Origin of the sequence: Pantoea sp. OXWO6B1 (assembly GCF_001641135.1) — a bacterium.
Lineage (GTDB): Bacteria > Pseudomonadota > Gammaproteobacteria > Enterobacterales > Enterobacteriaceae > Pantoea > Pantoea allii.
Genome location: NZ_LWLR01000001.1, coordinates 1 through 114,097, shown reverse-complemented (window position 1 = coordinate 114,097; position 114,097 = coordinate 1). Strand labels below are relative to the sequence as shown.

Below are 114,097 nucleotides of genomic sequence, written 5' to 3'. Positions count from 1 at the left end.
AAACGGCTGCCAGCATGGAGCAGTTGACGGCCACCGTCCGTCTCAACGCCAGCAACGCCCAACAGGCACATCAGCTGGCTAACGCCGTGTCTGAAAGTGCCGATCGCGGTGCGGAAGTGGTGAATTACGTGATGGAAAAAATGCATGAAATCACCGACAGCGCTAACCGCATCGGCGATATCCTGAGCGTGATTGACGGCATTGCTTTCCAGACCAACATCCTTGCCCTGAACGCGGCGGTTGAAGCGGCACGCGCCGGAGAACAGGGGCGCGGTTTTGCCGTCGTCGCCAACGAAGTCCGTACGCTGGCGCAGCGCAGTGCCAGTGCGGCCAAAGAGATTCGTACGCTGATCAGCGACTCACAAACGCGGGTCAAAGAGGGCAGTGAAATGGCGACGCGCGCGGGCGAAACGATGGATGAGATCGCCGGTGAAGTCATGCGGGTTACGGCGCTGATGAAAGAGATTTCCATGGCCTCAGAAGAACAGAGTCGTGGTATCGATCAGGTCAATCTTGCAGTGACGCAAATGGATGAAGCAGCGCAGCAGAACGCGGCGCTGGTGGAACAGGCAACCGCCGCGACCCATTCACTGGAGTCGCAGTCAGAGCAGTTACAGGCTGCGATGGCACAATTCAGGCTACAGCAGTCGTAAACCAAAAAGGGCGCGAATATCGCGCCCTTCGTTTTTAGCCCTGACGGCAATCGGGGAACTCACCCAGGAAACGCTCCACGTCCTCTACCATGGCGGTGTTGCCACAGTAGAACGGACAACGCTGGTGCAATGTGACCGGTGGAATATCCAGAATACGGTTTTGACCATCGCTGGCTTTACCGCCAGCCTGCTCAGCCAGGAATGCCATTGGGTTGCACTCATACAGCAGGCGCAGTTTACCCTTAGGATGGCTGGCAGTGCTTGGATAGAGATAGATGCCGCCCTTCAGCAGGTTGCGGTGAAAATCCGCCACCAGAGAACCGATATAACGTGAGGTGTAAGGACGATGAGTCGCCACGTCCTCTTCCTGACAGAATTTCAGGTATTTTTTCACGCCCTGCGGGAAACGAATGTAGTTACCTTCGTTAATGGAGTAGGTGTAACCCACGTCCGGATAGGTCATACGTTCATGGCTCAGGCAGAACACACCCAAAGACGGATCGTAAGTAAACGCATGTACGCCACAACCGGTGGTGTACACCATCATGGTGGATGAGCCGTAAACCACGTAACCGGCGGCAACCTGCTTATTGCCCGGCTGCATAAAGTCGGCTTCGACAACCGGCGTACCCGGTTCGCTAACGCGACGATAGATAGAGAAAATGGTGCCGACGGAGACGTTAACATCGATGTTCGACGACCCATCAAGCGGGTCCATCAAGACGACGTATTTACCGTTTTCTTCGCCTTCAAAGATCACAAACTCATCTTCTTCTTCAGAGGCGATACCGGCAACGATGCCACGTGCTTTCAGTGCTGCTTTGAGTTTTTCATTGGCGAACAGATCCAGTTTCATCTGCTGCTCACCCTGAATATTCTCAACGCCGCTGGCACCAAGAATATCGACCAGACCGGCTTTGTTAATATCACGGTGAATAATTTTAGCGCCCAGCTTAATGGCTGAGATAAGTGCCGTCAGTTCACCTGTGGCGTGCGGAAAGTCGTGTTGCTTCTCGACGATAAATTCGCCCAACGTTTTCATAACACATTCCCTGAATCATCGATGGAGTGGCAGCGGCATACTTAACTGCCCGTGGATGCGTACGCAGTTTAGCCGATTGAACTTTAAAAACCATAGTCCTAATCCGTTTCTTCCGTGTGCAAGCAAGGTTACACTGTGCGCCGAACTTTTGAGTTATGGACTTCGTTATGCGCATTCACATCCTTGGGATATGTGGCACTTTTATGGGCGGACTGGCCATGCTGGCCCGCTCGCTTGGCCATCAGGTGACAGGCTCAGATGCCAACGTCTATCCACCGATGAGCACCTTACTTGAGCAGCAAGGTATAGCATTAACAGAGGGTTACGACGCAAGTCAGCTTGATCCTGTACCGGACCTGGTCATTATCGGCAACGCCATGACGCGCGGGAATCCCTGTGTGGAAGCGGTGCTGGAACGTAATATTCCTTACCTCTCAGGCCCACAGTGGCTGCACGATTTTGTGCTGCGCGACCGTTGGGTGCTGGCCGTGGCGGGTACCCACGGTAAAACCACCACGGCAGGCATGGCAGCGTGGATTCTTGAGGCCTGTGGCCTGGAACCTGGCTTTATTATTGGTGGTGTGCCCGGCAACTTCGATGTTTCTGCAAAATTAGGAAAAAGCCCATTCTTTGTAATTGAGGCGGATGAATACGACTGCGCGTTTTTTGATAAGCGTTCCAAATTCGTCCATTACTGCCCCCGCACGCTGATCCTGAATAACCTGGAATTCGATCATGCCGATATTTTTGACGATCTGCGGGCGATCCAGAAACAGTTCCATCATCTGGTGCGCATTGTACCAGGCCAGGGCAAGATCCTGCTGCCAGAGCACGATCCTAATCTGAAACAGGTGATGGCAATGGGCTGCTGGAGTGAACAGGAACACGTCGGCGATGGCGGTCACTGGCAGGCGAAAAAACTGACCCCGGATGCATCACGCTGGGAAGTTCTGCTTGATGGCGAGAACGTTGGCGAAGTGAACTGGGCGCTGGTGGGCGAGCACAACATGCACAATGGCCTGATGGCCATTGCGGCAGCGCGCCACGTCGGCGTGAAGCCGGAAGACGCCAGCCAGGCGCTGGGCAGCTTTATCAATGCCCGTCGTCGCCTTGAACTGCGCGGTGAGGTAAACGGCATCAAAATTTATGATGACTTTGCCCACCATCCTACCGCGATTCTTGCCACGCTCAGCGCACTGCGCAGTAAAGTGGGCGGAACCGCGCGTATTCTGGCGGTACTGGAACCACGTTCAAACACCATGAAAATGGGCGTGAATAAAAACGAGCTTGCGCCATCACTGGCACGCGCCGACGAAGTGTTCCTGTTCCAGCCGGGACATATTCCGTGGCAGGTGGCGGATGTTGCAGATGCCTGCATGCAGCCTGCTCACTGTAGCGCGGATATTGATACGCTGGTTGAGATGATCGCAAAAACGGCTCAGCCGGGGGATTCTGTGCTGGTCATGAGCAACGGGGGCTTTGGTGGGATTCATCAAAAGCTGCTGGATCGTCTGGATCGCTAATCGGTAGCGGATCATTTCCTCTCCCTCTGATGGGAGAAGAAAACCCTGCGGCTGGGCGTTGCTCAGCCGCAAATACCAGGAAAGGTCAGACGGTTTCTGCTAACTCACGCAGGTACTGAAAAATCTGACGGGCGGATTTCGGCGGCTTGTTGCCCGCTTTTTCCTTCTGCGCATTACGAATCATACTACGTAGCTGCTGGCGGTCCGCCTGCGGATAAAGGGCAATCACGTCTGTCATCGCCTCATCACCTTCATCAATCAGGCGATCGCGCAGCATTTCCAGTTTGTGAAACAGGGCGACCTGCTGATTATGGCGGTTCTTGAGTTTGTCGAGCGCAATGCGGATTGGCTCAACATCTATACTGCGCAACAGCTTACCGATGAGCTGTAACTGACGGCGGCGGCCTTCTTTCTTAATGCGCTGTGCCAGTTCAATCTCGTTACGTAAACGCTCATCCAGCGGGATTTTATCCAGCGAGTTTTTACCCAGGTCGACCAGTTCGGCACCCAGGCGTTTTAGCTCTTCCGCATCGCGTTTTATTTCGCTCTTACTAACCCAAATAATCTCTTCTTCGTCTTCTTCGTGATTATCGGGTACATCGTCGAGCCACTCATCAGGCTGCTTTGTCATATCTGGCTCCAAAAAAAAGAGGCTAATCCTACCAGTTTATCGGGTGACTGCGAAATTGTTCTCTGACTCTGATAGACTCAAATTATTCAACCATAAGATTAGACGGCAGGTCGATGAACGTATCAACTCAAGTTGCAGAACAGCGAAAAGCACTGGAACAGGCAATTGCACAGGCGCTTGAACTGGCAAAAGCAAGTACAGATGGCGCGGAAGTCGCGGTGAGCAAGACCACCGGTATCGGTGTGAGCACCCGCTACGGCGAAGTAGAAAACGTCGAATTCAACAGTGACGGCGCACTGGGCATCACCGTTTATCATCAAAACCGCAAAGGCAGTGCTTCATCGACCGATCTTAGCCCGGATGCGATTAAACGGACCGTGCAGGCGGCGATTGATATCGCACGTTACACGTCACCCGATCCCTTTGCCGGACCGGCGGATGCCGAGTTGCTGGCCTATCAGGCTCCGGATCTTGACCTCTATCATCCGTGGGAGATCGATGCCGATTATGCCATCAAACTGGCGGCGCAGGCAGAGCAGGCGGCGTTGCAGGCAGACAAGCGCATCACCAATACCGAAGGCGGCAGCTTTAACAGTCACGTCGGTATCAAAGTGTTCGGCAACAGCCATGGCATGTTACAGAGCTACTGCTCCAGCCGCCATTCGCTGTCCAGCTGCGTGATTGCTGAGCAGAACGGCAATATGGAGCGTGACTACGCTTACACCATTGGGCGTGCCATCGAAGATTTAAAAAGCCCTGACTGGGTTGGTGCGGAATGCGCGCGTCGGACGCTGTCGCGCCTTGCGCCACGTAAGCTCGACACCATGAAAGCGCCTGTGATCTTTGCACCCGAAGTGGCGACCGGCCTGTTTGGGCATCTGGTCGGTGCCATCAGCGGCAGCAGCGTTTATCGCAAATCCACCTTTTTGCTGGATGCCATGGGCAAACAGATTCTGCCGGAATGGCTTACCATCCAGGAGCAGCCGCACCTGTTAAAAGGATTAGCATCGACGCCGTTTGACAGCGAAGGCGTGCGTACTGAGGCTCGCGACATCATCAAAGATGGCGTGCTGCAGACCTGGTTGATGACCAGCTATTCAGCGCGCAAGCTGGGCTTAACCAGCACCGGCCACGCGGGCGGTATTCACAACTGGCGCATCGCCGGTCAGGGACACAGCTTCAACGATCTGCTGAAGCAGATGGGAACCGGCCTGGTGGTGACCGAGTTGATGGGACAGGGCGTCAGCGCGATCACCGGTGACTATTCACGCGGCGCGGCGGGCTTCTGGGTTGAAAACGGTGAAATCCAGTATCCGGTAAGCGAAATTACCATTGCTGGCAACTTAGGCGACATGTGGCGAAACATCGTCACCGTGGGCGATGACATCGAAACCCGCAGCAATATTCAGTGCGGCTCGGTCTTACTCCCCGAAATGTATATTGCCGGACAGTAAAATCTCTTTTAAGTTGTTTATGCGATAGCAAGCGGAGGGCATCGACCCTCCGTTTTTTTATAAAAAGCATTCCCACAATAAAAAGGAAGCTGAGCATGCGTAAAGAGCTTATGTCGTTGTTCGCTGTAGCCGTCTTATCCGTTAGCGTTACCGCCGGTGCTGCCTCTCTTGAGCACGATATGAAAGATATGTCGGGTATCTACAAGTCACTGGACGGGGCGAAAAGCGCCGATCAGCTGCACAAAATGTTGAGTGATTTGCGTGCCAAAGCCGAGGATGCCAAAAAAGGCACCCCGGATAAACTGGAAGGCAAAGCACCTGACAGCCCGGAAATGAAAGACTTCCATAAAGGCATGGATGACCTGATTGCCCAGATTGATAAAGCCGATGCACTGGCGAAGCAGGGCAAGCTGGATGAAGCCAAAGCAGAAGCGCAAAAACTGGCTGCGATCCGTAACGAAAACCACAAGAAGTTCCGCTAACGATGTTGATAACCCCGGCGCGGCCGGGGTTAGTTATTCAGGCATCCTCATCGCCGCCTGGCGTAGCCTGGATAATTTCTACCTGATGGGCTTTCAGTAAATTTTGCAGGGCCGCTGCGGGCAGTTTATCCGTAAACAGCGCGGTCGCCTGCTTTATACTGCCCATTTCTACCGCTGCCGAGGCCTGAAATTTGGTGTGGTCTGCCGCTAACAAAATATGACGCGCGTGCGTCATCATGGTTTGCGCCACACAGGCTTCATTGACATCAAATTCCAGTAGCGCACCATCACTTTCAATCGCGCCCATGCTGGTGACCAGATAATCCGCGCGAAAACCGGCGACAAAAGCGGTGGTGACCGGGCCGATAATGCCACCGTTGTGCGGGCGCAGCGTGCCGCCCGGCACCATCACTTCAAACTGCGGGCATTTATACAGAATATGGGCAACCCGCAGGCTGTTGGTAATGATGCGCAGATGCTTGTGGTTCAACAGCGCCCGGGCGACGTGTTCAACCGTGGTGCCAATGGTGATAAATACCGTTGAGCCATCAGGAATATAGTCCGCAATTGCGTCAGCAATGGCGCGTTTTTCTTCCGTCTGCGAGACTTCCCGCTGTTCAAAAGCGGTATTCACTACGCTGGATGCACGCCCTGCGCCACCGTGATGGCGCGTGATTAATCCCTGATCGCTAAGCTTGCGAATATCACGGCGTACCGTTTGTGTGGAAACGTCGAGCAGCAAGGCAAGTTCATCAATATTCATGTAGCCACGTTCGGCGATCAGCCTGAGTAAACGATCGTGGCGGGGATTACCGGTTACGTCCGTAAGGATCATGGGTTGTTCTCTAAATACCACCATGGCTCACAGTTTATACATTAACTGACATAAAAGAACAGGTCTGATCATAATCCGGAATCCCCGCGCGTCCACCCGGCCGGGTACATTTTAGTGCGGCCACCGCGCTGGCAAAACGTACCGCCTCGGCGACTGCGCCGTTCTGTGCCAGCCTGAAGGCCAGCGCGCCATGAAAGACATCACCCGCGCCGGTGGTATCGACCACCTTCACCTCGAAAGCCGGCTGATGCTGCAGCGTGCCAGCTTCCAGCCAGACACAGCCCTGTACGCCCTGCGTCACATAGACATGACCATTTGTGAGCAGTTGTGCTTTTTTCAACGCCGCCGTTTCTCCCTCCAGACCGGTAAGACGTTGCAGACCAGGAGCTGAAAATGCCGCATGATCGCTTAACGCCACCAGCTCACCAATGTCCTGCGGGGTGACATCCCCATCCAGAATCGTTGGGACGCCCTGTTGACGTGCCAGGATAAATGCGCGCTTTGCGCCCTGATGCCAGCGAACATCTGCCAGCACTGCATCCCATTGAGAAAAGTCGATTTTTGTTAACCAGTCTGCGCATTCCGGTAAGTCCGGGCTAGGGTAGTTGGCAATCATGCGTTCCCCTTCGGCATCCACAAGAATCGCGGATTGCGAAGAGCGGGCGGCTTCATAAATCTTTGTATAGCGGGTGTTTACGCCGTACTGATTTAATTCAGACAGCAGCCTTTTACCGGTGTCGTCGTCACCCACGCGACCAATAAAATCCACCTCTGCGCCCAGCTTTGCGGCAGCAACCGCCGCGGTGGCCGCCGGACCACCGCCCACTTCCCGATAGTTGTTTGCCACATATTTTCCGCCCTGATGCGGCAACGTATCCAGATACCAAATGCGATCTAATACGGCGATCCCTACACAAGCAATACGTGTCATGACCCTTCCTCCCTTTTTTTCAGTGCTGTCATTTTAATTTCATCAAATGTTTTAAAAGTGACACCTGTCAATTTTTTGACCATAAATTACAAATATGATCGAAAGCAGACAGTAAATATCATCCATGATGACAAAATATGACAATCACAGGGTTTGGGAGAGCGCTATGTCGGTAATTGCTTTTATTGGGTTGGGGCAAATGGGCGGGCCGATGGCAAGCAATCTGCTTAAGCAAGGCCATCAGCTCAACGTCTTTGATGTGGATCGTCAGGCGGTCGCGCGGCTGGCCGACAAGGGTGCCCGGGCGGCCGTCTCCGCAGCCGAGGCGGCAACAGGGGCCGAGTTTGCGATCACCATGCTGCCCAACGGCGACTTAGTGCGTGATGTGCTGTTTGGCGACCAGGGGATTTGCACCACGCTGTCACCCAATGCGCTGGTGATTGATATGTCGACGATCCATCCGCTGCAAACCGATCAGCTGATCGGCGAAATGACCGCTCGCGGTTTCAGCATGATGGACGTGCCCGTGGGGCGCACATCTGACCACGCAATAGCCGGAACGCTGCTGCTGCTGGCGGGCGGCACGCCACAACAGATTGAGCGGGCAAGGCCGGTGTTAATGGCGATGGGTGATGCGCTGATCCCTGCCGGCGGGCCTGGCATGGGGATTCGCGTCAAGCTGATCAACAACTACATGAGCATCGCGCTGAATGCGCTTTCTGCGGAAGCGGCGGTGCTGTGTGAAGGGTTAGGACTGTCGTTTGACGTCGCGCTGCAGGTGATGAACGGCACGCCTGCGGGCAAAGGGCATTTCACCACGACCTGGCCCAACAAGGTCCTGAAAGGGGATTGTTCACCGGCCTTTATGATCGATCTGGCCCACAAGGACTTAGGGATTGCGCTGGATGTCGCCAACCAGCTGCATGTACCGATGCCGCTTGGCGCGGCCTCACGTGAAGTTTACAACCAGGCCCGCGCTGCCGGACGCGGACGCGAGGACTGGACCGCCATTCTCGAACATGTTCGCGCCAGCGCGGGCCTTACCACTTCCAACACATTGTGACGCTTACTCAGAGGAAAGAAGCATGACTCATTACACCCTTAACGATATCACCCGACCTTCAGGTGGTTTCGCCATGCTCGCAGTCGATCAGCGTGAGGCGATGCGTTTGATGTTCGCCGCCGCTGGCGCGTCACTTCCGGTCAGCGATCGCGTGCTGACCGAGTTTAAAGTCAATGCCGCCACTGTTTTATCGCCCTATGCCTCGGCGATCCTGGTCGATCAACAGTTTTGTTTTCAGCAAATCGTCGAGCAGCAAGCGGTTGCCCCCGGCTGCGGCCTGATCGTCGCGGCAGATGAATTTATTCCAGGCAATGGCATCCCGGTAGACAGCGTGGTGATCGATAAAAACGTCGATCCGGCGGCGGTAAAGCGTGACGGCGCGAAGGCGCTCAAGCTGCTGGTGCTGTGGCGCAGTGATGAAGATCCGCAGCAGCGTCTTGACATGGTTAAGGCCTTCAACGCGCGCTGCCACAGCCATGGACTGCTCAGCATTATCGAACCGGTGGTGAGACCGCCGCGTCGTGGCGATCGCTTTGATCGCGAGCAGGCGATCCTCGATGCCGCCACAGAATTAGGCAACAGCGGAGCGGATCTCTACAAGGTGGAAATGCCGCTGTTTGGCAAAGGCACACAGTCTGATCTGCTGGCGGCAGCGCAAAAGCTCAACGATCGGATCGCCATGCCGTGGGTCATCCTCTCGTCGGGCATTGATGAAAAATTGTTCCCGCGCGCCGTCCGGGTGGCCATGCAGGCGGGCGCATCGGGCTTCCTGGCCGGGCGTGCCGTCTGGTCTTCCGTCATCGGATTACCTGACACCGACCTGATGTTACGGGATGTCTCCGTCCCCAGGCTGCAACGGCTGGGCGAGATCGTAGATGAAATGATGGCTAAACGTTAAGAGGGCAAAAGCACATGAAATGGTTTAACACATTGAGCCACAACCGCTGGCTCGAACAGGAAACGGACCGAATTCTCGATTTTGGTAAAAACGCAGCGGTACCCACTGGATTTGGCTGGCTGGGAAATACCGGCCAGGTAAAACCTGATATGGGTACGCACCTGTGGATTACCGCACGCATGCTGCATGTCTATGCCGTGGCCGCCTCAATGGGCCGCCCGGGGGCTTACTCACTGGTCGAACACGGTATTAACGCCCTGAATGGCGCGCTGCGCGATAAAAAGTACGGCGGCTGGTACGCCTGCGTAAACGATGAAGGTGTTGTCGATGCCTCCAAGCAGGGTTATCAGCACTTTTTCGTGCTACTGGGCGCGGCCAGCGCGGTCACGACGGGGCATCCTGCTGCCCGTCAGTTGCTGAATGACGCTATCGACGTGATCGAGCGGTACTTCTGGAGTGAAGACGAGCAGATGTGCCTGGAGTCCTGGGATGAAGCCTTCAGCAAAACAGAAGACTACCGTGGCGGCAACGCCAATATGCACGCCGTGGAAGCCTTCCTGATTGTCTATGACGTCACGCACGATAAGAAATGGCTGGACCGCGCCCTGCGTGTCACCTCGGTGATTATTCACGACGTCGCGCGCAACGGTGAGTACCGGGTCAATGAGCACTTCGATACTGACTGGAATCCCCTGCGCGATTACAACAAAGAGAATCCGGCTCACCGCTTCCGGGCTTACGGCGGTACGCCGGGACACTGGATTGAGTGGGGACGCCTGATGCTGCATCTGCATGCTGCGCTGGAGGCGCGCTTCGAAACGCCCCCGGCCTGGCTTATTGAAGATGCGAAAGGCTTATTCCACGCCACCATTCGCGATGCCTGGGCGCCGGATGGCGCAGACGGCTTTGTTTACACCGTGGACTGGGACGGCAAGCCGGTGGTGAGTGAAAGAGTGCGCTGGCCCGTGGTCGAGGCAATGGGCACGGCTTACGCCTTATATACCGTCACGGGTGAAGCGCAATACGAAGCCTGGTACCAGAAATGGTGGGATTACTGCATCACCTACATGATGGATTTCGAGAACGGCTCATGGTGGCAAGAGCTGGATTGCGAAAACAAGGTGACCACCAAAGTGTGGGACGGCAAACAGGATATCTATCACCTGTTGCATTGCCTGGTGATCCCGCGCCTTCCACTGGCTCCGGGTCTGGCACCGGCTGTGGCGGCAGGCTTACTGGACTGTAACGCGAAATAATCCCTAAAAAACCTAAAAACGGGAGTACCAGCTATGCACAGCAGCGGACAAACCCTTGTTCTTCGTGCCGGAGACTATCAGGCAAAAATCGTTACCGTGGGTGCCGGCCTGGCTGAGTTGAGGCACGCTGACCACCACCTGGTGCTCCCACATCCGCCTGAAATCATGCCACTGGCGCATATGGGCAAAGTGCTTATTCCCTGGCCCAATCGCATCGCGAAGGGAACCTGGCGTCATAACGGCAATCTGCTTCAGCTCCCAATCAACGACCACGAAGGGGGCACCGCCATTCACGGCTTGCTGGCCTGGCGTGACTGGCAGATTACCAAACAGACAGACAGCGAGGCGACCTTAACGGTATTTCTGCCGCCCAGTTACGGCTACCCATTTGCATTGCTGTCGCAGGCCACTTACCGGCTCGATGCCGCGCAGGGCCTACAGGTCACCCTCAGCAGCCAGAATGTGGGCAATCAACCCGCGCCTTACGGAGTTGGCTCGCATCCTTATCTGACCTGCAACATGACCCAGGTCGATGACTGCCTGCTTACGCTGCCCGCGGCGATTGCTGAAGGGGATTTTCTTACCCCGCGTCGGCTGGCATCGACGCAGATCGACTGCAGTGTGAACACCTGCACGGCCGGACGCGAATGGGCGGTGCGATTAACCTGCCCACACCAATCACTTTCGGTTTTCTTACGCAGCGATCAACCCTGGCTGCAAATTTACAGCGGCGAAAAACTTGGCCGCACTGGCCTGGCCGCTGAACCGATGAGTTGTCCACCTGATGCGTTCAACTCTGGCATTGATGTGATTTTTCTTGCGCCGCAGGCGCGCCATCACATGACGTTCACGATTGGCTGTGATCGGCTCAAATAACGCCAAACCTTACCTTCTTTATCCTACAACACAGAGGTCAGAATGCACTTACAACATCCTGAGACGGCAGGCGTAACGCTTACTGCCGCCGGTGACGGCTTTTCACTGACTTATCAAAACCGACAGATTATGAGCCACAGCAAGGAAAAACCCTGTCTGTGGATTGGCAACGGCAAGGCCGATATCGATATGTTTCGCGGCAATTTCAGCATCAAAGACCGGCTGAATGAAAAGCTGGCGCTCACAGAGGCGGTGATTACCACCCAGGACACCGGCTGGACGGTACGCTTCTCACGCGGCGAGGTGTTCAGTGCCACGCTGACGATTGGCACGGATGAAAAAGGCCGCCTACAGCTTGCGCTGACAAATGATTCTGGCGGGCTTAATCGTATCTGGCTGAGGTTGTCAGCGCAGGCAGACGATCACATCTACGGCTGTGGCGAGCAATTCTCCTGTTTTGATCTGCGTGGTAAACCTTTCCCACTCTGGACCAGCGAACAGGGCGTCGGGCGCAATAAAAAAAGCGCGGTGACCTGGCAGGCTGACTGTGCCGAGAATGCCGGGGGGGATTACTACTGGACCTTCTTCCCGCAGCCGACGTTTGTCAGCAGCCAGAAGTTCTACTGCCACGTGGATAACAGCGGCTACATGAATTTTGACTTCAGTGCCGCGGATTACCACGAACTGGCTTTCTGGGAAAATAACGCCACATTACGTTTTGAGTGCGCTGACACTTATATTGCTCTGCTGGAAAAAATGAGTGCCCTGTTGGGTCGTCAGCCGGAACTGCCTGACTGGGTTTACGATGGCATCACGCTGGGTATTCAGGGTGGCACCGAGGTATGCCAGCAGAAGCTCGACAGAATGCGGCAGGCGGGCGTGAAAGTGAACGGTATCTGGGCGCAGGACTGGTCCGGCATCCGAATGACCTCCTTCGGCAAGCGCGTGATGTGGAACTGGCAGTGGGACAGCGCGTGTTATCCCCATCTGGACACGCGTATTCAGCAGTGGAAAGCGGAAGGCGTTCAGTTCCTGTCGTATATCAACCCTTATGTGGCCAGCGACCGCAGTCTGTGCGAAGAGGCCGCCCGCAAGGGTTATCTGACCAAAGATGCGGCAGGGCAGGATTACCACGTTGAATTTGGCGAGTTTTATGCGGGCGTGGTCGATCTCACTAATCCGGAGGCATATCAGTGGTTCAAAGGCGTGATCAAAGACAATTTGATTGCCCTGGGCTGTCGCGGCTGGATGGCGGATTTTGGCGAGTACCTGCCGACGGACACCCACTTGCACAACGGCGTCAGTGCCGAAATTATGCATAACGCCTGGCCGGCGCTATGGGCGAAGTGCAACTATGAGGCGCTGGAAGAAACCGGCAAACTCGGTGACGTTCTGTTCTTTATGCGCGCGGGTTATACCGGCAGCCAGAAGTACTCCGTGATGATGTGGGCCGGTGATCAAAATGTGGACTGGAGCCTGGACGATGGCCTGGCCTCGGTGGTGCCTGCCGCCTTGTCACTGGCGATGAGTGGTCACGGTTTGCATCACAGCGACATCGGTGGCTACACCACGCTGTATGGGATGCAACGCAGTAAAGAACTCCTGCTTCGCTGGTGTGACTTCAATACCTTTACCCCGATGATGCGTACCCATGAAGGGAACCGTCCCGGCGATAACTGGCAGTTTGATAGCGATGAAGAAACCATTGCCCACTTTGCCCGCATGTCCACGATCTTCACCACGTTAAAACCCTATCTCAAACAGGCTGTCGCGCAGAACGCCCGCGCCGGGTTGCCCGTTATGCGTCCGTTATTTCTGCACTATGAAGCGGATGCCCGCACCTATGCGCTGAAATACCAATATCTGTTGGGGCGTGACCTGCTGGTTGCGCCGGTCTATGAAGAAGGCCGCCGCGACTGGTCGCTCTACCTGCCCGAAGACCACTGGGTCAACATGTGGACCGGTGAAAGCGTTAACGGCGGTGATATCACCGTCGCCGCCCCGCTGGGCAAACCGCCGGTGTTTTATCGTGCCGACAGCGAATGGCAGCCATTGTTTGCTTCATTAGGGTTAACAGGCAGCTAAACGTTGCCACAGTAGCGGGAGAAAAGATTATGGATTTCTTTACTCTGTTTACACCGGAAGGGCTGGAAATCACCACCGATGTGGTCTGGATCATTATTGCCATTATGTTCCTGTACACCTTTATCGGCATCTGTGCGGGGTTTGGCGGTGCACTGGTTACCATGCCGCTGGTAACCTTACTGCTGCCGGTCAAAATGGCGGCCCCGATGTCGGTCATCGTGGGCACGGCAACCGCGCTGTATGCCGCCTGGCTGTCGCGCAAAGAAACCAACTGGAAGTCAGCCCTGGTGCTGATCCTGTTCTCGTTTGCCGGTATCCCGTTGGGGATCTACGCGCTGTCCAATTTCCCGGATTACATCATGAAAACCGGACTGGGCACCTTCCTGATTCTGTATTCGTTCTACAGCCTGTTTATTCCTCGTCTGCCTGTGTATGACAAAAACTGGATTGTGGTGCCAACGGGCGTGATTGCCGGGGCGCTGGGATCGGCTTTTGCCACCAACGGCCCACCGGTGGTGATCTACGGCATGTTAAGGAATCTGGCACCGGCGGCTTTTCGCGGCACGCTCAATGCGTTTTTCACCGCGAATAACATCGCCATTATTGGCGGCCTGACCACCAGCGGCATGTTAACAATCTCAACAATCAAGCTGGTGATGTTCTGCATTCCCACCATGATCCTGGGATCGTTAGTGGGCCAGTACGTGCACCAACGCATCTCCGTCAGTGCTTTCCGCCTGATGGTGTTTCTCCTGCTGATTGCCTCCGGCTCCATGCTGATTAAGGGCGCGCTGGCTATCCCTGAATGGTGGGTGCTGGTGCCGTCGTTTGGCTTGCTGGCCGTGATGCAGCTGCTGTTTGGCAAAAAAGTGGCGGCTATCCGGGCTGACATTGCGCAGCAGAACCCGTCTAACCCATCCTGAAAAAAGCAGCCTCACTGACTTTCTCAGTGGGGCTGCGGAGATAACTCATGAGCCAGCAACCCCTTCCTTCCGGCAATGAACCGGCAACATTACGCTTGCCCTTTAAAGAGAAAGTCGCCTATGGCATGGGCGATCTGGGTTCAAACATTTTGTTAGATATCGGTACGCTCTACCTACTGAAGTTTTATACCGACGTGCTGGAACTGCCGGGCACCTACGGCGGAATCATCTTTCTGGTTGCCAAGTTTTTTACTGCCTTTACCGATATGGGCACCGGCATCATGCTGGATTCGCGGCGCAGGATTGGCCCGAAAGGCAAGTTCCGCCCCTTTGTGCTGTATGCCGCGTTTCCGGTGACCCTGTTGGCTATCGCCAATTTTGTTGGAACGCCGTTCGACATGACCGGCAAAACGATAGTGGCAACCGTGCTCTTTATGCTCTACGGCCTGTTCTTCAGCATGATGAACTGCTCCTACGGGGCGATGGTGCCGGCCATGACGAAAAACCCTAACGAACGGGCCTCGCTGGCCGCCTGGCGACAGGGCGGCGCAACGCTGGGCCTGCTGATCTGTACGGTGGGTTTTGTCCCGGTGATGAACCTGATGGAAGGAAGCCCGCAGCTGGGCTATATCGTAGCCGCCACGCTGTTTTCGGCGTTTGGGCTGTTTTTCATGTGGTGGTGCTACGCCGGTGTTAAAGAACGCTATGTCGAAAACGCCCCAGCCAGTCCGGCACAAAAGCCGGGCCTGCTGCTCTCTTTCCGGGCGATAGCCGGTAACCGGCCGTTGTTTATCTTGTGCATTGCCAACCTCTGCACGCTCGGGGCGTTTAACGTCAAGCTGGCGATTCAGGTGTACTACACCCAGTACGTTCTGAACGATCCCATTTTGCTGTCATGGATGGGGTTTTTCAGCATGGGATGCATTTTTATCGGCGTGTTCATGATGCCGGGCGCGGTGCGGCGCTTTGGCAAGAAAAAAGTGTATATCGGTGGATTAGTGATTTGGGTTGTCGGTGACCTGCTCAACTATTTTATCGGTGGCGGTTCGGTCAGTTTTGTCGCCTGGTCCTGCCTGGCTTTTTTTGGCTCTGCCTTTGTGAACAGCCTCAACTGGGCGCTGGTGTCCGATACCGTAGAGTACGGCGAATGGCGGACGGGCGTCCGTTCTGAAGGCACGGTTTATACCGGCTTTACCTTCTTCCGTAAGGTATCCCAGGCGCTGGCTGGCTTCTTCCCCGGCTGGATGCTGACGCAAATCGGCTATGTCCCCAACGTCATTCAGTCAGCTGCCACTGTCGAGGGCTTAAAGCAGCTGATGTTTATTTATCCCGGCGCGCTGGCGGTCACCACGATTGTGGCAATGGGCTGCTTCTACAACCTCAATGAAAAAATGTACGTCCGTATCATTGAAGAGATTGATGCCCGTAAACGTCAGCGCTGATTTGGCTCTGTGACTGCGCCGGTCGCGGCGCTAAAAGGATCACTTATGAATACAGGCTCCGATCCCCTCACGCTGAAACTCCCTCTGCGCGAGAAGTTTGCTTACGGCCTCGGTGATTTTGGCTCCAACCTGATGCTGACTATTGGGACGCTTTATTTACTCAAGTTCTACACCGATGAGCTGGGCATGCCAGCCTGGTACGGCGGCGTGATTTTCCTGGTGGCCAAATTCTTCACCGCCGTCACGGATATGTTCACCGGCATTGTGCTGGATTCACGCCGCCATATTGGCACCAGGGGCAAATTCAGGCCGTTTATTCTCTGTTTCTCACTGCCGGTAGCGCTGGTGGCTGCGGCACAGTTTGTTGCTAACGACTTTAGCCTGACGGTAAAGACCACGATCGCGACGGCGCTGTTTATGATGTTCGGCCTGTTTTACAGCCTGATGAACTGTTCGTATGGGGCCATGGTGCCGGCTATCACCAAAAATCCCACGGAGCGCGCTCATCTTGCCGCCTGGCGACAAGGTGGGGCAACGTTGGGATTGCTGGTGTGTACCGTATGCTTTATGCCAATCCAGTCGCTGTTTGTCGGCAAAAGCGCGTTGGGCTATCAGGTGGCTGCCGCGCTCTTTGTGACCTGCGGAATGCTGTGCATGGCCTGTTGTTACCGCGGCGTCAAAGAGCGCTATGTTGAGGTCACGCCAGCCCATCATAAACCCGGCGTAGCAACGGCATTTCGCGCTATCTTTCACAATCCACCGTTACGCGTCCTGTGCCTGGCGAACCTGTGTACCCTGGCGGCGTTTAACATCAAACTGGCCATCCAGGTGTATTACACCCAGTACGTCCTGAATGATGTGCATCTGCTCGCCTGGATGGGCTTTTTCAGTATGGGCTGTATCCTGGTCGGGGTGCTGCTGGTGCCCACAGCGGTAAAACAGTTCGGTAAAAAACAGGTCTACCTGGGTGGGTTACTCCTGTGGGCCGTGGGCGATCTGTGTAACTTTCTCTGGGGGAACAGCTCTCTGCTGTTCGTCATGTTCTCCTGCGTGGCATTTTTCGGCACGGCGTTCGTTAACAGCCTTAACTGGGCGCTGGTACCGGATACCGTAGAATACGGCGAGTGGAAAACCGGTATTCGGGCAGAAGGTGCCTGTTACACTGGCTACACCTTCTTTCGTAAAATTTCTGCCGCGCTGGCGGGTTTTTTGCCCGGCCTGATGCTGACGCAGATAGGCTACGTGCCGAACACCGTACAAAGTAGCGCTACGCTGGCGGGGTTAAGGCAGTTGATCTTTATCTGGCCCTGCACGCTGGCGATTGTCGCGGCGCTGATCATGGGGTTCTGCTACAGGCTCAATGAAGCCCGTTTCGCCCTGATCGTGGCCGCCATTGGCCGACGTAAAAAGCATCGCCTCCAGCCTGCTGTCGACAACCCCGGCGTGAAGCGATTAACAAAACCCTCGAACGCGGCGTCATAAGTTTCTCTGTTAACCCGATCCTCAGGGTTGCTGTTTGTTGGTTTTGTGACGGCTGACCAGCAACCCAAATTTCCGCTTATCCCTCCCGTGCCGTCTTGCCCGTTTTACATCCTATTATTAACTCTCTGTTTCTGTTAACAAAAAAATCATTCCGGCCAGGCGATAGCTGAAGTTTGCGCTACCGATCGCTCACGGGTGCAGGATTTCCACTTTGAAACGGAAAAAGTCCTTCTCCACAGCCGTCCCGTCGCTGGTTAGTTTGGGATCGCGCTAAACGCGTAACGGTAAGCAGACGATGAGTATGTGTAATGGAGCGGTAGCGATGAATGCGTCACAAGACGAACAGCAAACTATTCAGGCCCTGGCGGATCGCGTGATGTCGCAGATTGGGGCGCTTTTTGCTGAGCGATCCATCCAGCCGAATGCCGTGCAGATCCAGATGCTGGCTTCGCATGTGCGGGCCATGGCATTGCGATCCGTGACCGGGGAAAGTCTGCCAGAGGTTGAGGCTGACCTGTTTGACGAAATCTCCAGGGAGTCGATGGCGCTGGCGCAGCAGGTGGTGGATCTGTTTGGCAATTTACCACCAGAAGAAGCCTGGCTGCTCTCCGTCCACTTTGAAGTAGCGAAGAACGACTAATTTTTCAACCGTGAGAGGAACAGACATATGGTAACCGTAGTGATTGGCGATCGTTTAGGTAAAGGACAGAAAGTCGCGGCTGGCGTAGAGAAAGCGGGTGGCCGTGCGGTGGTCGTGCCCGGTGTCGCGGCGGACATGAAGCTGGGCGATGTCATGAAAGCAGAGGCGGCGGATTTTGGTATCTCCTTTTGCGGCAGCGGCGGTGCAGGTGCGATTACGGCGCAAAACAAATATGGCTATAAGGCCAAACACGGCATGCGCTCCGTTGACGAAGGCGTGACCGCCATTAATGAAGGGGCCAACGTGCTGGGCTTTGGCTTTATGGACAAAGAAGAGCTGGGCGAACGTCTGGTTCAGGCCTGGCGCAAAAAACACGGTGGATAAGGAATGAAAGAGACCTTTACAACCTCGGTTGCCGTAAGCGGTAAGGGCGATACCAAAGCGAAAGCCTTTGCAGATGCGCTTAGCCGGGTACAGCACGAAGTCCTGCGCAACGCCAATAAGATTCTGCTGCGCATTGAACCGCAGGACGTAAAGGTGGTGCGTGCGCTGGAACGCGTCACAACTGAAAAATTCCTTTTCTTTTTCCTGGCACGTGAGCGCAGGCACTTCAGCGTCGACCTGGAGGTCACCATCAATGTGACCTGCCTGGACGGTGACAAAGTCGACTTCACCCGCGTGTAAACCTCGCCTCAAACAACTTATATAAGGAAAGAGGATGTTTCTCATCATTTTGCTCAAGTCGTTAATTATCGGCGGCCTTGTGGGCGTCGGTGTGGGTGCAGGTGCCGCCCGCATGTTCCATGCGCCGACGACACAAGGTATGGGCGCATTTCGCACACTGGGTGAACTCAACTCCTGTGAAGGCGATCCTGCCTCTCACTTCTCTTTTGGGTTGGGGTTCTTCTTTAATGCCTGGGCTTCCTCTGTGGCGGCTGGCGCGTTCACCCAGGATGTGGATCACCGCATCATCCCCAACTGGGGCGCGGCGGCAATCATGGTCAAAAACCGCAATGTCGCGCAAACGCTGCACGATCCTAAAAAGATGGCTATCGCCTGCGGCATCATCGGCATGGTGGTGGTGGCTTTTCTCAACTCGACCGCCTCTGCTGTGCCAGCGGCCCTGCAGGTCACGGCGGTGAAGGTCCTGGTGCCGGCAGCCAATCTGCTGGTTAACACCGTCATGCCGGTGATCTTCTGGCTGGCAGCGATTGATGCCGGTAAAAAATCGGGCTTCTGGGCCACTATCTTTGGCGGTCTGGCACAGCTGATTATGGGCAATGCCGTACCGGGCCTGGTGCTGGGCATTTTGATTGGGAAAGGGGTTGAAGAGAGCGGCTGGAACAAAGTGACCAAAGTCATGATGAGCGCCATCGTCGCCTTGTTTGTCCTCAGCGCCTTCTTCCGCGGTTTCGATATGAAGATGCTGCAATCCTTCCAGCTTGGCATTCCTGGCTGGCTCGACAGTATTCATAACAGCCTGAGCGGCAAATAACGGAGCATCTGCAATGGAAGAATCAAACAAAGGTTTCTGGTATGCCGACTGGTCGTTCCCGATTTTTGTCGGTTTGCTCTCCTCCGGCGTGTTTGCCGGAACCCATATGTACTACCTGTACGGCATCGGGGCTTTCAACGAGGTGGCTTTCGTCTCTATGTTACGCGCGGGCATTGATACGGGGGTTTATGGTGAGGTTGCCGCTTTCGGTGCCAGCTTTTTGTTCGCCCGTATCATCGAAGGATCGCTGGTCGGGATTCTGGATATCGGCGGGGCGATTCAGACCGGCGTCGGGCTGGGCGTGCCCGCGCTGCTGCTGGGCGCGGGTTTTGTCTTCCCGGTTGCGAATTTTGCGGCTTCGCTGGTCACCGGTCTGGTTATTGGCGTGGCGATAGGCTACGTCATCATTCTGGCGCGTAAATTCACCATTAATCAAAGCAACAGTACCTATGGTGCGGACGTGATGATGGGCGCGGGCAATGCATCAGGACGCTTTCTGGGGCCGCTGATTATTCTGGCTGCCATGGGTGCCTCGATCCCGATTGGCCTCGGTTCACTGCTGGGCGCGCTGGTGTTCTATCTGTGGAATAAACCGATCACCGGCGGGGCGATCCTCGGCGCGATGATCCTTGGGGCGATTTTTCCGGTCGCGATCTGATCGCGGCGATGCCCGATCGGTTCAGGCCGATCGGGCGAGCCAAAGGAGGTTTCTATGTACGATCTGATTCTGCGTCGGGCACGTTTGCCGGATGACAGTCTGATCGATATCGCCATACGCGACGGTAAAATTGCCGAGGTGGGTGAGGTGAGCGGCAGGGCAACAGTGGAAAAAACGCTGGCGGCGGACTGTTATCTTAGCGCTGGCTGGATCGATTCGCATGTGCACTGCTACGCCAACTCGCCGATCTATCACGATCACCCTGACCACGTCGGTGTGGCGTGCGGTGTAACCTGCGTTGTGGATGCTGGCAGTACAGGGGCAGACGACATCGATGATTTCTGGCAGATCACGCGGGCGGCCACCACCCAGGTTTACGCCCTGCTGAACATCGCCCGCACCGGCATTGTTACCCAAAATGAACTGGCGGATATGACGCAGATTGATCGCCCGGCCATAGCCGATGCGGTGCGGCGTCATCCTGACTTTATTCTGGGGTTCAAAGCCCGAATGAGCAGCAGTGTGGTGGGCGAAAACGGCATCACGCCGCTGGTGCTGGCAAAGGCGATTCAGCAGGAAAATGGCGACCTGCCCCTGATGGTACACATTGGTAACACTCCCCCGAACCTGGATGAAATCGCCGCGTTACTGACCTCCGGTGACATCATCACCCATTGTTACAACGGCAAGCCGAACCGCATTCTGACGCCCGAAGGGCAGCTCCGTGCGGCGGTGAAAAATGCGCTGGCGCGGGACGTGCGCCTTGATGTCGGCCACGGCAGTGCCAGCTTCAGCTTTGAGGTGGCACGCGCGGCGATAGCGCAGGGCATTCTGCCGCACAGCATCAGTTCGGATATCTACTGCCGCAATCGCCTGAACGGGCCGGTTTATACCCTGGCGCACGTGATGTCGAAATTTTTCAATGTGGGGATGACGCTGCCGCAGATTATTGCCTGCGTAACTCATCAGGCGGCCAGCGGGCTGAGATTGCACAGCAAAGGCAGTATCCAACCCGGCTATGACGCCGACTTTACCCTGTTCAGCGTGGCGCAGGAACCCGTGTCATTTGTGGATACGGAAGGGCTGACCGAACAGGGCGATCGCCAACTTATTCCACTGGCGGCTATCGTCGCTGGTGAGTGCTGGATGACGGAAGAAGGGAAAAAACACAATGTCTTCACTGTATGAGAAATATGGCCTGAAACAGGTCATTAATGCCTCTGGGCGCATGACCATCCTTGGCGTGTCCACACCGGCCCGCGACGTGGTTGAGACGGTTGAGTACGGCCTGGAGCACTATTTTGAAGTCAAGGATCTGGTCGATAAGACCGGCGCTTACATTGCCAGGCTGCTGCAGGTAGAAAATGCGCTGGTGGTATCCTGTGCCTCAGCGGGCATCGCCCAGAGCGTGGCGGCGGTGATTGTAAAAGACGATGACTGGCTGCTGGATAACCTGCACACGGCACCGCTAACCGTAGCGCATGACATCGTGGTGCCGAAAGGCCATAACGTGAATTACGGCGCGCCCGTCGGCAGCATGATCGCGCTGGGCGGCGGTCGGGTTGTGGAGGCCGGCTACAGTAATGAGTGCTCTCCACAGCAGCTTGCCGCCGCGATCACCGCCCAGACGGCGGCCATTCTCTATGTGAAGTCGCATCATTGCGTGCAAAAGAGCCACCTGAGCGTCGCGCAGGCGGCAGAGGTGGCACGTAAGCATGGCGTGCCGCTTATCGTGGATGCCGCCGCAGAAGAAGATCTGCAGTGTTATTACCAGGCGGGTGCCGACCTGGTCATTTACAGCGGAGCCAAAGCCATCGAAGGCCCTACCAGCGGCCTGGTTATCGGGAAGCATCAGCTTGTTGAGTGGGTGAAGCGCCAGAGCAACGGCATTGGTCGCACCATGAAAGTCGGTAAAGAGGGCATTCTGGGACTGACGCAGGCGATTGAGTCCTACCTGACCCAGCCAAAAACCACCGGCGCGCAGATGGTGGAAAAAATGACGCCTTTTATCAACAACCTCAACGGGCTGAACGGCGTGAGCGCCCGCGTTGTGTGGGATGCCGCCGGACGTGACATTGCTCGTGCAGAAATTCACTTTGATGAGCGCGCGATCGGGCACCAAACCGGCGACCTGGTGCAGGCCCTGAAAAACGGTGATATCGCCATTTACTTCCGTGGCTACAAGGCCAACGAAGGCATTATTGAGGCCGACGTGCGCAGCGTCAGTGCTGACCAACTGCATATTATTTTCACCCGCATTCAGGCGCTGTTAACAGGAGAAAAATAGCATGACGCTCACCCCAAATTTTTATCAGGACCGCCTGTGCCTTAACGTGCTGGCAGGCTCAAAAGAGAATGCCCGCGCTATCTGGCAGGCCGCAGAAGGGCACGTCCTGGTTGGCGTATTATCAAAAAATTACACCAGCAACGACGCCGCTATTGCGGATATGCGCGAATACGCCGCGCTGATTGATAACGCGCTGTCCATCGGTCTGGGGGCGGGCGATCCTCGTATGTCGCAGAGGGTGAGTGAGATTGCAGCGGTGCTGCAGCCGCAGCACGTCAATCAGGTGTTCACCGGCGTGGGCACCAGTCGTGCGCTGCTCGGTCAGTCACAAACGGTGGTCAACGGGCTGATTTCGCCCACCGGGACGCCGGGTAAAGTGAAGATTTCCACCGGGCCGCTCAGCTCACAGGCCAGCGACGGCATTGTGCCAGTCGATACCGCGATTGCGCTCCTGAAAGACATGGGCGGCAGTTCCGTGAAGTACTTCCCGATGGGCGGGCTGGCGACGGCAGAGGAGTTCCGCGCTGTCGCCGAAGCCTGTGCGAAGCAGGATTTTTGGCTGGAACCCACGGGCGGGATTGATCTGCAAAACGTCGGGCCGATCCTGCGCATTGCCCTGGATGCTGGCGTAAGCAAAGTCATTCCCCATGTTTACAGTTCGATCATCGACAGCGCCAGTGGTGAAACCCGCGTAGAAGACGTGCGTCAGCTACTGGCCATCTGTAAAGGTCTGCTGGACTGAGTCCAGGCCTGTGCGCCGCTTCATGGACGTGATGACGGCGCACAGGCATGATAACGCTGCCGTCTGTTTTTGGCAGTCTGGCGTTTACCTCGTCCTTGTTAATGGCTGCAGCAGGTAACCCAACGTGAGATTTCCTAACCAGCGCCTTGCGCAACTGTTTGACGCGTTGAAAAACGAAACGCTGCCCCAGGATGAACTGGCGCGGCGCTTCGCTGTATCAACGCGCACCGTACGAACGGATATCACCGCGCTTAACGCCTTGCTACAGGAGCATGGGGCGCAGTTTGTGTTGAATCGCGGGGCGGGTTACCAGCTTAAAATTAGCGATGTGCAGCGTTTTAACGTGCTGCAACAGCAAACGCGCGCACCGCTGCGGGTGCCGCGTACTTCACACGACCGAATCCGCTACCTGCTGGTGCGCTTTCTGACCGCTGCTTATTCGTTGAAGCTGGAAAACCTGGCGGAGGAGTGGTTTGTCAGCCGTGCCACGCTGCAAAATGATATGGCCGACGTGCGCGACTGGCTCGGGCGTTATCAGTTGAGCATCGAAAGTAAGCCCCATCACGGCATGAAACTGTTTGGCAGTGAAGTGGCGATCCGCACTTGCTTAACCGATCTGCTGATTCAGATCGAGCAAGAGCAGCCGGACAGCCCATTGATTGTGCCGGAATCGCTGGAAAACGGCCTGCTGGACACTCTGCAGCCGCTGCTGCAAAGCAGCTTTACCCAGCACAATATCCGCCTTAGCGATGAAGGCGAGCGCTATTTGCGCTTTTACTGCGCGGTGGCGATACGTCGTATCAATGAAGGCTACCCATTGAGCGATCCCCAGGCGGAAGAGATCGGTGATGACGTGCGCGAGTCGGCGCAAACCCTGATTCATGCGCTGCGGCCGCTCATCGCAAAACCCATTTCTCCGGCGGAAGAGAGCTGGCTGCGGGTAAATATCGCCGCCCGACGTATTCAGGACATTGCCCCCAGCGCCATTAATGCGGACGATGCGGATGCGCTGGTCGATTATCTGCTCAGTTTTATTAACACCCATTACTATTACAATCTCCAGAACGATCCACAGCTCCGGGCCGATCTGCTGACCCACATTAAAACCATGATCACGCGGGTGCGTTACCAGATCCATATCCCCAATCCCCTGTTAAGCAACATCAAACAGCATTATCCGATGGCCTATGACGTGACCCTGGCGGCGGTGTCCAGCTGGGGCAAATACTCGCCCTATACCATCAGCGAAAATGAAATTGGCTTTCTGGTGCTCCACATCGGCGTCGGGCTGGAGCGCCATTATGATGTGGGCTATCAGCGTCGCCCTCAGGTATTGCTGGTGTGCGACAGCGGCAACTCCACGCTCCGCATGATAGAAGCCATGCTGATGCGTAACTATCCGCAGTTGCAGGTCACCCAGTGCCTGTCGCAGCGTGAATATGAAGCCCGTCAGCGCATCGAAGAAGATTTTGTAATTTCCACCACGCGGCTGAGTGAAAAAGAGAAACCGGTTGTCGTGGTGGCACCTTTCCCCACGGAATTTCAGCTGGAGCAGATAGGTAAGCTGGTGCTGGTCGATCGCACCCGACCCTATATGTTGGAGAAATTTTTTGATGCCCGTCATTTCAGGATTATCGACGAACCGATGACCCAGTCTGCGCTGTTCCGGTTATTGTGCCATCAGCTGGAAGCGGAAGGCGTGGTGGACGACGCGTTTTATGCCTCCGTCGAGGAGCGTGAAGCCATCGTCAGCACCATGTTGGGTGAGGGCATTGCGCTACCGCACTCGCTGGGCCTGATGGCGAAAAAAACGGTCGTCTATACCGTTCTGGCCCCGCAAGGTATTCCCTGGGGAGACGATACGGCTTACGTGATATTCCTGCTGGCGATCAGCAAAAACGAGTATGAAGAAGCGATGGCTATCTACGACCTGTTTGTGACGTTTATGCGCGAGCGGGCCATGACGCGTTTACGTGACAGCAGCGACTTTGCCTGTTTTAAAACCGTCGCGCTGGACTGCCTGAGTCGACTGTAAACATCAGGGGATCGTTCTCGTCAGGTTAATTTTTCTTTGCCAGCAGGCGGGGGATTTCGCGCAGGCACCAGGCTTTTGCTTCCCCCATGCTGTCACGCCGCCATGCCATGATGATATCGACCTCGCGGGAATACTCCGGGCTGACCACCCGCAAGCGTCCCTCTGCAATGTCCTGTTCCACCATGTTATAAGGCATGGTTGCCACGCCCAAACCAGCCAGAAGCGCGCGACGTTTATCATCCATCGTACTGACGGTCAGGCGCTGTTGCTTATCCAGCAGTTGCACGGTCAGAACCGGGCGCTCACGGGCCGTATCCGCCACGGCAATACCGCGATATTTCACCCGCGTGACTTCTGAAAGCGGCTCAGGTTCGTCGTGGATCGGATGGTCCGGGCTGGCAACGTAAACGCTGATGATGCTGTAAAGTTTGCGGGTGTTAATCTCGGTAGAGGCGCGAAAATGCATATCCGGTGCAATTACGATATCGGCCCGCCCCTGTTCCAGCCTTTCCCATGCCCCCGCCAGGACTTCTGTCATGATGGAAATCTGCGTGTTGGCCTTGTCAGCCAGCTTAGTGACTAACGGAAACAGTGCATCGGTGGGGATTAATGCTTCCGTGACGATGGTCAACTGGGTTTCCCAGCCGCGCGCCAGTGCCTCGGCATCGGTAGTGAGTTTATCGGCGGCTTCCAGCAAAACCCGACCGCGCTCAAGCAGCATTCTTCCTACATTGGTGAACTTGGTACGGTGGCCTGAGCGGTCAAACAGGACCACATCCAGCTCTTCTTCCAGTTTCTGCATGGTGTAGCTGAGCGCCGAGGGCACGCGCCCTAACTCATCGGCGGCGGCGGCAAAGCTGCCACGGCGATCGATAGCATCCATCACACGCAATGCTTCGAGGGTTAACGCACGATCTTTAGCCATCCCGGTTCTCTGTCAGGAAATTTGAATATGCCGGGCAGATTAACTGGCTAACAATCCGGCGTCCAGACTTTTACCATAAAGGAATCATACCCGTCGTCGATCCTTGCCGACGGATGCAGGAGGTAAAGAATGATTACGACACGCAGTGCATCCGCTTGTGGTCAGGCCGATTACGGTTGGTTACAGGCGCGCTACAGTTTCTCTTTTGGCCACTATTTCGACCCCAAATTGATGGGTTATGCCTCCTTACGCGTTTTAAATCAGGAAGTTCTGGCACCTGGCGCGGCTTTTCAGCCGCGCACCTATCCACAGGTGGATGTGCTGAACATCGTTTTGCAGGGAGAGGCGGAATACCGTGACAGCGAAGGCAATCACATCACCGTGAGTGAAGGTGAGGCGCTGCTCCTCTCTGCGCAGCCTGGCGTGAGCTATAGCGAACTTAACCCGAGTAAAGATCGCCCGTTAACGCGCATGCAACTCTGGCTGGCAGCCTGCCCGGAACGTGAAAACCCGCGTATGCAGAAAATCACCCTGTCTGGCGGAACGCGTTCACAGTTGCTGGCTTCCCCCGATGGCAGCGACAACAGCCTTCAGCTGCGACAGCAGGTCTGGATTCATCAGCTTGAGCTGGCAGCAGGGGAACAACACCTGGTGCCGCTTCAGGGCGCGCGCGCCTATCTGCAATCCATCCACGGCGCGTTAGAGGCCTCAGCGGGTGCTGCGCATCATGAACAGTTGGGCTGTGGTGATGGGGCATTTTTGCAGGAAGAGCAGCAGCTGTGGCTGTCGGCAATAACGCCGACCCGCGCGCTGGTGATTGATATCCCGGTCTGATGCTTCTCTGGTGATGGCAGCGGATAACACCGCTGGCTGAGCGCGGTGTTCAGCCGTACGGCGAGCCGGTTAACGTTTGTTTGCCATATAAAAAAAGCCGCAACCCGAAAGGGTGCGGCTTTTCTGTGTGCGGCAGCAGCAGGTCTGGACAGCGGCTAACGCAGCGTTATTTCACCATCGTGAAGGCGGTAGTGACGTGTTTCACGCCGCTGACCCGGCTGGCAATATCTGCGGCGGCTTTGGCTTCGTCTGGCGTCACCAGGCCTAACAGGAACACTTCACCGTTTTCCGTGGTGACTTTCACACTTGACGATTTCACCTGATCGCTGCCCAGCAGCTGCGAACGGATCTTGGTGGTGATCCAGGTGTCAGACGATGAGGTGCCAAGGCTGACTTTCGGCCCAATCCGAATTTCGTTATAGACTTCAGTTGCGCCGTCAACGCCCATGGTGATCTGTTTCGCGCGGTTGGCAATGTCCTGACTAGGTGCCTGACCGGTTAACAGCACTTTGCCCTGATAGGCGGTGGCAATGACGCGGGCATCGGTTTTGATTTGCTGATCTTTTGCCAGCGCGTTGCTGACGCGTAATTCCAGCGTGCCATCATCAACCTGCGTCCCGACTGAGCGGGGATCGGTGGCGGTTTTGGTCGCAACAGCGGCGCTACCAGCAACCACCGCGACGCAGCCTTGCAGCAGCATGGCGGTTAAAACAATGGCTACAGCGTTCAATGCTTTCATTGGTGCTCCTTCCGTCATTCCTGGTGGGGAAACAAGGTGTTATCAATCAGATCGCACAAACAGTTGAGTGTTAACATATGCATCTCCTGAATGCGAGCACTGCGATGTGAAGGAATACGAATTTCCACATCCTGCGGTCCCAGCAATCCGGCTAATTCGCCCCCATCATAACCGGTAAGCGCAACGATAGTCATATCGCGCGTGACGGCGGCTTCAACCGCCTTCACGATGTCCCGTGTATTTCCTCGGGTAGAGATGGCCAGCAGCACGTCGCCGGTTTGTCCCAGCGCACGCACCTGTTTGGCATAGATCTCGTCATGCAGGCGATCGTTACTGATTGCCGTCAGCATCACGTTGTCCGCACTCAATGCCAGTGCGGGCAGGCTGGGGCGTTCGGTTTCAAAGCGGTTGATCATGCTGGCGGCAAAGTGCTGAGCATTGGCTGACGACGCGCCATTACCACAGCTCAGTATCTTGTTACCGTTAAGAAGTGACTGCACCATTGTCATCGCTGCCCGCGAAATGGCATCGGGTAACGCCTCTGCAGCTGCGATTTGAGTTTGAATACTTTCGGTAAAACACGCTTTAATTCTTTCCTGCACACGACCACCTGGTTCTAAACGTCTGCATTAAAGGCATTCGGCAACCACTCAAGCGCCGTGCCGGTAATGGCAATGATGTCGAAACGGCAATTCACTGTTTCAAAACTGCCGCCGCGTTGCGCCAGCCACAGAGAGGCGGCACGCAGCAGCTTGTGTTGTTTCTGTCGGGTAATGCTGGCCAGACTGCCGCCGAATCGGGCGTTACGTCGGTAACGCACTTCGACAAACACCCAACATTGTCTGTCTCGCATTATCAGGTCAAGTTCACCTGCGCGATAGTAAACATTGCTGGCGACCCATGTTAACCCCGCCCGCTCAAGATAGCGGCGGGCGAGTTGTTCATGCTCGGCCCCCGTACGGCGGCGGTTTAGCTGGCCGGTACGATATTGCCCTGGCGATACTGGTTCCATGTCAACTTCCTGTTGATCACACAATCAGTGGTGGCGCTCAGCTTACCGGTATTGCCGTCGAGCGAGAAGCCCGGTACCTGACGCATCTGGTTGAAGTGGTTAGCCAGCGTCCAGGCATCAATCCCCATTGCGTACAGGCGCACCAGCGAATAGTCGTTATTAAACGATTTTGCGGCCTGCTGCATCAACGCCGGGTTAGCGCCAGACAGCAGAGGAATATCACTGAACTGCAGTCCTTCCATTTCCAGTCGGAAATCCGGGCCTGCTCCCGCCTGCGCGCTGCGCGAACTGGCATAGAGCGCAACGTTACTACGGCTACCGGTACGCATGCTGATCATCGGTTTAATCAGTTGCAGTTCATCCTGAGTCGAGACGATGTAGGCGGCATCTATCGCACCGCCACTGCTGGCTGCCGGAGCAGTAGTTTGAGGTGCCGGAATATTCAGCCCTGCAATGGATACGCTTTGCGGCTGAGAAGACGATGGCATGACAACCGGCGTACCGCTCATGCTGATACCGGCACCGCTGTTAATGCCTTGCTTGAGCTCTGAAACAGAACCAAAGCGCTGCTGAAGCACGGTGCTGCCACCCAGCGACTGCCACTCTTTTGTAAAGGCTGCCGTCACACGATCACCCAGACCATTACGCGGAACTAACAGCAGCGGCTGACGTTTACCCTGATCCCAGATGTGGTGCGCAGCATCGCGCGCTTCATCTTCGGGCGACAGCGCAAAATAGCACATATTGGGGTGGTTCTGGATTTGCTCTGGCTCGTTCAGGGCCAGTACATTCAGCGGTGTCTGGCTGTTCGCGACGGATTCAACATTGTTTTTCAGCAGCGGTCCGACGACCAGTGTGGCACCGTCCTGCTGGGCCTGCTGCATCACCTGCGCGACAGGCTGGCTGCTGGTGTCATAAACCTTCACCTGGGCATTGCTGGCCGGTTCGGCAGCGGGCTGTTGCTGCGGTTGGGGCTGCTGTTGCGTCGTGGCCGGTTGCTGCCCGTTGCTGGTCTGCTGCGTTGCCGCAGGATTTGCTGACGGGCTGACGACCGCGTTCGCATCAGCAGGCTGCTGCTGATTCATCGCGATAGGATCTTGTGCACTGCCCGGCGTCGCCTGTGGGGCGGTCGCAAGGGTACCGTTTTTCGCGTCGTTAAACCCTTTCTGGATAGCACTGGCGAACATTTGTGCCTGACCGTTCAAGGGCAGCAGCAGCGCGATAGTGCTGGTCGAGGCTTTGGTGAAGTTCTGCGCCTGGCTCAGTTGGGTCGGTAGGGTTTTTGCCGCAGGGTTATCCGGATAGCGCGTCTGCCAGTCTTTGATAGCTGACTTCAGCATAGTGGCATCCTGGGCATTAGCATGCCAGGTCGTCAGCAGATCCAGCCAGCCCTGCAGAATGTTTTCATCGGCATTAATCACCAGCGAATTCATATCCTGCTGCGACAGTTGGGTCAGCGCCTGCCAGGTTGCATCAATATTCTTTTGGCGGTCATCACCTTTCAGCAATGGCTCCTGCGCAATATAGGCGCGAAGCAGGGCCAGGGATGTTTTACCCTGCGCGCTGGCAATCTGTAAACCGAAGTAGCGGGCCAGCTGATCCTGAGACAGCTCACTGGTTTTCACCTGACTCAGGACCTGTTGAGCATCGGCAATCTTTTGCTGTCCAATCTGCGACTGGGCCTTCAACAGCAGTAATTCTTGCTGCTGTTTATCGGAAAGCTGAGCAGGCAGTTCATCGATGGCCTGCGCAGCCTGAGGATATTTTCCTTCTTTCAGCAGGGCGCGGATTGCGAGTAATTGCCAGTCGGTCTTGCTATCATCGCTGCTTTGCTGCACCTGCTGCAGATAGTAGGCAGAATTATTGGTAACGGGTCCCTGAATATCTACGGACTGGCTTTTGGGGCCCTGGCCGCTACACGCGGCTAAAATCAGACCAGCAAGAAGGACAGGCACAAAGCGTCCTGCTTTATGACGAACGATTTTTGAAGGAAGCATACTGTATCCAGTGATGTTTTTTTCAAGATGCTCAATATTAAATCGGCAATTCGGATGAAACAATGAAACAACTCGATCGGGCAGACATTTCCGCCAGCACGCTCTACATCGTGCCAACCCCAATAGGTAATTTGGCTGACATTACCCAGCGGGCGCTAGCGGTACTTTCCAGCGTCGATCTGGTCGCAGCGGAAGATACACGTCATACCGGACTGTTGCTACAACATTTCGCCATCAATGCGCGACTCTTCGCACTTCATGACCACAACGAACAGCAGAAAGCAGAAATCTTGCTAACCAGGCTGCAACAGGGAGAAAGCATAGCTCTGGTTTCGGATGCTGGCACGCCGTTAATCAACGATCCAGGTTATCACCTGGTCCGCCGTTGCCGTGAGGCCGGGATTCGCATCGTTCCTTTACCTGGTGCCTGTGCAGCGATAACAGCATTAAGCGCAGCGGGATTGCCGTCTGATCGTTTCTGTTACGAAGGGTTTCTGCCCGCCAAAACCAAGGCGCGTTGTGATGCCCTGCGGGCGCTGGCTGAAGAGCCGCGCACCCTGATTTTTTATGAGTCCACGCACCGTTTGCTGGACAGCCTGCAGGACATGGTGACGGAACTGGGTGCCGACCGCTATGTGGTGCTGGCGCGCGAGTTGACGAAAACCTGGGAAAACCTGAATGGTGCGCCGGTGGGTGAGCTCCTGGCCTGGGTGAAAGAGGATGAAAATCGCCGTAAAGGTGAGATGGTGCTGATTGTTGAAGGCCATCATCCCGACGAAGAGGCGCTTCCCGCGGAAGCCCTGCGCACGCTGGCGCTGTTACAGCAGGAACTGCCGTTGAAAAAGGCAGCAGCGCTGACGGCGGAGATCCACGGGGTGAAAAAGAATGCGCTCTATAAATACGCGCTGGAGCAACAGGCATAAGCCTGGCGCGTTGCCTGCGCGCCGGGCGTGACAGCGCGAGCTAAACCCTCTATAATGCGCGCCGAAGCTGACCAGACAGTCGCCGCTTCGTCGTCGTCCTTCTCTGAAGGAGACGGGCGAAGGGGAGGAAAGTCCGGGCTCCATAGGGCAGGGTGCCAGGTAACGCCTGGGGGGGAAACCCACGACCAGTGCAACAGAGAGCAAACCGCCGATGGCCCAGTAATGGGATCAGGTAAGGGTGAAAGGGTGCGGTAAGAGCGCACCGCGCGGCTGGTAACAGTCCGTGGCACGGTAAACTCCACCCGGAGCAAGGCCAAATAGGGGTTCACATGGTACGGCCCGTACTGAACCCGGGTAGGCTGCTTGAGCCAGTGAGCGATTGCTGGCCTAGATGAATGACTGTCCACGACAGAACCCGGCTTATCGGTCAGTTTCGACTTCTTAATGCAAACCCCGCGCAAGCGGGGTTTTTGCTTTGTGGGGCGGTGCAGAAGGCGATGAATGACTGTCCACGACGTTGTTCATAAAAGCACGCGGCTTACCGGTCAGTTCCGCCGTCATAATGCAAACCTCACGCAGGCGGGGGTTTTGCGTTGTGGGGCGGTGCAGAAGGCGATGAATGACTGTCCACGACGCTGTTCATAAAAGCACGCGGCTTACCGGTCAGTTCCGCCGTTTTAATGCAAAGCCCGCGCAGGCGGGGTTTTTGCTTTGTGGGGCGGGACGAGAAGGCGATGAATGACTGTCCACGACGCTGTTCATAAAAGCACGCGGCTTACCGGTCAGTTCCGCCGTCTTAATGCAAACCTCACGCAGGCGGGGTTTTTGCTTTGTGGGGTGGTGCAGAAAGGCGATGAATGACTGTCCACGACATTGTTCATAAAAGTACGCGGCTTACCGGTCAGTTCCGCCGTTTTAATGCAAACCTCACGCAAGCGGGGTTTTTGCTTTGTGGGACGAGAAGCCGATGAATGACTGTCCACGACGCTGTTCATAAAAGCACGCGGCTTACCGGTCAGTTCTGCGTTCTTAATGCAAATTCCGCGCAAGCGGGGGTTTTGCGTTGTGGCACCTTAACCTGATAAATACCTGTTCATCACGTTAAGAAGACAAAGGCCCTTTCGCTGAATGCTTTCACTTCTCAGGCAAATCCCATGCAATTAATTGCTGCCGCGCTATACGCTCATCCCACATGTTGACGTGATAGCCTGTCATCTGTTTGAGAGGCAAAGGTTTCTCTCAGCTATAGTTGAAGGCGGCTTACCGGCAGCAATCAGCTCACCATTTTGCCGCACATGGCGCGAATTCATTGAATGAGTATTAAAAAAACAGGTGGATCATGGTTACAAGAAGGACTTTACTGACTTATTCCGGGGCTTTTGCTGCCTTATCTGCATTAGGCATTTCCCCTGGCGCTATCGCAGCAGGTGTTCTCAAAATGGGTGATAGCAAAGCATTTAACTTTGAAACCTTAATTGCCCAGGCCAAAGCGCTGGCGGCTAAACCTTACGAAAAGCCCACTGAATTCGACCCGTCATTGTTATCCAACATAACCTATGACGCCTACATGAAAACGGTCTACAAACCGGACTATGCGCTGTTTAAAAACGCCGGACGGTTTCCTGTTACCTTTTTTATGGTCAACGGTTTACACCGTATGCCGGTGAAAATGCACGTTGTTGAAAATAACGCCGCGCGCGAAATCATACAAAATATTGATTACTTCACCACCACGGACAAAACCGTCAAGCTGCCTCCGCTTAAAGGTAACGTGTTTTCAGGATTCCGGGTGCTGGCCAGTCAGGATACGTTAAAAAAGAACCCACAAAACGACTGGATATCCTTTATGGGGGCTTCCTATTTCCGCGCCATCGGCGAACTGGGCCAGTTTGGATTATCCGCGCGTGGCATCGCCCTGAATACCGTTCAGCCCGGCATGGATGAAGAGTTTCCTGACTTTACGGATTTCTGGTTTGAAGCGCCTAAAGATGACAGCAAAAACCTGACCGTCTATGCGCTGCTCAACGGGCCGAGCATCACCGGTGCCTATAAATTTATCCTGCACCGCAGCAAAGGTGTGGTGCAGGATGTCGAATGTACGCTGTTCCTGCGTAAAGACGTTCAGCGTTTCGGGATTGCCCCTCTGACCTCAATGTACTGGTTTTCAAAAACGGTCAAAGGCGCGGGCACAGACTGGCGTCCGGAAGTGCACGATTCAGACGGCCTGGCGATGTGGACCGGCAGCGGCGAACATATCTGGCGACCACTCAATAATCCTTTACGCGTGGTCACGTCGAGCTTTAACGACGAGAATCCGCGAGGATTTGGTTTGCTCCAGAAGGACAGAGCGTTCGACAGCTACCTTGATGCGGCTCACTATGAGCGGCGGCCCGATCTCTGGGTGGAGCCCATCGGCAAATGGGGCAAAGGCTCGGTGCTGCTGGTGGAAATCCCGACTGACGATGAAATCTATGACAACATCGTGGCCATGTGGGTGCCAGAATCTCCGGCTAAAGCGGGCGAACAGCATCACTTCCATTATCGACTGCACTGGCTGGCCGATGAGCCTTATCCTTCCACCCTGGCGCGTTGTGGTGCGACCCGACTGGGCAGGGGCGGTGTGCCGGGTTCCGACCGTCCGCACGACAGCCGTAAGTTTGCCGTCGAGTTCCGTGGCGATGTGCTCAACCATCTGCCGTCGGGCGTGTCGCCAGAAGCCGTCCTTTCGGCGTCGCGTGGCACGTTTGAGAACGTGCTCGTGTCTAAATTGCCGGACGATTCAGGCAACTGGCTGGCACAGTTTGATTTGGTGGCGGGGGACGGTGATCCGGTAGAGCTTAAGCTCTATCTGAAAGCACAGGGCAACGTGGTGTCGGAAACCTGGTGCTACCAGTACCATCCGTTCAACTCGCCGGCAAAGCCCTGGCCAACGGCGTGTGAAACGAAATAAAGCAAAGGCAGCCCAACCTCAGGTTGGGCTGCCTGTTATGATCCCTGGTGCTGGTTTTCTAATTAATTATAAACAAACGTCAACGCTGCGGTGGCATTGGCTACGCCGGGTGTCAGGTCCCCGGTTCTGATATAGCGTGGTGTCACCTGGAAAGAGAGATTACTGGCATCCGATGCGGTTTTGATCAGGTTTCTGCCCGGCGCACCGCCATACCTTGCCGGATAGCTGAGCTGAACCGGTGTCGTACTGCTATTGAGTAAAAGCTCAACCCCCACGCCTTGCGCATCTGATTCACCGGTTAAGTTCAGGGTGGTGGTCGTATTTGCCGGATTCGTTAAGTCACTGAAAATAGCCTCAACGATAACATTATCATCGCACTGCAAATTAATGGTTACCGGTTCACCAGCATATACGCTGTTAATATTAGGCAGTTGCTGCGTTCCCACGGCGCCCATATTCGCGACAAGGCTGCGCGTCATAATGTCACAGCCTTTGTTATTCACGGCCAGTGAGCTGATATTGGCATTCACCGGCACGGGATAAGCACCGCTGAGTAAGTCTCTCATTTGTGCTCTGCCAGCGCTAAACGTGATGCTGTAAACGTTGGGGGAAATGATTTCGCCTGTCGTGACAAATTTGTATTGCAAGGTGGTCTGGACATTGGAAATACCCAAAAGCGATGTAGAAGTGAGTTTGGTTTCCGCAGAGCCAATGGGTAACATGCCGAGACTGGATGCGCCAGAAATCGTATTAGGTACCATTCTGGCTTTTAATACGACCCCAATGCCGGTGATGCCTGTTCTGTATATTGAATGATTACCCGAGCCATCATTGTAGCTGATACCGGTGGGGGAAAGATTGCTGGTGTCATACCAGCCATATTGCCATGTGCCTACCCGATGTGTTTGCCCACATGCGTTTGTATTCCAGCCGCTTAAATCAACGCCTGCCGAAGAAGGTGCTTGATTACTCATATTGACTGAAATGGCGGGCACGGTTATCTCACAGGAACTGTCTGTCTCATAGGCGTAAACCGACGGGTGAGCGCTAACCAGAATAATAAAAATCAGGATGATCAACTTATTCATAGAAACCTGCTTTATTAACACGTTTAATCGTATTCAAGGTTAAAAGTTGCGGTGGCATTAGCCATGCCGGGCTTAACCGCTGCGGTTGATTTATATCGAGAGTAAAACTTCAGCTCTGCGTCTGAATTGGGTGTCAGCGAATAATGTGCTGAAGCGAAATTTAACGGGATCGGGTTTTTCTCTTTATCCAGAATTTCAATGCCGATGCCACTGGCTGATTCATTCATTTCAGTGAGCCTCAGCAACGAACTGTCTGCCAGATCGGGCGTGCCCTCGAAAGTGACTTTAACGCCAGAGGCCAGCGACGAGCAGTTACGTAAATAAATACTGAAAGGCACCAGTTCTGACGTTAACTGGCCCGCAGTAAAATCACGACTTGCCACCGTACCCATGTCAACCGACAACTCTCTGGCGTTGCTGTCCACCACACAACCATTTTCTGAAATAATGCCATTTATCTGAAGGATAATATCGTAGGCATGTGTGGATGAATAACAACAGAGTAAGGGGAGAAGAAGTAAAATTCTGATCATTCGCACCTCAGATGTTTTTTGATAATAATGCCGTTTGATGTGATGTTGGCAAGATCGAAGCGCAGATTGCAGCGTTGATCCTGACGGTTTCCCCAGCTTGCCGTGAGCGTTCCACTTTCCGGTATACCTGAAAGGAAGACGTTGCCGTTGTCGCCGACAATGCTGCTAATCGCAGGGTCTTTTACTGTCACAAGCGTACCCAGCGGCAGGGCTTTACCGTTTTTCGTCAGCGTAAATAACGCCTGAAGCCCTTTCCTGACATCATATTTAGCGCGCGTCAGCGCACCCTGAGTCGGCACCGTATTTTTAACCGCTTCCTCCAGTGTGATATCTGGCGGCAGTGTTGACTGGTCGAGCGCAATGCGGTTATTTCTGTATGCGGTGGCGTAAGGAAGATAGGTATATCCGCGCCAGTCGGTCTTAACGCCCGTTCTGTTTTCAACGGATAATCCTGAGGCACCTGCTGCATCGACAAGTATATTGGTGTCCCCCAGCGCCTGACCAAAGGTTATTCCCTCCTGGTGAATAATGACACCGCCATCAATCCCAATACTCGCCTGACGATAGTGTTTACTGTAACTGTAATTTGATGTGACGGCGTTATAGGCTCCGTTGTAGGTCAGACCGGCACTCCCGCCGTAGGCCTGGCCATTATTGCTGTAAGATTGTTGAAGGTTATAACTGAGGTTTCTGTTTTCCAGCGCCACCCCGTTAATTCCCGTCGAATGGGTATAATTTCCTTTCGCATCATAGTGTGTTCCAGCCGTTGCCCAGGCCCGGCGTGCAGTGTGAGGGGCGGAATTCCGGGTAAATTTATCCAGCGGCAAAGAAAATAATAAAGATATGCGTTTATCCGTTTCCATTTGCCACGGATTACGGTTATAGCTCAAAGCCAGTCCTGCGGTAATGTCGTAAAGTGTGGTATTAAAACCGGCCTGTAACGTCGTGTTTTTCTTTCCCATGTTCCAGTATGTTTGTTCTAAACCGGTGAGATAGACAGAACCGAATTCACCCAGATCCTGAGATAAACTGGCCTGAAGTTGACCTTTACGGGCAAAGCGTAGGTTATAAGTTGTATCAAGATTCAACGAGCCATCTGTATTGAAACCACGACCGTCAATTTTTTTCCATGTGGTATCACTAAAATTATAAAATCCGTCAGTGGTAAAGCGATAGCTCAATAGTTGGAACGTTGTGCCAGAGGTGTTCAGCGATTTCGCATACTGAAACTTATAGGCGTTTCCGGCATGCTGACTTTTATCGGCTAACGTACTCTGGGCATGGGTTGCATCAACCGAAATTGCGCCCATAAAGCCCAGGTTCATGCCTAAGCCCAATGACCAGGCTTTATAATTATCGCTTAACTGACCACCGCCATAGAAAGACATTCCATAGGGTAAACCTGCAATAAGCGTGGCCTGAAAAAACTCCGGTGAATCTTGCATTGTCAGACCACGGTATTTCCCGGAGGTCAGACTGTATTTGATGCTACCTTCTCGTTGTAATACCGGCAGAGAAGAGTAAGGCATGGTGTAAGACTGAACTTGCCCATCACTTTCTGTAATGTTGACCGTCAGATCGCCGCTGCTTCCCGTGGCGTAGAGATCGGTTAATTCAAAGGGCCCTGGAGGAACGTAGGTTTCATAAACAACATAGTTATTTTGTTTCACCGTCACTCTGGCATTGGTTTTCGCTATGCCTCTGACCACGGGTGCAAAGCCTCGACGGCTGTCAGGCAGCATCGCCTCATCCGACGAAATTTGCAGACCTCTGAAATTGAAGGTGTCATAGATCGCATTGGACGTGCTGTATTCACCTATTGTTATGATGCTGTCGAAGTCTAACAGCGGACGTTGTAAGTAAGTGCGGATGTTTTTCCATTCGCTGTTACGCGAATCGTGGGTTTCATTAAACGTCCAGGTTGAATTATTTCTTAAGCGCCAGGCACCGAGGTTGGCACCGCTATCCAGGGCCAGAAAATGATTTTCCGCGTCATAGTGATTGACCTTGCCGGTTGAGCCGCTGTATCGATAGTTAAGCAGTAACGCTGGGATACCGTGATCCCACCGCGTTTTGGGTATGTGCCCTCGCGCGGTATTGAAAAGCACGGATTGTGGCGCGCTAATCTCAACTTTTAGCTTCTCTGGCACAAAATTAACATGAGAACCTGGTATGTCATCTTCTATGAAAATACAGGCGCCGGGTTTAGTTATGTCACGGGTATTAATCCCGACAGCGACCAGGATTTTCTCATCGAAACATGGAACAATGTTCTTACCTTTCTCAATAAACTTTATTTCCGCCGAAGTGGCATAATCGCTGTTCAGATAGATATCAACTAAATAAATACCGGGCGCGATAACATTGCCATTTTGAAAGTTTTCCAGATCGGCTACAGATGAGACTGTTGAATCAATCAGCCCAGGATTAAATTTATAGTTGGCGGTGGCCTGAAAGGGGAAATGTATCAGAACAATCAATGCCAGTTTTCCATAACATTTCATCTTAATCTCCGGTTTTCAATTTATCTGACATGCACGACAGGCTCCATACCGCCGTAATCGTTAATAACCTGATAAGTCATCTCCTTTGCCGGAGCAATATCAATGCTTGTCTTACCAAAAGGCGCAAGTGTGATGCTTCTTGTTTCAAGAAATTGATTTTTGCTCTTTATATTGGCGACATTGATATAATAAGGCGTTGGGTTATTAAAGGTGACCAGGCTGTCTTGTCGGGTGGTTTGCAGTTTTTTAATGGCTTCGCTGCTACTTAATGGAAGATTGTTGGGGCGATAAAATAGTTTTAGCCGACTGACGATGGCAAACTGTAGGCTGCTGCTATCAGGTTCGGTGTTATTATTTTGCGATGGTATCGCTTTGACATTAAGCCAGTATAAGGATTCACGATCGGACGGGCGCTTTTCGCCAGAAAAAATGATGCGTAACAGGTTTTCTTTATTGGGCTGAATAATGAATAGTGGTGGTGTAAGAACAAAATCATTGCTTTTGTTGCTGGCGTCATCTTCAACCCATGACTGAATTAAATAGACTGCGGCTGTATCCGTATTGGTGACAGAAAGCGATGCTTGTTTAGCATTTTCATTATAAATAACGCGGGTAGCGCCTACACCAATACCGCCTGCATTAACGCTCAGACTGGCGCATAACAAGGCCATATAAAGTACAAATCTGATGATGTACATGTTTACCCTTACTTGAAGAGAATAATGGCAGGGTTTCCCCTGCCAGTGTTATCAGGCATAAGTGATAGTAAAATTGGCAGAGCTGTCGACGGAACCCACGGTGACCGTGTCTGAAACCGATATCATGTCTGCTTTAAAGGTATAGATATTGGTACTGCCGGACAGTGCTTCTGCTGGCGTAGCCGTACCGAGGGTGATCTCGGCATTGTTATTATCAACAAGATAGACGCCAACCCCTGCCGCGGTTCCGGTTGACTGAAGTGCATTTTGGGTTGCATCTTTTACGCCGTCAAACGTCACCGCTGCTGTGCTCGACGTGCCATCACACTGCTCTAAAATAATTTTAAAGGCTTTAGGATTTTGCGCCTTCGTTCCTGCGGTATCACCAAATGTGCTGGCTTTGACCTGACCGAGTTGTACGGTTTGGTAGGCAGTATCACTGGAAACGACACAGGCTGTATTAACGACTTCACCTAGAAAATTAACGGTGCCACCATTGACTGTTGCGGCATGTCCCAGGGTATTTACGCCCATAAATAACATGGCAACAGAACTGATAAGTAACTTGTTTTTCATTTAAGAATTCCTTTTATATAATGAACTTTGACAGAATGTAACTAACTAATGAAATTTTAAAATATTGCTAATTGCCTCCTTTTCCTTATTGCCATTCTTCTGCTTTTTATCATGACGGGAGCAGTTGATGCTGAAAAGCATATGCCTAGTGACCCGAAAGAATATCTCTGCAAATGAGCAATCCATTCACATTGCAGTTATCTAGTCCATGTTCTTTTAGTATTTTCCTTTTAAGTCCATAAAGATATTTCAAAGAAAGATTATATTTCATTGCAATTTCACGCATTCCTTTACCCTTGCAAATCATATAAATGATCTGGTATTCAATCTTTGAGGCGTATCTTTTTATCACGTCGCTTTCTTTTACGTTCTGCAGAACGTCAATAAGATCCTCTTTTGTGATCTTTTTTGAAACAATTCGCGGATATTTTTCCTGCGTATCGTGGCAAACCAAAAAATCAGCAATAATAATAACTCTGGGTCCATGCGCCTTCTGGTTTGAAAGATAGTTTCTACGTTTAATATGATCCTGGATCGATACGATGAGAAGATCGTTTTTATCAGGATGGAACGTTGTAAACCTGTTTGTGTTAATGAATGCTTTATCACAATGTAACCCACATAAGCTTGTTTCCAGGCCGATGAGAAAATAGCTGTCATCGGAAATAAAATACGTTTTCATTCATTACCTTGATGACATTATCTCTTGTTTGAGTGTTTTACTAACTGTGTAAATAGTGCCTCATCACTTTTTTTTCATCATTCTAAGTTGGTTTTTTTTATTGTCCACACTCAGGTTTTTCTCTTTTTTTTTAACAAATGAAATTTAGCCTGTCTTTGTTTTTTGTTTTAAGGGAATATAAATTAGCTTATTTAATAAATAACCTTTGTTAGTTAACTTTATGTTTTTATTATTTTCATCATATTGATTTCATTGAATAAAAATAATTTACAGTTTAATCAAAAACTTATATTCACAATGCGTTACGGATATATGACTGCGCTTTAAATGAACACTGGTCTATAATATTGTCATTTTGTGATTTTTGAAGATAATCTATTGCTTATGTTCGGTGTTTTTTAAAATAAAGGTTGATGCTGATAAATGTTATTCTAACTTGATCAGAATATATGTTGGTTTCGTAGAAAACTCCTGGAAATGTTAAAGTCAGCTTTATGCCTGCTTTACCTATCAATATGAATTTATCAATGGAAAAAAACATTATTTACTGACGGTGTTTTTTAATCATCCTCTAAGCGTCAGGCATCTTTTCTCTCAGTATTATCTTTTCATTTACATTGAGTTGCGATGATTTATAAGAAAGCGCAACAATCTAATAGCATCTTATGCGATATAACCCTTTGCTCTCTTTATGATGACGTGTGTTCCTTTTATTCTTGTCATCGTTACTCTGTATGATAAATGCGCACTTTGCCCTGACAGGGCGAGGGGCGAGAAGCAATGACGTTATGAAAGCCTTGTTGATGCCGATGCGGAGCCCCTTTTTTATACACAGTAACCTACCTCCGACAACGGAGAGGAGCTTTAACGGGGTGGGAAGAGAATGGACGTTTTGAGATCTGTCAGCGCAGGGGACGTATCACTCTGCTGTAATGCGTTGTGCTTCCCCCTTATCATTTATGACTGTATTTTGCTGTCTGCCTGTCTGCCTGTCTGCCTGTCTGCCTGTCTGCCTGTTTGCCTGTTTGCCTGTTTGCCTGTTTGCCTGTTTGCCTGTTTGCCTGTTTGCCTGTTTGCCTGTTTGCCTGTCTGCCTGTTTGCCTGCCTGTTTGCCTGCCTGTCTGCCTGCCTGTCTGCTTGTCTCTCTGCCATCACTCTATCTGTCCTGACAGCTCCTGGCTGCCAGCAACGATCCCTTCGGCAGCGGATAAATCACAGGAAGGGACATGTGCGAATAGTATGCGCGAGCCTGTCTTAATGATGCGTTTCGGTATGAGATGAAAAATCCACCAGGAAAGGCGACATTCATTTTTATTTCTATGGTTTAGACTTACTCAAAAAAGAGGCTTTTAGGTTGCACTGTATTTATTTTAAGCAGCACCTTAAAACGTTGTGTATATAGTATTTTTATTGCGCAGTTTGGCCGTGTTTAATATTTTAATAGCCTTTCAGCCAATATTGATCATTATCATGATTTTTCGCGGAATCTCATATCTCAGTGACAATTGTGAGAAACAGCACAACCTTTTTTTTATTGATCATTAAGATTCGTAGCGGATAAAAAGGATGTAAAGGAAAGTCATTATGTATAGATATACGCAACCACGAACGTGTTGGTTAACATTTTATCAGTCAACGCCAGACAGTATTGCCAACCCGTTGTGGAATCCTCGCTTTAATGCTGCTTCTTTTGTAAAACCATCTTCTGCCTCTTCTGTTCGTCAGCCGTGTTCTTCTGCGTCAGACGCGGTGTTATCGCCCGCCTTTTCATATCCTGCCGCTGCCCATTCCTTGTTAAATCAACTGCATAAACGCCTGCTGATAAAGCACGTTGTGAAGCGAAAGCGTTAAGCGCGTTGCACTTCCTGATTTTACGATTGCATTTCTCTTCGGGGAATTGTGCTGGATACGTTTTGCCTGAAAAAGGAGTTTATATGAATAACAATGATAATGTTCCCGTCACCCTGGATGAAATTTATGCCGCTAAAGAAAGGCTAACTGGAAAAGTGTATAAAACCGGCATGCCACGTTCAAACTATCTTAGCGAACGCTGCGGCGGGGAAATATTCCTTAAATTTGAAAACATGCAGCGAACGGGCTCATTTAAAATCCGTGGCGCGTTCAATAAAATGAGTTCGCTGACAGAAGAAGAAAAACGTCAGGGCGTTGTCGCCTGCTCAGCCGGTAACCATGCACAGGGCGTTTCACTGTCGTGCGCCATGCTGAATATTGACGGTAAAGTCGTGATGCCTAAAGGTGCACCAAAATCCAAAGAGGCGGCGACGCGGGATTACTCCGCTGAAGTGGTCATCTACGGTGACAACTTTAATGACACCATGACCAAGGTGGATGAAATTGTCGCCAACGAAGGCCGTATATTTATTCCTCCTTATGATGATGTGAAAATCATTGCCGGACAGGGCACCATCGGTCTGGAAATCCTTGAAGATCTCTACGATGTCGATAACGTCATCGTTCCCGTGGGCGGCGGCGGGCTGATTGCCGGTATCGCCACTGCCATTAAGTCTATTAATCCCACAATTACCGTCATCGGCGTGCAGTCTGAAAACGTACACGGTATGGCAGCCTCCTTTTTTGCTGATACCATAACGCGCCATCGTCTTACCGGGACTCTTGCGGACGGCTGCGATGTCGCCCGTCCGGGCGATCTCACCTTCGCGATTGTGAGAGAATGGGTCGATGAGATGGTGTTAGTAAGTGAAGACGACATTCGTAAAAGTATGATTGCATTGATCCAGCGAAACAAAGTGGTTACGGAAGGGGCCGGCGCGTTGGCCTGCGCCGCGCTGTTGAGCGGCAAAGTTGACCACTACATCCAGGGGCGGAAAACCGTGTGCATTATCTCAGGTGGCAATATCGATTTGTCCCGGGTTTCCCAGATTACAGGTTTCGCTGACGCATAAAGGATAAGTTATGAGTAATTCTGAAAATATTCTCGACCAGGAAAAAGCGTCGACCTGGCGTAAGTCCGATACCACATGGACACTGGGTCTGTTTGGTACGGCCATTGGCGCTGGCGTGCTTTTTTTCCCCATCCGGGCCGGTTACGGTGGCCTGATTCCTATTTTGATCATGCTGGTACTCGCCTATCCCATCGCGTTTTACTGCCATCGGGCGTTGGCCCGGCTGTGCCTGTCAGGCAGCAACGTTTCGGGCAATATTACGGAAACTGTGGAAGAGCATTTCGGAAAAACCGGCGGGGTGGTCATTACCTTTCTCTATTTTTTTGCGATTTGTCCGCTGCTCTGGATCTATGGCGTCACCATCACCAATACCTTTATGGCATTTTGGCAATATCAGTTACAGCTGCCGGTACTGAATCGCGGCGTGGTAGCGCTGTTTCTGCTGTTGTTGATGGCTTTTGTCATCTGGTTTGGCAAAGACCTGATGGTAAAAGTGATGAGCTGGCTGGTGTTTCCGTTTATCGCCAGCCTGGTGGTGATTTCGCTCTCGCTGATCCCGTACTGGAATTCCGCCGTGATTGATCAGGTCAGCCTGAGTGATATTACCTTTACCGGCCACGATGGCATTCTGGTCACCGTATGGTTAGGCATTTCCATTATGGTGTTCTCGTTCAATTTCTCGCCGATTGTTTCTTCTTTTGTGGTTTCCAAGCGTGAAGAGTACGAGCCGGAAATGGGCCGGACCTATACCGAAAACAAGTGCAGCCAGATTATCTCGCGCGCCAGCATGTTGATGGTGGCCGTGGTGATGTTCTTTGCCTTTAGCTGTCTGTTTACCTTATCACCGCAAGACATGGCTGACGCTAAAGCGCAAAATATCCCCGTGCTCTCCTATCTGGCAAACCACTTTTCATCCATGTCTGGCGAGAAGTCCACCTTCTCTACGGTGCTGGAATACAGCGCGTCGGTGATCGCCTTAGTCGCTATTTTCAAATCGTTCTTTGGGCACTATCTGGGCACGCTGGAAGGGTTGAATGGGCTGATTATTAAGTTCCGCTATAAGGGCGATAAAGACGCCGTGTCCAGCCGCAAACTGAATACGCTGAGCATGATCTTTATTATGGGATCAACCTGGCTGGTGGCTTACCTCAACCCCAATATCCTTGACCTGATTGAGGCAATGGGTGCGCCGATTATCGCCTCGCTGCTCTGCCTGTTACCGATGTTTGCTATCCGCAAAGTCCCGGCGCTGGCAAAATATAAAGGCCGGGTTGATAACGTCTTTGTTGCCGCAATCGGCTTACTCACTATTTTAAATATTGTTTATAAGTTTTTCTGAGGGTCATTTTTCCTCGGTTCGACCTGACGTGCGCAGTCTGCCAGCGCACGTCAGGTCCTTTCACATCCCGGTTTATCTTCACCTGATGCGGCGTTCTGCTGCTAACCGCGACCGTGCGGCTCATCCCAGTTAAAAGCAGGCCCTACAGAGATGACACCATGCGGGTTGATGGTTTTATGGCTGCAGTAGTAGTGATGGCGAATATGGGGCAGGTTTACCGTGTCGGCAATCCCGGGCATTTGGTAGATATCACGCAGAAAACCGCTCAGATTCAGGTAGTCGCTAATACGGTGACGGTCACATTTAAAATGGGTGACGTAAACCGGATCGAAGCGCACCAGCGTGGTCCATAAACGTAAGTCAGCTTCGGTTATCCTGTCGCCGGTGAGATAACGGTGTTGCCCTAAGATCTGCTCAAGACGAGACAGGGAATGGAACAGGGCGCTAACGGCTTCGTCATAAGCGGACTGCGAGGTGGCGAAACCGGTTTTATAGACGCCGTTGTTAACGGTGTCGTAGATCCAGCCGTTAAGCTCATCAATCTTTTCACGCAGCTCAACCGGGTAATAATCCCCCGCGCGTGCGCCCACGGCATCGAATGCACTGTTAAACATGCGAATAATATCGGCAGACTCATTGCTGACGATGGTGTTCTGCTGTTTATCCCATAACACGGGCACGGTAACGCGACCGCTGTAGTCCTCATCTGCATGTAAATAGAGCTGATAGAGAAATTCATTTTGATGCAGTTTGTCTCCGGTTGCATCCGGGAAACTGTCATCAAACGTCCAGCCGTTTTCCAGCATCAGCGGATGAACCACTGACACATCAATCATGCTATCCAGGCCTTTAAGCTGACGCATCAGCAGGGTGCGGTGTGCCCACGGACAGGCAAGCGAGACATAAAGATGATAGCGATCGCGTTCTGCCGTAAACCCGGCTTTGCCACCTGGGCCTGCGCTGCCGTCGGGCGTCACCCAGTTACGCCATGCGGATTCTGAGCGCTTAAAGCGCCCACCGGTTGATTTGGTGTCATACCAGGTGTCATGCCAGACACCGTCAATTAACTGGCCCATGTTGTCTCCAATACAAAGGATAAGAAGAAAATCTCTCGCTCTAACCATAGGTGGTTATGGATAACTTCGACAGCACACCATGTGCGTTGCCGGATATTTTGCTGAACAGCCTCAATAACGGCTATATGGCAAACGCGTCAGAGGCGTATTTGAGGACAGAATACCTTATGATTGGCCCCTCTTCGGCCTGAACCCGATAAGCCGTCCAGCACGCCTGTCCCGTTGGAAGAGGCACTAAAAAGAAGGAAAGCGTAATGAAAGCGGTGCTCTTTGGTTATCACGAAATGGCCTGTACCGGCCTGAAGGCATTAACGGATGCCGGTTTCACGGTCAGTGCCTTGTTTACCCATGCGGACCCCGCTGCCGGTACGCAGTTTTACGGTTCTGTCGCCCGCCTGGCTGAAGGTTATAACATCCCGGTTTTTATCACAGAGGATGTCAACACCGCGGAATGGCAAGCCCGGATTGCCGACTTTGAGGCGGACTACCTGTTCTGCTTTTCCTACCGTCAGGTGCTCAGCGAGGCCATTCTGTCGTCGGTAAAAAAAGGGGCCTATAACGTGCATGCTGCCTTATTGCCTGCTTACCGTGGCCGCGCCCACCTCAACTGGGTGATTATCAAAGGGGAGACGCAAACCGGCGTCACGCTGCACCGCATGATCAAACGCCCTGATGCCGGTCCGATTCTGGCGCAGAAGGCCGTTGACATTCATCCGCAGGACAATGCCCTGGCGCTGCATACCCGATTAGTCGCGACCACCGGGGAGATGCTACCGGGCTGGCTCAAGGGGCTGGTGGCGGGCCAACTCGCTGAAATCCCCCAGGACGAACGCGCAGCCAGCTGTTTTGGAAGCCGTAAACCGGAAGACGGACAACTCAACTGGCACGACAGCGCCAGCGATAACCATAATCTGATTCGTGCGCTGGCGTTCCCCTGGCCTGGTGCTTTCAGCGTTAATGGGTCACAACGGTTTACCGTCTGGGAAAGCCGGGTTATTGAGGCGGATAATGTCAGTCAGCCTGGTGAGGTGGTTTCAGTCAATCCGTTGGTTATTGGCTGTGGGCAGGGGCAACTTGAGATTCTGCAGGGGCAGTCTGTGGGGGGCGAATCCGTCCCAGGCAGCACGCTGGCAGGCCAGCTCGGGCTGATTGTCGGGCAGCATTTGACGCGCTGAAGGCGTCAAATGCTGCGTCAGGCGATTATCCGAGCGCCTGTCCGCAAAGATAACCTACTGATGCAGACAGGCCCATCGCCAACAGGCTCCAGAAGCAAATTCGCGTGACGCTTTTTCTTACTGGCGCATCCCCGGCCCGGGCCGCCGTCGCGCCAAGCAGCGCCAGCGCCAGGAGCGCCGAGGCCGCAATGGCGGGTAAGGCGAAAGGCCCGGTGATGAGCATCGCGATGGCGAACGGTAAAATACTGCCTGATGCGAAACTGATTGCTGAAAACAGGGCGGCCTGAAGCGGTTTCGCGCTGCTGAAGGCCGTGATGCCCAGCTCATCTCTGGCGTGCGCGGCCAGCGCATCATGGGCCATCAGTTGCTCTGCCACCTGATGCGCCAGCTCAGGAGACAGGCCGCGCGCCCTGTAAATGGCCGCAAGCTCCATGGTTTCAGCCGCAAAATCGGCCTCCAGTTCGGCTTTTTCCTGCAGCAGAGACGCTTTTTCTGTATCGGACTGTGAGGACACCGAGACGTATTCTCCCGTTGCCATCGACATCGCCCCTCCGACGATGCCAGCCAGCCCGGCGAGCAACACGTTATGATGGCTACTGCTGGCAGAAACCACCCCGGCCAGCAGGCTGGCGGTGGATACGATGCCATCATTCGCGCCCAGCACGGCGGCCCGCAGCCATCCGGCGTGTTCAATTTTGTGTGATTCACTATGTAGCATCCGGTCTTCCAGTGATAAGCGATTCGTTTAACAAGGAGGGCGACAGCCTGCATGCATGTCCTTTGCTATTTTTCATAGCGGGATAGCAGGATATGAAGCACGCCCATCGCGCCATGGCTGTAAAAATAAATCTCTACAAAGGTGGTCAGGAATTTATGCCAGTGCAATACCTTACGCGTCAAATCAGGTGTGGCGAGCGACGTACTGTTAAATAAAAACCATAGCCCACCAGAACAGGCGACCGCGATCAACGCGATAACCCCCAGGCCTTGCACCGTCGCGGCTATGCCACCGCCATGTGCCTGGGGGAGTTTCAGGCCGGTCAGCTGTACGACATCGTTTCGAATACCCCGAAAATCCAGCATGAGCCAGGCGAAGTACCAGCGAAAACCCCGCTGAACCCGCATCCAGATGAGCATGATAACGCCCGCAGCGATCAGCAACAGTCCTGAGAGAATATGTAGCCAGGTTATCAGCGTCTCCAGGTTATGCTCGCCGAGCGCTTCACGTGCGGTGAAATTGGAATTAATGATCTGCGAAAGGATCAGCACGGCGACCAAAAGATGAAGCCGTCGAAAAAAGGGCGCATCGTGATGGGGAAGCCACTGACCATAAGACACTTTCATAGCGTTGCCAAAAAGAAGAGAGACGGAACGCTATATTTCCATGGGTAGATTAGGCTTACCTTAAGCAGGGCGCGGAGGTGTTATCCCGCTCAACCAGAAAATCTGCGCGCGGAAGACAGCATGTTATCTGTTCGGGCGGTCCAGTGAGGGCAATTTGGCAGGGGAAGGGCATAAAAAAACGCACCGGAAGAAAGCAACCGGTGCGTTCAGATAACGCGAGGCGTCGGGCGTCAGTTAGCGCGCCAGAGCACCCTGTGGTTTTTTGCCGATCAGGCGGTCAATACTGTACGCACCAGGACCCACTAAACCTAACACCAGGAAACCCCCTGCGATAGACAGGTTTTTCATGAACATCAGCTGGTTAACGCCTTCTGCGAAGTTACTGTGAAACAGAAACGCGGTCAGAATAGTAAAGCCAGCGGTAAACAGTGCAGTAAAGCGGGTCAGGAAGCCAAACATAATGGCCAGGCCGCCGCCAAACTCCAGCAGAATAACCAGTGGCAGTATGAAACCCGGCACGCCCATCGCTTCCATGTACTGCTGAGTGCCGGCATAACCGGTAATTTTGCCCCAGCCAGAAACGATAAACAGGATAGTCATCAGGATACGGGCGGCCAACAAACCACTGTCTTCGAATTTTTTCATCATAAGCTCCAATGCTAAAAGTTTGCAAGGCGACGCTGCCCGCAGTGAATATTCCCGTTAACCGCATGATGGCAATTAGCCGGGCTGATAGCTGGAGATGATAGTAGCGAGGGGTTACAGTTGTAAGCAATATAAACTGTCGATGTTATTCAGTAAATTTGATAAAAAGCAAAAGCCAGCCGCAATCGGGCTGGCTTTGGGGGATTCAACGCGGGGGAAGAGCGGATTTCACCATGCGCCACGTACTCCACAGACCGAAGCCCCGTTTCGCCCAGCGGAGCAGGCGATTAGGGCTGCGAATGGAATAAATGGCTAACGCACTACTGCCAATGGCCAGATAACGTTTCAAACTTAAAAACGTAAACCAGCCACGGTCGTAAGAGGCCGTGATCTCCAGCCAGCCACGCCGCGCCGCGCTCAGATCCAGGCGTTGCTGCTGAACCTGCTTTAGCAGTTCATCGATGCGCGCTTGACGCTCACGGCAACTCATTAGTGGTTATCCTCGAGCAGATCACGATCGTTAGCCAGTTCTTTGCGCGTATGGCGCAATAGCGTGGACTGACGTGACTTACGCAGTGTCCATAGCCCAAAGATCAGCGCCAGCAAGAACAGCACGCCGGTGGTGATGGCAATGGCCATTAAACGGTACTGCGCATCAACTGCCCAGATAATCAGCACCATCAGGCTCATCAGGCCAAAAGCAGTGAAAAGCATGGTCAGGCCAAGCATCAACAGCATCTGGATCAGATTAGCCTTCTCTTCTTCCAGCTCTACCACTGCAAGACGAACGCGTGTTTCGACCATACTGACCAGCGTGGTAACAATACGCTGACCAATGTTGATGACCCCTTTGGCCGGTCCGTGGTTCTGCTGTGAATCCGTCATGATTAACGACGCGAGATCAGCATACCGATGGCAACGCCAATCGCCGCACCGATACCTACGCCGTGCCATGGGTTGTCACGCACGTAACCATCCGCTTTTTGTGCGGCTTCACGCGTGGTGGCCGCCAGGCGCTCACCGGATTCACCTAAACGCTCGCGGGAGCTGTCCAGCGCAACGCGCGCTTTGTGACGGAGTTTATCCAGTTCACCTTTTGATTTTTCAGTTCCGCTGCTCAGGACTTCTTCCAGCGTATCCGCCAGGTTTTTCAGTTCAGCACGCAAATATTCCGATGATGTGTCTTTAGACATAAAATACTCCTTTAACATCAGTAGATTGAATCCGATTAATAGGGCTCCGCCTGTAACTTCTTAAGCTCCTGGCGTGCTTCTTCCAGCTTGTGTTCGCGTTTCGCAATCTTGTCCTTGTCATGACCTTCGTCGCGCTCTTCCTTGAGTTCGCGCTCACGCTCAGCCACTTTCTGCTTCTGAGCGTTAATTTTTTCCAGATGTGAGGCTTTAAGCTTTTTATCGGTACATCCTGCCCGCACTTCGGTCAGGGCGCGCTCCAGGCCGTTTACACGGCGCTGGTTGTTATGCTTCTGAGCCATCTCGATTTCGCGCTGAATATCCTGCTCTTTTTGCTGACACAGCGACTGTGCTGCCATCAACGAGCCTGAAAGAGAAAACAGCACCATTCCCAGCAGTAATTTGTGTTTCATTAGGCTTTGTACCTTCCATTGTTGCCTGACTTAATTCAACGCGGTGCACAAGCATTCCGCACTGCGTTGATAACCAGCCTTAGTTTAAGCATAGACATCAGGTGGAAAAAGTCCAAAGATCACCGATATACAGAAAAACGCTCAGCACACCTTGTCGGTGAGATGAGCGATAAGAAAGGAATACGGACTAGGCGAGAGAAAGGTGAGGCATCGGGTCGTGTTGAGCGACGATAAACCCCTCTGGCAGCAGGCGACGCAGCACTTTCTGCGCGGCCAGGCTCTGCTCTTCATTATCAAAATGGATAATCAGCGCATCGCCAGAGGGCGTGATGCTTTTGATACGAATGCCCTGAGCGCTCAGCTGTTGATACAGATAGAAGCCATCGGGCATCGGCGCACCCGCATGTGAAACGCGAATCTGTACCACGTTTTCATGACGCATCAGGTTGGGCACCATGCTGATAGCAATCAGCGCAAATGCGCCACCAATTAACCAGGGAAGCCAGCGTTTAGGAATGACCTGTAACAGTTTCATGAGCCCTCACCACGCTGGTTTGCCCGGCGCTTACGCCACAGCACAATCAGCGAGCCTACCAGCCCAATCACCAGTAACGCCAACGGCAACATCATCAGGAAAAACATCAGTTCATCTTCGTAACGGCGGAAGATGGGGGTTTTACCTAAGGCAAAGCCCAGGACGGTAAGGATGACGACCCATAAGAAGCCGCTCATCCAGTTAAAAAACTGGAAACGGGCATTACTTAAACCAGAAAGCCCGGCAATCGTCGGCAGCAGGGTGCGCACAAAAGCAATAAAACGACCAATCAGCAGTGCCGATAAGCCGTGGCGGTGAAACAGATTATGGGCGCGCTGATGATAGCGGGCAGGAAGGTGCGATAACCAGTTTTGAACCGTCGGCGTGTTCCCCAGCCAGCGGCCCTGAATATAGCTGACCCAGCACCCCAGGCTGGCACCGGTCGTGAGGACCAGAATGGTCAGCGGGAAGCCCATGGTCCCTTTGGCAATCAGCACGCCCACCAGAATCAGCAAGCTGTCGCCAGGCAGAAAAGCGGCAGGCAATAAGCCGTTTTCCAGAAAAAGGATCATAAATAAAACGCCGTAAATCGCCCATACCAGCGTTGGATCAGAAAGCGTTTCATAATCCTGTTGCCACAAGGCATGCAGCAGCGCTTGCAAAATTTCCATCAATCGTTCCTGAACATCATCGTTAATCATGTCCCACAGGGACCTCAGCGCAGACTGACATTTGTTATATATTTTGAGAGCGTCGTCTGAGCAAGCGTTTCTGGATCCTTCCAGAACTGATTGTTAAATCAGCGATTTGATAAGCCCTTATCGCAAAAGGTAAGAAAAGGGTGATAACTGTAACAAAAATCATGCATCGGAGACAGAACTACTCCTAAACGAACAGGAGTTTTACCCTCTGTATCACGATGTAAAAAGGAGTTTTACATGTCCTGACACTATTGCAGATTAACTGACTGTTATTAAGTCAGGTTAACGTGGAATCGTGTCTGCATCCGGAAGCACAACCGGATTTTCGCTAAACATGTAACGGTCGACGTTGAACTCAAAATCGTCGGCGGTGGCGTTAAATAACATCTGCTTGGTATTTTCGAGATGTTGCCACATTGCCAGCTTACTGGCGGCGGGATCTTTGCGTATTAAGGCTTTCAGAATCTGATCGTGATCGTCACACCAGCTTACGATACTGCGCTGATCGATATGCTCATGCAGCTTAAGCCAGTAGGGATTGTGCAAGCGGTGCAGCCACATCTTTTCTACAATCGCGGCCAGGGCGCTGTTTTGCGTCGACTGGGCGATGCGAACGTGAAACTTCATATCCCATTCAGAGTCCCTGAAATGATCCTCCTGACGGGCTTTCTCCTGAATCGCCATTAAATCGACGATATCTTTGCGCGTCACCTGGGTTGCCGCGAACTCCGCCACGTTACTTTCGATAAGCTGGCGGGCCTGCAACAGCTCGAAAGGCCCAAAGGCGGCAAACTCTAACTGGCTGCTGCTTTCGGCAACCCGGTTTTGCTGCTGGCTGGAAATGACATGAATGCCCGACCCTTTGCGCACCTCAACGTAGCCTTCGACTTCCAGCATAATAATGGCTTCGCGCACCACCGTGCGGCTGACTTCCATCTCTTCAGCGATCAGGCGTTCTGCGGGCAGTTTCTCACCCACCTGATAAACCCCGTTTTCAATGCGGCGTTTTAACTCGCTGGCCAGCTGTTGATAAAGTCGACGAGATTCAGTGAGGTCCATGACACCGTCCAAGGTAACGATCAGATAAGATAAGTTGTTATACCACTTTGCGGTAAGAGATGAAAAGGGCTGGCGCAAGCCAGCCCGCAGGATTAGCTACGTACCGTCGCAGCCGCAGAAGGAGAAGGTGGTGTCTGAAGCTCAGATATGGGCTGATTTTTTAGCACTGTCCAGATGACGATGGCGCCCAGCAAATCGAACACGGCCAGCGCGGCAAACAGGGGGCTAAAGCCTAATGTATCGGCCAACGCACCGACGACCAGCGCAAACAGGGTACTGGCTGTCCAGGCTGCCATGCCGGTCAGGCCGTTGGCGGTGGCAACTTCGTTACGGCCAAACACATCGGAAGACAGGGTAATCAGCGCACCAGACAGCGCCTGGTGGGCAAAGCCGCCGACGCACAGCAGCGCGATAGCAATATAAGGACTGGTAAATAAACCGATGGTGCCTGGACCTATCATCAAAACGGCACCCATGGTGACCACCATTTTACGTGACACTATCAGGTTAACCCCAAACCAGCGCTGAAACAGCGGTGGCAGGTAGCCGCCCAGGATACAACCAAAGTCAGCAAACAGCATCGGCATCCAGGCAAAAAGCGCGATCTCTTTAAGGTTGAAACCATAAACCTTAAACATAAAAAGCGGAATCCAGGCGTTAAAGGTGCCCCATGCGGGTTCTGCCAGGAAACGTGGCAGGGCGATCCCCCAGAACTGGCGATTGCGCAGAATCTGCAGTGCCGACATTTTGGTGCTGTTGCCGGTTTGATGCTGAAGCTCCTGACCGGAGATGATGTAGTGACGCTCTTCTTCACTCAGCTTTTTCTGCTGTTTAGGATGTTTATAAAACACCAGCCAGCAGAGCGCCCAAATCATGCTCAGCACGCCCGAGATAATGAACGCCATCTGCCAGCTGTGCGCGACGATCGCCCAGACCACCAGGGGAGGCGCCAGCATCGCACCGATTGACGAGCCGACGTTAAAGTAGCCTACCGCCACGGAGCGCTCTTTAGCGGGGAACCACTCGCTACTGGCTTTGAGTCCGGCAGGGATCATCGCCGCTTCTGCGGCACCCACTGCACCGCGTGCCAACGCCAGACCGCCCCAGCTTCCCGCCAGCGCTGTCGCGGCGCAAAAAATCGCCCACAGTACAGCAAATACCGCGTAGCCCACTTTGGTACCTAATAAATCAAGAACATAACCCGCTACAGGCTGCATTACGGTGTAGCAGGCAGAGTACGCCGCCACAATATAGGAGTACTGCTGGGTGGTGATATGCAGTTCTGTTTGTAGCGTTGGCGCTGCCACGGCAATCGTGTTACGCGTCAGATAGCCGAGCACCGTTCCGAGCGTGACCAGGCCAATCATATACCAGCGTAATCCTTTGATCTTACGCATTCTGTACCTCTTCCAGTTGTTTGTGCGGTCTTACCGCTGTTGTTATCTGGAGCGGGACATCTCGTGATACAGCTCTGCTCACGCCCGCCGGTCCTGCACCAGCGACCGTTATCTGCCTTGCCTTGTGTAAGAAATTTGTTACCTTGCGGTAAAGCGAGAGCCTAACTTGTTATACAACTTTAAAAGTTGAAAGCCATCACAAAAACCCGCAATAGCTTGTGGGATACTGCAAACAGATGAGATCACAGCCAGTTAGCGCGCTGCAGGCGACAATAAGGTCCATATGGGATGTGATCATCTTGCTTAAATGTGACCTGAGTCGTAAAAAAACCTGCAGTCAGCCAAAATTGGTATGATAACTTTGAGTCATTCAGGGGTAATCCCATAAGGAAGCTTTGTATGTCGCGTTTCATGACCGAAGATTTTTTGCTGGACACTGAGTTCGCCCGTCGTCTTTATCACGGCTACGCCAAAGATCAGCCCGTCTACGATTATCACTGCCATTTACCGCCGCAGCAGATTGCTGAAAACTATCGTTTTGCCAACCTTTACGATATCTGGCTGAAAGGCGATCACTATAAGTGGCGGGCGATGCGGGCTAACGGTGTGGCAGAGGCGCTGTGCACCGGCGACGCCAGCGATCGGGATAAATTCAATGCCTGGGCGCGAACGGTACCGCAAACCATCGGTAATCCGCTTTATCACTGGACGCATCTGGAATTACGTCGTCCCTTTGGCATTACCGGCGTGCTGCTGTCCGAAAAAACGGCCGATGAGATCTGGCAGCGCTGCAACGATTTACTGGCGCAGGACGATTTCACTGCGCGCGGCATCATGCAGCAGATGAACGTTAAGATGGTCGGCACCACCGACGATCCGCTGGACGATCTGACACATCACCGTGTGCTGGCAGAAGACAGCAGCTTCAAGGTGAAGGTGCTGCCAAGCTGGCGTCCGGATAAAGCCTTTAATATCGAAGCCGACACCTTCCTGCCGTGGATTGAAAAACTGGAAAGCCTGACCGATATCAGCGTGCAGCGCTTTGATGATTTACGTCAGGCGCTGAGCAAACGTCTGGATCACTTTGCGGCACACGGCTGCAAAATTTCCGACCATGCGCTGGATGTGGTGTGTTATGCCGATGCGGATGAAACCACGCTAGACAGCATTCTGGCGCATCGTCGCGGAGGCGCAAAGCCGGATGCGCAGGCTATCGCCCAGTTTAAAACCGCAGTGCTGGTATGGCTTGGCTGGGAATACGCTCGTCGTGGATGGGTGCAGCAGTACCATATTGGAGCGTTGCGCAATACCAACCAACGCCAGTTCCAACTGCTGGGCGCAGATGTGGGCTTTGACTCCATCAACGATCAGCCTGTTGCCGAACCTCTGGCCCGCTTACTTGGCGCGCAAAACCTCAATAACGCCTTGCCTAAAACTGTCCTCTACTGTCTGAATCCGCGGGATAATGAAGTGCTGGCAACCATGGCCGGAAATTTCCAGGGCGAGGGCCAGGCAGGGAAAATGCAGTTTGGTTCCGCCTGGTGGTTTAACGATCAACTGGATGGCATGCAGCGCCAGATGACGCAGCTGGCGCAAATTGGCCTGCTGAGCCGCTTCGTCGGGATGTTAACCGACAGCCGCAGCTTCCTTTCTTATACCCGTCATGAATATTTCCGTCGGCTGCTGTGCCAGATGATTGGCCGCTGGGTCGAACAGGGCGAAGCGCCTGCAGATGAAGCGCTGTTGGGCCAGATGGTACAAAACATTTGCTTCAACAATGCCCGTGACTATTTTGGCATTGAGCTGGGAGCCTGACCATGAAGCGGCTGAATCGCCACGACTTTCCCGGCGCGGTCTACCACGATCGCGTGATTCAGTTCGGTGAAGGTAACTTTCTGCGTGCCTTTATCGACTGGCAACTTGACTGGCTCAATGAACATCAGGGCACAGACGCCGGTGTGGTGGTGGTCAGGCCGCGTAATCGCGACGTCCGCGACAATCTGAATCAGCAGGACGGTCTGTATACCACGCTGATTCGCGGGCTGAACACACAGGGGGAACAGGTGAGCGAAAGCCGCCTGATCCGCAGCCTGAACCGTGAGATTCAGCCTTACCAGCAGTTTGACGATTTTATGGCGCTGGCTCATCAGCCCGAGATGCGTTTTGTGTTCTCCAATACCACCGAAGCCGGCATCACGTTCAACGAAACCGATCGGTTAAGCGATCGGCCTGCATCCAGCTTTCCGGGCAAGCTGACGCAACTGCTTTGGGCGCGTTACCAGCATTTCTCAGGGGATAAAGAGAAAGGCTGGCTCATCGTGCCTTGTGAGTTGATCGATCACAATGGCGATATGCTGCGCACTCTGGTGCTGCGCTATGCCGATCTCTGGCAACTGCCCCAGGCGTTTCAACGCTGGGTTGATACGTGCTGTGCGTTCTACAACACGCTGGTGGATCGGATTGTGACCGGCTTTCCGTCCGACAGCGCCGCGCTTGAAGATCAACTGGGGTACCAGGACCGTTTTCTGGTGGCCGGGGAAGTCTATTACCAGTTTGTGCTTCAGGGACCCACGGCGCTGTTTGACGAACTGAAGCTTGCCGCACTGACGCCGGCTGTCCGCCACGTTGACGATATCGCCCCGTACAAAGCCCAAAAGGTGGCCATTCTGAACGGTGCCCACACCGCGATGGTGCCGGTCGCCTGTCTTGCGGGGCTCGAGAGCGTAGGAGAGGCGATGGACGATGAGCAAATCTCTGCTTATGTCGATGCGCTGCTGCGCAAAGAGATTATTCCCACGTTGGATCTGCCAGCCGATGAGCTCAACGCTTTTGCCGACGCGGTGTTGCGCCGCTTCCGCAATCCGTTTATTCGCCATGCACTGCTTTCCATCGCCCTGAACAGCATGACCAAGTTCCGTACACGTTTGTTGCAACCTTTGCTGATGTCGCATGTGAAAACAGGGCAGTGGCCACAGCTCCTGACGTTTGCGCTGGCAGCCCTGATTGCGTTTTATCGCGGGGAATCGGCGGATAAAAGCTGGCCTCTGCAGGATGAGCCGCACTGGCTGGAACGCTACTCAGAGGGCTGGGCCGCCGTGACGGCAGAGCAAATCTCTCCTTTAGCGTTGGTCAGTCGCGTATTAAGTGATGCTCAGCACTGGGGACAAGATTTAACACAGCAACCCGGCCTGGCCGAAACGGTCAGCCAGCACCTGCAACGCATCCTCGCGCACGGTATACGTGACGCGCTGAGCCAACGGAGATAACCATGCAAGACGCCATAAAAATTCATCCGCAGGACAATGTTGCCGTGGCGTTGCATGATATGGAAGCCGACACCACGATTGAACTCGCCGCCCAGCCCGTCACGTTGCTTCAGGATGTGGGACGGGGGCACAAGTTTGCCTTGCGCGCCATCGGCAAAGACGAGTTGATCATAAAATATGGGTTGCCGATTGCGCATGCGACTCAGGCCGTTGGGGCAGGGGAGCTGATTCATTCCCACAATGCCCGCACCAATCTCAGTGACCTTGATCACTACGACTATGTGCCTGAGCAGATGGCTTTAACCACCCAGCCGGGCGACCGTGAGGTGCAGCTTTACCGCCGTGCCAATGGTGAGGTCGGCATCCGCAACGAGCTGTGGATTTTACCGACCGTAGGCTGCGTAAACGGGATTGCGCGACAGATTTTACAGCGCTTTCTGAAGGAGACGCAGGATGCAGCCGGTACAGACGGCGCTTTTCTGTTTAGTCACACCTTTGGCTGTTCGCAGTTAGGGCAGGATCATGACAACACCCGCACCATGCTACAAAACATGGTTCGCCATCCGAATGCGGGCGCGGTATTAGTGATAGGCCTGGGCTGCGAGAACAACCAGGTGGATGTGTTTCGTGAAACCCTGGGCGCATTTGAAAGCGATCGCGTTGAGTTTATGGTGTGCCAGCAGCATGACGATGAAGTCGAAGCCGGACTGGAGCGGCTGCATGCGCTCTATGAAAAAATGCGTCACGACCGCCGTTCACCGGGCACACTCAGCGAGCTTAAGTTCGGTCTGGAATGTGGCGGCTCTGACGGATTTTCGGGCATTACGGCCAATCCGCTGCTGGGCCGCTTTTCCGATCAGATGATCGCCAACGGTGGGACAACGGTGCTGACGGAAGTGCCTGAAATGTTTGGTGCCGAACGTATTCTGATGGGCCGTTGCCGGGATCGGGCCACCTTCGACAAAACCGTGTCGATGATTAACGACTTCAAACAGTACTTTATCGATCATCATCAGCCCATCTATGAAAACCCGTCACCGGGTAATAAAGCAGGCGGTATTACCACGCTGGAAGAGAAGTCACTCGGCTGTACACAAAAAGCGGGGCAAAGTCAGGTCGTGGACGTACTCAAGTATGGCGAACGTCTCACCGCACCGGGCCTTAACCTGTTGAGCGCGCCGGGGAACGATGCGGTGGCGACCAGTGCGCTGGCGGGGGCGGGCTGTCATATGGTGCTGTTCAGCACCGGGCGTGGCACGCCGTACGGCGGATTTGTCCCCACGGTCAAGCTGGCCACCAACACGCCGCTGGCTGAAAAGAAACCGCACTGGATTGATTTTAACGCCGGAAGACTGCTCGATGGCATGAACATGGACGCGCTGTTAGCCGACTTTGTTGACACCATTGTGGCGATTGCCAACGGGCAGTTAACCAACAATGAAAAAAATGATTTTCGTGAACTGGCTATTTTTAAAAGCGGCGTGACGCTGTAAGCGTAAGGGCGGCATGGCTGCCGCCCTTAGTTTTATGACGCAACCGCGCCGACTGACATCAGGTTACGGCGAGCTGGGCCACATGGATTTCGTATAGCAGGCTGCCTGGGCCTCAGATCCTGAAATAGCTGCTCACCCATAGCGTTAGGCCGCTAAACAGACTTCATTACTCCTCGCTCAAAACGAGTCACTAACGCCGTATTTGTGCATCCCATAAGAGATATGCCTGAAAGCCACCCACGCGATCCGGCACAATCTACGAACCTGCTTGATCACTTTTCTCCTGTGGATTCTGGCTGTCCGGTTTAGCGGGCTTCACTCGCAAAATTAACGGCAGGCGCTCACCTGACTCGTCTTTTTAACGGCGACAGATTTTACAGCCGAAACGACTTTTACTCTGTTAAGTGTGCACGTGCACATTTCTTCTTATTGTGAGATCTCGATCGCAGACTGCTGGTTGATTAGTGATGTGCACGTGCACATAATGAAAAACAGGGAGGATAATATGAAAATAACCGGTTTAAACGTTTATGACGTCGATCTTCGCGCCCGGCAACCGGGTCATAACCTGATTATCGTGGAGATTGAAACGGACGAAGGGATTTCCGGTATCGGCGAAGTCGCGATGAGCTACGGCGTCGGTGCCAAGTCCGTTATTCCCGTGCTTGAGTCGCTGACAAAGACTTACCTTACAGGCCGCTCACCTTTTGATTCAGAACTGATTTTCCAACAGTGTTTTGATAAGTCCTACTGGGCGCGCGGCCGATCGCTGGCGATATATGGCGCGATGAGTGCAATCGATATCGCCCTGTGGGATATCAAAGGTAAGGCACTCAATCTGCCGGTTTACCAACTGTTGGGGGGAAAATGCCGTGACAGGATTCCGCTCTATGCAAACCACTGGTATTTCGATGCCTGGCGACCAGAAGAGTTCGCTGAACGGGCGCTGCGGGTGGTAAACGAGGGCTATAAAGGGCTGAAATTTGATCCCTTTAAAATGTCGCCAACGGGAGAAAAGTCTACGCCCGATCGTCCCGTCAGCAAAGCATGGGGAAATATGGCCATCGCAAGGGTTAAAGCGGTGCGTGAAGCCGTTGGCGATGACATTGATATCATGCTCGATCTTCATGGCTGCCTGAATGTGTCCGACGCGGTTAAATGGGGGAAACAACTGGAAGCGTTCTCTCCTTATTTTTACGAAGAACCGACCGATACGCTGCTGATAAACGCCTCAGCAGAAGTCAAACTCAAGGTGGATATTCCGCTGGCCGGTGGTGAGCGTTTATATACCCGTTATGATTTTGCGCCTTTCATTGAAAACCGTATCTTCGAACTGATTCAGCCCGATATGGGACTGGCAGGCGGTTTTACCGAAATGAAAAAAATCGCTGCCTTTGCAGAAACCTATCAAATTGCCATCCAGCCACATAATGCTTCTGGCCCTGTTTTAACGGCTGCCTGTGTGCAATTTGATATCTGTACCACCAATGTTCAAATTCAGGAATGGTTTCCTTACTGGCAGGATGAACGTTATCGGGTTGTCCAGGAGGCGCTTGAACATAACGTTAAAGACGGTCACTTTGTCGTTGAAGAGATGAATCCCGGCTTGGGCATTGAACTCGATAAAAACTATTTATCAAATTTCCAACAATATAAATTTAAATAATTAACCATCAGGATGAATAAAATGAAAAGAATCTTTCTTTGCTGCAATGCGGGCATGAGCACCTCTATACTCGTAAAAAAAATGAAGGCATCTGCCGTAGAGCAAAACATCGATATTGAAATCGAGGCCTTTCCACTGGAGAAATTTAACGAAAGCATTGAAACCTATGATCTCTGCCTGTTGGGGCCTCAGGTGCGATATAAACTTGAGGAATTCAGGAAAATAGCCGCCGAAAAAAATAAAAAAGTAGAAGCTATTAATCCAATGGATTACGGAATGATGAAGGGTGACAACGTATTAAAGTTTGCGCTCGAATTACTTGGCTAAACGTACGCCAATATGAGGAAGTAACTCATGAAAATGTATGATGTTATTATTTCAATGATTGAAAAGAAGATAGCGCCTGTTGCAGGTAAAATCGGTGGGCAGCGCCACGTGCTGGCTGTGCGTGATGGGTTTATCTCTGCCATGCCATTTATGATTGTGGGCAGCTTTCTGATGATACTGGCCTTTCCGCCTTTTTCCCGGGACACGACCTTTGCTTTCGGGCAAATGTGGCTGGAATTTGCCACCAACCATAAAGAAGCGATCATGCTGCCCTTTCGCATGACGATGGGCATCATGACGATCTATGTTGCTGTGGGGATTGGCTATAACCTGGCACAGGGCTATAAACTCAGTCCATTAATGGGCGGGTTACTTTCATTGTGTTCATTTCTGATTGTCGCTGCGCCTTTCACTAACGGAAATATTCCCGCCATGTATATGGGCGGAACGGGGATCTTTACGGCGCTATTAACCTCAATCTATTCCATCGAGTTAATGCGACTCCTGAAAGCGAAAAATTTCACTATTCGCTTGCCGGAGCAGGTACCAGAAAAAATAGCACAGTCGTTCGAACTGCTGGTTCCCGTGTTGATTATGATCGCGACCCTTTATCCGCTTTCACTTCTGCTGCAACACGTTTCCGGCATGTTATTGCCCGAGCTTATCATGGCGGTTTTTAAACCCCTGGTCACCGCCTCAGACAGCCTGACCGCCGTTCTGATTTGTGTACTGCTCTCGCATCTGCTGTGGTTTTGTGGGATTCATGGTGCAGCTATTGTCACAAATTTATTGCAACCTTTCTGGCTGGCAAATATCGCCGCCAATCAACTGGCGCTTGAAATGGGGCAGGCACTGCCAAACAGCTTTGTCGATCCGTTCTGGCGGTTTTACATCGTTATCGGCGGATGTGGTTCAACGCTGGCACTGGTCATGATGTATATCCGCAGCCGTTCTTCACATTTACGTTCTATCGGCAAGCTAAGTATTGTGCCCTCCTTTTTTAACATTAATGAACCGGTGATATTTGGTTCGCCGATTATTATGAATCCCGTCATGCTGATTCCGTTTGTCGGTGCCCCACTTATCAATGCCACTGTGGCATGGTTTGCGCTGGCGTCGGGATTTGTGGATAAACCGATATCTATCGTTCCCTGGACCACACCGGCTTTATTAGGTGCCCCCTGGGCCGCCGGATGGGCTGTCGGGCCGATCATACTTGTGCTGACTAATTTTGCGATTTCATGCCTGATCTGGTTACCGTTTTTCAAAGCCTATGAAAAACAGTTACTCGCTCAGGAAACTGAAACGACGTGTTAATACCACCTGGGATAATTAAAAATGAATATTGAACTGGTCGTTATGGAAATCATTACGAACGCCGGAGAAAGTAAGAGCGAAGCGATGATGGCGTTACAGCATGCAAAACGTCATGAATGGCAGGCGTGCGACGCCGCGTTGATGCGTTCAAAAGAGGCAGCGGGACGGGCACATGCGATACAAACCCAATTAATTGGATTAGATGAGGGCGAAGGGAAAGTCCCTGTTACGCTGGTCATGGTTCATGCGCAAGACCATTTAATGACGGCCATGCTGGCGAATGAACTGATTAAAGAAATGATTGAAATGTATAGAAATAAGTCCTGATTCTCCGTACGATGAACCCGGGTTTCTTCACCATTACTGCTTTATTCATAGTGGATCACCATGAGCACGATAGTTGATGTTGCAAGACTTGCGAATGTCTCCCGGGTTACGGTTACCCGGGTTCTGAATGAGCCTGAAAAAGTAAAAGAAGAAACCCGCGTTCGTGTGGAAAACGCAATCAGGACGCTGAGCTATACGCCAAATTTGAGCGCCCGCTCCCTGGTAAGTAAAAGTAGCGGGGTGATAGGGATGCTGGTGCCAGATAACATCTCTGGTTTTTTTGGTTCCGTGATGAGTGCGGTGCACAAGCAGGTGAATGCCAACGGTAAGATGCTGATGGTGTTAGAAAGTGCGGATGCCACAGAAGAAGAGAACGCATTACGCAAGCTTAATGAGATTAACTGTGATGGTTTCCTGCTTTATATTCGCCATCTGGCTGACGACAAAATAACGCATTACACCCAGGACAAACCCGTTGCACTTCTTGATGCTGCGGAAACCTCGGTCATCGCGGGCGTGTCGTTTGGGCACTACGACGCCGCGTTTGAAGCAACACAAAAGCTGATCACGGCCGGACACCGTTATATTGCCGTCGTCGGGGGGCCAGAATCGCGTCGCAGTGCCATCGCTCGCGTAAAGGGCTGTGCCGATGCGATACGCACGGTCAATCCGTCATGGGATACCCGCTATGTTCTGTCCGGTAGCTACGATCAGGCCTTTGGCGAGCAGGCCACGCTTGAACTGGTCACGCGCCATCCTGAGATTACCGCCCTTGTTTACTGTGGTGAGCGATCCTGTGCCGGCGGTTTGAGAGCATTAAAAACGCTGGGAAGAAGTGTGCCCGATACCATGTCGGTCATCGCGTTCGATAGCTTTGGACTGACCCAATATCTCGGCCCGCAAATTGAGAGCGTCATTTATCCGGTCAAAGAAATGGCTGAATACGGCGTGAGCGAAGTGCTGAGCAGGCTCCAGAACAGAGGCTACATCATCCGGCCAAAAGCGTTTTCCCACTCTTTCGTTCCCGGTGATTCAATCCGTCATTGCGACGCATAAACCTGCCCGTAGCCACGGCCTTTAACGTTTCGGCGCAGGTTCATCACACCAGAAGCGCAGCCTTCATCCGGGCCGTAACCGCCTTCAGTCACACCTTACACCGCCGTGATTAAAGAGAACGACAGCGCGTTCACGCTGACTTCATTCTGCTGGAAAAGCGGTGACAGGTGGCGAACCACTCTGGTTATCCACTTTTTGTCGCGGACGAAGAAACATCCCCGCCTTTGCGGGCGGGGATGCACTATTACTGGTTGAGCCGCTTCTTATCGTTCTTGTGATTTACCCAGGCATTGATTACCAGGGTGGAGCCAAGGATCACGCCCACCACGCCCAGGGATATCGCTACCGGAATATGGTAAATATCGACAATCAGCATCTTGATACCGATAAACACCAATACGAGCGCCAGGCCATATTTCAGCATCGAAAAGCGTTCTGCCACGTTAGACAGCAGGAAGTACATGGCGCGCAGACCCAGAATCGCAAACAGGTTTGAGGTCAGAACGATAAAGGGATCGGTGGTGACGGCAAAGATTGCCGGGATACTGTCGACGGCAAAAATCACATCACTTAATTCGACCATGATCAGCACCAGCAGCAGCGGTGTCGCAAACAGCACGCCGTTCTTACGGGTAAAGAATTTCTCCCCTTCCAGCGTGTCGGTCATGCGCAGATGTTTACGCAGCCAACGCACCACCGGTTTGTCGCCCACCGCCGCATCATCCTCTTTTGCCATCGCCATTTTGATACCGGTAAACAGCAGGAAGGCACCGAAGATATACAGGACCCAGCTAAACTGCGTCACCAGCCAGCTACCCGCGAAGATCATGATGGTACGCAGCACAATAGCGCCTAATACACCGTAAATCAGCACGCGCCGTTGCAGGTTGGCAGGCACAGAGAAGTAGCTGAACAGCATCAGCCAGACAAAGACGTTATCGACCGCGAGGGATTTTTCCAGCACGTAGCCGGTCAGAAAGGCCAGGGTTTGGCTGGTGGCCACTTCGCGTCCGGCGGTGCCTTCCAGATACCACCAAAACGCGGCGCTGAACAGGAGCGAGACGGACACCCAAATCAGTGACCAGACGGCAGCCTGTTTAAAGGTCATGGTTTGCGAACCGCGACGGCCCTGTAAGAACAGGTCAATCGCCAGCATGATAAGCACTACAACCGCAAAACTGCCCCAGAGGAGTGGCGTACCTACAGTTTGCATAATCGTATCCTGTCTAAAAATAAAAAAACGGCTGAAGTCAGAAGACGTCAGCCGCTTATTCAGTGTAAGCAAACCTCGCCTTCCGGCAAGGTCTCACTTACAACTCAGGAATCGATTCTGGGTTGCCTGATGACCGGATGCGTGCGCAACGTAGTGACGATCAATCAGCTTACAAGTTACTCCCCTTTGCAAGCGGGTAAGTTACGTGCCTGGTGGTCAGGAATCAATCGATGAATGTCATATTTTGAAATATTTACATTCAGGGCCGATCGGCCGGGAAAACAACGCCCGTCTGGCGTCGAATTTCGGTCAGTAATCTGGCGACGCTGCGGGAAATCTCCAGTGCCGGATGACTGACGTGACGCTGTTCAACCAGCCGCACAAAGGTCTGCGCTTCATACAGCATCGTGTTGATATGCTGCGGCTGGCTTAGATTCTGTTTATCCCCTTCACGCGGAATAAAGGTCACTGACTGGCACTCGGCGATCCGGTTAACCACCAGCGATCCGGCTTCGCCCTGGATTTCACTGTCCAGCATGGCGTCACTCACCTTGGAATGCAAAATAGTGACATCAAACTGACCATAATTCAGGATCACCGTGCCGTGCGCATCGACGCCGCTTTCCAGCAGGCTGGCAGAGGCAAAAACCTGCTGGGGTTCGCCCCACAGCGTGACGGCCGTCGCCAGACAATAGTAGCCAATATCCATAATGGACCCGTTTGACCAGCGGGGATCGAAGGTGTTGGGATGCTCGCCGTTGAGGTAACGGGGATAACGAGAGGAGTACTGGCAATAGTTCAGCAGCGCTTTGCGGAGTGTGCCAAGCTTTGGCAGCCCCTGTTGCAGTTGAATAAAGTTCGGTAAGCTGGCGGTTTTAAAGGCTTCGAACAGCACCACCTGATGACTAAAGGCGCAGGCGATTATCGCCTCAACCTCTTGCAGATTGGAGGCCAGCGGCTTTTCGCAAATGACGTGTTTGCCCTGTGACATAAACAGCATGGCCTGCTGACAATGCAGTGCGTTGGGGCTGGCGATATACACGGCGTCGATGTCAGGACTGGCGGCCATGGCCTCCAGCGACGTAAAGAGATGGTCGCAGGGATAGTCATGACGGAATGCTTCCGCCTGCTCTGGGCTGCGCGAATAGACGGCACAGAGTGTCATGTGGCCGGTTTCATGTGCGGCATCAATAAACTGACGCGTAATCCAGTTGGTTCCCACAATGGCAAAGCGAATCACAGTTAGCCTCCTGCATGTGTAAAAACCGCAGAGTAGCATCTGAAACCGGGCAAGCAACGCCAGACGTTGATCCTGAGATCTCCATTCCAATAATATGGCTGGATAACGCACGTTAAGCACAAGACTGGGAGCGCAGGTGAAAGGAAGTAAACACGCACTAAACTGGACCACATTGCTTATTGCCATTCCCGTTGGCTGTGCGGCGTCGTTAGTTACCTTGTTATTCCGCGAAACCATTGAGTTTATCAATCAGTTGCTGTTTGGTCGCAGCAACGATATCACCGAGTCGTTGCATCTCTGGCCCTGGATATTCTGGCCGGTTCTGGTCGGTGTTGGCGGCCTGCTGGCGGGATTCTTCCTGCGTTATGCGGTGGCGATTGAGCAGCAGCAAACCGTAAAAACGGACTATCTCGAAGTGATTAATGCCCGCCTTGACGCTGTTCCGACCAAAACCTCGCTTTTTCGGGCGCTGTCGTCGATAGCCAGTATTGGCAGCGGCGCCTCAATCGGTAAAGAAGGCCCGATGGTCCAGCTCGCCGCCCTGTGTGGCAGCATAATCGGTCGTGTCTTGCCCCGCTCATTGCAGTTAAAAAACAGTGATGTCGTTGCCATGGCCGCCGCCGCCGGTCTTTCATCGGTTTATCATGCGCCGCTGGCGTCGGCTATTTTCGTGGCAGAGATTGCCTTTGGCATGTCGGCGCTGCAGCGTCTGATCCCGCTGGTGGTGTCATCGGCCGTGGCGGTAATGACCATGTGGGCGATGGGGTTCCGTCATGCGCTTTATCCGCTGGCGGATGTCAGCTTCACCATGGATATCAACAGCCTGCTGATTACTGTCCTGATCGGTTTGCTGTCCGGGCTGGCGGGGTTGCTTCTGATTCGCCTGATTGCACGTACTAAAATGCTGTTCAGTCGGGTCACCTCATTGCCGTTGCGGCTTGGGGCAGGGGGATTCGCCGTGGGCCTGCTGGCGCTGATCTCTACCGATATTTTGGGCAATGGCTATGAAGTGATCGTCAAGGTAATGGCGGGGCAGTATCTGCTGTCGGGATTACTGCTGTTGCTGGTGTTAAAAATGCTGGCGACCAGCCTCTCTGTGGGCTCCAATGCCGTGGGCGGACTGTTTACGCCGTCCTTACTCATCGGTGCGCTGCTGGGCATGGTTATCGCGCTCGGTGGCGTGGCGCTGCATCTTCCCCTTCACAACGTCTTGCTGTTCGCCGCCGTGGGCATGGCGGCCGTGCTGGCGGCGGTGAGTCAGGCTCCTTTGATGGCGATGCTGATGGTGCTGGAAATGACGCTCAACAGCAGTTTGCTGTTTCCGGTCATGATTGCCTCCGTGCTGGCAACAATGGTGGTTTATCGCCTGCAAATGGCCAGCACCTATCCGGTCGTTACTCACCATTTTAACCGCTCTGAAGCGAAATATGATTTCGATAATATGCGCATCGCCGAGCTGATTATTCCGGGGGCAGCGCTCCAGCCGGAGGCATCGGTAGGAGAGGCGCTGGCGGTGAGCTCCCTGAAGCGTGAGCGCTATGTGTATGTGATCAATGCGGCAGGGGCTTTTCTTGGTGTGGTGTCGATTCATGAAATTTCACGCCGGGTGCTGGCGCAGGAGATTAACCTGGACTCACCGGTTGAATGCGTCATGGACGAAGATTTCCCGGTGGCCTATCAAAACCAAAGTATACGGGAAGGATGGGAAGCCTTTGCGGCGGTAACGCTGGAACGCCTGCCGGTGTTGAATAATCCGCAGGAGCGCCGTTTTATGGGGGCGCTGACGAAAACCAGCCTGATTCAGAAAGCCCAGCAGTTTCTCTAAGCCGCGTTGCCGCGCATCGCCTGCTCGGTCATCCACAGGCGCGCATCAAATTCGAGCTGGTGGTAGTCCGGTTCCATATGGCAGCAGAGCTGATAAAACGCCTTATCGTGGTTTTTCTCTTTCAGGTGCGCCAGCTCATGCACCACGATCATCCGTAAAAAGGGTTCGGGTGCCTGGCGGAAAAACGTCGAAATACGGATCTCGGCTTTGGCCTTCAGGTTGCCGCCCTGCACGCGTGATATGGCGGTGTGCAAGCCCAGCGCATGCTTCATGACCTTAATCTTGTTATCCCATATCACCTTGTTAATCGGCGGGGCATTTCGCATATAGCGGTTTTTGAGCGCCAGCGTAAAGTCGTACAGCGCCTTATCACTCATTACGTCATGCATATCGGGATAGCGCTGTTGTAGCACCGGGCCTAACCGCTGACGATCGATGAGTGTCTGCACCTGTTCAAGGATGGACTCAGGATAACCCTGAAGATAGATAAGTGAGGACATTAGAGATTCCCGGCGAAAGACAGTATACTGCGCCCCCTTTTTGGGGCGAAAATCAACCAAAGTGTACCACGCCGGAGAATTCATGAGCCAACTTGAACTGAACGATCGCACACTGATCCTGCATCGTTTCCCGCAGATGCGTGACGAAAGTCCGTTACAAGCCTGGGATGCCGCTGATGAATATCTGTTGCAGCAAAGCCTGCCGTCTGGCCCGGCGTTAATTTTTAACGACAGCTTCGGCGCATTAACCTGCGCGCTTAATGCACGTCCAGTGTGGCATATCAGTGACTCCTGGCTGAGTCAGCAGGCCACTCGCCAGAATCTGCGCCTCAATGAACAGGATGACAGCGAGGTCCATTTCCTCGACAGCCTGGCGGCCCTTCCTGCCGCCCCGGCACTGGTGTTGATCAAAATCCCGAAAACCCTGGCCCTTCTGGAGCAGCAATTGCGCGCGGTGCGTCAGGTCATTACCCCTGAAACCGTTGTGCTGGCAGCGGGACGCGCGAAAGAGATTCATACCTCAACGCTGCAACTGTTTGAACAGATTATCGGTGAAACCAAAACCTCGCTGGCCGTAAAAAAAGCGCGCGTGATTTACAGCCAGTTCACCCAGCCAGAACTGCGCGAGAAATCGCTCACCCACGTCTGGCCGCTGGACGGAACGCCTTATCAGATTCACAACCACGCCAACGTGTTTTCCCGGTCATCCCTGGATATCGGTGCGCGCTTGTTTATGCAGCATCTGCCGGAAAATATCGACGGCGAAATCGTCGATCTGGGCTGTGGTAATGGCGTGATCGGGCTGATGGCGCTGGCGCAGAACCCTGAGGCCGAGGTGCATTTCCTTGATGAGTCTTATATGGCGGTGGCGTCCAGCCGGTTAAACGTTGAGGTCAACCGCCCCGACGATCTGTCGCGCTGCCAGTTCCAGGTGAACAATGTGCTGAGTGGCTATCCGTCTGATACGTTGCATGCGGTACTGTGCAATCCGCCGTTCCACCAGCAGCACGCCGTCACCGACCACCTGGCCTGGCAGATGTTCCGCGATGCTAAGCGCTGCCTGCAATATGGTGGTGAGCTGCGCATTGTCGGCAACCGTCACCTTGATTATCACCACAAGCTGAAAAAGCTGTTTGGCAACTGCACGCTGGTGGCCTCTAACAAAAAATTTGTGGTGCTGCGCGCCGTGAAAATGCGTTAACTAAAGCGTTAACGCCAGCGCGGTGGCCTGAGCGATTGCCCGGCGAGCATCCAGCTCCTGTGCGACATCGGCCCCGCCAATCACCTGCACTGGCTTGCCGCTCTCCCTTAAGGCCGCTTCCAGTTCGCGTTGCGGCTCCTGACCGGCGCAGATAATCACGTTATCCACCGCCAGCACCAGACGTTCGCCGTCACGATGAATATGTAGCCCTTCATCGTCAATCGCCAGATACTCAATACCGCCCCACATTTCAACGCCGCGTGACAGCAGGCTGCTGCGGTGTATCCAGCCAGTGGTTTTCGCCAGCGTCGCACCGGGTTTGCCAGGCTTGCGCTGGAGCAGCCAGATTTGACGTGGCGAGCGCTGCGGCTCAGGGGGGACCAAACCACCACGCTGCGTCAGGCTATGATCGATGCCCCATTCACGATAAAAATCATCCAGGGTTTCCGTCTGTGGCGGCTGTGACAGGTACTCCGCCGTATCAAAGCCAATACCGCCAGCGCCAATAATCGCCACGCGCGCGCCGACCGGCTGTTTATCCGCCAGCACATCCAGATAGCTCAGCACGCTGGGATGATGTATGCCGGGAATCTCAGGCGTACGCGGTTTGATGCCGGTAGCAAGGATGACTTCATCGGCGTCCGCTAACATCGCGGCATTCACCCGACAGCCTGTTTTGATCACCACGCCCGCCGCGGGCAGACGATGGCGGAAATAGCGCAGGGTTTCGCTGAACTCTTCTTTGCCGGGGATCTGACGAGCGATATTAAACTGCCCGCCGATGTCGTGCGCGGCATCGTAAAGTGTCACCTGATGTCCCCGTTCTGCCGCCTGCAAGGCAAACGCCATGCCCGCCGGCCCGGCACCCACGACGGCCAGCCGTTTAGGTGCCTGCGCTGGTGTCACCGGCATCAGGGATTCATGGCAGGCGCGCGGGTTAACCAGACATGAAGTGACATGACCGGCAAAAATCTGGTCCAGACAGGCTTGATTACAGGCGATACAGGTGTTGATGCTGTTGTCATCCCCGCGCTGCGCCTTGCTGACAAAGGCGGCATCGGCCAGGAAAGGTCGCGCCATCGAAACCATGTCCGCACAGCCCTCCTGCAACAGTTGCTCGGCGACCTGCGGATGGTTAATACGGTTGGTGGCCACCACCGGCACGGCGACATGCTGACGCAAACGACGCGTGACCCAGGCAAAGGCGGCGCGGGGAACGCAGGTGGCGATGGTCGGAATACGCGCCTCATGCCAGCCGATACCGGTATTAAACAGCGTCACACCGCAGCCTTCCAGCTCGCTGGCCAGTCGCAGGGTCTCTTCTAACGTGCTGCCGTGGTGAATTAAATCCAGCATCGACAGCCGGAAGATAATGATAAAGCGGTCGCCGGTTGCCGCGCGTACCGCGCGGGTAATCGCCAGGGCAAACTGCATGCGTCCGGTAAAATCGCCGCCCCAGCGGTCATGGCGCTGGTTGGTATGCTGCACCAGAAACTGGTTAATCAGATAGCCTTCGGAACCCATGATTTCCACACCATCGTAGCCCGCCTTCTGGGCGAGCCGGGCACAGTGGGCGAAATCGGCAATGGTCTGTTCAACCTCGGCATCGCTCAGTTCACGCGGGGTAAAGCGATTGATGGGGGCCTGTATCGGAGAGGGGGCAACCAGATCGCGCTGAAAGCTGTAGCGACCGGTGTGTAATATCTGCAGGGCGATTTTCCCCCCATGCTGATGTACCGCTGCGGTAATCTGTCGGTGCCAGTCACACTGTGCGTCGTCATTCAGTACAGCACCGTGTTCGGCGGTCACGCCCTGCGGATTCGGTGACACGCCGCCCGTTACGATCAGCGCCACGCCTTCCCGTGCCCGCTCGCCATAGAATGCCGCCAGCCTGGCCGCGCCATCTTCACGCTCTTCAAGGCCCGTATGCATTGATCCCATCAAAAAACGGTTTCTGAGTTGAGTGAAACCGAGATCAAGCGGGGTAAACAAAGCAGGATAGTGGGAGGACAGCGCAGTCATAATCACTCACAGATAAAGTGGTCGGATGAGTTAGCTTTAACCATTTCTTTGTTAAAAAAAAGTGAAATGGCATCAGGGTGTGAGAAGCATCATAAAAGCGGCCATACCCGATGGGGCAGTCAGGTGCCAAACCGTCGGCTGAGGGAGCAGGGCAGGTATAACCGATGACGTTGGATTCAGCGTCGACGAATCCATGAATAGCGCGAACGATAGCCGCTGCTGTGGTGCGTATTAAAGCGATAACTGGACCCCGACTCTGTTGTGCAGTAGGTGCACTGGTCAATCTGGTCAATTTGCCCCGCCGGAACCCCGGCATCGGTCAGCATCTGTTTAGCCAGATGCGGTAAATCGAACCAGATACCTTCTCGGGTGGCCAGGGCCTGGGGGCGCTGTGCCTGAGGATTATGCGGCTGTTGATGATAATAGCGCAGCGGCAGGGGAATACCGGGCAACTGCACAATGTCTGCCAGTCGCTGGCGATCCAGCTCGAAACAGCAGGGTGCCAGCGCCGGGCCAATCGCAACCGTCAGGCTCTGCGGCGTGGCACCGCGTGCGCAAAGTTGTTCCACGGCGCGATAGAGTACGCCCGCCAGCGTGCCTTGCAGGCCAGCATGAACGGCGGCGACCTGTTGCTGTTGGCTGTCGGCGAACAGCACGGGTAAACAGTCCGCGGTGTACACCGCTACCGGCCGATGGCCCGTGGCAATCACGCCATCTGATTCGCAACGTTTAGGTGGGATATTATGGATGTCGGTTAACACAACGGCGCTGTGGCGTTGATGACCGTAGGCCGCATCCTCAGGCGGCGGCGCGCCAGCGGGCTGAAAAGCATAATCGACCCAGTCGAGTGCATCAAGTAACGGCGAACGCGGCATGGCGGACATCCTCTTCTCCTGTCAGGACAGCGTGCAATCTGCTGCCATCAGCTTACGTTAACTGCTACATTTTTGAAGCGTTACCCACTCAAATCTTTCACACCTTAGGATGAATCGATGAAAAATTCAGTGAATTTCGCGCTGTCGGCCGTGGTTGCGCTGGCGCTTGCGGGTTGTGCACACCCTTCCCAGCAGCAGGCACAACAGCAACTGGGGCAGCAATCGGTGCTGGCGTTAAACTGGTTCCAGCAGTCAGGTGAATATCAGGCGCTCAGTTGGCAGGCGTTTAACAGTGCACGTCTGGCCTTTGATCAGTCGGCTTCGCTGGTGGGCAAGCCCAAAGCGGTGATTGTCGATTTAGATGAAACCATGCTGGATAACAGCGCCTACAGCGCATGGCAGGCGAAGAATGGACAGCCTTTCAGCGATAAAACCTGGTCGGCCTGGACGCAGGCGCGTCAGGCCAAAGCCGTGCCTGGTGCGGTAGAGTTTGCCCGCTATGTTAACAGTCATGGCGGCACCGTATTCTATGTCTCCAACCGCGACCAGAAAGATTACGCTGCCACAGTGGCCAACCTTCAGCAGCTTGGCTTCAGCGGTGTCAGTGAAAAAACGGTGAGCCTGAAAACCGACTCTTCAAACAAACAGGCACGCTTCGATGCGATTAAAAACGCCGGCTACAACGTCGTGTTGTATATCGGTGACAACCTGAATGATTTTGGCGGGGCGACCTGGCATCAGGGTAACGCGCAGCGTCAGGGGTTTGTCGAAAATAATCATGCGCGATTTGGCACCCAGTTCATTGTGTTGCCAAACCCACTTTACGGTGACTGGGAGAGCGGCATGGCAGAAAATTACAATAAGCTGACGCCTGAACAGCAGCTTTCAGTCCGTGAAGCGCGGCTGAGGGCCTGGAACGGTAAATAAAGTGTCAATATGATGAGCCTGCCGTGGGCAGGCTCTTTCTCGCCGCCGAGATTATTTACTTACCGCCGTCATTATTTTCACGCAAATTAAATTAACCATCTCTTGCTTTAATTTCACCCTTAACAAAGTTCGATTAACTGCTTATACAGAATAAAGGCGGTTGATCGTGCTATTCATAAATTCTGCATTTAAGAGTAATCCTGGCATTTCGCCTTGTTTCTTTTTTATCCATCTGACTAACGACAACGGTTTTGTATTTATTTGTCAGTTTTCATTTTTCGGCTTTATTTTTAATTATATGATTTTTATATAAAATAATTAAAGTAATTTAATGTGTATGTGGTATGACCTCTTAAGGTAATTTACGTGATCATGACGTTTATTGAAAAAATACTGACATATAGCGCCGGATGTTTCTGGCATAAAATATTCTGTGTGCATTAGTAATCATAAGCCGCTATAACCTATTAATGTGATGAGCTTCAGATTTCGTAACCCGTTCGCGGCGATTCAGTGAGCGGGTTCACTCCGTGGTCAGCCAGGAAGTGATATTCCCGGTCGTAGAGAGAAGATGATTGTGACGACACTTAAACCCTTATTAGCGAAAAATCGCAGTTGGGCATTACAGCGCCGCCAGCGTAACCCCGCCTATTTTGAAAAATCCTTATATCAGCAAAAACCGCACTCATTATGGATAGGTTGTTCAGACAGCCGGGTGCCAGCGGAGGTATTAACGGGATCGCATCCCGGCGAACTGTTTGTTCATCGTAATATCGCCAATATGGTTGTGGCAGAGGACGATAACCTGCTGAGCGTGCTGCAATATGCCGTTTTTTACCTTGGGGTAAAGCGAATCGTGTTGAGTGGTCATTACGGCTGCGGTGGCGTTCAGGCTGCCTTAGCCCTGCCGGGCAGCCCGTTAGCCACTGAGGACTCCGCTCTGGCCCGGCGTATTGCCTTTCTGCGTAGTGGATTAGAACGCCATCTTAGCCACGAAGCCGGGCAGGAGACGGAGAGCGAGATGCTTAATCGTCTGGTTGAAGCAAATGTTCTGGTGCAGTTCGCCAACCTGGTGGCAACAGAACCGGTACGGCAGGCCTGGCAGTCTGGTCAGGAACTTGACGTGTTTGGCTGTGTTTACGACCTGCAATCGGGTCATCTGAAAGAGTTGATTCAGCAATCTGCAGAGGAGTCTTCACCATGAATCTGGATACCTTACGCCGCGATGTGCCGGCAGGGCTGGTTGTGTTTCTGGTCGCACTGCCGCTCTGCCTGGGTATTGCACAGGCCAGCGGGCTGCCGCCTTTCGCCGGGTTATTAACGGGCGTTATTGGCGGAATACTCGTTACCTCCCTCAGTCCTTCACGTTTCGCCGTCAGCGGACCGGCCGCAGGACTGGTCACCATCGTCGTCGCGTCTATGGCGACCCTGGGCAGCTTCTCCGCCTTCCTGACCGCCCTGATTATCGCCGGACTGTTACAGTGCCTGTTTGGTCTGTTGCGCGCCGGACGCTTCATCGCGTTAGTGCCGGGTAGCGTTATCAAAGGCATGCTGGCCGCGATTGGTTTACTGCTGATTATGCAGCAGATACCGGTGGCGCTGGGGGCGGGCGGCAGCGTGAAGTTAGTGTCGCTGGTGAACGGAGAAATGACGTTCTCGCTGTCGGCGCTGCTGGTGTCGTTAGTGGGCTTGTTCATTCTGTTTATATGGACAACCGGCCCCATTAAGCGCATCAAGGCGCTGGCGTGGATACCCGGGCCATTATTCGCCGTGCTGTTTGGCTGTGTGGTCACGGTCGCTGGCGCACGTTTGTTCCCTGAGCTCACCGGCGCTTTACCGCGCATTTCATTGCCCGCGTTTGACAGCGTTTCCGCCATGATGGCGGAGCTGGAAACCCCGGACTGGATGGCATGGCAAAATCCGCAGGTCTGGATCGTTGCCCTGACCCTGGCGCTGGTGGCCAGTCTGGAAACCCTGCTGAGCCAGGAAGCCCTGAAAAAGCTGCGCCCGCAAAACCCTGCGCCCTCGCCAAACAGAGAGATGTTTGCGCAGGGGATCGGTAACCTGACGGCGGGCTTCCTTGGGGCTATGCCGATTACGGCGGTCATTGTCCGGAGTTCAGCCAACGTCAACGCTGGCGCACAAACCAAACTCTCTATCTTGCTGCACGGTGTCATGCTGCTGATTTGTGGGATGTGGTTTAGTGAAATGCTGAATGCCATTCCGTTGGCCAGCCTGGCGGCGGTGCTGTTGTACACCGGCTATAAACTGGCCGCGCCGCGCCTGTTTATCGAGCAGTTCCGTATGGGGGCACAACAGTACGTGCCTTTCCTGGCAACGATTATCGGGATCATCACGCTGGGCATGCTGGTCGGGATTGGGATTGGTATTGCGACACAGATTCTCTATAGCATCTACAAGAGTCACCGCAATGCGCTGCAGCTTACGCGTTACGACGACCACTACGTTTTGCGTTTCCAGCAAAACCTGACTTTTATGCACAATCCTAGACTGCAGGGCTTGCTGGATGAAATACCCGAAAATAGCGTGGTAATCGTAGATAACGATAATGCAGAATACATCGATCCAGATGTTAAGGCCGTGCTGAAGGATTTTGGTGATAATGCTGATAAACGGGGAATCCGCCTGAGTCAGTGGCCCGTGGCGGTTAAATAGTCACGCAGACCTCAACAGCCAGGTCGTTTTTTTTTAAAATCGGATATCTCGGATATCCGATTTTTTTATTTGTAAGACATAATGAGCAAGGATGTCTGCCAGTATGTTTATATCTCGTATCGGGTGTTAAACCCGTAACGTTCGCGCATTTACGGGTGCTTTTCTCTGAATGGCGCAGACAAGAATCAGGGTTAAATGATCATAACGCCATATACCCCGTGAGCGGCGTGATGGTAAGCCTCTTTGTGACAAGGTCCAGACGTATGCGCGTTAAGCTGTTTGAAGAGCACAATACTAAAAAGAGTGCCCTCTGGCTGTTTATGATTACTCTGATGTTCTGTTTTGTCGGCGGACATCTGCGTTTTCCCCATGACTTATCCCTGTTCTGGCCGGTGAATGCCTTCATCGCCGGGATGATGCTTCGCTATCCCTTTCTTCATCGAGCCCGTTTTTATCTGGTGTGCTACAGCGCCATGGTATTTAACGACGCGGTGTTTTCGGGCTGGGCGTTACCGGCCTTCACGCTGAATGTGGCCAATATCCTGTTTATCATCATTTGCGTGATGGTGATGGGGCGGCAGTATCAGCATGATTCCAGCAGTGAGCGCATATCGAACGCACTGCGTATTTTCCCTGCCTGTTTGTTGGCGGCGCTCGGTTGCGCCACCTGGGGAGGACTGGCGCAGGTAGGCAGCATTAACGCGGCCTTTGCTGACGCGTGGATGAACTGGTTCAGCGAGCAGTTTTCCACGGCGTTAATGCTGCTGCCGTTTCTGTTAACGTCACACTGGCGCGTCATGCTCTCAAGGCGCTTGCTGCAACTGGGCAAACTTGTCCCGTTAATCGCCGTGGTGTTGTCCCTGATCACGGGGGCATTAATGGGCGGCGCGGGCAGCCTCACGCTCCCGGTGCCCGCATTAATCTGGTGCGCCATTGTCTTACCGGTTCCCCTGACCACGCTGATCACGCTGATAACCGGCATTAGCCAAATCGTGTTGGTGTCGCACGGCGTCATGAACATTCAGGGCGATGCCAACCTGCTGCCGATCAGCCACCTGACCTCAGCGCGTCTGGGCGTGGCCACTATCGTCATGAGCCCGTTAATCGTGGCGGTGAGCATGGATGCGATTCGCCAGCTCAATGAACGTCTGGCGCTGCGTGCTGACTACGATTTTCTCACCCAGCTCCTGTCGCGTTCGGGGCTGTATGAACATCTGCGCAATGAACCCTTCTTTGAGCAACGTAAGGTGGGCGTCATCCTGCTGGATGTGGATTATTTTAAATCGGTCAACGACAATTTTGGTCATGATGCCGGTGACCGTGTCCTTGAAGAGATCGCCCGGCGTATTTCGCCATTAGTGGGTAATCACGGCCATATCTGTCGTTTTGGGGGGGAAGAGTTTGTGATTGTGCAGTTCGACCTGTCGCCAGAAATGATTTATTCGCTGGCCGAGGGGATTCGCCAGAGCATCGTCAAAGAGAAATTTTTACTGCACGGCAACGCGGTCACCGTCACCGTCAGCCTGGGGCTGGCAAACGGCCAGGCACAACCGGGTAACGCCTGGGCCGAGACGGTCAACCGCCTGATATCCGCCGCGGATAAAAACCTCTATATCTCTAAGCGAAATGGCCGCAATCAGACGTCCCCCTGCAATACGCAAAGCGAAGTTACCAGCGACGTTGCCTGAGCAGACGCCGCTGGAGGCGATTAATTGACGGTGGTTTTCAGCGCTGCGCCTTGTTGATGGCGTTCCAGCGCCAGCTCAATCAGACGGGTGATCAGATCCTGGTAGCTCAGGCCCGCCGCCTGCCACAGTTTTGGATACATGCTGATATTGGTGAAACCGGGTAAGGTATTCACCTCATTGACGATAATCTCACCGTCATCGGTGTAGAACACGTCAACGCGCGCCATACCAAAACACTCCAGCGCGGTGAAAGCGGTGAGAGCCACCTGACGAATCGCATCATCAACAGCAGCAGGAATGTCAGCCGGTATCACCGTTTGTGCGCCGGTTTCGCTGATGTATTTGGTGTCGTAAGAATAAAAAGCATCCTTTACCACCACTTCGCCACAGGGGCTGGCTTCTGGCTTGTCATTGCCCAGCACTGCGCATTCGATCTCGCGACCTTTAATCCCTTTCTCTATCAAAACTTTACGATCAAAGGTAAAGGCCAGTTCCAGGGCCGGGAGTAACTCTGCCGCCGTATCAACCTTACTGACGCCCACGGACGATCCCTGATTGGCTGGCTTGATAAACAGCGGCAGCCCAAAGCGTTCGATGACAGCCTCGGTGTCCAGATGATGCCTCTGTGACTGCGTCACGCTCAGCCAGGGCGCAACCTTTAGACCGGCATCCCGCAGCAGGCGCTTGGTGACGTCTTTATCCATGCTGACGGCAGAACCCAACACGTCAGATCCGACGAAAGGCAGCGAGGCCATCCGCAGCAATCCCTGCAGCGAGCCATCTTCACCTTGCGTCCCGTGGACCACCGGAAAAATAACGTCAAGTTGGGACAGGGGATGGGCATTATCACGGGAAATCAGTGGATGTTGAGGTTCACCGGGGATGAGTGCAACGTGTTTTGCGGTGCGATTCAGGGCAATCAGCGAGGGATTTTCAGCATTTAGCAGAAAGTTTGAGGCATCGTTAAGATGCCACTGGCCTTGCTTATCTATACCCAGCAGCACAACCTCAAACCGGGTTTTATCTATGGCATCAACAATATTTTTAGCCGACTGCAATGACACTTCATGCTCAGACGATTTCCCACCGAACACAATGCCAACTCGCTGTTTTTTCATCAAACCTTGTCCTCGTAGAGGCAAATAATTACCATACCACGTGCGTCACAATAAAAAACAGGCAGACGCGCTTAATGCCTCGCCGTCAGAAGACGTGGCTAGCAGTCGGTAATTTTTTCATTATTCGAGACGGAGGAAAGAGACTTATGGGACACGCCTTTCAGAAACTCTTTTGACTCTTCATCGACCAGACGCGTCAGCGTGAGCTGTTCCTGAAATTTGGTCAGCAGAAGCTCCGCGTCAGATTTAATCAGGCCGTCAGAGGACTCCAGCACGGTATTAATTGCCTGACTGATCGCCGAAATCAGCTCTTCAACACCGCCACTTTTGCCAACGGTCAGCGTCAACGCGCTGAGCAACAGTGACTGCGCTTCTGTCTGAGCAACCAGTTCTTTAGTTTCGGCATCCATTTTTGAAATCTTGGCCAGCATGCTAAGAACAGCGCTTTTCATCATGGTCTTCCTCGGGGTCTGTTTTACGTGTTGAACATTATTAGCGCATAGAAAACCACAGGCAACCGTGCGGTGATCGGATGATTCCGGTTATCAATAAGGGGAATGAGACGTCGCCAGAGAGGTTATCCGGTTAGGACATCTGGCAACGATAATCCCCCAAAAGCCTGGGTAACCGCTGGCCCAGATTACACCTTCACGACGCGGAAATGCTGCACGACACAAAAAAAAGAGTATCAGGCTGCTTTTACAGCAATGCGTAACGTCATTCAGCACTAAAGACAAGTAATCTGGCGTTTATTCTCGCGTTTGTCTGGCGCAGAGGCGGTTAAAATTTGTTTAACTCACTCTCAGCGCAACCCGATATGTATCGCAGAAAAATATATCTAAGAACGCTCCTTACCGGACTATCCATCGGAAGCGTCATACTGACGTCAGGTCTGCTGCTGGGCGCGTTGTTTCTGTTTCAGAAGAATAATATCGAAGAGTCACTGCTCGACAGCAATATCGCCTATGCGCGTAAGCTGGCGGATACAACCGATCATTACCTGACCATTGCCCAGCGAGAGCTGGCATGGAGTGCCAGTCAGATCGTCGATCTTAATGATGTCGGCAAGCTGCATCGCGAAACGACGCGTTTATTCCAGCAGTCCGGTTTTTTCAATTCGGTGGCGGTGTTGGATCGTCATGCCGTCATCGCCTCTGTTTCGCCTGAAAGCCTGAGTCTGATGGGCGTAAAGGTGGATACCCCAGAGACAGAGCAGGCAATCGCGGCCCGGAAACCTTTTATTTCCTCACCCTTTAATTCTCCTTCGGGAAATTACGTCGTGCTGCTTTCCCAGCCCCTGTTTTCGACAGATGGGCATTATCTCGGTTTTATCTGTGGCACCATTTACCTAAAAAAACAGAGCATGTTAAGTGATGTCCTGAGCCAGCATTATTACGGTGATGGCACCTCAGTGAGTATTGTCAGTGATGACGGTTTCGTTATTTTCAGTCACGATCCTGCTTTGGTTGGCACCCGAATGGCATTGAGCCCGCAACTGCAAAAACGACTGGCTTCAACCTCAAATGGTCAGTTTATGATTGAGGACGCGGGCAAAAAATACCTTATTGGCTACGCCAGCCTGCAAAAAACCGACTGGAATATCTTTATGTCCGGTACGTCAGAAACCGTGAGTAGCCTGATGATACATACGGCCAGAAACGCATTCTGGTTTATCCTGGGCATCATCGTCCTCACGGCGAGCTGCATGGCTTTTCTGGCGGCGCGTATCTCTTATCCGCTGGAAAAACTGGCCGGTATGGTTCGCGAGGGCGGCAGCGATGCCAGCCCGGAACTGCTGTCATCGGTCAACACCTGGTATAACGAAGCGGACAGGTTAAGAGAGGCGGTTCAGCAACACCGTCAGGCCGTTGCTGGGCACGTTGCCGATCTGAATGATAAAGCCATGACCGATCCGCTGACCGGACTGAATAACCGTCGTGGCTTTTATGTCCAGGCGGAACAGCACAGTGAGGAGCGGGTGCAAAGCGCCATCGCGATCGATATCGATCACTTTAAAAAGATCAACGATCGCTACGGGCATGATGCCGGGGATGAGGTGTTAGTAAGCCTGGCAGGCCTGCTGCGTAAGCGATGCAGCACGCTGGATGTGGTGAGCCGCTTTGGCGGCGAAGAGTTTATTTTGCTGCTTCCCGGCACTGCACTGAGCGATGCGGCTGCCATGGCAGAACGTATCCGTGAGGCCGTCAGTATGACGTCATTTCCGTTTATCAGCGCGATGACCGTCTCTCTCGGCGTGGCAACGCTGAGCGATACGGATGATAAAGAGTCGTTGTTAAGGCGGGCAGATGAAGCGTTATATGCGGCCAAAGATGATGGCCGTAACCGGGTGATGGTCAGCCACGAAGGCGATATTTCTCGCTATCCTGCTGTCTGACCCGGATGCGGTCTCTCAGCACATCTCACGCATTTTCCAGTGCAGCCAGTGATCCAGTTCGCTGTCTGCCAGCGGTCGGGAGTAGAAAAAGCCCTGCGCCTGGTCGCAGCCATATTCCGTCAATGCCTCGACGGTATCGACGCATTCCACGCCTTCAGCCAACACCACATAATCCAGCTCTTTAAGCATTGCGATAATATTGCGGGCGATGATGCGTGAAGCCGTATCCGACGACAGCTCACTGATCAGTGACCGGTCCAGCTTAATCACATCCAGCGGCATACGGCGAAGATAGCTGATATTGCTGTAGCCCGTGCCGAAATCATCAAGTGAAATGCCGAAGCCGCGCAGTTTCAGCATTTCAAGCCCGCGCATAGCGGAAGGGCTCTCCACGATGCGTTCTGTTTCAAGGCATTCGATCCCCAACAGCGAGGTCGGCAGTTTTGCCCTCAGCATCTTCTCTTCCAGCACGTCTGCAAAGCCATCAATCGAGAAATCACGCTCACTTACGTTAATCGTGATTGGCAGCTGGATGCAGCTGTTACGCAGACGTTTCAGACGCGCAATCACGCTATCTATCACCCATGTGGTAAGGGCCGTAAGGATCTCCGTCTGCTCGGCAAGCGGGATAAACGTTGCGGGTGCGAGTTCACCTTGCACAGGATGGCGCCAGCGAATCAGCGCCTCAAGCCCGATAGGTTTGCCGCTTTGCAGGCAAATTTTGGGCTGGTAAACCAGATACAGCCCATTATTTTCCCGAAGCGCTCTCGCCAGATCGTTCACCAGCGTGAAGTCCTGGGTACGCCTGCTGTCTGTGGCTTCGCTAAAGCGCAAAGAGGGTAATCCGCGATCGATCGCTTCGTGCAAGGCACTGACCGCCTGGCGTAACGTCTCGTGGGGAGGAAAGATACCGGAGACAAAATCGACTTCACCGGTATGGGTACTCAGCGCCACTGACAGACCTTCCCCCAGGTCCGCACTGATGCCCTCCATCTGGCAGGCCACCCAGTTTGCACTGATGCGGCTGTCCGCCCGGGTCAACACGGCAAATCGTCCAGTCGCCACAGTATAAAGAATATCGCTGGCAGCGGGGCGCAGCCGCAATGGCAGCAGCGTCGCCACATCTTTAAGCAGGCTTTCAACAGGACTCATGCCCATTGAGCGCGCCAGTTCATAGGCGCGTGGCATATCAATACAGTCAATCAGCACCAGGCGACGCAATGTGGTGTCACCGGCAGCAGTCAGATAATGCATGTCGCGGATCAGGCGCTGGCGATTCGGCAGATTTGTCACCGGATCGATAAATCCTGCCGAGTGCCATGCTTCCAGAAAAGACATGACCAACGACGACAGTAGCGTCAGCGTGGTGATTTGTGCAGGCGTAAAAGGATGAGGCTGAATATCTGTCACGCACAGCGTGCCCAAATTGATGCCGTCGCGGTTTTTAAGCGGCACACCCGCATAAAAACGAATAAAGGGCGCACCAATGATCAGGGGATGTTGCGCGAATCGGCTGTCGAGGTACGTATCCGGCACAACCACCGGAGAATCGCTGTCCACGGCATAGCGACATAGCGAATCCTCGCGGGAGGAACGCTCCAGCTTAAAATTGTGCGCAGCACGAATATACTGAAATTCATCATCAATAACCGAAATAAAGCTTCCGGGAATGCTCAGTGCCTGACTGGCAAGCCTGACAAATTTTCTCAGCACATCATCCCGACTTTCATCGGGGTAGCGAAGGGCCTCAAGGGCACGAGTGCGGCGTTCATGATCACCGTCGAGATTCATAAGCATGTGTGTCCTCCGCCCCGGATTGCTCACGGCGCGAAATTAAAAAGAAAAAGTGGCGGATAAAAAGCACCGGAACAAGGCCAGATTCAGCGAAAGGAAAATTAAAATAGTTTTTTTTCTCGCTGAATAATAGGCGTGATTTGGATTTCTGTCTCTTTTTATTTTCTTTAATGAATTTATCAGTTATCAACGATGCAAACATTTAATCAAATTTTTAATTCTATTTTTTCAATAACGCTGCCACAATAACCTCAGAAGAGTAGCGCGCTATTGTTTTGCCCGCAACTATTAGATGTGAATATTTTATTGAAGTGTTTTTTTTACGTCGCAACACTGGGGAAATACCATGAATATTCTAAAAAATTTTACGATTAGACGTGTTGTCCTGTGGATACTTATCGCTGCCGTAATGATTATTGCGTTAGCCGGCGCGTATGGTTCACGGATAATAAACGACATTGACCGCGAAGCCAGCCGCAGTAATGCCCTGACTCAACAGCTTATTTTCCTTAACCGTGCCAGTGTGCAAGTGCAGACGAACGCCACGGCGAACCATGCGGACATTGCTTCTCAGGCACCGGCGGGTGATGAATGGCAACGTTATCGCACCGCTCTGACCAGCGCGCCTCAGGATTACCCTGCGGCGGCTCAGGAACGGCTTGCCGCGCTTGAGCAGCAGCTTTCTGCTAATGCGGCCCCGCTGCGTGAGGAACATCAGCGGCTGGTGAATCTGTTTCTGATTACGCTCGCTGCGGTCGCTGCGCTGCTCATTTTTTGCGATCGCTATCTTGTCATCCATCTGGTGCGGCCGGTAGCAAAACTGCGGGCGCACTTCCGCGTGATTGCTGATGGTGATCTGACACGTGAACCCGAGGACCTGGGTAAGAATTGTATCGGGCTAATGGTTCCTTTATTAAAAGAAATGCAACAAAGTCTGTTGAATACCGTCCAGGCTATTCGTGATAACGCGTCCGTTTTACATTTTGAGGCGGGCGATATTGCGAAAGGCAATGCCGATCTGTCGAACAGAACGGCCACCCAAGCGGCGGCGCTGGAGGAGACGGCGGCGAGTATGGAGCAGCTTACGGCGACCGTTCGCCACAATGCTGAAAACAGTCGTGAGGCGCGTGAGCTGGCAAGTGTTACCGCCCAGACGACCCAGAAAGGTGAGCAGTTGGTGAAAACCGTGGTGACCGCTATGGGTGTGCTTGCTGAAGGCGCTGAGAAAATCCGCCAGTTTACTGCCACCATCAACGGTATTGCGTTCCAGACCAACATTCTGGCGCTCAACGCGGCGGTTGAAGCTGCACGTGCCGGTGAGCAGGGGCGCGGGTTTGCGGTTGTCGCCAGTGAAGTTCGCTCACTGGCACAGCGCAGCGCAGAAGCGGCGAAAGAGATTGAAGGGTTAATTGGCAATACGGTAGCGCGCATCGGCGAAGGGCGCGGTGCGGCTGACAGCGCCGGAAGCACGATGGAAGAGGTGCTGCGCAGCGTGGGCAGCGTTAACGAGCTCATCAGCCAGATCGCGCTGGCATCGGAAGAGCAAAGCAAGGGCATTTCTCAGGTGACGCTTGCCGTGGCTGAGATTGACCGCGTGACGCAGCAAAACAGTACGTTGGTACAGAAGATCTCGGCGTCGGCAGAGAGTATGAGTAACCAGACGGAAACGCTCACCAGCGTGATAACCCGGTTTACCTTACCCGCGTCGTCAGCGGCCAGTGTTGTCGTCGCTAAGCCCGTTCCGGCAAAGCGTCATATCGCGTCTGTACCGACCAAAGACGATGAGGCCTGGGTGGCGTTTGGCAGATAATCGACGTCTGTCTCATCAGATATAAACGCACTGATGGGCTGGTTATAGGCAGCAGGCGGACCCGTTTCCTGCTGTGTTTTTTAAAACCTCGCGGCTAAAGCGGGGTTTTTTGTTGCCCGTAAATTCATTAATCCTTAATAAATATTTACTTACATAAATGCAGCGTAAAATAAAACCTAAAACTTTGAGTCATTTAAATATATCGACGCTTCACTTAATAAAAAATAAGCGCTGCCGATCAGACGTTTTTTTTACAGGCATATAATCCCGAAGCAGGCGAAGCCGCTGGTTTGACATTTCAGCAGATAAGATTAAAAATCCTTATGAAAGGTGTGCTGCAACGGTTGCAGACAGAGGTCTCAGCCGACACTGAACTGATCGGCTGACGTACTGTTACCCTACTTCATCCACAGGGAGCCTGGTTTGGGAAATTCAATCGTCCGACGGCCCGTGCCCGTCCAGAATAATGTTCGTGAACTGCGAATTGCTGCCGGCCTGTCGCAGGAAGGTGCCGCTGAACGCTTTGATCTGAGTTTGCGCGCCTGGCAGACCAAAGAAGCTACGGGGAAGGTGGCCTTGCTGAGTCAAGGGGAGTACGAACTGCTGCTGCTGCTGGCAGGGCGTCATCCTCACTATGAACTGGTGCCGCAAGACAAAAAATAGCGATTTTTACCGTTTGACAGAGTAAAGCCGTCTCTGGCTATGAAGTTCAGGCCTGAACGGACGATAACTGCAATACCGGGCACTATGTAAGAGCAGGTGTCGCTATCAGTGCAGGTTTCTGATAACCGACATTTTGCTGCACAGGCGGACCTTTGTTGCGGCTTCAGGTTGATGTATTGCGCGTTACCTGGTTCTGTCTGATTGCAGGCGTCCTCTTTTTACTGTGAGATGCCCGGCCACAGTATATGACCTCAGGAGGACACACTCTGAAGCACTCAACTGAAAGCGGCTCCGAAGAAGCACGCATACGTGCGTTGGCACAGTACCAACTGATGGACACGCCGCCCAATGAAGCCTTTGATCGACTGACTATTCTGGCGGCCAGATTGTTCTGTGTGCCGGTGGCCTTCGTGTCGCTGATTGATGAGAAACGTCAGTTTTTTAAGTCTCGCTATGGTCTGCAAATTACGGAAACCTCACGAAGCGTCGCGTTCTGCCATCACACGCTGGAAAGCGACGATATCCTTTGCGTTCCCGATGCGCTCGACGATCCCCGTTTCTCAAACAGTCCGTTGGTGCTGGGTTATCCCTTTATTCGGTTTTATGCCGGCGTCCCACTGATTACGCCAGACGGGCACCGTATTGGTACGCTATGCCTGACCGATAATCATCCCCGCCCCGCAATGAGCACAACGGATCGCCACAACCTGACCGATCTGGCCGCACTGGTCATGGACCGCATGGAAGTTCATCGCATGTCGGTTTTGCGCCATGCCAGCCAGCAGCGCCTCGAAGCCATATCGGTAACCTCACCGGACGCGATCATCTGTACTGATTTGAACCGTGGTATCACGTTCTGGAACCCTGCCGCGACGAAAATGTTTGGCTATGACGCTGACGAAATGGCCGGTAAATACGTCGCCGGGCTGATCCCTGAACGCTGTCAGACCGATTACCGTAATGAGCTTGACCGACTTGAACATGAAGAGGGCGCGATCTCCACGCCGCGTACCTTGCAGATTTGGGGCAAGCGATGCAACGGCGAGGAGTTTCCAGCGGAGGTCTCTTTTTCGGGCTGGCAGGAGGGCTTTGAGCGCTATATTGGCATGATCATTCGGGATGTGACGTTACGCTATGAAAGCGAAGCGCGACTCTGCGAACTGGCCTCACTGGATATGCTTACCCGGCTTGCCAGCCGGAGTGCCTTCATGACGCAACTCAGCAAGCTGACGGAATCCGGTGTGCCTTACACGCTGCTGATGACAGATTTGGACAGTTTCAAAGACGTGAACGACACGCGCGGTCATGCGGCAGGTGACGCTTTGCTTTGTCATGTGGCGGAGCAGATCCGCGCAGTCTGCACCCACGCTATCGCAGCGGCCCGTTTGGGGGGCGACGAGTTTATCGTTTTACTGCCCTGTGGCTGTGATGGCGCAATGGATATTGCCCAGCGGCTCACTGCGGCTATCCAGACACCTTTTTATTACATGGGTTCTGCGGTAGAGGTCGGCGCAAGCACCGGTGTGGCAAGCTTTCCCCTGCATGCAAGTGATATGTCTTCAGTGATGTCGGCTGCGGATTTGGCGCTGTATCGGGCTAAAGCAAGTGGCAAAGGGCAGTCTGTCCTGTTTCAGCCTGAATTTCGCGAGGCTGAGTTAGGTCGACGTCGGTTTGAACGTGAACTGGAAGCCGCTGTTCGCCAGCAGCAGTTTGTGCTGCATTATCAACCGCGTTTTGATGTGTTCAATGGCGAGTTAATGGGCTGTGAAGCGCTGGTTCGCTGGATGCATCCGGCCCGTGGCCTGCTGCTTCCCTCTGAGTTCATCGATATGCTGATCAAAAGCCCGCTGTCCATCACCCTGGGAACATGGATTATTCAGTCTGCTGTCAGTCAGGTTAAACAATGGCGGAGTCAAAATCTGCCTCTGCGCGTCAGTATTAACCTGTTTCCGCGTCAGCTAATGGAAGCTGGACTTGAAGAGGTGATTCGTCAGTGTGCCGGAGAAGACGCGGGCTTTATCGATCTCGAAGTCGATGAACCGCTGCTTACCGATGTAGGGGAAAGTACATCTCAGGTGTTAGAGGCCGTTCAGGCTACCGGGGCGTTATTTATCATCGATCACTTTGGTCGCAGCCTTGCCTCGCTCAGCCTGTTACAGCATCGCTGCATCGCGGGACTTAAAATTGATCAATCCCTTACTGTTCAGCTTGAGAACAGTAACAAAGCCCGATTATTGATCAACGCTATCGCGTCACTGGGTAAAAATATGGGGATCAGCGTAGCAGCAGAAGGCGTTGAGAACCGCGCCCAGCACGATTTTATTTGCGCGGCAGCATGCGATATTTTGCAAGGCAACCAAACCGGTTCCCCTGTTAGCGCATCACGGTTTGAAACCCTCTATCTTACGCCTTCGCATTAACTGGCAGGGTGGCGAGGGGATATGACAACCTCGCAATAGCATTGCTCACCAGGTTTACCCTTTCCCGGCATCATAGCGGCAAAAAAAACGGCACCGTGAAAGGTGCCGAAGTAAGCAACGTTTGGTCAGGACAATCATTGTGATAATCAACTCACAATACTGTTATCGACGCCCTGAACAGAACATTGAGCGAGGTCGAGAAGACTTTGCAAAAGTGTGATGTATAACGGGTTTTGAGCGTTCAAACGGCACATATCAGCAAAAAATTAGAGACCTGTTTCAGGTATGAAGAAAAATTATCTGATTCCGACTGGCGACAATCCAGATGGTGAACTAATTTGATAACGCTGTTTGGAAGTCATTTAGGATTTCCCTGAGAACTCCGGCCCGACCCTTTAACGAGGTGCGGGCATTTTTTTATCGGTGTTACAGCAAAAAAACGGCTTCTCTGATAGCGAGAAGGCATTGGCTGGCAGCATGGATAGGATGCACCTGTCCGGGACGTCAACCATCGCACCAGGCCTGGCAGCAGGGCGCTACGGCGTTGAAGTCAGGTTCAGATGTGATGTTGAGCGAAGGTCAGAGTCAGGCAGACGCGGTATAACCGGCGTGCTGATTGATCAAAAGCGGGGGTTTTCAACGTTACTGACTGAATAGCAGGGTCAGAAGTCCACGATAGTGCAGCCTGTCATCTTCACTGGTGGCTTTTTCAAGACAACCGATAAGCTTCAGACAGATGATGCGTCGACTGACGGGCTTATTCTCGCGAAGTATTTCAACGGCTATCCTCCCCAGGGTTTCAAGCTGGCGTGGATGATCAATCTTGTTGAAATAGTGTGCCAAACCGTTAGTTTTTTCCGCAGGTGGCAAACTGCCCTGGCGCATAGTGTTCCTTAGAACAAAGTAGAAAGAGTTGTGCGCAACTTAACCGATCCTGGGGACCACTGTACAGGAGAATTACCGATCCCGCTGAAAAGAAAAACAGGAGCCGCCCGGCTTACTTTTTTTGATCCGCGACGTGGCGACGGCGATCCTAAACCAAGACAAACCATCCCCCTTAACATGGCGGATATCTCGCCTGGCTGGCGAGCTGTTGTGTCTCCTTAATTCTCCCGCCACTTCACAGGCTAAAAAAAACAGGCCCGTCAGCAGGCCAGGTATTTTTGGCGATTTTCATCATGCTTCTGTCCGTTGAAACACTAACGCGCATACTCTGTAGGGTTATATTTTTCGGGTTGTCTGGCGTTTTATATCGGTATAAAAGAGGTTGTCTGGCGAAAATAATAAAGCAGGGCAGGCTACAATACAGAACCGACTTTTATTGTCAGCCTGCCCAGGCGAAGACAGAACAGCAGATACCCTGCGAAGCCTTCTGGCATCGGCTCTGGCACGGTAAACCCTGACCAGATCCTGTTTAAGATTATTCTATTTCGTGATGTTTATTAAAATTTAAAACTATAAATTTTTTATTTTTCATAAAGTTAAAAAATGCATCTCAAAGGTAAGATATTCAGGTGGATGGAATAATTCCCGGGATGTCAGGAAATATTTTGTCATCTGTCATGTCACCACTAAAATAAATGATATAGCCATGATCAATCTGTTATGTGAGGAGGAGAACGTGTTATTTCACGACGATGAGAAAGGTCATCTTATTCTTGGCGAAGCCGTGGTCAGCCTTGCTCTCGGTGACAGAGAAATAAGTATCGATACGCTTATCGCAGAACTTAACCAGATGGCGGAAGAGGAAACCCGAGACAGTAGGTTGGCGGAAATTTGTGATGCCCGCCACTGGCTGAAACAGTTCAGGCTGTCGCAGGTGCGTTCAGATTCAGGACTGCGTTGGCTGATGGCCGCAAGCCAGGACGAAAGCGGTAAGCCGCATGAAAATGTGATTCGTCTCAGGCCTGAAGAAGACGAAGACAGATAACGTGGTGAGCAAAGGTGTACAAAGGGGGCAAAGATTTCACCTCGTCATGTACAAGATCGGCGTCAGGATGGATGCGGGGCGAAAAAGTTAAGGATCTGATACTCACGCAAGTGACTGTTATAAATGGCATAGCACTTTTTGCACCATTCAGCGTGCAGCGGCCACCCAGAATTCCTGTACAATTTTACAGATGTTGTATAAGTTTAGTGACCAAGGCTTGGTTAGAGTTTACTCACTTTCACATCTGGAGGTTTAACATGCGTCAGAACGAAACTACGTCGAACACCGTACGTGATATTGCCCGTTATTTTGGCAACGACACGCAGCCTTCTGAAAAAGAAACACTGGGTCAGGTTATTCTTGAGATACTGCACGCCGGTAAGAGCCTTAATCGTAAGGCCATCTGCAGCTCGCTTATCCGTCGCCTCAGCCAGTCGACCGGCCCGCAGGAAGAGCAGCATTATCAAAAACTTATCGGCATGCTTTTTGACCGCTGAAATGAGTGCCGCGTTGCGTTAACCGATTACAACGTCCCGCAGCATTAATCTGAACGGCCAAAAAAGCAGGTCATTAGAGGCCTGAGCGTTTGAGGCTGGGTTGCCCGTTTTTAGAGGGCACAATGTCATCAGAGATGCGGGTATGCAGAAAGATAAACTTGAGAAACTCACCGAGATAGTGATGGGCGAGGCGGTGACTGCGCTACTGGACAGTAATGACAAAATCAGTGGTGCCACGCTCGCTAACAGACTGAAGTCTATGCTGGTGAATGAAGCAAATGCAGCACGGCGCGAGGCGATTGAGGTCGCGCTTGCTGAAGTGCGAAGTGAATTTGCTTCTGCGCGCGATCCGATGGAGTCTGCCGTTCTGGCATTTGGTCAGAGCGTTTCTGACAGTCGCCGCAAGCATTGATGATGGCTGATCCCTTCTCATAAAAAACCTGTTACTTACCCAAGAGTAGTTTCAATAAAGACTACTCAGGACAAGCACATCCCCACTTCGCCCAACTGGCGAGGGTTATGATGTGTTCACCCTAAACTGAGACTGATAAGAAGACTCATCATGCAGAACAACATCGACATTCAGCAAAGCACGACTGAAGTGGAAATTATGCGCCTCTTTCGCAGTGCGGGCGACAAACTTCAGGCTGAAAGTGCAGTGCTGGATGCAGTGATTCGTAATATTGTCATCCACGGGCAAAAAGTCACCAGCAAAGCCATTATTATCAGTTTAATCGCCGAACTGGAGTGTACAGAAGACGTTGTACAACTGGATGTGCTTCGTAGCTGTCTGGAGATCGTGGTAGGGCGTACACCTTCAGACGAACAGCCATAAACGCCTTTCACCGCAGGGCAGACCTACGTGAAACAGCGATGTTGAGAGCCGGGTTTGCGACAGTGACTGCCCGGCATCCCCAGTAGGTAAGGGCAAATTAAAAATCAGTGAAGCTGTTTTGAGAGCAAGCGAATCGCCTCCTGGCACGCTCTCTTTTCATCGTGCTCTGTGCTTTGCTCACTGAAGCTGTGCAGCGAACGCAGTATATCCTGCAGATGGACTTCGCCATCCGGTTTAAGCAGACGGGCGACTATCCTGCCAATAACGGTGTAGATATCTTCAGATGCGGTGTCGTCGCTCATCTGACCTCTGTCAGCCAGAGAAGGGGCTGCTGGGTTAGCGCTGTAATCATGTTGGTAACGTTAATGGCATCTGATCGGGCGCACGACGCACGACGGCTAAAAGGGGCATCCGTCGCGTCGCGCAAGACTTAGTGAAGGTGATGAAGGTGAGTGACATTGGTTTCAACGGAACTGTTGTTTTCAGACTGATGGGAAAACATTTCTACGCGTATCTCCTCCATGGCCCGCAAGGCTGCACGAAGCCTGACTTCATCCTGCTCGGTATCCAGAAACTGCTGCAGCCTCTCAAGGAGAATGCTCCAGGAAATAGCCGCATCCTCATTCAGTAGCTGCGTCACCATCTCACCGATGATGATATCCGTCATTTTTTCGTCAAAAACGTTATTCATATTCTCCCCGAATGGCGATTCTGAGACCGCAAGGTTAGCACAGGTTAGCCCGGCGGATAGGTGCTCAGCATCAAAATGAGAATCCACCGTCCCGACTGTGACGATGCCGTTCCCCTGATGTTAATGCGCGGCAGGCTCACCGTTGACTGGTCTTGTGTTTTTTACGGCCAACAGAATAAGTTTCTTTCGGTTATCATTCAATTCATCATCTGTGCGATTTGCGTATTTCTGTCGATAAAATTTGCCCGGACTCTGCCGGGCAATGGTTAACCAATTGCCCGCGCGTGGGTAAAACGCGGGCGGCAGTGTAAAGAGAGACGCCTTTAAGCCGTACGGAATACAGACACCATATCGCGCAAATCACCGGCTCGTTTTGCCAGTTCATCCGCAGAAGAGGCTGACTGTTCAACCAGGACGGCGTTTTGCTGTGTCACCTGATCCATCTGATTGACCGCAATATTAATCTGGCTCACGCCGCTGCTTTGCTCTTCAGAAGACGATGAAATATCGCGGATCAACTGGGAGGTTTGTTCAATCGCCTCAACACTTTGTTTCACTTTGCTGCCTGCGTCCTGCGCCAGCGTTAAACCTTCATTCGATTGCACAACGGATTGCTCGATCAAGCCTTTGATCTCTTTCGCTGCGCTGGCAGAACGCTGTGCAAGTGCCCGCACCTCAGCGGCGACGACGGCAAAACCTTTGCCCAGTTCGCCCGCGCGCGCGGCTTCAACAGCCGCGTTGAGCGCCAGGATATTTGTCTGGAAGGCAATACTGTCGATCACTGAGGTGATTTCTTCGATTTGTCCTGAACTGCTGCGAATTTTCTGCATTGTCGCCATAACGGAGGTCATCGCTTCGCCGCTCTTCAGGGCAGCGCTGGTTGCGGATACCGCCATATCAGACGCGTAGCGCGTGTTATCCGCATTTTGCTTAATGATGGAAGAAAGCTGTTCCATGCTGGCGGCCGTTTCTGCCAGTGAAGCCGCCTGTTCTTCAGTGCGGGAAGACAGATCGTTATTACCCATCGCAATTTCCTCAGAGGAATGTGCAATGGTTGACGCGTTATTTTTGATATTCGACACCAGATGAGAAAGACGCTGCTGCATTTGTGCCAGCGCATTCAGTAATTCAGCAATCTCATTTTTACCCGACACGGTTATCGCAGTTGTTAAATCACCTGCAGCCACTTTACTGGCAAGCGAAACGGCTTCTTTAACCGGGCGGGTAACGGAACGACTAATCATCACCGCCACAAATATTGCCAGTAACGCAACGGCCAGCAGTGCGGCCAACAAGATATATTGTGACTGACGACGCTGATCGATTTGGTCGTTAAGTGTTTTGCCCAGTTGCAGGCTCAGTTTAACGCCAAGATCGTTATAGGTGTTGATGGCCTGGGTAAACGCTTTTACATACTCTACTGGGGTAATTTGAACATTTTTTGCAATAAACACGCCATCGGCCATGTTAAGGACGTTCGCTGAACGTTGGTAAGCATCAACGGCGATTGGGCTGAATTCCGATTTTAAATCCGGCTCGACGGCAAACGCTTTATTCAATACGTTGCTGAATTTTTCCAGCGCCGCTTTGCCACCGTCAATCTGGTATTCCATAGCACCGCGTGCGGATTCTGATGCTTTATCACCCGCTGCAATCACGGATGTCCCCGCGGCCCTGATGCGTCCAAGGGTTTCAGTTAACTCAGGCAACCTGCCATATATACTCATAATAAGTTGATAAGTATTCAGGTCTGCATCTAAAGAAAGGCCATACAGATCCAGAATATCTTGATTAGTGTCCAGTAAGTTCTGAATCACCTGAGCATGGCGTGACAGACTGGTGGCGAGTGTCAGTTTGCCAGACGAGACGTCTTGCTGAAGCTGCGACCAGGCTGTTTTGACCTCATCAAAACGCTGTGTCGGCTGGGCATGAGTATCATACTGATGTAACTCAGCGGCGATTTTCGTACTCTGCGCATCTATCTGAGCGGCAAGTTCCAGGCGTGGGGCGTTATCATATTTATTCAGTGAAATAGCAATAGCACTTTCAGCGCGGTGACGTTGAATCAGGTTAAGTAAAGTCAGGATCTCTTTTTCGACCGGTACGCCCTGCAGCTCTTGTTTCTTAGCATCGATGGCCTGATTACCCGTCTGGATAAATAAATAGGTTGGTAAGGCAAATAAAACCAAGGCAAAAATTCCCAGTATCAGGAATTTTGTCGGTAGACTGATTTTATCGAGAATATTTTTCATTTATTGAATTCCAGGTGAAATGGTGTCTTTTGATGAAGATCATCAAAAATTATTTTTTTAGTCTTTTTATAATCTGATACAAGAATGCATATTTATCATGGGGTTGCGTCTAAAAAAGCAGGCGTAATGTGCCTGTTTAAACACGCGGGGGAGATTCTACTTTCCATAGTGAAGAGTATTATAGAATGCGTCGTGTTATTTTCCATGATCGAAATGCACAATATTTTCTTTTGGATGGGGTTAAGCCAAATTAACGGTTTTTATCAGCGTTATTCTACTAATCATAAATAGGTATTGGGTTGGTGGTGATTTATAAATACGCTTGGCGATCTAAAAAAATAAAAAATATTAAAGTTTTAATAAGCCATGCCGATAATGCGCGCGTTTAATTACAGCGTGTATTTCAAAGTAATATTTATAAAGCATGCTAGCATGCGCCCACGCAAAAATTAAAGTGATAACACGTTACGTTCGTCTCTCTACCGTCAAAAGAGAGGCGTGACGCACGGCTGGTACCCTGCGAGCCCTTTACCTTGTGGGCCGACCCAACAATAACAACCTGTGCCATAACGCTTAGGTAAGATGATGCCGTGGGGTCAACAGAGCCTGCCGTTTTCATGTGCTGATGCGGGCTTATCTTCCTCTTTTGCTGGTACGACATCCTGCGGTGCTGAGGGGCTACCTGACCGTTCAGACGCCACCGGCAGTGCAAATCGCGGTAATGAGCGCGGCAAACCGAACGATTATGCTGCAGAAATGAGTTTGATATTATTTTTTCTGCACTGAAAGCATGCGGGTAAACTATTTTTAATAAATTTGTTGTTTGTAAATATGTTTATTTATTACATCTTATTAGTTTATAAAATCACATCCGTCAAACTTTTTTATAAATTAAGAAAAAATCATAATTATCAGTGGGTTGTTATTCTATAATTATTATTAATGCTTTTTTTACTGGGGTTTTTTTTAATTTAACCGATACCTGTTTTTCACCATAAACAGGGACTCCAAATGAAAATCTCTACGCGCCTGACTATCAGCTTTGGGCTGTTAATTACGCTGTTTATTATATGCACATCGGTGGCCTACACTGGCCTGAATAATGCCCGTGACGGCATGGATGATGCCGTCAATGTCAAAATGAAGAAATACCGTCTGGGTATGGATATGTACGGTGGGTTACGCGATATGGCGGTGATTGTGCGTAACCTTGCACTACTCAACGAAGCCGATCAGATGCAAAAAGAATGGCAGCGCATCGTTACGCAAAAAGCCCGCTATATCGATAACCGGGAGCGGCTTGCCGCCATGGTCGCAAAAGATTCAACCCCGCAGGCCAGAGAAGCCTTCGATAAAATCGTGAGCAGCGAAGGCCCTGTTCTGGCGGCCCTGGAGCACGCGGGACAGCTGGGGTTGCAAAACAAACAGCAGGAATCGGTAACCTATCTCATTAAAACCGTCAGGCCGTTGCAGGGCCAGTTGCTGGACGCGTTAAAGGAGATGACCAATATTCAAATGGAGGACAGTGAGCAGTCGGTGGAAAGCACCAGTCAGAACGTCCGCAAAGCAACGTTGATTTTAATGATCCTTGCCTCGCTTTCCGTTGCGGTTTCCGTGGCGGCGGGTTACATCATCACCTGCGTGTTAATGCGTCAGTTGGGCGGCGAACCCGCGCAGGCGCAGGCGCTGTCTGCCGCCATTGCCAGTGGTGATCTCACGGCCCCGGTCACCTTGCGCCATAATGATTCCACCAGCCTGCTGGCCTCACTCGCGAACATGCAAACCAGCCTGCGAAGCCTGGTTACGCAAATTAAAGAATCGGCGGGATCGGTAGCATCCGCCTCCGACGAAATTGCACAGGGCAACACTGAACTGTCATCACGCACCGAACAGCAGGCCGCCGCCCTGCAGGAAACGGCGGCCAGTATGGAACAGCTTACTGCGACGGTGAAAAGTAACACCGCCAGCGCTCAACATACCGCTACCGTGGCCAGAGATGCAGCGATGCTGGCCCGCACCGGTGAGTCAGAAGTGCAGTTAATGTCCCACACCATGAATGAAATCGCGCTCAGCGCGACCAAAGTTCGCGACATCACGGGTGTGATTGAAAGCATCGCGTTTCAGACCAATATTTTGGCGTTAAACGCAGCGGTTGAAGCCGCCCGTGCGGGTGAAGAAGGGCGCGGGTTTGCCGTTGTTGCAGGCGAGGTCAGAACACTGGCGCAGCGCAGTGCCACCGCAGCAAAAGAGATCAAGGAACTTATCGAACGCGCCGTAGAGCAGGTGGACAGCGGCGTGCATGTGGCGGCGGGCACCGGAGAAAGCATATTAAAAGTCGTTGGCATGGTGAACGAGCTTGCGGGGGCAATGGACGAGATTTCAATGGCCTCGTCGGAGCAGATGCAGGGGATTTCTCAGGTCAGTATTGCCGTCAGTCAGATGGATGGCGTCACCCAGAACAACGCCGCGCTGGTTGAAGAGTCTTCATCTGCTTCGCAATCCCTGTCTGAACAGGCACATTCGTTACGTGGGATGGTTGAAGCCTTCAGGGTGTAGCTGCGCGTCAGAGCGGTTTGTCACCTCAGACTAACCGCTCACTCATGCCTTGCTTTGCCTTGCCGATGAAAATGGCCCTGTGGCAGGCACCGTTTTCAACATTAATAAACATTATTTTTACAACGGCTTATCGGGAATTTTACCTGCGGCTTCCCCGTGTTTTTCCGGCGTTAAGGTAAATTTTGGCTTTCAGTGCGGGTGATTTTTTGTGTAGAGTATCTCCCTGAACGGGGCATTGCCTGACATGACTGATGGCAATGTGACTGCAGATCCTTGCTGCAGCCAGCCCATGCTGATAAGGAGTTTTTAATCATTATGCGTATTACGCCGCCCTGAGTTTTCCCCCTCCTTTGCCGTCCTGAACCTGTCCGGACGCGCATCACTAACATCCCGTCTGTGGATGTGATTCTGTCTGTCTGAAATCTGCCCTTATGGGTTAACTGCATCCAAAATTTGAGAAAATACTATGTTGCTGTCCTCGACGAGAAAGGACTGGCTGGGGAACGTCCGTGGTGACGTACTGGCCGGTATTGTTGTCGCGCTCGCGCTGATTCCTGAAGCGATCGCCTTTTCTGCCATCGCCGGTGTCGATCCCCAGGTCGGTCTCTATTCCGCATTCTGTATCCCGGTGGTTATCGCCTTTTTTGGCGGGCGTCCGGCGATGATTTCTTCGTCCACCGGCGCGATGGCGCTGCTTATGGTTACGCTGGTTAAAGAGCATGGGCTGGCGTATTTGCTGGCGGCGTCGTTGCTCACCGGCGTACTTCAGGTGATTGCGGGTTATTGCAAACTCGGAAATCTGATGCGCTATGTGTCGCGCTCGGTGGTAACGGGCTTCGTTAATGCGCTGGCCATTCTGATTTTTCTGGCCCAGTTGCCGGAGCTTACCCATGTAAGCTGGCATGTTTATGCGCTCACCGCTGCGGGCCTGGCGATTATTTATCTGTATCCCCTGGTCGATAAAACCCTGCCTTCTCCGCTGATCTGTATTGTGATACTGACCGCGGCCTCACTGCTGCTGCATCTGGATGTCCGCACCGTGGGCGATATGGGCAAGCTGCCTGACAGCCTGCCGGTTTTTCTGCTGCCCGATGTGCCTTTTAACCTGAATACCTTGCTGATTATTTTGCCGTACTCCGCAGGCCTTGCCATCGTGGGATTACTGGAGTCGATGATGACGGCGACCATCATTGATGACATGACCGACACCACGGGCGACAAAAACCGGGAATGCAAAGGGCAGGGGATTGCCAACATTTGCACCTCTTTTATGGGCGGGATGGCCGGTTGCGCGATGATTGGTCAGTCGGTGATCAATGTAAAATCAGGCGGGCGCGGAAGGCTTTCCACGCTGACTGCCGGCATTACGTTGCTGGTGATGGTGGTGTTCCTGCGCCAGTGGGTTTCTCAGATCCCGATGGCGGCCCTGGTTGCGGTCATGATCATGGTTTCTGTCGGCACCTTTTCCTGGCGGTCGGTGGCGAATTTGCGCACCCATCCTCTCTCAAGCAGTGTGGTGATGATTGCCACCGTGTTAGTGGTGGTCTTTACCCACAATCTTGCATTTGGCGTCATCGTGGGCGTGCTGATTGCGGCATTAAATTTTGCCACCAAAGTGGCGCGCTTTATGGCGGTCAGTTCAGTGCGAACAGGCGAGTGCCGTCACTATACCGTCACCGGGCAGGTGTTTTTTGCCTCCGCCGATCGCTTTGTGCGCTGTTTTGACGTTCAGGAGACGCTGGAAAAGGTGGTGATTGACGTCACCCATGCTCATTTCTGGGACATCACCTCTGTGAATGCGCTTGATCGCGTGGTGGTTAAATTTCGCCGCGCTGGGGCAGATGTAGACATTCGTGGCATGAACGCTGCGACACAAACCGTAGTCGATCGCTTTGGCGTACATGATAAACCCGAAGAAGTTGAAAAAGTCTTTGGCGGGCATTAACCGTTCCGGGCCTGATGCTCAGGCCCGCTCATCCTGACGCTTCTCGACAAGCGCTATGTTGCATGAATGGAACCGGGTTAGCAGCATAGCAGGTGCACTGTTCACTATTATGGTCATATCAACGCCATGGTTTGGTATTTCTCTACCGGAATAAGGCAGATATAACGGTAATGACCGAGCATCTGGACCATCTAGCGAAGCCGGGAGTCAACGTGCTAACAAAAAGACAAAAGGCGTTAATTAATCTTTTAGCTTCTCAGGGCGAATGGCGCTCGGCAACGGATATTGCCCAGACATTGAACGTTTCAGCCAGTACGTTGCGGCGCGACGTGGATGCGGTCAATCACTATTTTACCGACAAGGAGAGTCGTATCCTTAGTAAGCCCGGCCTGGGATTGTTACTGGAAAATGGTTTTGCCTTGCCTGTGGATCTGCATGGGGAAGAGGTAAAAGGTTTGTTGAAGAATAAAAGGCTGGTAGCCATCACAACAGACCTGCTTACCTGTTCTCCATTACCGCTAACGCTGAGCGCCTTAGCGGAAAAATATTTTATCAGCCGCTCTTCCATCGTGGCGGATTTAAGAAAAATTGAGGTCTGGTTAACGCCCTTTTCACTGAGCATTACCCGTAGCCATAGCGGAACCTGTATTACCGGCAGCGACCGGGATATTCGTCTGGCGCTGAAAGAGATTATTACCTTCAGCGTGATGAGCGATTACCCTGTCGCCGACAGTCGCATCGATCGTTTTTCGCGTGTTCAACTGGTGGAGGAATTTGGCAGTGACAATGTGGCCTGCTGTATTAACCTCATCACCTATATAGAAGAAGCGCTGCACTGCTCAATCAGCGAACCCTATTATACCAACCTGTTTTCCCATCTACTGGTGACAATAAAAAGAGCGCTTAACGGCACGCCACCGACGCCGACGGATTCGGACATGACAGGTTATAACAATCAGGAATGGTCAGTCGCCCGGCAAGCGGTCAGATGGCTTGAGGAAAAATACGCGGTCTCCTTCGCGCCAGTAGAGGTGCATTACATTTATCAATATCTCATCTCGTCTGGTCGGCATCCGTTTAGTGCCGGTTTTCAACCCTCAACGCACTATGACGACGACGCCGTGAACTACGCCACTACCTTAACAACGCGGCTGTCTTCTTTATTAAAAAAGAATATTTGCAGCGACAGCGTGCTGCTTAATGCGTTGGTGTCACATGTGAAGCCCATGCTTAATCGTCTGGCCTACCGCATTGTTATTCACAACCCATTGCTGGATGAGATACGTAAAGAGTTTGCCGCGGTGTTTAACGTCGTCAAACAGGCCGCATTCCAGCTTAATCAACAGTGGGGGCTGCCGACGGCGTCCGATGATGAGATTGCCTATCTGACTATTTATATCCAGAACGCGTTAGAAAAGTGTCATGCGACGAAACGCGTCATGCTGGTGTGTTCCAGCGGCATTGGCACATCTCAGCTGCTTTCCAGCCGAATCAGCCGCGCCTTTCCGGAATGGGAGATCGTCGACATTGTGCCGGGTGCCCGTCTGAATGAAGCGATTAAGAAAGCCAGGTGCGACTTAATTATTTCGACCATCAGGCTTGAAGAGACTGAACATCCCGTTGCCTATGTTTCTGCCCTGTTTTCAAACAGAGACATTTTACGGGTGATGGAGTGCCTTAATAAAGACAGTCATGGTAACGGAGGAACGGATGCATAATAAAATCGTAGTGGCCGATCTGTTAAATCAGGCCTGTGTATTTATGAATCTTGAGGCCAAAAATAAAGGCGAGGTTATTGAGAAATTAACGGCAAGCCTGTGTGAATTAAATATTATCAGCAATAAAGACGGTTTTATTCACGATGTCATGCTACGTGAAGCATTAGGCTCCACCGGATTCGAAAATCAAATCGCGATTCCGCATGGGAAATCACCGTGGGTCAATGAAACCCGAATAGCGGTAGCCAAACTGGCCTCTCCCGTTGAATGGGAAACCATGGACGATTCAGCCGTCAGGCTGGTGATTCTGTTTGCGGTGAAAGAAGCAGACAGCGGCGCCGGGCATATAAAACTCCTGGCAAAAATTTCTATTGCGCTTGGCGATGATGATGTCGTCGAGGCATTACTAAACGCAGAAACGAAAGAGGAGTTGTTTAATTTATTAGTCAATAACACCCAGGGGTAAGCCTTTCACCGGGAGAAAATAATGAATATTATTGCGATTACCGCCTGTCCCACAGGCGTAGCACACACTTATCTGGCGGAAGCCAATTTAAAAAAGAGCGCCGAGAAAAAAGGAATCACGATCCTTGTTGAAACACAGGGTGCCGTTGAGAGCGATTATATTTTTACGGAAGACGATATTAAACGTGCCGATATCGTTCTTATTGCCGCGGATAAAATGATTGATCGCTCCCGCTTTATCGGTAAAAGCATTATTACCGTATCGGTTACCCGCGCGGCCAGAGATGCCGCTGGATTGCTGGACGACATTTTGTCGGGTGCCTTAACCGGAGAAATCTGCACCGTCACGCCACAAGACGCGACCTCACCGGGTAGGGAAAAAGACAAAAAAACGACCCTGTCGAGCATCTATGTACATCTGATCACTGGTGTAAACCTGATGATTCCTTTTGTTGTCGCGGGCGGTATTTTAATTGCTCTGAGTTTCTCTTTCGGTATTACCGCGGCAACGCCTGGCGATCCCCGCTATAACCCGATAGCAAAAATGCTGGCCGATATTGGCGGCGGTGCCGCCTTTGCGTTAATGCTGCCGATTCTTTCATTGGGTATCAGCAAGTCGATTAGCGGCAACATGGGCATTGTTTCGGGCGCGGTGGGCGGCATGTTGGCCATTCACACCGGATCGGGCTTTCTGGGTGCGTTACTGGCGGGCTTTATGGCCGGCTATATCACGCTGTTGGTGGTGAAGTACATTAACCTGCCCACCGCCATTGCCGGACTCAAACCCATTCTGATTGTGCCCCTGTTGAGCGTGTTCCTGACCGGTGCGCTGATGATTCTGGTGGTCGGCCAACCCATCAAGCTGCTGTTGCAGAGTCTGACTGCTTTTCTGACCGATATGGGAAATGCCAATGCGGCTATCTTCGGATTGCTTATCGGGATGATGGTGGCTTTCGATATGGGCGGGCCGCTCAACAAAACCGTCTGTATGTTCGCGATTGGTTTGATGTCGACGGGAATCTACGAGCCCATTGCGGCATGTATGGCCGCAGGCATGGTTCCTCCGTTGGGCATTGCCCTTGCCACCACGCTTTTTAAAAAGAAATTCAGTCCTCAGGAGCGCGAAACCGGCAAGGTGACCTATGTGCTCGGCCTCTCTTTTATCACCGAAGGTGCCATTCCGTATGCGGTCGCTGATCCGCTACGCGTCATTCCTGCCATCGTTGCCGGCTCGGGACTGGCCGGGGCACTGTCGATGATGCTCGGTTGTGCTTCCCGCGCGCCCCACGGCGGGATCTTCGTGATGTTCATACCCAACGTCATTACGCACGTCACAGGCTATCTGTTTGCCATTCTCGCCGGTGCGCTGTTTACCGCACTGATCCTCAGAGTGATTAAGAAAGATCATCCGCAACATTTACCGCAGGAGTGAATTATGTTGATTAATATGAAAGCGTTACTGAAGGTGGCACAGGACAATCAATTTGGCGTCGGTGCCTTTAACATCGCCTCCGCTGAGTTTGCCCGGCTGGTGATTGAGGTGGCGGAATCCCTGCAATCTCCTGTCATCCTGGAAGTGCATCCCGAAGAGCACGCTTTTGTCGGTGACAGTTTTATCACCTATCTGAGAGAGCTGGCTGTTAACGCCTCCGTGCCGGTAGTTATTCATCAGGATCACGGCCAGACGCTGGAGCATATCTTAACCGCCATCCGCACCGGCTATACCTCGGTGATGATCGATGCTTCCGGCCTGCCGTTTGAAGAGAATATCGCCCTGACGCGCGATATCACCGCCATTGCCCACAAAGTTAACGTCTCGGTAGAAGCCGAGCTGGGTACGATTGGCGTGGCAGAGGGGAGCGCGGAAGGGGGGCACAGTGAAATTCTTTACACCGATCCCGACCAGGCGGAGCGGTTTGCCAGAGAAACCGGGGTAGATACGCTTGCCGTGGCCATTGGCACCTCACATGGTTTGTATCCTGTCGGTAAACAGCCGGTACTGGATATTGACCGTCTTAAAGCCATCAGGCAGCGGCTGACGATTCCGCTGGTCCTGCACGGTGGCTCGGGTAACAAAGACAGCGAGGTCGCGGAGTCGATTAAGTATGGCGTGGGGAAAATCAATATCTCCAGCGATATGAAAAAGGCGTTTTACGTCGCGCTACAGGAAGAGTTGCAGTCAAACGGGCATGAGCCAAGCGCGCTGTACGTCCGTCCAATGGCGGCGGCCAAAGCCGTGGTGGAGCACAAGATGCGGCTTTTCTCTTCTGTGGGGAAAGCCGGGCTGTATTAACCGTTAACGCTTGTCGCTCTGGATGCGCAGGCGGTGGTTAACACCTGTATTGCTCCAGGCGCAGCAAACGCAAGCGGTGATCAAGCAGCCGCTGCGCGGGCGGCTGTTCGTTCTGGCAGCCGTGAACGGATAGCTGTTTTTAACGGGCGGGCGGCCTGAGACGGGCGTCCCGCGTGATGTCGCATTCTGTCGGCAACGCGTTGACAGTGATAAGACGTTGCAGGTCGCAATAAGTCGGTTTACTGAATCGTCAGAACGACGCGCCCAATAAGCCTGATGTCATCAATTCCGCAATCAAATGCCACGCCTATCCCGCTGACGTGCACTTTCCTGACCGGAATGCGCGTCAGCGTCCTGACGCTGGCGGTCCCTTCAATTTCAACCAACCAGACGCCGTCATGCATATCTTCAAAATCGGTATCAATGATGTATTGGGTGGTTTCCGCTAACAGTAAAAAAGCATTACGCGGCTCCTGCTTCAGCGGCGCGTATAACGCTTTATCCAGCATCACATAGCCCGCTTCCTCGATTTTTCCGCTGATTAGCTTTTTTCTAACCAGTGTCGGCGTATCAGGTTTGCTTTCCGAGAATTTTGAGCCTTTGCCCGTAATCAGCCACTGCAAATCTGCACCGGTTTCCATCACGCACTGTAAAACGATATCTGATGGAAAAACATCACGTTTATAGCGCGCAGACAGGCTACTTGCCGCAATTCCAAGGTGATCTGCAAGCTGCATTTTCATGGTAAAGCCATAGGCATCGACGACGCGATCCAGAGCTTCTGCGCTCGAGTTCGGAAATTTGAAATTAGTATAAACGCTCATTTTCATTGACACTTAGATTTAGTCTAAGTATCCTCCGGTTTAAGTTAGCCTTTGAATGATGTGACAGGGTGCGGCTGTATCTGATAACGAAGGATTTTGCCTGATGAGGCTCATTTTTACAATCATCATGCCAGAACCTTATCGCCACACTGAGACACAGGGTTAACGCAGTCAGGACAGGCTGAATGCAGCGTAAAAGGGCGTTTTACTCAGAAGAACCGCGCTCAGGCCGCTTTTGCAGCGGAAATGCGTAGTGTGAGCGGCGGGATAAATCGCGCTGAGCAGAACGCTGTCGTTTCGCTTAATGCTTAACAAACGTGACGGATGAGACAGGCGCGAAGCCGCCGCCCATCACAGGCGACAGCCACCTCGGCGATGACATTGATTTGTCATCAACAGCAGATGCAACGTTTATCGGAGGAGCCTATGAACCGCACCGTCCAGGTCATAAGTGAGTCACCCGCCGCTCTGTATGTTCAGGAGGGTTTCACGGCAGAACACTCCAGTCACGGCGAAAAAATGACGTTTGATGAGTTCCGTCAGCGCTGGCGGTTGCTGCGCGATAACAACCGAAACCCATCGCTTCGTTATTTCAATCATCAACATGACGACTTTAAATTTTGCGTATTAACCCTGGCTAACCGCGACTGTCCGGGCATGTTCAGGCGGGAGGAGATTGGCAAGCCCTTCCAGTATTTCGATCAGGCGCGCCGTGAGCACATCATTATTGCGATGAACAAGCTGGCGCGCTGGGGAAACAGGTTGCCGCGTCAGTTCTCCACGGCGGACTGCTTTCTGACTGAATAAATAAATCACCCACCACTCAATGACGTAAACCCGTCGGGCATCGCTTTGCCCAAAATCTGGAGAGAGACATGATGAATAGCGAGACACATTCAATGAACAACGTGAGCCACTTTACCCTGAACAAACTGCTCGATAACGAGCGTAAAGCCTGTGCATTGGCGGTGGCTAAGCGGTTAAGCGCCATGGCATCGCATATTACGCGGCAGACGTTAAACGGCATTGAAGCCGCAGAGCTGTTGCGATCTGAGGCTGAACGTTATGAAAATGAATCAGGTGAGATGCGCTGATGGCGGATGCGATTGATATTGCGCAGCAGCGCAGCGAAGAGATTCTGGCGGAGCATATTGCTCAGGTTACGCAACGTCCTGTGGCGATCGGTGCCTCGTTCTGTGAAGAGTGCGATGCGCCGATTCCTGAAGCGCGTCGTCGCGCGCTCCAGGGCGTAACCCGCTGCCTGCCTTGTCAGGAACTCAGCGAGTTAAGAACGCGCCTTCATTTCGGGCATGTACGATGATGTCGTTCGCTTACCCATGGAACGCCCCGCGGCTGGCAATCGCCAGCCCGTATCCTACCCATGACCAGCAGCAGCACCGCAATCGCCAGATAGCGGCGTGGCTGCAGGGGCAGAAAAGCCTCGCTGCCCAGGCCCGGATTGTGCAACTGGACGTCAAACGCCGTCTCGCCAGTCTGGAACAGCAGCAGGGCACAGCCCGGGCCAATGCTTACTTAGCAAAAACCTTTGTTGAGCGCACATTGCCACGCGTTGAGTCTGTGAACCGACGTTATCAACTGCATGATATGCGGCCAGGCGTTGTCGCCCAGTTAGCCCGCAGCCTGTCCTGCCAGCAAGGCGCCGCCAGAGCCGCGGGCACGCTGTGGGAGCTGATGAAACGGTTTAATCGCCTGCCGGATATGTCCCGTGCCGACACCGATTTGCTGGCGGGCGATATCGCCCGTTTTATTCATGCCGAGCTGGTGCAACTGCATTCCCAGGCCAGCGCTGAAACCGATTACCGTTATACCCACCGTCTGTATATGACGGCGGCGGTGATTACCCGTGAACTGGGCCAGATGCCGCCGTTGTGGGAAACCGTCAGTGCCCGCGTATTCTGCCCTGAAGACGTGACCTCGGCCATTCTGCGTATGCAGGCGGAAAAATGGTGGAAAGGGCAACTGCGTCGAATCAGTGCCTTCTGGCGTGAACATCTGCATATCGCGCTGGCGAACGTCAACAAAAAGCACTCGCCTTACGCCAGTCCGATGGCGGTGGCGGAATGGCGCGAGCAGCGTCGGCGCACGCGTGATTTCCTTCAGGGGATGGATCTTGAAGATGAAGAGGGCAATCGCATCAGCCTGATCGAAAAATATGACGGCAGCGTCGCCAATCCGGCCATTCGCCGTGCTGAACTGATGACGCGCATCCGTGGCTTCGAAACGATTTGTCAGGAGATGGGCTTCCGGGCTGGCTTCTATACCTTAACCGCGCCGTCTTGCTATCACGCCACCTTACAGAGCGGCCACCGTAATCATAAATGGCAGGGGGCCAGCCCGGCAGAAACACAGCGCTATCTCTGCACGCTCTGGCAGAAAGTGCGCGCCAAACTGCACCGGGAAAATATCGGTATTTTTGGGTTGCGCGTTGCGGAGCCGCATCACGATGGCACGCCTCACTGGCACATGCTGATGTTTATGCGCCCTGAGCACGTCGCACGCGTAGACGAGATCGTGCGCCATTACGCCTGCCAGCAGGACAGCGATGAACTGACCAGCGCAAAGGCACGCAAAGCGCGGTTTCATGTGGAGGCGATCGATCCGGCGAAAGGGAGCGCGACCGGTTACGTTGCCAAATACGTCTCCAAGAATATTGATGGCTATGCGCTGGACGGCGAGCTGGATAACGAGAGCGGTAAACCCCTGAAGGAGACGGCGATGGCGGTGTCAGCATGGGCGGCGCGCTGGCACATCCGTCAGTTTCAGTTTATCGGTGGCGCGCCCGTAACGGTTTATCGTGAGCTGCGCCGTATGGCAGACAGTGACACCGCGCATGGCCTGAGCGTGGAATTTGCGGCGGTGCATGATGCGGCTGACGCCGGGCAATGGGCGGAATATATTCATGCACAGGGCGGTCCCTTTGTGAAACGCGATGCGCTTGCGGTGCGCACCTGGTATCAGCCCGCCGAGATCTGCAATGCCTTTGGTGAAGAAACCCAGTCAATTAAGGGCGTGTATGCCACAGCTGTCGGCATCGACACGCCCATTTTGACCCGGCTGAAAACCTGGAAGCTGGTGCCCAAACGTGCTGAAGAAGAAGACGGCGAAAAATCGCATTCCGCGTTATTGTCTTGGAGTTCTGTTAATAACTGTACGGACCCGGCAGACCGCCTCTTCTTCCGTCGCCCGTTATCTGAGGCGCCGCGCACAGACGACCGGCGTGGAGAGAAAAAAGGAGGAGGGCACCCCTGGCTAAGCTGTCGGTCCACGTCTGCACCTGTCAGCGGCACGCGTTTACTCAGTGACGGAAGCGATGCTTTACCGGCGGTTCAGCCATTGTGCAGGATCTTGCCTCAGCCGGGAGCTGACGAAAAAAGAGGGGTGAAAATTCCGTAGAATTACGGGGTAAATGAAGAAAATCTATTGATTTTTCTTACGCTTCTGGCAGGAGCAGGCACCAACCTGTCTGCCAGGTGGTCGGATAAAAGTTGATTCCTATCAACACGATATAATTTTTTACGAACTATCTTAAAACGCTTCCACAGTTAATGAATGCTATGCTACTGTATGTATGTACAGTGTTTATTTTGGGGGAGGGAATTGTGGGAAATGAATTACATGAGCGAGTCATGCTTGAACGCGTTGAACTTATCGCCAGGCTCACCAGCGAAGGAGCCTGCCGGGAACGAGACAGGGAAATAGCGTTAAATTTGATCGCCGAAATCGCTGCTAACTACACCCTTTCCGATAACCACTTTTCTGTTGTCTTCTCGGCTACGCCTTTAAAAAAATAATGACGGCGACGTTTTCACTGTGACATCAGCAGGGTTGCCCGTCGCCTGAGCCATCTCAACGGAAGAGAGGGTTCAGGCGCGGGCAACCGCCACGCCGGCCTGGAATGCGCCACCGTGCAACGCCCTTTTCATACCCGGCACTGTCACCCACAGAAAAACCCCGGGACCCGGCCGTTTGCCTTTATGCGCTACCTCATCCATTGACTGCTGCCGCTCCTTCTTCGCGTTCGCCAGCTCCCTGTCGCTCTGCTTTTTTTGTTCCCGATTTGCCCTGCCTTTTATCACGGCGACTTTCCTCTGCCTGTTGACCGCATCGATCGTTGCGGGTCATCGCACATGTGTTCACCGCATCCCGGCCTTTTTCCGCCTTTCAGCTGGGTTATCCAGCCATTCCCTCCACGTCCTGCCCACCCAGCCTTGAGCGGACGGCCTTGCGTTGAGCAAGCGTCTGCCGAAGCACACACTACTCCTGACAAGTGCCGGCGACGGCAGGCGTGAAAAACCGTACAGGCCGCGCTGAGCAAATCCCCCACGTTTATGGCACCGCTCGGGTTATCCGGTAGTGGCATTTATCGGGCGTTTTGTGGCCTGGCGATTCAATGCTGAAGACAGGTTTTCGCAGACCCGATCGGGCCTTTGAAGCCCGGCACCGCCTACAGCGGATGCGCTTGATTTATCACCCATTCGACCACGGCTTTTACGCTCATAAGGGGCCAATCAATGCTGATTTACGCACGACAGGAAGACACCGTCGATGAGATCTGCTGGCGTTACTACGGACGCACGCAGCAGGCGGTTGAACAGGTTTATGCCGCCAATCCCGGCCTGGCAGAAAACGGCCCAACGTTACCGCACGGATGCAAGGTGGTGTTACCGGAGCTGCCTCAGGCGGCCACCGGTGAGACCCTCAATCTGTGGGATTAGTGCCAATGGAAAAAATCAGTTCTCTGATTAATTACCTCATCGGGATTGTCCTGATGTGGTTTGGCCGTCACACACCGCAGGATATCGCCTTTATGGTTGGCTCTGGCGTCGCCGTTTTGACCATGTGCACCAATGTCGCGACGTTTTTTATCAACTGGTACTACCGTCGCAAAACCTACGAGCTACAACAGCGCAACCTAAAGGGGCTAAGTTTTGAGCCAGACCGCTAAGCGTTGTGCGGTCGCGGCCGTGCTGGCCATGGCCGCGTTGGTACCGCAAATCAAGATGCTGAAAACCTCTGACGCTGGCCTGAGGCTGATTGCCGATGCCGAAGGCTGCCGCACCTCGCCTTATCAATGCAGCGCTGGCGTCTGGACCAACGGGATTGGTCATACGCAGGGCGTTACCCCGACCAGCGTGGTGAACGAGCGCCAGGCCGCCGTGAATCTGGTGTATGACGTCATGCGCGTTGAGCGCGGCATCGACCAGTGCATGACGCGTGAAATGCCGCCCCAGGTCTACGACGCGGTGGTGTCATTTGGTTTTAACGTGGGCGTCCGCGCGGCCTGTAAATCAACGCTGGCGGGATTGATCAACAGCGGGCGCTGGCACGACGCCTGTCTGCAGCTTAAGCGGTGGGTATATGTCAAAGGGACTTACAACCCGGGCCTCGATAACCGCCGCCAGCGTGAAATGGCCTGGTGTTTACAAGGAGCAGCATGATGCGACTGGTTGCAGCGGCTATCGCTCTGTTGCTTAGCGCCCTGGTGTTAACGGGCTGGCGGCTCAGCGTCATGACTCATCAACGGGATGAGGCACAGCACAGGGTCAGTACGTTAGCCGCCGACATTAGCCGTCGGGACACCGCACTGGCTCAGCTCAATGCAGATATGCAAGCCACCCGAAAACGTGAGGCGGCGTTGCGTCTGCAACAAACCCAGGCCAGCGCGCAGGCGCTCCATCGAGAAACAACCATCAGAAGAGAAACCGATGCCAATCCCGCTTTACGTGCCTGGAGCGCTGCTGCTTTGCCTGCTGACGTTATCCGGCTGCACAGCCGTCCCGCCTTCAGCAATGCCCGAGATTATCTGGACTGGTTGTCCACGCGTGACAAGTTGCCCCATTCCGGAGAACAACCTGCAAACGCAGGGTGATTTGGCGGCGGATAACCGCCAGTTAGAGGCTGCGCTCGCATCATGCGGGTTGCAGGTAGAGATGATTAAAGCGTGCCAGGAGCAGCATGATGTTGAAAGTGAACCAACTACGCCAGGTGCTGATAAACAGCGTTCCGCTGCTACAGCAAAATCCTGACAACCTGAATATAGCGATTCAGTCCGGAAACCTGGTTTCCACCTTAGCCAGCTCGCTGTCGTTTGAATACCACTTCCAGCTGGCTGTCACCATTACGCACTACGCCGATGATATCGATCTGATCATGGTTCCGCTGCTGACATGGCTTCGGGAAAATCAGCCCGACATCATGGTTTCTGATGAGAAGCGCCGCACCGGCTTTACCTTTACTCTCGATGCGATGGAAGAAGGGCGTAACAGGGTGAATATCACTCTGCAACTGACCGAACGCGTCTGGGTTGAGCAGCAGAATGACGCGTTACACATCACTCATTTGCCGGAACCTGCGCTGCCAGAAAATGTAGAGCGGCCCTGGCAGCTCTATATCAAAGGCAAGCTGGTCAGTGAATGGACGTCATAGCGCCAACCGTTATCAGCTGACGCGCTGTTTAGTCATCTTTGAGCAAACGGCATTCGATTGCTGCTTTTCTCTCGCAACGTGAAACTAACGCCATGAATGAGCAAATATTAGAAATCAAGCGCTTGCTGCGCAATATGGTCCGCATTGGCACCGTCGCCGCCATCAATCTGGAGGAGGGAACCTGCCGGGTAAAAACCGGAGATAACACCACCAACTGGCTGCACTGGCTGAGTGCCCGGGCGGGAAGAACCCGTTCGTGGAATGCACCCTCGGTGGGCGAGCAGGTGTTGATCATGAGTCTGGGTGGCGAGCTGAACAGCGGCTTTGTGTTACCCGGCGTGTTCTCTGACGCCAGCCCGGCACCCTCGGCCTCGGCAGATGCGCTGCACTATTCCTTCCCTGATGGCGCGGTCATTGAGTATGAGCCTGCAACCGGCACCCTGAAAGCCGAAGGGATTCAGACGGCGACCATTAAAGCGGCCGTCAAAATCCTGCTGGATACGCCAGAGGTGGAGTGCACCACGTTACTTAAAACCGCCACGCTGGAAGTCACACAGGGCGGCACCATGAAGGGCGATGTGTCGCACAGCGGCGGCAGCTTCGCCTCCAACGGCAAAGTGCTGCATACGCATCAACATCCGGGCGACAGCGGTGGTACCACAGGAGCGCCATTATGACGACAGCACGCTACACCGGCATGAGCCGCGAAACGGGCATGACGCTGGTTGAACTTGAACATGTCCGCCAGTCTGTGCGTGACATTCTGACGACGCCGCTGGGATCGCGGGTGATGCGCCGTAACTACGGTTCACTGCTGTCGGCGCTGATCGACCAGCCGCAGAACGACCGGTTGCGCCTGCAAATCATGTCGGCCTGTTATATGGCGATTCTGCAGTGGGAGCCGCGCATCAGCCTGACTGCCATTAATTTTGAATCTGCGTTTGACGGCGGAATGGTGGTGGAAATCACCGGCAACCGTGCGGACACCGCGCAGGATTTTTCGTTAACCGTCCCTGTGAGTTGAATCATGCCTACTATCGATCTGAGCCAGCTGCCTGCGCCAACCGTGGTGGAAACGCTGGACTATGAAACGCTGCTTGCCGAACGCAAAGCCACCTTGATTTCGCTCTACCCTGCAGATGAGCAGGCATCGGTTGCCCGGGTGCTGGCGCTGGAGTCCGACCCGCTGGTGAAACTCCTGCAGGAGAATGCTTACCGGGAGATCATCCTGCGCCAGCGCGTTAACGAAGCGGCCAAGGCGGTGATGGTTGCCTGGGCCAGCGGCAGCGATCTGGACCAGTTGGGTGCCAACAACGGCGTACTACGCCTGGTACTGACGCCGGCAGATAACACGGTTACGCCGCCTGTGGAGGCGGTGATGGAACGGGATGAAGATTTTCGCGCCCGCATTGCCGCCGCGTTTGAAGGGCTGAGCGTCGCGGGCCCATCGGGTGCCTATGAATTTCATGCACGCAGCGCTGACGGGCGCGTGGCGGATGCTTCTGCTATCAGTCCCTCTCCGGCCAGCGTCACCGTTACGGTGCTGTCCCGCGAAGGTAATGGCACGGCGGGCACGGACCTGCTGGCAATCGTGGATGCCGCGCTGAATGAGGAAGATGTTCGCCCGGTTGCCGATCGGGTCACCGTGCAGTCGGCACAGATTGTGGATTACCGCGTCGAGGCCACGCTGTACCTCTATCCGGGGCCAGAAGCCGAACCTATTCGTGCCGCTTCAGAGGCAAAACTGCAGGCATTCGTGAACACCCAGGCACGTTTAGGGCGCGATATTCGCAAGTCTGCGCTGTATGCCGCGCTGCATGTTGAAGGCGTGCAGCGCGTCGAACTGGCGCAGCCGGTGGCCGATGTGGTTTTGGATAAAACCCAGGCCGCGTTCTGCACCGGCTACCAGATCACGGTAGGAGGTTCCGATGAGTAAACGCCTGCTGCCAACGGGTTCATCAGCTCTGGAAGTTGCCGCGGCTGAAGCCTGTGCAGTGCTGGAGTCCATCCCGGTTCCGCTGCGCAGATTATGGAATGCACAGACCTGTCCGGTAGAGCTACTGCCTTATCTGGCATGGGCCTGGTCGGTGGATCGTTGGGATTCAGGCTGGAGCGAAAGTACCAAACGCAGCGTGGTGGCTGCATCGGAATACATCCATAAACATAAAGGGACCATTGGCTCTTTGCGCCGTGTGGTGGAGCCGCTTGGCTATCTGATTCGCATTAAAGAATGGTGGCAAACCAATGAAGCGCCCGGCACCTTTCGCATTGATGTCGGCGTGCTGGACAACGGCATTACCGAAGCGATGTACAACGAGCTGGAACGGCTGATTGCTGATGCCAAACCGGTCAGCCGTCATTTGATTGGCCTGTCCATCAATCTGGATACTACGGGGACTGTACCCGTAGCAGTTGCCAGCTACAGCGGTGACGAGTTAACCGTTTATCCCTATACACCTGAAGTTATCACCGCAGGCGGTTCCGGTTACACCGGCGCAGCGGTCCATCTTATTGACCTGACGGAAGTGAGAGCATGACAACGAAATATTTTGCCCTACTGACCAATCAGGGCGCGGCAAAGCTGGCCAATGCCGCAGCCCTGGGTACCCAACTACAGATTACCCAAATGGCGGTGGGTGATGGCGGCGGCACTTTGCCAACGCCGGACCCTGCGCAGACCAAACTGGTTGGCGAAAAACGCCGTGCTGCGCTGAATTCACTGAAGGTGGATGCCGTGAACAGCAGCCAGATTATCGCTGAACAGATTATCCCTGAAGGCGAAGGCGGCTTCTGGATCCGCGAGATTGGTCTCTATGACGCCGATGGCGTAATGGTTGCCGTCGCGAACTGCGCGGAAACCTACAAGCCACAGCTGCAGGAAGGCAGTGGCCGTACTCAGACCGTACGCATGATTCTGATTGTGAACAGCACCAGTGCCGTCACGTTGAAGATTGATCCTTCGGTTGTGCTCGCCACGCGCCAGTATGTGGATGACAACGTCATCGAGGTGAAAGCCTACACTGACGACGTGATGAAGAAGCACGTCGATGCGGCCAATCCTCATAGCCAGTATCTGCAAACGGCTAAAGCGCTGGCAGAAATTAAAGATGCGGGGCTGGTGGCGGAGGTTCTC

At 53.0% G+C, this 114,097-nt stretch carries 112 protein-coding genes and 1 other RNA gene (1 of these 113 cut by a window edge); 72 read left to right on the top strand and 41 right to left on the bottom strand.

The annotated features are described in order from the left end of the window. Positions 1 to 653, top strand: the end of a protein-coding gene (locus A6A26_RS02785; protein WP_063877392.1) for a methyl-accepting chemotaxis protein. 907 nt of this gene lie to the left of the window's left edge; only the last 653 of its 1,560 coding nucleotides appear in the window; its start codon lies beyond the left edge, outside the window; it ends in the stop codon at positions 651 to 653. Positions 654 to 687: 34 nt separating this feature from the next. Here A6A26_RS02785 and fbp read toward each other — a convergent pair whose 3' ends face one another. Then, on the bottom strand, positions 688 to 1,695 hold the full coding sequence (gene fbp, locus A6A26_RS02780; RefSeq protein WP_063877391.1) for a class 1 fructose-bisphosphatase: 1,008 nt from the start codon (positions 1,693 to 1,695) through the stop codon (positions 688 to 690). A 167-nt stretch (positions 1,696 to 1,862) separates the two neighbouring features. Between fbp and mpl the strand changes: the two genes are divergently transcribed. Continuing rightward, positions 1,863 to 3,218: a UDP-N-acetylmuramate:L-alanyl-gamma-D-glutamyl-meso-diaminopimelate ligase gene (mpl, locus tag A6A26_RS02775; RefSeq protein ID WP_063877390.1), complete on the top strand. Its 1,356-nt coding sequence runs from the start codon at positions 1,863 to 1,865 to the stop codon at positions 3,216 to 3,218. Positions 3,219 to 3,303: 85 nt separating this feature from the next. Here mpl and yjgA read toward each other — a convergent pair whose 3' ends face one another. Beyond that, positions 3,304 to 3,849, bottom strand: a complete 546-nt coding sequence (yjgA, locus tag A6A26_RS02770) for a ribosome biogenesis factor YjgA (RefSeq protein WP_063877389.1) — start codon at positions 3,847 to 3,849, stop codon at positions 3,304 to 3,306. A 113-nt stretch (positions 3,850 to 3,962) separates the two neighbouring features. Here yjgA and pmbA point away from each other — a divergent pair, with 113 nt between their 5' ends. Both pmbA and cybC read left to right on the top strand, forming a co-directional pair. After that, positions 3,963 to 5,303 carry a metalloprotease PmbA gene (gene pmbA / locus A6A26_RS02765; RefSeq protein ID WP_063877388.1) on the top strand — a complete coding sequence of 447 codons (1,341 nt, stop codon included), beginning with the start codon at positions 3,963 to 3,965 and terminating at the stop codon, positions 5,301 to 5,303. A gap of 95 nt (positions 5,304 to 5,398) precedes the next feature. Continuing rightward, positions 5,399 to 5,785, top strand: a complete 387-nt coding sequence (gene cybC, locus A6A26_RS02760) for a cytochrome b562 (RefSeq protein WP_063877387.1) — start codon at positions 5,399 to 5,401, stop codon at positions 5,783 to 5,785. 37 nt (positions 5,786 to 5,822) lie between these two features. On the opposite strand, the gene A6A26_RS02755 is transcribed toward cybC, so the two are convergent. Both A6A26_RS02755 and A6A26_RS02750 read right to left on the bottom strand, forming a co-directional pair. Further along, complete coding sequence (locus tag A6A26_RS02755) at positions 5,823 to 6,620, bottom strand: DeoR/GlpR family DNA-binding transcription regulator (protein WP_063877386.1); 798 nt, start codon at positions 6,618 to 6,620, stop codon at positions 5,823 to 5,825. Positions 6,621 to 6,654: 34 nt separating this feature from the next. Next, positions 6,655 to 7,551: a sugar kinase gene (locus A6A26_RS02750; protein ID WP_063877385.1), complete on the bottom strand. Its 897-nt coding sequence runs from the start codon at positions 7,549 to 7,551 to the stop codon at positions 6,655 to 6,657. A 166-nt stretch (positions 7,552 to 7,717) separates the two neighbouring features. Between A6A26_RS02750 and yihU the strand changes: the two genes are divergently transcribed. The 17 genes from yihU to A6A26_RS02665 all read left to right on the top strand — a co-directional run bounded on the left by yihU (position 7,718) and on the right by A6A26_RS02665 (position 25,433). Next, a complete protein-coding gene (yihU, locus tag A6A26_RS02745; RefSeq protein ID WP_063877384.1) occupies positions 7,718 to 8,614 on the top strand; it encodes a sulfolactaldehyde 3-reductase in 897 nt (298 codons plus the stop codon). Between the two features lie 22 nt (positions 8,615 to 8,636). Continuing rightward, positions 8,637 to 9,512: a sulfofructosephosphate aldolase gene (gene yihT / locus A6A26_RS02740; RefSeq protein ID WP_063877383.1), complete on the top strand. Its 876-nt coding sequence runs from the start codon at positions 8,637 to 8,639 to the stop codon at positions 9,510 to 9,512. A 14-nt stretch (positions 9,513 to 9,526) separates the two neighbouring features. Then, complete coding sequence (yihS, locus tag A6A26_RS02735; RefSeq protein ID WP_063877382.1) at positions 9,527 to 10,768, top strand: sulfoquinovose isomerase; 1,242 nt, start codon at positions 9,527 to 9,529, stop codon at positions 10,766 to 10,768. Between the two features lie 33 nt (positions 10,769 to 10,801). Beyond that, on the top strand, positions 10,802 to 11,644 hold the full coding sequence (locus A6A26_RS02730) for an aldose-1-epimerase (RefSeq protein ID WP_063877381.1): 843 nt from the start codon (positions 10,802 to 10,804) through the stop codon (positions 11,642 to 11,644). Between the two features lie 42 nt (positions 11,645 to 11,686). Continuing rightward, positions 11,687 to 13,729: an alpha-glucosidase gene (locus tag A6A26_RS02725; protein WP_063877380.1), complete on the top strand. Its 2,043-nt coding sequence runs from the start codon at positions 11,687 to 11,689 to the stop codon at positions 13,727 to 13,729. A gap of 29 nt (positions 13,730 to 13,758) precedes the next feature. Next, a complete protein-coding gene (locus A6A26_RS02720) occupies positions 13,759 to 14,652 on the top strand; it encodes a sulfite exporter TauE/SafE family protein (RefSeq protein WP_063877379.1) in 894 nt (297 codons plus the stop codon). Positions 14,653 to 14,699: 47 nt separating this feature from the next. Next, a complete protein-coding gene (locus tag A6A26_RS02715; RefSeq protein WP_063877378.1) occupies positions 14,700 to 16,094 on the top strand; it encodes an MFS transporter in 1,395 nt (464 codons plus the stop codon). A 45-nt stretch (positions 16,095 to 16,139) separates the two neighbouring features. Next, positions 16,140 to 17,576 (top strand): MFS transporter, encoded by a 1,437-nt coding sequence (locus A6A26_RS02710; protein WP_063877377.1) that lies wholly within the window; start codon positions 16,140 to 16,142, stop codon positions 17,574 to 17,576. Positions 17,577 to 17,871: 295 nt separating this feature from the next. Further along, positions 17,872 to 18,216 carry a glycine dehydrogenase gene (locus A6A26_RS02705; protein ID WP_370513243.1) on the top strand — a complete coding sequence of 115 codons (345 nt, stop codon included), beginning with the start codon at positions 17,872 to 17,874 and terminating at the stop codon, positions 18,214 to 18,216. A 27-nt stretch (positions 18,217 to 18,243) separates the two neighbouring features. Beyond that, complete coding sequence (locus A6A26_RS02700) at positions 18,244 to 18,600, top strand: SFCGS family glycine-rich protein (RefSeq protein WP_063877375.1); 357 nt, start codon at positions 18,244 to 18,246, stop codon at positions 18,598 to 18,600. A 3-nt stretch (positions 18,601 to 18,603) separates the two neighbouring features. Further along, positions 18,604 to 18,900, top strand: a complete 297-nt coding sequence (locus A6A26_RS02695) for a DUF4312 family protein (protein ID WP_063877374.1) — start codon at positions 18,604 to 18,606, stop codon at positions 18,898 to 18,900. 34 nt (positions 18,901 to 18,934) lie between these two features. Then, positions 18,935 to 19,711 carry a DUF4311 domain-containing protein gene (locus A6A26_RS02690; protein ID WP_063877373.1) on the top strand — a complete coding sequence of 259 codons (777 nt, stop codon included), beginning with the start codon at positions 18,935 to 18,937 and terminating at the stop codon, positions 19,709 to 19,711. A gap of 13 nt (positions 19,712 to 19,724) precedes the next feature. Further along, positions 19,725 to 20,369 (top strand): DUF4310 family protein, encoded by a 645-nt coding sequence (locus A6A26_RS02685; RefSeq protein WP_063877372.1) that lies wholly within the window; start codon positions 19,725 to 19,727, stop codon positions 20,367 to 20,369. Positions 20,370 to 20,423: 54 nt separating this feature from the next. Then, the gene (locus A6A26_RS02680; protein WP_063877371.1) at positions 20,424 to 21,557 is read left to right on the top strand and encodes an amidohydrolase/deacetylase family metallohydrolase; all 1,134 of its coding nucleotides are present in this window, start codon (positions 20,424 to 20,426) and stop codon (positions 21,555 to 21,557) included. Then, on the top strand, positions 21,541 to 22,656 hold the full coding sequence (locus A6A26_RS02675; RefSeq protein WP_063877370.1) for a DgaE family pyridoxal phosphate-dependent ammonia lyase: 1,116 nt from the start codon (positions 21,541 to 21,543) through the stop codon (positions 22,654 to 22,656). The genes A6A26_RS02680 and A6A26_RS02675 overlap by 17 nt, the downstream gene beginning before the upstream one ends. Position 22,657: 1 nt before the next feature. Further along, positions 22,658 to 23,398: a 2-dehydro-3-deoxy-phosphogluconate aldolase gene (locus tag A6A26_RS02670; protein ID WP_063877369.1), complete on the top strand. Its 741-nt coding sequence runs from the start codon at positions 22,658 to 22,660 to the stop codon at positions 23,396 to 23,398. A 124-nt stretch (positions 23,399 to 23,522) separates the two neighbouring features. Beyond that, positions 23,523 to 25,433, top strand: coding sequence for a BglG family transcription antiterminator (locus tag A6A26_RS02665; protein WP_063877368.1), 1,911 nt, complete (start codon positions 23,523 to 23,525; stop codon positions 25,431 to 25,433). A 25-nt stretch (positions 25,434 to 25,458) separates the two neighbouring features. On the opposite strand, the gene A6A26_RS02660 is transcribed toward A6A26_RS02665, so the two are convergent. Continuing rightward, the gene (locus tag A6A26_RS02660) at positions 25,459 to 26,358 is read right to left on the bottom strand and encodes a LysR family transcriptional regulator (protein ID WP_063877367.1); all 900 of its coding nucleotides are present in this window, start codon (positions 26,356 to 26,358) and stop codon (positions 25,459 to 25,461) included. Between the two features lie 129 nt (positions 26,359 to 26,487). Between A6A26_RS02660 and A6A26_RS02655 the strand changes: the two genes are divergently transcribed. After that, positions 26,488 to 27,192 (top strand): pirin family protein, encoded by a 705-nt coding sequence (locus A6A26_RS02655; RefSeq protein ID WP_063877366.1) that lies wholly within the window; start codon positions 26,488 to 26,490, stop codon positions 27,190 to 27,192. Positions 27,193 to 27,358: 166 nt separating this feature from the next. Here the strand turns inward: A6A26_RS02655 and dolP are convergent, their stop codons facing one another. The 4 genes from dolP to A6A26_RS02635 are packed head-to-tail and all read right to left on the bottom strand — an operon-like array spanning position 27,359 to position 30,940. Next, complete coding sequence (gene dolP / locus A6A26_RS02650; protein WP_063877365.1) at positions 27,359 to 27,931, bottom strand: division/outer membrane stress-associated lipid-binding lipoprotein; 573 nt, start codon at positions 27,929 to 27,931, stop codon at positions 27,359 to 27,361. A gap of 14 nt (positions 27,932 to 27,945) precedes the next feature. Beyond that, positions 27,946 to 28,533, bottom strand: coding sequence for a DnaA initiator-associating protein DiaA (gene diaA, locus A6A26_RS02645; protein ID WP_013027345.1), 588 nt, complete (start codon positions 28,531 to 28,533; stop codon positions 27,946 to 27,948). A 14-nt stretch (positions 28,534 to 28,547) separates the two neighbouring features. Then, positions 28,548 to 28,943, bottom strand: coding sequence for a YraN family protein (locus A6A26_RS02640; RefSeq protein WP_063877364.1), 396 nt, complete (start codon positions 28,941 to 28,943; stop codon positions 28,548 to 28,550). Further along, on the bottom strand, positions 28,901 to 30,940 hold the full coding sequence (locus A6A26_RS02635) for a penicillin-binding protein activator (protein WP_063877363.1): 2,040 nt from the start codon (positions 30,938 to 30,940) through the stop codon (positions 28,901 to 28,903). The genes A6A26_RS02640 and A6A26_RS02635 overlap by 43 nt, the downstream gene beginning before the upstream one ends. A 62-nt stretch (positions 30,941 to 31,002) precedes the next feature. On the opposite strand from A6A26_RS02635, the gene rsmI reads away from it, so the two are divergent. From rsmI to A6A26_RS02620, 3 genes are all read left to right on the top strand, one after another. Further along, positions 31,003 to 31,863 (top strand): 16S rRNA (cytidine(1402)-2'-O)-methyltransferase, encoded by an 861-nt coding sequence (rsmI, locus tag A6A26_RS02630; RefSeq protein WP_063877362.1) that lies wholly within the window; start codon positions 31,003 to 31,005, stop codon positions 31,861 to 31,863. 63 nt (positions 31,864 to 31,926) lie between these two features. After that, positions 31,927 to 32,302: RNase P RNA component class A (gene rnpB / locus A6A26_RS02625), an RNA gene on the top strand. A gap of 900 nt (positions 32,303 to 33,202) precedes the next feature. Then, positions 33,203 to 34,813 carry an OpgD/OpgG family glucan biosynthesis protein gene (locus A6A26_RS02620; RefSeq protein ID WP_063877361.1) on the top strand — a complete coding sequence of 537 codons (1,611 nt, stop codon included), beginning with the start codon at positions 33,203 to 33,205 and terminating at the stop codon, positions 34,811 to 34,813. 62 nt (positions 34,814 to 34,875) lie between these two features. Here A6A26_RS02620 and A6A26_RS02615 read toward each other — a convergent pair whose 3' ends face one another. The 6 genes from A6A26_RS02615 to A6A26_RS02590 form a co-directional block, all read right to left on the bottom strand. Further along, positions 34,876 to 35,901 (bottom strand): fimbrial protein, encoded by a 1,026-nt coding sequence (locus tag A6A26_RS02615; protein WP_063877360.1) that lies wholly within the window; start codon positions 35,899 to 35,901, stop codon positions 34,876 to 34,878. A 23-nt stretch (positions 35,902 to 35,924) separates the two neighbouring features. Then, complete coding sequence (locus tag A6A26_RS02610; protein WP_082875147.1) at positions 35,925 to 36,434, bottom strand: fimbrial protein; 510 nt, start codon at positions 36,432 to 36,434, stop codon at positions 35,925 to 35,927. Continuing rightward, entirely contained in the window at positions 36,431 to 38,938 is a 2,508-nt protein-coding gene (locus A6A26_RS02605) for a fimbria/pilus outer membrane usher protein (RefSeq protein ID WP_063877359.1), read from the bottom strand. Before A6A26_RS02605 ends, A6A26_RS02610 begins: the two co-directional genes overlap by 4 nt. A gap of 20 nt (positions 38,939 to 38,958) precedes the next feature. Next, positions 38,959 to 39,636 carry a fimbrial biogenesis chaperone gene (locus A6A26_RS02600; protein WP_063877358.1) on the bottom strand — a complete coding sequence of 226 codons (678 nt, stop codon included), beginning with the start codon at positions 39,634 to 39,636 and terminating at the stop codon, positions 38,959 to 38,961. 51 nt (positions 39,637 to 39,687) lie between these two features. Next, positions 39,688 to 40,212, bottom strand: a complete 525-nt coding sequence (locus A6A26_RS02595; protein ID WP_063877357.1) for a fimbrial protein — start codon at positions 40,210 to 40,212, stop codon at positions 39,688 to 39,690. Between the two features lie 145 nt (positions 40,213 to 40,357). Then, the gene (locus A6A26_RS02590) at positions 40,358 to 40,894 is read right to left on the bottom strand and encodes a hypothetical protein (RefSeq protein ID WP_063877356.1); all 537 of its coding nucleotides are present in this window, start codon (positions 40,892 to 40,894) and stop codon (positions 40,358 to 40,360) included. Positions 40,895 to 42,828: 1,934 nt separating this feature from the next. On the opposite strand from A6A26_RS02590, the gene tdcB reads away from it, so the two are divergent. Both tdcB and tdcC read left to right on the top strand, forming a co-directional pair. Then, the gene (gene tdcB / locus A6A26_RS02580) at positions 42,829 to 43,818 is read left to right on the top strand and encodes a bifunctional threonine ammonia-lyase/L-serine ammonia-lyase TdcB (protein ID WP_063877354.1); all 990 of its coding nucleotides are present in this window, start codon (positions 42,829 to 42,831) and stop codon (positions 43,816 to 43,818) included. A gap of 10 nt (positions 43,819 to 43,828) precedes the next feature. Continuing rightward, a complete protein-coding gene (tdcC, locus tag A6A26_RS02575; RefSeq protein ID WP_063877353.1) occupies positions 43,829 to 45,157 on the top strand; it encodes a threonine/serine transporter TdcC in 1,329 nt (442 codons plus the stop codon). Between the two features lie 101 nt (positions 45,158 to 45,258). On the opposite strand, the gene A6A26_RS02570 is transcribed toward tdcC, so the two are convergent. Next, positions 45,259 to 46,233 (bottom strand): glutathione S-transferase family protein, encoded by a 975-nt coding sequence (locus tag A6A26_RS02570; protein ID WP_063877352.1) that lies wholly within the window; start codon positions 46,231 to 46,233, stop codon positions 45,259 to 45,261. 254 nt (positions 46,234 to 46,487) lie between these two features. On the opposite strand from A6A26_RS02570, the gene A6A26_RS02565 reads away from it, so the two are divergent. Continuing rightward, the gene (locus A6A26_RS02565; protein ID WP_063877351.1) at positions 46,488 to 47,408 is read left to right on the top strand and encodes a formyltransferase family protein; all 921 of its coding nucleotides are present in this window, start codon (positions 46,488 to 46,490) and stop codon (positions 47,406 to 47,408) included. 25 nt (positions 47,409 to 47,433) lie between these two features. Here the strand turns inward: A6A26_RS02565 and A6A26_RS02560 are convergent, their stop codons facing one another. From A6A26_RS02560 to A6A26_RS02510, 11 genes are all read right to left on the bottom strand, one after another. Next, positions 47,434 to 48,126: a VIT1/CCC1 transporter family protein gene (locus A6A26_RS02560; protein WP_063877350.1), complete on the bottom strand. Its 693-nt coding sequence runs from the start codon at positions 48,124 to 48,126 to the stop codon at positions 47,434 to 47,436. Between the two features lie 65 nt (positions 48,127 to 48,191). Beyond that, positions 48,192 to 48,752, bottom strand: a complete 561-nt coding sequence (locus A6A26_RS02555) for a cytochrome b/b6 domain-containing protein (protein ID WP_063877349.1) — start codon at positions 48,750 to 48,752, stop codon at positions 48,192 to 48,194. A 234-nt stretch (positions 48,753 to 48,986) separates the two neighbouring features. Further along, the gene (locus tag A6A26_RS02550; RefSeq protein ID WP_063881035.1) at positions 48,987 to 49,397 is read right to left on the bottom strand and encodes a DoxX family protein; all 411 of its coding nucleotides are present in this window, start codon (positions 49,395 to 49,397) and stop codon (positions 48,987 to 48,989) included. Between the two features lie 205 nt (positions 49,398 to 49,602). Further along, positions 49,603 to 49,887, bottom strand: coding sequence for a YqjK-like family protein (locus A6A26_RS02545; protein ID WP_063877348.1), 285 nt, complete (start codon positions 49,885 to 49,887; stop codon positions 49,603 to 49,605). Further along, entirely contained in the window at positions 49,887 to 50,282 is a 396-nt protein-coding gene (locus A6A26_RS02540; RefSeq protein ID WP_172823880.1) for a phage holin family protein, read from the bottom strand. The genes A6A26_RS02545 and A6A26_RS02540 overlap by 1 nt, the downstream gene beginning before the upstream one ends. A gap of 2 nt (positions 50,283 to 50,284) precedes the next feature. Continuing rightward, entirely contained in the window at positions 50,285 to 50,590 is a 306-nt protein-coding gene (locus A6A26_RS02535) for an ElaB/YgaM/YqjD family protein (protein WP_014604934.1), read from the bottom strand. A 35-nt stretch (positions 50,591 to 50,625) separates the two neighbouring features. Then, positions 50,626 to 51,000 carry a DUF1090 domain-containing protein gene (locus A6A26_RS02530; protein WP_063877347.1) on the bottom strand — a complete coding sequence of 125 codons (375 nt, stop codon included), beginning with the start codon at positions 50,998 to 51,000 and terminating at the stop codon, positions 50,626 to 50,628. A 187-nt stretch (positions 51,001 to 51,187) separates the two neighbouring features. Continuing rightward, positions 51,188 to 51,535: an EnvZ/OmpR regulon moderator MzrA gene (gene mzrA, locus A6A26_RS02525; protein WP_063877346.1), complete on the bottom strand. Its 348-nt coding sequence runs from the start codon at positions 51,533 to 51,535 to the stop codon at positions 51,188 to 51,190. Further along, on the bottom strand, positions 51,532 to 52,206 hold the full coding sequence (locus tag A6A26_RS02520) for a DedA family protein (RefSeq protein WP_063877345.1): 675 nt from the start codon (positions 52,204 to 52,206) through the stop codon (positions 51,532 to 51,534). Before A6A26_RS02520 ends, mzrA begins: the two co-directional genes overlap by 4 nt. A gap of 312 nt (positions 52,207 to 52,518) precedes the next feature. Continuing rightward, a complete protein-coding gene (exuR, locus tag A6A26_RS02515) occupies positions 52,519 to 53,295 on the bottom strand; it encodes a transcriptional regulator ExuR (protein WP_063881033.1) in 777 nt (258 codons plus the stop codon). 92 nt (positions 53,296 to 53,387) lie between these two features. After that, positions 53,388 to 54,692 carry an MFS transporter gene (locus A6A26_RS02510; protein ID WP_063877344.1) on the bottom strand — a complete coding sequence of 435 codons (1,305 nt, stop codon included), beginning with the start codon at positions 54,690 to 54,692 and terminating at the stop codon, positions 53,388 to 53,390. A gap of 399 nt (positions 54,693 to 55,091) precedes the next feature. Between A6A26_RS02510 and uxaC the strand changes: the two genes are divergently transcribed. The 8 genes from uxaC to A6A26_RS02470 all read left to right on the top strand — a co-directional run bounded on the left by uxaC (position 55,092) and on the right by A6A26_RS02470 (position 64,144). Next, entirely contained in the window at positions 55,092 to 56,507 is a 1,416-nt protein-coding gene (gene uxaC / locus A6A26_RS02505) for a glucuronate isomerase (RefSeq protein ID WP_063877343.1), read from the top strand. Between the two features lie 2 nt (positions 56,508 to 56,509). After that, positions 56,510 to 57,958, top strand: coding sequence for a tagaturonate reductase (locus tag A6A26_RS02500; protein ID WP_063877342.1), 1,449 nt, complete (start codon positions 56,510 to 56,512; stop codon positions 57,956 to 57,958). Positions 57,959 to 57,960: 2 nt separating this feature from the next. After that, entirely contained in the window at positions 57,961 to 59,451 is a 1,491-nt protein-coding gene (locus tag A6A26_RS02495) for a UxaA family hydrolase (RefSeq protein ID WP_063877341.1), read from the top strand. Positions 59,452 to 59,956: 505 nt separating this feature from the next. Next, a complete protein-coding gene (locus tag A6A26_RS02490) occupies positions 59,957 to 61,117 on the top strand; it encodes a mandelate racemase/muconate lactonizing enzyme family protein (RefSeq protein ID WP_063877340.1) in 1,161 nt (386 codons plus the stop codon). 21 nt (positions 61,118 to 61,138) lie between these two features. Next, positions 61,139 to 61,444 (top strand): PTS sugar transporter subunit IIB, encoded by a 306-nt coding sequence (locus tag A6A26_RS02485; RefSeq protein WP_063877339.1) that lies wholly within the window; start codon positions 61,139 to 61,141, stop codon positions 61,442 to 61,444. A gap of 27 nt (positions 61,445 to 61,471) precedes the next feature. Then, positions 61,472 to 62,761, top strand: a complete 1,290-nt coding sequence (locus A6A26_RS02480) for a PTS sugar transporter subunit IIC (protein WP_063877338.1) — start codon at positions 61,472 to 61,474, stop codon at positions 62,759 to 62,761. 21 nt (positions 62,762 to 62,782) lie between these two features. Further along, on the top strand, positions 62,783 to 63,088 hold the full coding sequence (locus A6A26_RS02475) for a PTS lactose/cellobiose transporter subunit IIA (RefSeq protein WP_063877337.1): 306 nt from the start codon (positions 62,783 to 62,785) through the stop codon (positions 63,086 to 63,088). Positions 63,089 to 63,148: 60 nt separating this feature from the next. Next, entirely contained in the window at positions 63,149 to 64,144 is a 996-nt protein-coding gene (locus A6A26_RS02470; protein WP_063877336.1) for a LacI family DNA-binding transcriptional regulator, read from the top strand. Positions 64,145 to 64,388: 244 nt separating this feature from the next. Here the strand turns inward: A6A26_RS02470 and A6A26_RS02465 are convergent, their stop codons facing one another. Both A6A26_RS02465 and A6A26_RS02460 read right to left on the bottom strand, forming a co-directional pair. Continuing rightward, positions 64,389 to 65,357, bottom strand: a complete 969-nt coding sequence (locus A6A26_RS02465; RefSeq protein ID WP_063877335.1) for a TerC family protein — start codon at positions 65,355 to 65,357, stop codon at positions 64,389 to 64,391. A 259-nt stretch (positions 65,358 to 65,616) separates the two neighbouring features. Continuing rightward, positions 65,617 to 66,597 carry a Gfo/Idh/MocA family protein gene (locus A6A26_RS02460; RefSeq protein WP_063877334.1) on the bottom strand — a complete coding sequence of 327 codons (981 nt, stop codon included), beginning with the start codon at positions 66,595 to 66,597 and terminating at the stop codon, positions 65,617 to 65,619. 136 nt (positions 66,598 to 66,733) lie between these two features. On the opposite strand from A6A26_RS02460, the gene A6A26_RS02455 reads away from it, so the two are divergent. Then, the gene (locus A6A26_RS02455) at positions 66,734 to 68,422 is read left to right on the top strand and encodes a chloride channel protein (protein WP_063877333.1); all 1,689 of its coding nucleotides are present in this window, start codon (positions 66,734 to 66,736) and stop codon (positions 68,420 to 68,422) included. Here the strand turns inward: A6A26_RS02455 and A6A26_RS02450 are convergent. Beyond that, positions 68,419 to 68,922 (bottom strand): M48 metallopeptidase family protein, encoded by a 504-nt coding sequence (locus tag A6A26_RS02450; RefSeq protein ID WP_063877332.1) that lies wholly within the window; start codon positions 68,920 to 68,922, stop codon positions 68,419 to 68,421. The two genes, A6A26_RS02455 and A6A26_RS02450, sit on opposite strands and share 4 nt — an antisense overlap. A gap of 82 nt (positions 68,923 to 69,004) precedes the next feature. On the opposite strand from A6A26_RS02450, the gene rlmG reads away from it, so the two are divergent. Beyond that, positions 69,005 to 70,123: a 23S rRNA (guanine(1835)-N(2))-methyltransferase RlmG gene (gene rlmG / locus A6A26_RS02445; protein WP_063877331.1), complete on the top strand. Its 1,119-nt coding sequence runs from the start codon at positions 69,005 to 69,007 to the stop codon at positions 70,121 to 70,123. On the opposite strand, the gene A6A26_RS02440 is transcribed toward rlmG, so the two are convergent. Further along, the gene (locus A6A26_RS02440; protein ID WP_063877330.1) at positions 70,124 to 72,145 is read right to left on the bottom strand and encodes an NADPH-dependent 2,4-dienoyl-CoA reductase; all 2,022 of its coding nucleotides are present in this window, start codon (positions 72,143 to 72,145) and stop codon (positions 70,124 to 70,126) included. Between the two features lie 176 nt (positions 72,146 to 72,321). Next, entirely contained in the window at positions 72,322 to 73,029 is a 708-nt protein-coding gene (locus A6A26_RS02435; RefSeq protein ID WP_063877329.1) for a purine nucleoside phosphorylase YfiH/LACC1 family protein, read from the bottom strand. 108 nt (positions 73,030 to 73,137) lie between these two features. Between A6A26_RS02435 and A6A26_RS02430 the strand changes: the two genes are divergently transcribed. The 4 genes from A6A26_RS02430 (at position 73,138) to A6A26_RS02415 (ending at position 78,311) form a co-directional block, all read left to right on the top strand. Continuing rightward, positions 73,138 to 73,947: a 5'-nucleotidase, lipoprotein e(P4) family gene (locus A6A26_RS02430; RefSeq protein WP_063877328.1), complete on the top strand. Its 810-nt coding sequence runs from the start codon at positions 73,138 to 73,140 to the stop codon at positions 73,945 to 73,947. A gap of 571 nt (positions 73,948 to 74,518) precedes the next feature. Then, complete coding sequence (locus A6A26_RS02425) at positions 74,519 to 75,151, top strand: carbonic anhydrase (protein WP_063877327.1); 633 nt, start codon at positions 74,519 to 74,521, stop codon at positions 75,149 to 75,151. Beyond that, positions 75,148 to 76,623 (top strand): SulP family inorganic anion transporter, encoded by a 1,476-nt coding sequence (locus tag A6A26_RS02420; RefSeq protein ID WP_063877326.1) that lies wholly within the window; start codon positions 75,148 to 75,150, stop codon positions 76,621 to 76,623. Before A6A26_RS02425 ends, A6A26_RS02420 begins: the two co-directional genes overlap by 4 nt. A 263-nt stretch (positions 76,624 to 76,886) precedes the next feature. After that, the gene (locus A6A26_RS02415) at positions 76,887 to 78,311 is read left to right on the top strand and encodes a GGDEF domain-containing protein (RefSeq protein ID WP_063877325.1); all 1,425 of its coding nucleotides are present in this window, start codon (positions 76,887 to 76,889) and stop codon (positions 78,309 to 78,311) included. A gap of 20 nt (positions 78,312 to 78,331) precedes the next feature. Here the strand turns inward: A6A26_RS02415 and ddlA are convergent, their stop codons facing one another. Both ddlA and iraP read right to left on the bottom strand, forming a co-directional pair. Further along, positions 78,332 to 79,429: a D-alanine--D-alanine ligase gene (gene ddlA / locus A6A26_RS02410; protein WP_063877324.1), complete on the bottom strand. Its 1,098-nt coding sequence runs from the start codon at positions 79,427 to 79,429 to the stop codon at positions 78,332 to 78,334. Positions 79,430 to 79,527: 98 nt separating this feature from the next. Then, positions 79,528 to 79,881 carry an anti-adapter protein IraP gene (gene iraP, locus A6A26_RS02405; protein ID WP_063877323.1) on the bottom strand — a complete coding sequence of 118 codons (354 nt, stop codon included), beginning with the start codon at positions 79,879 to 79,881 and terminating at the stop codon, positions 79,528 to 79,530. A gap of 365 nt (positions 79,882 to 80,246) precedes the next feature. Between iraP and A6A26_RS02400 the strand changes: the two genes are divergently transcribed. Beyond that, complete coding sequence (locus tag A6A26_RS02400; RefSeq protein WP_063877322.1) at positions 80,247 to 81,824, top strand: sensor domain-containing diguanylate cyclase; 1,578 nt, start codon at positions 80,247 to 80,249, stop codon at positions 81,822 to 81,824. 15 nt (positions 81,825 to 81,839) lie between these two features. On the opposite strand, the gene A6A26_RS02395 is transcribed toward A6A26_RS02400, so the two are convergent. Further along, complete coding sequence (locus A6A26_RS02395) at positions 81,840 to 83,621, bottom strand: EAL domain-containing protein (protein ID WP_063877321.1); 1,782 nt, start codon at positions 83,619 to 83,621, stop codon at positions 81,840 to 81,842. A gap of 343 nt (positions 83,622 to 83,964) precedes the next feature. On the opposite strand from A6A26_RS02395, the gene A6A26_RS02390 reads away from it, so the two are divergent. The 3 genes from A6A26_RS02390 to A6A26_RS02380 all read left to right on the top strand — a co-directional run bounded on the left by A6A26_RS02390 (position 83,965) and on the right by A6A26_RS02380 (position 88,511). Further along, a complete protein-coding gene (locus tag A6A26_RS02390) occupies positions 83,965 to 85,428 on the top strand; it encodes a methyl-accepting chemotaxis protein (protein ID WP_063877320.1) in 1,464 nt (487 codons plus the stop codon). A 423-nt stretch (positions 85,429 to 85,851) separates the two neighbouring features. Further along, entirely contained in the window at positions 85,852 to 86,091 is a 240-nt protein-coding gene (locus A6A26_RS02385) for a hypothetical protein (protein ID WP_063877319.1), read from the top strand. Positions 86,092 to 86,336: 245 nt separating this feature from the next. Then, positions 86,337 to 88,511: a putative bifunctional diguanylate cyclase/phosphodiesterase gene (locus A6A26_RS02380; RefSeq protein WP_063877318.1), complete on the top strand. Its 2,175-nt coding sequence runs from the start codon at positions 86,337 to 86,339 to the stop codon at positions 88,509 to 88,511. Between the two features lie 642 nt (positions 88,512 to 89,153). On the opposite strand, the gene A6A26_RS02375 is transcribed toward A6A26_RS02380, so the two are convergent. Then, positions 89,154 to 89,396 carry a hypothetical protein gene (locus A6A26_RS02375; protein ID WP_063877317.1) on the bottom strand — a complete coding sequence of 81 codons (243 nt, stop codon included), beginning with the start codon at positions 89,394 to 89,396 and terminating at the stop codon, positions 89,154 to 89,156. Positions 89,397 to 90,102: 706 nt separating this feature from the next. Between A6A26_RS02375 and A6A26_RS02370 the strand changes: the two genes are divergently transcribed. The 4 genes from A6A26_RS02370 (at position 90,103) to A6A26_RS02355 (ending at position 91,773) form a co-directional block, all read left to right on the top strand. Further along, positions 90,103 to 90,441 (top strand): hypothetical protein, encoded by a 339-nt coding sequence (locus A6A26_RS02370; RefSeq protein WP_217268358.1) that lies wholly within the window; start codon positions 90,103 to 90,105, stop codon positions 90,439 to 90,441. Between the two features lie 257 nt (positions 90,442 to 90,698). Next, complete coding sequence (ycgZ, locus tag A6A26_RS02365) at positions 90,699 to 90,938, top strand: regulatory protein YcgZ (protein ID WP_063877316.1); 240 nt, start codon at positions 90,699 to 90,701, stop codon at positions 90,936 to 90,938. A 142-nt stretch (positions 90,939 to 91,080) separates the two neighbouring features. After that, positions 91,081 to 91,350, top strand: coding sequence for a hypothetical protein (locus tag A6A26_RS02360; protein WP_063877315.1), 270 nt, complete (start codon positions 91,081 to 91,083; stop codon positions 91,348 to 91,350). A gap of 150 nt (positions 91,351 to 91,500) precedes the next feature. Beyond that, entirely contained in the window at positions 91,501 to 91,773 is a 273-nt protein-coding gene (locus A6A26_RS02355) for a biofilm development regulator YmgB/AriR family protein (protein WP_063877314.1), read from the top strand. A gap of 104 nt (positions 91,774 to 91,877) precedes the next feature. On the opposite strand, the gene A6A26_RS02350 is transcribed toward A6A26_RS02355, so the two are convergent. The 3 genes from A6A26_RS02350 to A6A26_RS02340 form a co-directional block, all read right to left on the bottom strand. Then, positions 91,878 to 92,075: a hypothetical protein gene (locus tag A6A26_RS02350; protein WP_063877313.1), complete on the bottom strand. Its 198-nt coding sequence runs from the start codon at positions 92,073 to 92,075 to the stop codon at positions 91,878 to 91,880. A gap of 128 nt (positions 92,076 to 92,203) precedes the next feature. Then, positions 92,204 to 92,464 carry a hypothetical protein gene (locus A6A26_RS02345; protein ID WP_063877312.1) on the bottom strand — a complete coding sequence of 87 codons (261 nt, stop codon included), beginning with the start codon at positions 92,462 to 92,464 and terminating at the stop codon, positions 92,204 to 92,206. A 323-nt stretch (positions 92,465 to 92,787) separates the two neighbouring features. Continuing rightward, positions 92,788 to 94,716 carry a methyl-accepting chemotaxis protein gene (locus A6A26_RS02340; RefSeq protein WP_063877311.1) on the bottom strand — a complete coding sequence of 643 codons (1,929 nt, stop codon included), beginning with the start codon at positions 94,714 to 94,716 and terminating at the stop codon, positions 92,788 to 92,790. Between the two features lie 1,011 nt (positions 94,717 to 95,727). Between A6A26_RS02340 and A6A26_RS02335 the strand changes: the two genes are divergently transcribed. From A6A26_RS02335 to A6A26_RS02310, 6 genes are all read left to right on the top strand, one after another. Then, positions 95,728 to 97,272, top strand: a complete 1,545-nt coding sequence (locus A6A26_RS02335; protein ID WP_063877310.1) for a methyl-accepting chemotaxis protein — start codon at positions 95,728 to 95,730, stop codon at positions 97,270 to 97,272. Between the two features lie 466 nt (positions 97,273 to 97,738). Then, on the top strand, positions 97,739 to 99,217 hold the full coding sequence (locus tag A6A26_RS02330; protein WP_063877309.1) for a SulP family inorganic anion transporter: 1,479 nt from the start codon (positions 97,739 to 97,741) through the stop codon (positions 99,215 to 99,217). A gap of 212 nt (positions 99,218 to 99,429) precedes the next feature. After that, positions 99,430 to 100,935, top strand: coding sequence for a BglG family transcription antiterminator (locus tag A6A26_RS02325; RefSeq protein ID WP_253851870.1), 1,506 nt, complete (start codon positions 99,430 to 99,432; stop codon positions 100,933 to 100,935). Next, positions 100,928 to 101,401 (top strand): PTS sugar transporter subunit IIA, encoded by a 474-nt coding sequence (locus A6A26_RS02320; RefSeq protein ID WP_063877307.1) that lies wholly within the window; start codon positions 100,928 to 100,930, stop codon positions 101,399 to 101,401. Before A6A26_RS02325 ends, A6A26_RS02320 begins: the two co-directional genes overlap by 8 nt. A 21-nt stretch (positions 101,402 to 101,422) precedes the next feature. Next, on the top strand, positions 101,423 to 102,832 hold the full coding sequence (locus tag A6A26_RS02315) for a PTS fructose transporter subunit IIC (protein WP_063877306.1): 1,410 nt from the start codon (positions 101,423 to 101,425) through the stop codon (positions 102,830 to 102,832). 3 nt (positions 102,833 to 102,835) lie between these two features. Next, complete coding sequence (locus A6A26_RS02310; protein WP_063877305.1) at positions 102,836 to 103,693, top strand: ketose-bisphosphate aldolase; 858 nt, start codon at positions 102,836 to 102,838, stop codon at positions 103,691 to 103,693. 239 nt (positions 103,694 to 103,932) lie between these two features. Here A6A26_RS02310 and A6A26_RS02305 read toward each other — a convergent pair whose 3' ends face one another. Continuing rightward, on the bottom strand, positions 103,933 to 104,517 hold the full coding sequence (locus A6A26_RS02305) for a phage repressor protein CI (protein ID WP_063881031.1): 585 nt from the start codon (positions 104,515 to 104,517) through the stop codon (positions 103,933 to 103,935). A 426-nt stretch (positions 104,518 to 104,943) separates the two neighbouring features. Between A6A26_RS02305 and A6A26_RS02300 the strand changes: the two genes are divergently transcribed. From A6A26_RS02300 to A6A26_RS02280, 5 genes are all read left to right on the top strand, one after another. After that, positions 104,944 to 105,324: a hypothetical protein gene (locus A6A26_RS02300; RefSeq protein WP_063877304.1), complete on the top strand. Its 381-nt coding sequence runs from the start codon at positions 104,944 to 104,946 to the stop codon at positions 105,322 to 105,324. 68 nt (positions 105,325 to 105,392) lie between these two features. After that, a complete protein-coding gene (locus tag A6A26_RS02295; protein WP_063877303.1) occupies positions 105,393 to 105,611 on the top strand; it encodes a DUF2732 family protein in 219 nt (72 codons plus the stop codon). Next, positions 105,611 to 105,838 (top strand): TraR/DksA family transcriptional regulator, encoded by a 228-nt coding sequence (locus A6A26_RS02290; RefSeq protein WP_063877302.1) that lies wholly within the window; start codon positions 105,611 to 105,613, stop codon positions 105,836 to 105,838. The genes A6A26_RS02295 and A6A26_RS02290 overlap by 1 nt, the downstream gene beginning before the upstream one ends. Continuing rightward, the gene (locus A6A26_RS02285) at positions 105,835 to 107,931 is read left to right on the top strand and encodes a replication endonuclease (protein ID WP_063877301.1); all 2,097 of its coding nucleotides are present in this window, start codon (positions 105,835 to 105,837) and stop codon (positions 107,929 to 107,931) included. Before A6A26_RS02290 ends, A6A26_RS02285 begins: the two co-directional genes overlap by 4 nt. 233 nt (positions 107,932 to 108,164) lie before the next feature. Beyond that, the gene (locus tag A6A26_RS02280) at positions 108,165 to 108,329 is read left to right on the top strand and encodes a hypothetical protein (protein WP_254354054.1); all 165 of its coding nucleotides are present in this window, start codon (positions 108,165 to 108,167) and stop codon (positions 108,327 to 108,329) included. 72 nt (positions 108,330 to 108,401) lie between these two features. Here the strand turns inward: A6A26_RS02280 and A6A26_RS02275 are convergent, their stop codons facing one another. Continuing rightward, positions 108,402 to 108,614: a hypothetical protein gene (locus A6A26_RS02275; RefSeq protein WP_063877300.1), complete on the bottom strand. Its 213-nt coding sequence runs from the start codon at positions 108,612 to 108,614 to the stop codon at positions 108,402 to 108,404. Between the two features lie 435 nt (positions 108,615 to 109,049). Between A6A26_RS02275 and A6A26_RS02270 the strand changes: the two genes are divergently transcribed. The 11 genes from A6A26_RS02270 to A6A26_RS02225 all read left to right on the top strand — a co-directional run. After that, positions 109,050 to 109,253, top strand: coding sequence for a tail protein X (locus tag A6A26_RS02270; protein ID WP_063877299.1), 204 nt, complete (start codon positions 109,050 to 109,052; stop codon positions 109,251 to 109,253). A gap of 5 nt (positions 109,254 to 109,258) precedes the next feature. Next, complete coding sequence (locus A6A26_RS02265; RefSeq protein ID WP_063877298.1) at positions 109,259 to 109,483, top strand: HP1 family phage holin; 225 nt, start codon at positions 109,259 to 109,261, stop codon at positions 109,481 to 109,483. After that, the gene (locus tag A6A26_RS02260; RefSeq protein ID WP_063877297.1) at positions 109,467 to 109,976 is read left to right on the top strand and encodes a lysozyme; all 510 of its coding nucleotides are present in this window, start codon (positions 109,467 to 109,469) and stop codon (positions 109,974 to 109,976) included. Before A6A26_RS02265 ends, A6A26_RS02260 begins: the two co-directional genes overlap by 17 nt. Beyond that, positions 109,973 to 110,407 (top strand): Rz-like lysis system protein LysB, encoded by a 435-nt coding sequence (lysB, locus tag A6A26_RS25940; protein WP_063877296.1) that lies wholly within the window; start codon positions 109,973 to 109,975, stop codon positions 110,405 to 110,407. Before A6A26_RS02260 ends, lysB begins: the two co-directional genes overlap by 4 nt. Then, on the top strand, positions 110,289 to 110,564 hold the full coding sequence (lysC, locus tag A6A26_RS25810) for an Rz1-like lysis system protein LysC (protein WP_244181346.1): 276 nt from the start codon (positions 110,289 to 110,291) through the stop codon (positions 110,562 to 110,564). Before lysB ends, lysC begins: the two co-directional genes overlap by 119 nt. Beyond that, positions 110,494 to 110,964 (top strand): phage tail protein, encoded by a 471-nt coding sequence (locus A6A26_RS02250; RefSeq protein WP_082875143.1) that lies wholly within the window; start codon positions 110,494 to 110,496, stop codon positions 110,962 to 110,964. The genes lysC and A6A26_RS02250 overlap by 71 nt, the downstream gene beginning before the upstream one ends. Before the next feature lie 92 nt (positions 110,965 to 111,056). Beyond that, on the top strand, positions 111,057 to 111,641 hold the full coding sequence (locus A6A26_RS02245) for a phage baseplate assembly protein V (protein ID WP_063877294.1): 585 nt from the start codon (positions 111,057 to 111,059) through the stop codon (positions 111,639 to 111,641). Beyond that, on the top strand, positions 111,638 to 111,988 hold the full coding sequence (locus A6A26_RS02240; RefSeq protein ID WP_063877293.1) for a GPW/gp25 family protein: 351 nt from the start codon (positions 111,638 to 111,640) through the stop codon (positions 111,986 to 111,988). The genes A6A26_RS02245 and A6A26_RS02240 overlap by 4 nt, the downstream gene beginning before the upstream one ends. Positions 111,989 to 111,991: 3 nt before the next feature. Continuing rightward, positions 111,992 to 112,900: a baseplate assembly protein gene (locus A6A26_RS02235; protein WP_063877292.1), complete on the top strand. Its 909-nt coding sequence runs from the start codon at positions 111,992 to 111,994 to the stop codon at positions 112,898 to 112,900. Continuing rightward, on the top strand, positions 112,893 to 113,501 hold the full coding sequence (locus A6A26_RS02230) for a phage tail protein I (protein WP_063877291.1): 609 nt from the start codon (positions 112,893 to 112,895) through the stop codon (positions 113,499 to 113,501). The genes A6A26_RS02235 and A6A26_RS02230 overlap by 8 nt, the downstream gene beginning before the upstream one ends. Next, positions 113,498 to 114,097: phage tail protein (locus A6A26_RS02225; protein ID WP_172823879.1), on the top strand; the 600-nt coding region annotated here is incomplete at its 3' end. The genes A6A26_RS02230 and A6A26_RS02225, both read left to right, overlap by 4 nt.

Excerpts from the sequence above, each read along its gene's own strand:
- fbp (WP_063877391.1), bottom strand. The coding sequence starts at position 1,695 with ATGAAAACGTTGGGCGAATTTATCGTCGAGAAGCAACACGACTTTCCG.
- mpl (WP_063877390.1), top strand. The coding sequence starts at position 1,863 with ATGCGCATTCACATCCTTGGGATATGTGGCACTTTTATGGGCGGACTG.
- yjgA (WP_063877389.1), bottom strand. The coding sequence starts at position 3,849 with ATGACAAAGCAGCCTGATGAGTGGCTCGACGATGTACCCGATAATCAC.
- pmbA (WP_063877388.1), top strand. The coding sequence starts at position 3,963 with ATGAACGTATCAACTCAAGTTGCAGAACAGCGAAAAGCACTGGAACAG.
- cybC (WP_063877387.1), top strand. The coding sequence starts at position 5,399 with ATGCGTAAAGAGCTTATGTCGTTGTTCGCTGTAGCCGTCTTATCCGTT.
- A6A26_RS02755 (WP_063877386.1), bottom strand. The coding sequence starts at position 6,620 with ATGATCCTTACGGACGTAACCGGTAATCCCCGCCACGATCGTTTACTC.
- A6A26_RS02750 (WP_063877385.1), bottom strand. The coding sequence starts at position 7,551 with ATGACACGTATTGCTTGTGTAGGGATCGCCGTATTAGATCGCATTTGG.
- yihU (WP_063877384.1), top strand. The coding sequence starts at position 7,718 with ATGTCGGTAATTGCTTTTATTGGGTTGGGGCAAATGGGCGGGCCGATG.
- yihT (WP_063877383.1), top strand. The coding sequence starts at position 8,637 with ATGACTCATTACACCCTTAACGATATCACCCGACCTTCAGGTGGTTTC.
- yihS (WP_063877382.1), top strand. The coding sequence starts at position 9,527 with ATGAAATGGTTTAACACATTGAGCCACAACCGCTGGCTCGAACAGGAA.
- A6A26_RS02730 (WP_063877381.1), top strand. The coding sequence starts at position 10,802 with ATGCACAGCAGCGGACAAACCCTTGTTCTTCGTGCCGGAGACTATCAG.
- A6A26_RS02725 (WP_063877380.1), top strand. The coding sequence starts at position 11,687 with ATGCACTTACAACATCCTGAGACGGCAGGCGTAACGCTTACTGCCGCC.
- A6A26_RS02720 (WP_063877379.1), top strand. The coding sequence starts at position 13,759 with ATGGATTTCTTTACTCTGTTTACACCGGAAGGGCTGGAAATCACCACC.
- A6A26_RS02715 (WP_063877378.1), top strand. The coding sequence starts at position 14,700 with ATGAGCCAGCAACCCCTTCCTTCCGGCAATGAACCGGCAACATTACGC.
- A6A26_RS02710 (WP_063877377.1), top strand. The coding sequence starts at position 16,140 with ATGAATACAGGCTCCGATCCCCTCACGCTGAAACTCCCTCTGCGCGAG.
- A6A26_RS02705 (WP_370513243.1), top strand. The coding sequence starts at position 17,872 with ATGAGTATGTGTAATGGAGCGGTAGCGATGAATGCGTCACAAGACGAA.
- A6A26_RS02700 (WP_063877375.1), top strand. The coding sequence starts at position 18,244 with ATGGTAACCGTAGTGATTGGCGATCGTTTAGGTAAAGGACAGAAAGTC.
- A6A26_RS02695 (WP_063877374.1), top strand. The coding sequence starts at position 18,604 with ATGAAAGAGACCTTTACAACCTCGGTTGCCGTAAGCGGTAAGGGCGAT.
- A6A26_RS02690 (WP_063877373.1), top strand. The coding sequence starts at position 18,935 with ATGTTTCTCATCATTTTGCTCAAGTCGTTAATTATCGGCGGCCTTGTG.
- A6A26_RS02685 (WP_063877372.1), top strand. The coding sequence starts at position 19,725 with ATGGAAGAATCAAACAAAGGTTTCTGGTATGCCGACTGGTCGTTCCCG.
- A6A26_RS02680 (WP_063877371.1), top strand. The coding sequence starts at position 20,424 with ATGTACGATCTGATTCTGCGTCGGGCACGTTTGCCGGATGACAGTCTG.
- A6A26_RS02675 (WP_063877370.1), top strand. The coding sequence starts at position 21,541 with ATGTCTTCACTGTATGAGAAATATGGCCTGAAACAGGTCATTAATGCC.
- A6A26_RS02670 (WP_063877369.1), top strand. The coding sequence starts at position 22,658 with ATGACGCTCACCCCAAATTTTTATCAGGACCGCCTGTGCCTTAACGTG.
- A6A26_RS02660 (WP_063877367.1), bottom strand. The coding sequence starts at position 26,358 with ATGGCTAAAGATCGTGCGTTAACCCTCGAAGCATTGCGTGTGATGGAT.
- A6A26_RS02655 (WP_063877366.1), top strand. The coding sequence starts at position 26,488 with ATGATTACGACACGCAGTGCATCCGCTTGTGGTCAGGCCGATTACGGT.
- dolP (WP_063877365.1), bottom strand. The coding sequence starts at position 27,931 with ATGAAAGCATTGAACGCTGTAGCCATTGTTTTAACCGCCATGCTGCTG.
- A6A26_RS02640 (WP_063877364.1), bottom strand. The coding sequence starts at position 28,943 with ATGGAACCAGTATCGCCAGGGCAATATCGTACCGGCCAGCTAAACCGC.
- A6A26_RS02635 (WP_063877363.1), bottom strand. The coding sequence starts at position 30,940 with ATGCTTCCTTCAAAAATCGTTCGTCATAAAGCAGGACGCTTTGTGCCT.
- rsmI (WP_063877362.1), top strand. The coding sequence starts at position 31,003 with ATGAAACAACTCGATCGGGCAGACATTTCCGCCAGCACGCTCTACATC.
- A6A26_RS02620 (WP_063877361.1), top strand. The coding sequence starts at position 33,203 with ATGGTTACAAGAAGGACTTTACTGACTTATTCCGGGGCTTTTGCTGCC.
- A6A26_RS02615 (WP_063877360.1), bottom strand. The coding sequence starts at position 35,901 with ATGAATAAGTTGATCATCCTGATTTTTATTATTCTGGTTAGCGCTCAC.
- A6A26_RS02610 (WP_082875147.1), bottom strand. The coding sequence starts at position 36,434 with ATGATCAGAATTTTACTTCTTCTCCCCTTACTCTGTTGTTATTCATCC.
- A6A26_RS02605 (WP_063877359.1), bottom strand. The coding sequence starts at position 38,938 with ATGAAATGTTATGGAAAACTGGCATTGATTGTTCTGATACATTTCCCC.
- A6A26_RS02600 (WP_063877358.1), bottom strand. The coding sequence starts at position 39,636 with ATGTACATCATCAGATTTGTACTTTATATGGCCTTGTTATGCGCCAGT.
- A6A26_RS02595 (WP_063877357.1), bottom strand. The coding sequence starts at position 40,212 with ATGAAAAACAAGTTACTTATCAGTTCTGTTGCCATGTTATTTATGGGC.
- A6A26_RS02590 (WP_063877356.1), bottom strand. The coding sequence starts at position 40,894 with ATGAAAACGTATTTTATTTCCGATGACAGCTATTTTCTCATCGGCCTG.
- tdcB (WP_063877354.1), top strand. The coding sequence starts at position 42,829 with ATGAATAACAATGATAATGTTCCCGTCACCCTGGATGAAATTTATGCC.
- tdcC (WP_063877353.1), top strand. The coding sequence starts at position 43,829 with ATGAGTAATTCTGAAAATATTCTCGACCAGGAAAAAGCGTCGACCTGG.
- A6A26_RS02570 (WP_063877352.1), bottom strand. The coding sequence starts at position 46,233 with ATGGGCCAGTTAATTGACGGTGTCTGGCATGACACCTGGTATGACACC.
- A6A26_RS02565 (WP_063877351.1), top strand. The coding sequence starts at position 46,488 with ATGAAAGCGGTGCTCTTTGGTTATCACGAAATGGCCTGTACCGGCCTG.
- A6A26_RS02560 (WP_063877350.1), bottom strand. The coding sequence starts at position 48,126 with ATGCTACATAGTGAATCACACAAAATTGAACACGCCGGATGGCTGCGG.
- A6A26_RS02555 (WP_063877349.1), bottom strand. The coding sequence starts at position 48,752 with ATGAAAGTGTCTTATGGTCAGTGGCTTCCCCATCACGATGCGCCCTTT.
- A6A26_RS02550 (WP_063881035.1), bottom strand. The coding sequence starts at position 49,397 with ATGAAAAAATTCGAAGACAGTGGTTTGTTGGCCGCCCGTATCCTGATG.
- A6A26_RS02545 (WP_063877348.1), bottom strand. The coding sequence starts at position 49,887 with ATGAGTTGCCGTGAGCGTCAAGCGCGCATCGATGAACTGCTAAAGCAG.
- A6A26_RS02540 (WP_172823880.1), bottom strand. The coding sequence starts at position 50,282 with ATGACGGATTCACAGCAGAACCACGGACCGGCCAAAGGGGTCATCAAC.
- A6A26_RS02535 (WP_014604934.1), bottom strand. The coding sequence starts at position 50,590 with ATGTCTAAAGACACATCATCGGAATATTTGCGTGCTGAACTGAAAAAC.
- A6A26_RS02530 (WP_063877347.1), bottom strand. The coding sequence starts at position 51,000 with ATGAAACACAAATTACTGCTGGGAATGGTGCTGTTTTCTCTTTCAGGC.
- mzrA (WP_063877346.1), bottom strand. The coding sequence starts at position 51,535 with ATGAAACTGTTACAGGTCATTCCTAAACGCTGGCTTCCCTGGTTAATT.
- A6A26_RS02520 (WP_063877345.1), bottom strand. The coding sequence starts at position 52,206 with ATGGAAATTTTGCAAGCGCTGCTGCATGCCTTGTGGCAACAGGATTAT.
- exuR (WP_063881033.1), bottom strand. The coding sequence starts at position 53,295 with ATGGACCTCACTGAATCTCGTCGACTTTATCAACAGCTGGCCAGCGAG.
- A6A26_RS02510 (WP_063877344.1), bottom strand. The coding sequence starts at position 54,692 with ATGCGTAAGATCAAAGGATTACGCTGGTATATGATTGGCCTGGTCACG.
- uxaC (WP_063877343.1), top strand. The coding sequence starts at position 55,092 with ATGTCGCGTTTCATGACCGAAGATTTTTTGCTGGACACTGAGTTCGCC.
- A6A26_RS02500 (WP_063877342.1), top strand. The coding sequence starts at position 56,510 with ATGAAGCGGCTGAATCGCCACGACTTTCCCGGCGCGGTCTACCACGAT.
- A6A26_RS02495 (WP_063877341.1), top strand. The coding sequence starts at position 57,961 with ATGCAAGACGCCATAAAAATTCATCCGCAGGACAATGTTGCCGTGGCG.
- A6A26_RS02490 (WP_063877340.1), top strand. The coding sequence starts at position 59,957 with ATGAAAATAACCGGTTTAAACGTTTATGACGTCGATCTTCGCGCCCGG.
- A6A26_RS02485 (WP_063877339.1), top strand. The coding sequence starts at position 61,139 with ATGAAAAGAATCTTTCTTTGCTGCAATGCGGGCATGAGCACCTCTATA.
- A6A26_RS02480 (WP_063877338.1), top strand. The coding sequence starts at position 61,472 with ATGAAAATGTATGATGTTATTATTTCAATGATTGAAAAGAAGATAGCG.
- A6A26_RS02475 (WP_063877337.1), top strand. The coding sequence starts at position 62,783 with ATGAATATTGAACTGGTCGTTATGGAAATCATTACGAACGCCGGAGAA.
- A6A26_RS02470 (WP_063877336.1), top strand. The coding sequence starts at position 63,149 with ATGAGCACGATAGTTGATGTTGCAAGACTTGCGAATGTCTCCCGGGTT.
- A6A26_RS02465 (WP_063877335.1), bottom strand. The coding sequence starts at position 65,357 with ATGCAAACTGTAGGTACGCCACTCCTCTGGGGCAGTTTTGCGGTTGTA.
- A6A26_RS02450 (WP_063877332.1), bottom strand. The coding sequence starts at position 68,922 with ATGTCCTCACTTATCTATCTTCAGGGTTATCCTGAGTCCATCCTTGAA.
- rlmG (WP_063877331.1), top strand. The coding sequence starts at position 69,005 with ATGAGCCAACTTGAACTGAACGATCGCACACTGATCCTGCATCGTTTC.
- A6A26_RS02440 (WP_063877330.1), bottom strand. The coding sequence starts at position 72,145 with ATGACTGCGCTGTCCTCCCACTATCCTGCTTTGTTTACCCCGCTTGAT.
- A6A26_RS02435 (WP_063877329.1), bottom strand. The coding sequence starts at position 73,029 with ATGTCCGCCATGCCGCGTTCGCCGTTACTTGATGCACTCGACTGGGTC.
- A6A26_RS02430 (WP_063877328.1), top strand. The coding sequence starts at position 73,138 with ATGAAAAATTCAGTGAATTTCGCGCTGTCGGCCGTGGTTGCGCTGGCG.
- A6A26_RS02425 (WP_063877327.1), top strand. The coding sequence starts at position 74,519 with ATGATTGTGACGACACTTAAACCCTTATTAGCGAAAAATCGCAGTTGG.
- A6A26_RS02420 (WP_063877326.1), top strand. The coding sequence starts at position 75,148 with ATGAATCTGGATACCTTACGCCGCGATGTGCCGGCAGGGCTGGTTGTG.
- A6A26_RS02415 (WP_063877325.1), top strand. The coding sequence starts at position 76,887 with ATGCGCGTTAAGCTGTTTGAAGAGCACAATACTAAAAAGAGTGCCCTC.
- ddlA (WP_063877324.1), bottom strand. The coding sequence starts at position 79,429 with ATGAAAAAACAGCGAGTTGGCATTGTGTTCGGTGGGAAATCGTCTGAG.
- iraP (WP_063877323.1), bottom strand. The coding sequence starts at position 79,881 with ATGAAAAGCGCTGTTCTTAGCATGCTGGCCAAGATTTCAAAAATGGAT.
- A6A26_RS02400 (WP_063877322.1), top strand. The coding sequence starts at position 80,247 with ATGTATCGCAGAAAAATATATCTAAGAACGCTCCTTACCGGACTATCC.
- A6A26_RS02395 (WP_063877321.1), bottom strand. The coding sequence starts at position 83,621 with ATGCTTATGAATCTCGACGGTGATCATGAACGCCGCACTCGTGCCCTT.
- A6A26_RS02390 (WP_063877320.1), top strand. The coding sequence starts at position 83,965 with ATGAATATTCTAAAAAATTTTACGATTAGACGTGTTGTCCTGTGGATA.
- A6A26_RS02380 (WP_063877318.1), top strand. The coding sequence starts at position 86,337 with ATGACCTCAGGAGGACACACTCTGAAGCACTCAACTGAAAGCGGCTCC.
- A6A26_RS02375 (WP_063877317.1), bottom strand. The coding sequence starts at position 89,396 with ATGCGCCAGGGCAGTTTGCCACCTGCGGAAAAAACTAACGGTTTGGCA.
- A6A26_RS02370 (WP_217268358.1), top strand. The coding sequence starts at position 90,103 with ATGATCAATCTGTTATGTGAGGAGGAGAACGTGTTATTTCACGACGAT.
- ycgZ (WP_063877316.1), top strand. The coding sequence starts at position 90,699 with ATGCGTCAGAACGAAACTACGTCGAACACCGTACGTGATATTGCCCGT.
- A6A26_RS02360 (WP_063877315.1), top strand. The coding sequence starts at position 91,081 with ATGCAGAAAGATAAACTTGAGAAACTCACCGAGATAGTGATGGGCGAG.
- A6A26_RS02355 (WP_063877314.1), top strand. The coding sequence starts at position 91,501 with ATGCAGAACAACATCGACATTCAGCAAAGCACGACTGAAGTGGAAATT.
- A6A26_RS02350 (WP_063877313.1), bottom strand. The coding sequence starts at position 92,075 with ATGAGCGACGACACCGCATCTGAAGATATCTACACCGTTATTGGCAGG.
- A6A26_RS02345 (WP_063877312.1), bottom strand. The coding sequence starts at position 92,464 with ATGAATAACGTTTTTGACGAAAAAATGACGGATATCATCATCGGTGAG.
- A6A26_RS02340 (WP_063877311.1), bottom strand. The coding sequence starts at position 94,716 with ATGAAAAATATTCTCGATAAAATCAGTCTACCGACAAAATTCCTGATA.
- A6A26_RS02335 (WP_063877310.1), top strand. The coding sequence starts at position 95,728 with ATGAAAATCTCTACGCGCCTGACTATCAGCTTTGGGCTGTTAATTACG.
- A6A26_RS02330 (WP_063877309.1), top strand. The coding sequence starts at position 97,739 with ATGTTGCTGTCCTCGACGAGAAAGGACTGGCTGGGGAACGTCCGTGGT.
- A6A26_RS02320 (WP_063877307.1), top strand. The coding sequence starts at position 100,928 with ATGCATAATAAAATCGTAGTGGCCGATCTGTTAAATCAGGCCTGTGTA.
- A6A26_RS02315 (WP_063877306.1), top strand. The coding sequence starts at position 101,423 with ATGAATATTATTGCGATTACCGCCTGTCCCACAGGCGTAGCACACACT.
- A6A26_RS02310 (WP_063877305.1), top strand. The coding sequence starts at position 102,836 with ATGTTGATTAATATGAAAGCGTTACTGAAGGTGGCACAGGACAATCAA.
- A6A26_RS02305 (WP_063881031.1), bottom strand. The coding sequence starts at position 104,517 with ATGAGCGTTTATACTAATTTCAAATTTCCGAACTCGAGCGCAGAAGCT.
- A6A26_RS02300 (WP_063877304.1), top strand. The coding sequence starts at position 104,944 with ATGAACCGCACCGTCCAGGTCATAAGTGAGTCACCCGCCGCTCTGTAT.
- A6A26_RS02295 (WP_063877303.1), top strand. The coding sequence starts at position 105,393 with ATGATGAATAGCGAGACACATTCAATGAACAACGTGAGCCACTTTACC.
- A6A26_RS02290 (WP_063877302.1), top strand. The coding sequence starts at position 105,611 with ATGGCGGATGCGATTGATATTGCGCAGCAGCGCAGCGAAGAGATTCTG.
- A6A26_RS02285 (WP_063877301.1), top strand. The coding sequence starts at position 105,835 with ATGATGTCGTTCGCTTACCCATGGAACGCCCCGCGGCTGGCAATCGCC.
- A6A26_RS02280 (WP_254354054.1), top strand. The coding sequence starts at position 108,165 with ATGCTTGAACGCGTTGAACTTATCGCCAGGCTCACCAGCGAAGGAGCC.
- A6A26_RS02270 (WP_063877299.1), top strand. The coding sequence starts at position 109,050 with ATGCTGATTTACGCACGACAGGAAGACACCGTCGATGAGATCTGCTGG.
- A6A26_RS02265 (WP_063877298.1), top strand. The coding sequence starts at position 109,259 with ATGGAAAAAATCAGTTCTCTGATTAATTACCTCATCGGGATTGTCCTG.
- lysB (WP_063877296.1), top strand. The coding sequence starts at position 109,973 with ATGATGCGACTGGTTGCAGCGGCTATCGCTCTGTTGCTTAGCGCCCTG.
- A6A26_RS02250 (WP_082875143.1), top strand. The coding sequence starts at position 110,494 with ATGATGTTGAAAGTGAACCAACTACGCCAGGTGCTGATAAACAGCGTT.
- A6A26_RS02245 (WP_063877294.1), top strand. The coding sequence starts at position 111,057 with ATGAATGAGCAAATATTAGAAATCAAGCGCTTGCTGCGCAATATGGTC.
- A6A26_RS02240 (WP_063877293.1), top strand. The coding sequence starts at position 111,638 with ATGACGACAGCACGCTACACCGGCATGAGCCGCGAAACGGGCATGACG.
- A6A26_RS02235 (WP_063877292.1), top strand. The coding sequence starts at position 111,992 with ATGCCTACTATCGATCTGAGCCAGCTGCCTGCGCCAACCGTGGTGGAA.
- A6A26_RS02230 (WP_063877291.1), top strand. The coding sequence starts at position 112,893 with ATGAGTAAACGCCTGCTGCCAACGGGTTCATCAGCTCTGGAAGTTGCC.